The organism is Azospirillum oryzae (assembly GCF_900177515.1).
Taxonomy (GTDB): domain Bacteria; phylum Pseudomonadota; class Alphaproteobacteria; order Azospirillales; family Azospirillaceae; genus Azospirillum; species Azospirillum oryzae_A.
In genome coordinates this window covers 420134-533300 of the sequence record NZ_FXAK01000008.1, presented here as the reverse complement: position 1 = coordinate 533300, position 113167 = coordinate 420134, and the positions used below count along the sequence as shown (strand labels likewise).

Annotated in this window: 102 protein-coding genes and 1 tRNA gene (2 of these 103 cut by a window edge); 45 read left to right on the top strand and 58 right to left on the bottom strand. The window is 67.7% G+C overall.

The features are described 5' to 3' along the window. Window positions 1–124, bottom strand: partial view of a glutathione S-transferase N-terminal domain-containing protein gene (locus tag B9N97_RS28405; protein WP_208621282.1) — the beginning only. It extends 482 nt beyond the left edge of the window; only the first 124 of its 606 coding nucleotides appear in the window; its start codon is at window positions 122–124; its stop codon lies off the left edge, out of view. A gap of 137 nt (window positions 125–261) precedes the next feature. Then, window positions 262–1029 (bottom strand): hydroxyacylglutathione hydrolase, encoded by a 768-nt coding sequence (gloB, locus tag B9N97_RS28400; protein WP_085091160.1) that lies wholly within the window; start codon window positions 1027–1029, stop codon window positions 262–264. 54 nt (window positions 1030–1083) lie between these two features. On the opposite strand from gloB, the gene B9N97_RS28395 reads away from it, so the two are divergent. Beyond that, entirely contained in the window at window positions 1084–1908 is an 825-nt protein-coding gene (locus B9N97_RS28395; protein WP_085091159.1) for a methyltransferase domain-containing protein, read from the top strand. Here the strand turns inward: B9N97_RS28395 and B9N97_RS28390 are convergent. After that, window positions 1893–3119, bottom strand: a complete 1227-nt coding sequence (locus B9N97_RS28390) for a methyl-accepting chemotaxis protein (protein ID WP_085091158.1) — start codon at window positions 3117–3119, stop codon at window positions 1893–1895. The two genes, B9N97_RS28395 and B9N97_RS28390, sit on opposite strands and share 16 nt — an antisense overlap. A gap of 151 nt (window positions 3120–3270) precedes the next feature. Between B9N97_RS28390 and B9N97_RS28385 the strand changes: the two genes are divergently transcribed. Together B9N97_RS28385 and B9N97_RS28380 are read left to right on the top strand one after the other, a co-directional pair. After that, entirely contained in the window at window positions 3271–3819 is a 549-nt protein-coding gene (locus B9N97_RS28385; protein ID WP_085091157.1) for an RBBP9/YdeN family alpha/beta hydrolase, read from the top strand. Window positions 3820–3893: 74 nt separating this feature from the next. Beyond that, window positions 3894–4937: a 4-(cytidine 5'-diphospho)-2-C-methyl-D-erythritol kinase gene (locus B9N97_RS28380; protein ID WP_085091156.1), complete on the top strand. Its 1044-nt coding sequence runs from the start codon at window positions 3894–3896 to the stop codon at window positions 4935–4937. Between the two features lie 7 nt (window positions 4938–4944). Here B9N97_RS28380 and B9N97_RS28375 read toward each other — a convergent pair whose 3' ends face one another. The 3 genes from B9N97_RS28375 to B9N97_RS28365 form a co-directional block, all read right to left on the bottom strand. Next, on the bottom strand, window positions 4945–5247 hold the full coding sequence (locus B9N97_RS28375) for a DsrE family protein (protein WP_244560971.1): 303 nt from the start codon (window positions 5245–5247) through the stop codon (window positions 4945–4947). A 5-nt stretch (window positions 5248–5252) separates the two neighbouring features. Next, the gene (locus B9N97_RS28370) at window positions 5253–6338 is read right to left on the bottom strand and encodes an ABC transporter substrate-binding protein (RefSeq protein ID WP_085091154.1); all 1086 of its coding nucleotides are present in this window, start codon (window positions 6336–6338) and stop codon (window positions 5253–5255) included. A gap of 105 nt (window positions 6339–6443) precedes the next feature. After that, on the bottom strand, window positions 6444–7676 hold the full coding sequence (locus B9N97_RS28365; RefSeq protein WP_085091153.1) for a Bcr/CflA family multidrug efflux MFS transporter: 1233 nt from the start codon (window positions 7674–7676) through the stop codon (window positions 6444–6446). A gap of 286 nt (window positions 7677–7962) precedes the next feature. Here B9N97_RS28365 and B9N97_RS28360 point away from each other — a divergent pair, with 286 nt between their 5' ends. Next, window positions 7963–8958, top strand: a complete 996-nt coding sequence (locus B9N97_RS28360) for a BMP family lipoprotein (protein ID WP_085091152.1) — start codon at window positions 7963–7965, stop codon at window positions 8956–8958. Window positions 8959–8979: 21 nt separating this feature from the next. Here B9N97_RS28360 and B9N97_RS28355 read toward each other — a convergent pair whose 3' ends face one another. Next, the gene (locus tag B9N97_RS28355; protein WP_085091151.1) at window positions 8980–10173 is read right to left on the bottom strand and encodes a pentapeptide repeat-containing protein; all 1194 of its coding nucleotides are present in this window, start codon (window positions 10171–10173) and stop codon (window positions 8980–8982) included. A gap of 280 nt (window positions 10174–10453) precedes the next feature. Here B9N97_RS28355 and msrB point away from each other — a divergent pair, with 280 nt between their 5' ends. From msrB to B9N97_RS28335, 4 genes are all read left to right on the top strand, one after another. Then, window positions 10454–10855, top strand: a complete 402-nt coding sequence (gene msrB / locus B9N97_RS28350) for a peptide-methionine (R)-S-oxide reductase MsrB (protein WP_085091150.1) — start codon at window positions 10454–10456, stop codon at window positions 10853–10855. 241 nt (window positions 10856–11096) lie between these two features. Continuing rightward, on the top strand, window positions 11097–11660 hold the full coding sequence (locus B9N97_RS28345; RefSeq protein WP_085091149.1) for a hypothetical protein: 564 nt from the start codon (window positions 11097–11099) through the stop codon (window positions 11658–11660). A 42-nt stretch (window positions 11661–11702) separates the two neighbouring features. Continuing rightward, window positions 11703–12332 carry a hypothetical protein gene (locus tag B9N97_RS28340; protein ID WP_085091148.1) on the top strand — a complete coding sequence of 210 codons (630 nt, stop codon included), beginning with the start codon at window positions 11703–11705 and terminating at the stop codon, window positions 12330–12332. 151 nt (window positions 12333–12483) lie between these two features. Continuing rightward, complete coding sequence (locus B9N97_RS28335) at window positions 12484–12765, top strand: alpha/beta hydrolase (protein ID WP_085091147.1); 282 nt, start codon at window positions 12484–12486, stop codon at window positions 12763–12765. Here the strand turns inward: B9N97_RS28335 and B9N97_RS28330 are convergent, their stop codons facing one another. Next, entirely contained in the window at window positions 12766–13461 is a 696-nt protein-coding gene (locus B9N97_RS28330; RefSeq protein WP_085091146.1) for a response regulator, read from the bottom strand. Window positions 13462–13665: 204 nt separating this feature from the next. Here B9N97_RS28330 and B9N97_RS28325 point away from each other — a divergent pair, with 204 nt between their 5' ends. Both B9N97_RS28325 and B9N97_RS28320 read left to right on the top strand, forming a co-directional pair. Next, window positions 13666–15072, top strand: a complete 1407-nt coding sequence (locus B9N97_RS28325) for an aminotransferase-like domain-containing protein (RefSeq protein ID WP_085091145.1) — start codon at window positions 13666–13668, stop codon at window positions 15070–15072. A gap of 167 nt (window positions 15073–15239) precedes the next feature. Next, on the top strand, window positions 15240–15959 hold the full coding sequence (locus B9N97_RS28320) for a hypothetical protein (protein WP_085091144.1): 720 nt from the start codon (window positions 15240–15242) through the stop codon (window positions 15957–15959). Between the two features lie 105 nt (window positions 15960–16064). On the opposite strand, the gene B9N97_RS28315 is transcribed toward B9N97_RS28320, so the two are convergent. Beyond that, a complete protein-coding gene (locus B9N97_RS28315) occupies window positions 16065–16733 on the bottom strand; it encodes a response regulator transcription factor (RefSeq protein ID WP_085091143.1) in 669 nt (222 codons plus the stop codon). Between the two features lie 154 nt (window positions 16734–16887). Beyond that, window positions 16888–17931 (bottom strand): OmpA family protein, encoded by a 1044-nt coding sequence (locus B9N97_RS28310; RefSeq protein ID WP_085091142.1) that lies wholly within the window; start codon window positions 17929–17931, stop codon window positions 16888–16890. A 213-nt stretch (window positions 17932–18144) separates the two neighbouring features. On the opposite strand from B9N97_RS28310, the gene B9N97_RS28305 reads away from it, so the two are divergent. Beyond that, window positions 18145–19227 (top strand): MBL fold metallo-hydrolase, encoded by a 1083-nt coding sequence (locus tag B9N97_RS28305; RefSeq protein ID WP_085091141.1) that lies wholly within the window; start codon window positions 18145–18147, stop codon window positions 19225–19227. Window positions 19228–19264: 37 nt separating this feature from the next. Here B9N97_RS28305 and B9N97_RS28300 read toward each other — a convergent pair whose 3' ends face one another. Beyond that, on the bottom strand, window positions 19265–19471 hold the full coding sequence (locus B9N97_RS28300) for a hypothetical protein (RefSeq protein ID WP_042696427.1): 207 nt from the start codon (window positions 19469–19471) through the stop codon (window positions 19265–19267). A 228-nt stretch (window positions 19472–19699) separates the two neighbouring features. Here B9N97_RS28300 and B9N97_RS28295 point away from each other — a divergent pair, with 228 nt between their 5' ends. Beyond that, window positions 19700–19981 (top strand): hypothetical protein, encoded by a 282-nt coding sequence (locus B9N97_RS28295; RefSeq protein WP_085091140.1) that lies wholly within the window; start codon window positions 19700–19702, stop codon window positions 19979–19981. A 131-nt stretch (window positions 19982–20112) separates the two neighbouring features. Here B9N97_RS28295 and B9N97_RS28290 read toward each other — a convergent pair whose 3' ends face one another. From B9N97_RS28290 to B9N97_RS28260, 7 genes are all read right to left on the bottom strand, one after another. After that, on the bottom strand, window positions 20113–21213 hold the full coding sequence (locus tag B9N97_RS28290; RefSeq protein WP_085091139.1) for a branched-chain amino acid ABC transporter substrate-binding protein: 1101 nt from the start codon (window positions 21211–21213) through the stop codon (window positions 20113–20115). A gap of 172 nt (window positions 21214–21385) precedes the next feature. Continuing rightward, window positions 21386–21745, bottom strand: coding sequence for a DUF6867 family protein (locus tag B9N97_RS28285; protein WP_085091138.1), 360 nt, complete (start codon window positions 21743–21745; stop codon window positions 21386–21388). Between the two features lies 1 nt (window position 21746). After that, complete coding sequence (locus B9N97_RS28280; RefSeq protein WP_042696422.1) at window positions 21747–22457, bottom strand: ABC transporter ATP-binding protein; 711 nt, start codon at window positions 22455–22457, stop codon at window positions 21747–21749. Window positions 22458–22460: 3 nt separating this feature from the next. Further along, window positions 22461–23348, bottom strand: coding sequence for an ABC transporter ATP-binding protein (locus B9N97_RS28275; protein WP_143266908.1), 888 nt, complete (start codon window positions 23346–23348; stop codon window positions 22461–22463). Between the two features lie 11 nt (window positions 23349–23359). Beyond that, window positions 23360–24850 (bottom strand): high-affinity branched-chain amino acid ABC transporter permease LivM, encoded by a 1491-nt coding sequence (livM, locus tag B9N97_RS28270; RefSeq protein ID WP_208621281.1) that lies wholly within the window; start codon window positions 24848–24850, stop codon window positions 23360–23362. 5 nt (window positions 24851–24855) lie between these two features. After that, a complete protein-coding gene (locus B9N97_RS28265) occupies window positions 24856–25761 on the bottom strand; it encodes an ABC transporter permease subunit (protein ID WP_085091136.1) in 906 nt (301 codons plus the stop codon). 385 nt (window positions 25762–26146) lie between these two features. Beyond that, entirely contained in the window at window positions 26147–26932 is a 786-nt protein-coding gene (locus tag B9N97_RS28260) for a hypothetical protein (RefSeq protein WP_244560970.1), read from the bottom strand. Window positions 26933–27209: 277 nt separating this feature from the next. On the opposite strand from B9N97_RS28260, the gene B9N97_RS28255 reads away from it, so the two are divergent. Beyond that, on the top strand, window positions 27210–28214 hold the full coding sequence (locus B9N97_RS28255) for an ROK family protein (RefSeq protein ID WP_143266896.1): 1005 nt from the start codon (window positions 27210–27212) through the stop codon (window positions 28212–28214). Between the two features lie 10 nt (window positions 28215–28224). Here the strand turns inward: B9N97_RS28255 and B9N97_RS28250 are convergent, their stop codons facing one another. The 5 genes from B9N97_RS28250 to B9N97_RS28230 all read right to left on the bottom strand — a co-directional run bounded on the left by B9N97_RS28250 (window position 28225) and on the right by B9N97_RS28230 (window position 33337). Further along, window positions 28225–28632: a hypothetical protein gene (locus B9N97_RS28250; protein WP_085091134.1), complete on the bottom strand. Its 408-nt coding sequence runs from the start codon at window positions 28630–28632 to the stop codon at window positions 28225–28227. A gap of 169 nt (window positions 28633–28801) precedes the next feature. Beyond that, window positions 28802–30493: an ArnT family glycosyltransferase gene (locus B9N97_RS28245; RefSeq protein ID WP_085091133.1), complete on the bottom strand. Its 1692-nt coding sequence runs from the start codon at window positions 30491–30493 to the stop codon at window positions 28802–28804. Then, entirely contained in the window at window positions 30490–30825 is a 336-nt protein-coding gene (locus B9N97_RS28240) for a lipid-A-disaccharide synthase N-terminal domain-containing protein (RefSeq protein ID WP_085091132.1), read from the bottom strand. Before B9N97_RS28240 ends, B9N97_RS28245 begins: the two co-directional genes overlap by 4 nt. A 37-nt stretch (window positions 30826–30862) precedes the next feature. Then, window positions 30863–31624, bottom strand: coding sequence for a glycosyltransferase family 2 protein (locus B9N97_RS28235; RefSeq protein ID WP_085091131.1), 762 nt, complete (start codon window positions 31622–31624; stop codon window positions 30863–30865). A 114-nt stretch (window positions 31625–31738) separates the two neighbouring features. Further along, window positions 31739–33337, bottom strand: coding sequence for a DegQ family serine endoprotease (locus tag B9N97_RS28230; protein ID WP_085091130.1), 1599 nt, complete (start codon window positions 33335–33337; stop codon window positions 31739–31741). A 405-nt stretch (window positions 33338–33742) separates the two neighbouring features. Here B9N97_RS28230 and B9N97_RS28225 point away from each other — a divergent pair, with 405 nt between their 5' ends. Both B9N97_RS28225 and B9N97_RS28220 read left to right on the top strand, forming a co-directional pair. Beyond that, window positions 33743–34624, top strand: coding sequence for a hypothetical protein (locus B9N97_RS28225; RefSeq protein WP_085091129.1), 882 nt, complete (start codon window positions 33743–33745; stop codon window positions 34622–34624). 173 nt (window positions 34625–34797) lie between these two features. Further along, window positions 34798–34883 (top strand) — tRNA-Tyr (locus B9N97_RS28220). An 87-nt stretch (window positions 34884–34970) separates the two neighbouring features. On the opposite strand, the gene B9N97_RS28215 is transcribed toward B9N97_RS28220, so the two are convergent. Then, window positions 34971–36839, bottom strand: a complete 1869-nt coding sequence (locus B9N97_RS28215) for a PAS-domain containing protein (protein WP_085091128.1) — start codon at window positions 36837–36839, stop codon at window positions 34971–34973. Between the two features lie 674 nt (window positions 36840–37513). On the opposite strand from B9N97_RS28215, the gene ccoG reads away from it, so the two are divergent. The 3 genes from ccoG to B9N97_RS28200 all read left to right on the top strand — a co-directional run bounded on the left by ccoG (window position 37514) and on the right by B9N97_RS28200 (window position 40104). After that, window positions 37514–38989, top strand: coding sequence for a cytochrome c oxidase accessory protein CcoG (ccoG, locus tag B9N97_RS28210; protein WP_244560969.1), 1476 nt, complete (start codon window positions 37514–37516; stop codon window positions 38987–38989). Window positions 38990–39183: 194 nt separating this feature from the next. Continuing rightward, window positions 39184–39741 carry a hypothetical protein gene (locus B9N97_RS28205; protein ID WP_085091126.1) on the top strand — a complete coding sequence of 186 codons (558 nt, stop codon included), beginning with the start codon at window positions 39184–39186 and terminating at the stop codon, window positions 39739–39741. A 177-nt stretch (window positions 39742–39918) separates the two neighbouring features. Continuing rightward, the gene (locus B9N97_RS28200) at window positions 39919–40104 is read left to right on the top strand and encodes a hypothetical protein (RefSeq protein WP_085091125.1); all 186 of its coding nucleotides are present in this window, start codon (window positions 39919–39921) and stop codon (window positions 40102–40104) included. Between the two features lie 10 nt (window positions 40105–40114). Here B9N97_RS28200 and B9N97_RS28195 read toward each other — a convergent pair whose 3' ends face one another. The 3 genes from B9N97_RS28195 to B9N97_RS28185 form a co-directional block, all read right to left on the bottom strand. Then, window positions 40115–41281 carry a cytochrome-c peroxidase gene (locus tag B9N97_RS28195; RefSeq protein ID WP_085091124.1) on the bottom strand — a complete coding sequence of 389 codons (1167 nt, stop codon included), beginning with the start codon at window positions 41279–41281 and terminating at the stop codon, window positions 40115–40117. Window positions 41282–41422: 141 nt separating this feature from the next. After that, window positions 41423–42268 carry a uroporphyrinogen-III synthase gene (locus tag B9N97_RS28190; protein WP_085091123.1) on the bottom strand — a complete coding sequence of 282 codons (846 nt, stop codon included), beginning with the start codon at window positions 42266–42268 and terminating at the stop codon, window positions 41423–41425. Between the two features lie 86 nt (window positions 42269–42354). Continuing rightward, complete coding sequence (locus B9N97_RS28185) at window positions 42355–42975, bottom strand: class I SAM-dependent methyltransferase (protein ID WP_085091122.1); 621 nt, start codon at window positions 42973–42975, stop codon at window positions 42355–42357. Window positions 42976–43279: 304 nt separating this feature from the next. Here B9N97_RS28185 and B9N97_RS28180 point away from each other — a divergent pair, with 304 nt between their 5' ends. Beyond that, window positions 43280–45070, top strand: a complete 1791-nt coding sequence (locus tag B9N97_RS28180) for a sensor histidine kinase (RefSeq protein WP_085091121.1) — start codon at window positions 43280–43282, stop codon at window positions 45068–45070. A gap of 8 nt (window positions 45071–45078) precedes the next feature. Beyond that, entirely contained in the window at window positions 45079–46461 is a 1383-nt protein-coding gene (locus tag B9N97_RS28175) for a sigma-54-dependent transcriptional regulator (RefSeq protein ID WP_085091120.1), read from the top strand. Between the two features lie 10 nt (window positions 46462–46471). Here B9N97_RS28175 and B9N97_RS28170 read toward each other — a convergent pair whose 3' ends face one another. The 3 genes from B9N97_RS28170 to B9N97_RS28165 all read right to left on the bottom strand — a co-directional run bounded on the left by B9N97_RS28170 (window position 46472) and on the right by B9N97_RS28165 (window position 49439). Then, entirely contained in the window at window positions 46472–48169 is a 1698-nt protein-coding gene (locus B9N97_RS28170) for a glycosyltransferase family 39 protein (RefSeq protein ID WP_143266895.1), read from the bottom strand. Window positions 48170–48464: 295 nt separating this feature from the next. Further along, complete coding sequence (locus B9N97_RS35265; RefSeq protein WP_143266894.1) at window positions 48465–48773, bottom strand: hypothetical protein; 309 nt, start codon at window positions 48771–48773, stop codon at window positions 48465–48467. A gap of 45 nt (window positions 48774–48818) precedes the next feature. Then, window positions 48819–49439 (bottom strand): nuclease-related domain-containing protein, encoded by a 621-nt coding sequence (locus tag B9N97_RS28165; RefSeq protein WP_085091118.1) that lies wholly within the window; start codon window positions 49437–49439, stop codon window positions 48819–48821. 258 nt (window positions 49440–49697) lie between these two features. On the opposite strand from B9N97_RS28165, the gene B9N97_RS28160 reads away from it, so the two are divergent. Next, complete coding sequence (locus B9N97_RS28160) at window positions 49698–50159, top strand: MerR family transcriptional regulator (RefSeq protein ID WP_085091117.1); 462 nt, start codon at window positions 49698–49700, stop codon at window positions 50157–50159. Continuing rightward, window positions 50144–51769: a 3-(methylthio)propionyl-CoA ligase gene (locus B9N97_RS28155; protein WP_085091116.1), complete on the top strand. Its 1626-nt coding sequence runs from the start codon at window positions 50144–50146 to the stop codon at window positions 51767–51769. The genes B9N97_RS28160 and B9N97_RS28155 overlap by 16 nt, the downstream gene beginning before the upstream one ends. A 178-nt stretch (window positions 51770–51947) precedes the next feature. Here B9N97_RS28155 and glpK read toward each other — a convergent pair whose 3' ends face one another. The 9 genes from glpK to B9N97_RS28110 all read right to left on the bottom strand — a co-directional run bounded on the left by glpK (window position 51948) and on the right by B9N97_RS28110 (window position 63690). Continuing rightward, the gene (glpK, locus tag B9N97_RS28150) at window positions 51948–53441 is read right to left on the bottom strand and encodes a glycerol kinase GlpK (RefSeq protein ID WP_085091115.1); all 1494 of its coding nucleotides are present in this window, start codon (window positions 53439–53441) and stop codon (window positions 51948–51950) included. Window positions 53442–53581: 140 nt separating this feature from the next. Then, a complete protein-coding gene (locus tag B9N97_RS28145) occupies window positions 53582–55345 on the bottom strand; it encodes an ABC transporter substrate-binding protein (protein ID WP_085091114.1) in 1764 nt (587 codons plus the stop codon). Window positions 55346–55477: 132 nt separating this feature from the next. After that, on the bottom strand, window positions 55478–55756 hold the full coding sequence (locus tag B9N97_RS28140) for a DUF2160 domain-containing protein (protein WP_244560968.1): 279 nt from the start codon (window positions 55754–55756) through the stop codon (window positions 55478–55480). Window positions 55757–55769: 13 nt separating this feature from the next. Beyond that, window positions 55770–56639 (bottom strand): carbohydrate ABC transporter permease, encoded by an 870-nt coding sequence (locus B9N97_RS28135; RefSeq protein WP_199232042.1) that lies wholly within the window; start codon window positions 56637–56639, stop codon window positions 55770–55772. Further along, complete coding sequence (locus tag B9N97_RS28130; protein ID WP_085091113.1) at window positions 56636–57511, bottom strand: carbohydrate ABC transporter permease; 876 nt, start codon at window positions 57509–57511, stop codon at window positions 56636–56638. The genes B9N97_RS28135 and B9N97_RS28130 overlap by 4 nt, the downstream gene beginning before the upstream one ends. A 13-nt stretch (window positions 57512–57524) precedes the next feature. Beyond that, entirely contained in the window at window positions 57525–58601 is a 1077-nt protein-coding gene (locus tag B9N97_RS28125) for an ABC transporter ATP-binding protein (RefSeq protein ID WP_085091112.1), read from the bottom strand. A 13-nt stretch (window positions 58602–58614) separates the two neighbouring features. Continuing rightward, complete coding sequence (locus tag B9N97_RS28120; protein WP_085091111.1) at window positions 58615–59718, bottom strand: ABC transporter ATP-binding protein; 1104 nt, start codon at window positions 59716–59718, stop codon at window positions 58615–58617. Further along, window positions 59715–61325, bottom strand: a complete 1611-nt coding sequence (gene glpD, locus B9N97_RS28115; RefSeq protein WP_085091110.1) for a glycerol-3-phosphate dehydrogenase — start codon at window positions 61323–61325, stop codon at window positions 59715–59717. The genes B9N97_RS28120 and glpD overlap by 4 nt, the downstream gene beginning before the upstream one ends. Before the next feature lie 187 nt (window positions 61326–61512). Then, a complete protein-coding gene (locus tag B9N97_RS28110; RefSeq protein ID WP_085091109.1) occupies window positions 61513–63690 on the bottom strand; it encodes a methyl-accepting chemotaxis protein in 2178 nt (725 codons plus the stop codon). Between the two features lie 338 nt (window positions 63691–64028). Between B9N97_RS28110 and B9N97_RS28105 the strand changes: the two genes are divergently transcribed. The 3 genes from B9N97_RS28105 to uvrC all read left to right on the top strand — a co-directional run bounded on the left by B9N97_RS28105 (window position 64029) and on the right by uvrC (window position 68053). Then, window positions 64029–64844: a DeoR family transcriptional regulator gene (locus tag B9N97_RS28105; protein WP_085091108.1), complete on the top strand. Its 816-nt coding sequence runs from the start codon at window positions 64029–64031 to the stop codon at window positions 64842–64844. Window positions 64845–64998: 154 nt separating this feature from the next. Next, window positions 64999–66054 carry a GMP reductase gene (locus B9N97_RS28100; RefSeq protein ID WP_085091107.1) on the top strand — a complete coding sequence of 352 codons (1056 nt, stop codon included), beginning with the start codon at window positions 64999–65001 and terminating at the stop codon, window positions 66052–66054. Window positions 66055–66178: 124 nt separating this feature from the next. Next, the gene (gene uvrC, locus B9N97_RS28095; RefSeq protein ID WP_085091106.1) at window positions 66179–68053 is read left to right on the top strand and encodes an excinuclease ABC subunit UvrC; all 1875 of its coding nucleotides are present in this window, start codon (window positions 66179–66181) and stop codon (window positions 68051–68053) included. Window positions 68054–68057: 4 nt separating this feature from the next. Here uvrC and B9N97_RS28090 read toward each other — a convergent pair whose 3' ends face one another. The 5 genes from B9N97_RS28090 to B9N97_RS28070 form a co-directional block, all read right to left on the bottom strand. Continuing rightward, window positions 68058–69254, bottom strand: a complete 1197-nt coding sequence (locus B9N97_RS28090; RefSeq protein WP_244560967.1) for a hypothetical protein — start codon at window positions 69252–69254, stop codon at window positions 68058–68060. Between the two features lie 183 nt (window positions 69255–69437). Then, window positions 69438–69908 carry a hemerythrin domain-containing protein gene (locus tag B9N97_RS28085; RefSeq protein WP_085091104.1) on the bottom strand — a complete coding sequence of 157 codons (471 nt, stop codon included), beginning with the start codon at window positions 69906–69908 and terminating at the stop codon, window positions 69438–69440. Between the two features lie 106 nt (window positions 69909–70014). Further along, window positions 70015–70275 (bottom strand): hypothetical protein, encoded by a 261-nt coding sequence (locus B9N97_RS28080; RefSeq protein WP_085091103.1) that lies wholly within the window; start codon window positions 70273–70275, stop codon window positions 70015–70017. Between the two features lie 105 nt (window positions 70276–70380). After that, window positions 70381–71247, bottom strand: coding sequence for a universal stress protein (locus B9N97_RS28075; RefSeq protein WP_085091208.1), 867 nt, complete (start codon window positions 71245–71247; stop codon window positions 70381–70383). A gap of 176 nt (window positions 71248–71423) precedes the next feature. Then, on the bottom strand, window positions 71424–72983 hold the full coding sequence (locus tag B9N97_RS28070) for a bifunctional aminoglycoside phosphotransferase/ATP-binding protein (RefSeq protein ID WP_085091207.1): 1560 nt from the start codon (window positions 72981–72983) through the stop codon (window positions 71424–71426). Between the two features lie 178 nt (window positions 72984–73161). Here B9N97_RS28070 and B9N97_RS28065 point away from each other — a divergent pair, with 178 nt between their 5' ends. The 6 genes from B9N97_RS28065 (at window position 73162) to B9N97_RS28040 (ending at window position 81510) form a co-directional block, all read left to right on the top strand. Next, window positions 73162–73794, top strand: a complete 633-nt coding sequence (locus tag B9N97_RS28065) for a hypothetical protein (protein ID WP_085091102.1) — start codon at window positions 73162–73164, stop codon at window positions 73792–73794. A 135-nt stretch (window positions 73795–73929) separates the two neighbouring features. Next, window positions 73930–74496: a DUF2934 domain-containing protein gene (locus B9N97_RS28060; RefSeq protein ID WP_085091101.1), complete on the top strand. Its 567-nt coding sequence runs from the start codon at window positions 73930–73932 to the stop codon at window positions 74494–74496. 126 nt (window positions 74497–74622) lie between these two features. Beyond that, on the top strand, window positions 74623–75561 hold the full coding sequence (locus B9N97_RS28055; protein ID WP_244560966.1) for a DMT family transporter: 939 nt from the start codon (window positions 74623–74625) through the stop codon (window positions 75559–75561). 221 nt (window positions 75562–75782) lie between these two features. Further along, window positions 75783–78452, top strand: coding sequence for a TIGR02302 family protein (locus tag B9N97_RS28050; RefSeq protein ID WP_085091099.1), 2670 nt, complete (start codon window positions 75783–75785; stop codon window positions 78450–78452). Between the two features lie 147 nt (window positions 78453–78599). Then, window positions 78600–79979 (top strand): Trk system potassium transporter TrkA, encoded by a 1380-nt coding sequence (gene trkA / locus B9N97_RS28045; protein ID WP_085091098.1) that lies wholly within the window; start codon window positions 78600–78602, stop codon window positions 79977–79979. Window positions 79980–80049: 70 nt separating this feature from the next. Continuing rightward, window positions 80050–81510, top strand: coding sequence for a TrkH family potassium uptake protein (locus B9N97_RS28040; RefSeq protein WP_085091097.1), 1461 nt, complete (start codon window positions 80050–80052; stop codon window positions 81508–81510). A gap of 61 nt (window positions 81511–81571) precedes the next feature. Here the strand turns inward: B9N97_RS28040 and B9N97_RS28035 are convergent, their stop codons facing one another. Beyond that, window positions 81572–81790, bottom strand: a complete 219-nt coding sequence (locus B9N97_RS28035) for a hypothetical protein (protein WP_085091096.1) — start codon at window positions 81788–81790, stop codon at window positions 81572–81574. 117 nt (window positions 81791–81907) lie between these two features. Beyond that, the gene (locus tag B9N97_RS28030; RefSeq protein WP_085091095.1) at window positions 81908–82894 is read right to left on the bottom strand and encodes a DUF4142 domain-containing protein; all 987 of its coding nucleotides are present in this window, start codon (window positions 82892–82894) and stop codon (window positions 81908–81910) included. A gap of 301 nt (window positions 82895–83195) precedes the next feature. Between B9N97_RS28030 and B9N97_RS28025 the strand changes: the two genes are divergently transcribed. The 3 genes from B9N97_RS28025 to B9N97_RS28015 all read left to right on the top strand — a co-directional run bounded on the left by B9N97_RS28025 (window position 83196) and on the right by B9N97_RS28015 (window position 86228). Then, a complete protein-coding gene (locus B9N97_RS28025; RefSeq protein WP_085091206.1) occupies window positions 83196–84893 on the top strand; it encodes an FAD-dependent oxidoreductase in 1698 nt (565 codons plus the stop codon). Window positions 84894–84943: 50 nt separating this feature from the next. Further along, window positions 84944–85534, top strand: coding sequence for a mismatch-specific DNA-glycosylase (locus B9N97_RS28020; protein ID WP_085091094.1), 591 nt, complete (start codon window positions 84944–84946; stop codon window positions 85532–85534). A gap of 112 nt (window positions 85535–85646) precedes the next feature. Beyond that, window positions 85647–86228 (top strand): hypothetical protein, encoded by a 582-nt coding sequence (locus B9N97_RS28015; RefSeq protein WP_208621280.1) that lies wholly within the window; start codon window positions 85647–85649, stop codon window positions 86226–86228. A 10-nt stretch (window positions 86229–86238) separates the two neighbouring features. Here the strand turns inward: B9N97_RS28015 and B9N97_RS28010 are convergent, their stop codons facing one another. Continuing rightward, window positions 86239–88509: a xanthine dehydrogenase family protein molybdopterin-binding subunit gene (locus tag B9N97_RS28010; RefSeq protein ID WP_208621279.1), complete on the bottom strand. Its 2271-nt coding sequence runs from the start codon at window positions 88507–88509 to the stop codon at window positions 86239–86241. 3 nt (window positions 88510–88512) lie between these two features. After that, entirely contained in the window at window positions 88513–88974 is a 462-nt protein-coding gene (locus tag B9N97_RS28005; protein WP_085091093.1) for a (2Fe-2S)-binding protein, read from the bottom strand. 186 nt (window positions 88975–89160) lie between these two features. On the opposite strand from B9N97_RS28005, the gene B9N97_RS28000 reads away from it, so the two are divergent. The 3 genes from B9N97_RS28000 (at window position 89161) to B9N97_RS27990 (ending at window position 93409) form a co-directional block, all read left to right on the top strand. Further along, window positions 89161–90075: a LysR family transcriptional regulator gene (locus tag B9N97_RS28000; protein ID WP_085091092.1), complete on the top strand. Its 915-nt coding sequence runs from the start codon at window positions 89161–89163 to the stop codon at window positions 90073–90075. 228 nt (window positions 90076–90303) lie between these two features. Continuing rightward, window positions 90304–92310, top strand: a complete 2007-nt coding sequence (locus tag B9N97_RS27995; protein ID WP_085091091.1) for a hypothetical protein — start codon at window positions 90304–90306, stop codon at window positions 92308–92310. A gap of 28 nt (window positions 92311–92338) precedes the next feature. Beyond that, a complete protein-coding gene (locus tag B9N97_RS27990) occupies window positions 92339–93409 on the top strand; it encodes a ferritin-like domain-containing protein (RefSeq protein ID WP_085091090.1) in 1071 nt (356 codons plus the stop codon). A gap of 161 nt (window positions 93410–93570) precedes the next feature. Here the strand turns inward: B9N97_RS27990 and B9N97_RS27980 are convergent, their stop codons facing one another. The 3 genes from B9N97_RS27980 to B9N97_RS27970 are packed head-to-tail and all read right to left on the bottom strand — an operon-like array spanning window position 93571 to window position 96296. Further along, on the bottom strand, window positions 93571–94407 hold the full coding sequence (locus tag B9N97_RS27980) for an ABC transporter ATP-binding protein (RefSeq protein WP_085091204.1): 837 nt from the start codon (window positions 94405–94407) through the stop codon (window positions 93571–93573). 25 nt (window positions 94408–94432) lie between these two features. Continuing rightward, window positions 94433–95266 (bottom strand): ABC transporter permease, encoded by an 834-nt coding sequence (locus B9N97_RS27975; RefSeq protein ID WP_085091088.1) that lies wholly within the window; start codon window positions 95264–95266, stop codon window positions 94433–94435. Between the two features lie 28 nt (window positions 95267–95294). Next, the gene (locus tag B9N97_RS27970) at window positions 95295–96296 is read right to left on the bottom strand and encodes an ABC transporter substrate-binding protein (RefSeq protein WP_085091087.1); all 1002 of its coding nucleotides are present in this window, start codon (window positions 96294–96296) and stop codon (window positions 95295–95297) included. A gap of 343 nt (window positions 96297–96639) precedes the next feature. Between B9N97_RS27970 and B9N97_RS27965 the strand changes: the two genes are divergently transcribed. Continuing rightward, on the top strand, window positions 96640–97506 hold the full coding sequence (locus tag B9N97_RS27965) for a 3-hydroxybutyryl-CoA dehydrogenase (RefSeq protein ID WP_208621278.1): 867 nt from the start codon (window positions 96640–96642) through the stop codon (window positions 97504–97506). 207 nt (window positions 97507–97713) lie between these two features. Next, complete coding sequence (locus B9N97_RS27960) at window positions 97714–98754, top strand: GSU2403 family nucleotidyltransferase fold protein (RefSeq protein ID WP_085091086.1); 1041 nt, start codon at window positions 97714–97716, stop codon at window positions 98752–98754. Between the two features lie 68 nt (window positions 98755–98822). Here the strand turns inward: B9N97_RS27960 and B9N97_RS27955 are convergent, their stop codons facing one another. Genes B9N97_RS27955 through B9N97_RS27925 form a run of 7 tightly spaced genes read right to left on the bottom strand, consistent with a single transcriptional unit; the run spans window position 98823 to window position 106763 of the window. Continuing rightward, the gene (locus tag B9N97_RS27955; RefSeq protein WP_085091085.1) at window positions 98823–99914 is read right to left on the bottom strand and encodes a CgeB family protein; all 1092 of its coding nucleotides are present in this window, start codon (window positions 99912–99914) and stop codon (window positions 98823–98825) included. Further along, window positions 99911–101005: a CgeB family protein gene (locus B9N97_RS27950; protein ID WP_085091084.1), complete on the bottom strand. Its 1095-nt coding sequence runs from the start codon at window positions 101003–101005 to the stop codon at window positions 99911–99913. The genes B9N97_RS27955 and B9N97_RS27950 overlap by 4 nt, the downstream gene beginning before the upstream one ends. Further along, window positions 101002–102126, bottom strand: a complete 1125-nt coding sequence (locus B9N97_RS27945) for a CgeB family protein (RefSeq protein WP_085091083.1) — start codon at window positions 102124–102126, stop codon at window positions 101002–101004. Before B9N97_RS27945 ends, B9N97_RS27950 begins: the two co-directional genes overlap by 4 nt. Continuing rightward, complete coding sequence (locus B9N97_RS27940) at window positions 102123–103211, bottom strand: glycosyltransferase family 4 protein (protein WP_167393401.1); 1089 nt, start codon at window positions 103209–103211, stop codon at window positions 102123–102125. The genes B9N97_RS27945 and B9N97_RS27940 overlap by 4 nt, the downstream gene beginning before the upstream one ends. Before the next feature lie 59 nt (window positions 103212–103270). Next, window positions 103271–104575: a TIGR04295 family B12-binding domain-containing radical SAM protein gene (locus tag B9N97_RS27935; protein WP_085091081.1), complete on the bottom strand. Its 1305-nt coding sequence runs from the start codon at window positions 104573–104575 to the stop codon at window positions 103271–103273. Then, window positions 104575–105654, bottom strand: a complete 1080-nt coding sequence (locus B9N97_RS27930; protein ID WP_085091080.1) for an SDR family NAD(P)-dependent oxidoreductase — start codon at window positions 105652–105654, stop codon at window positions 104575–104577. Before B9N97_RS27930 ends, B9N97_RS27935 begins: the two co-directional genes overlap by 1 nt. After that, window positions 105651–106763, bottom strand: a complete 1113-nt coding sequence (locus B9N97_RS27925; protein WP_208621277.1) for an NAD-dependent epimerase/dehydratase family protein — start codon at window positions 106761–106763, stop codon at window positions 105651–105653. The genes B9N97_RS27930 and B9N97_RS27925 overlap by 4 nt, the downstream gene beginning before the upstream one ends. Window positions 106764–107278: 515 nt before the next feature. On the opposite strand from B9N97_RS27925, the gene B9N97_RS27920 reads away from it, so the two are divergent. The 6 genes from B9N97_RS27920 to B9N97_RS27895 all read left to right on the top strand — a co-directional run. Next, on the top strand, window positions 107279–108193 hold the full coding sequence (locus B9N97_RS27920) for an inositol-3-phosphate synthase (RefSeq protein ID WP_432264211.1): 915 nt from the start codon (window positions 107279–107281) through the stop codon (window positions 108191–108193). 8 nt (window positions 108194–108201) lie between these two features. Further along, a complete protein-coding gene (locus B9N97_RS27915; protein ID WP_085091077.1) occupies window positions 108202–108810 on the top strand; it encodes a histidine phosphatase family protein in 609 nt (202 codons plus the stop codon). After that, the gene (locus B9N97_RS27910; protein ID WP_085091076.1) at window positions 108807–109592 is read left to right on the top strand and encodes a TIGR04290 family methyltransferase; all 786 of its coding nucleotides are present in this window, start codon (window positions 108807–108809) and stop codon (window positions 109590–109592) included. Before B9N97_RS27915 ends, B9N97_RS27910 begins: the two co-directional genes overlap by 4 nt. Next, window positions 109589–110518, top strand: coding sequence for a beta-xylosidase (locus tag B9N97_RS27905; protein WP_085091075.1), 930 nt, complete (start codon window positions 109589–109591; stop codon window positions 110516–110518). Before B9N97_RS27910 ends, B9N97_RS27905 begins: the two co-directional genes overlap by 4 nt. A 100-nt stretch (window positions 110519–110618) precedes the next feature. Further along, window positions 110619–112025, top strand: a complete 1407-nt coding sequence (locus B9N97_RS27900; RefSeq protein WP_085091074.1) for an alginate export family protein — start codon at window positions 110619–110621, stop codon at window positions 112023–112025. A gap of 90 nt (window positions 112026–112115) precedes the next feature. Continuing rightward, on the top strand, window positions 112116–113167 hold the 5' portion of the coding sequence (locus B9N97_RS27895; RefSeq protein ID WP_085091073.1) for a potassium channel family protein. It continues 4 nt past the right edge of the window; 1052 of the gene's 1056 nt are visible here — the first part of the coding sequence; its start codon is at window positions 112116–112118; the stop codon falls past the right edge of the window.

The window sequence follows — 113167 nt, the reverse complement described above, 5'->3', positions numbered from 1 at the left end:
CGGTGTCGGCCGACCAGGGATCGGTCGTTACCCGCTCCACCCGGTCCTCAAGGCCGCGTTCGATCAGCACCATCATCACCTTGCGCACATAGGGCGAGGTGGGGCTCCAGCGCAGCTTCAACATGGACGCTCCTTCCGATTCTGATTGGCCGATTCTGATTGGCCGATTCTGATTGGCCGATTCTGATTGGCCGATTCTGATTGGCTGACGACAGGCTAGCGGCAGGCCGGATCGCCGGTCCACCGCCGGGCTGGCAACCCTCACCCCCGGAAATGATCCTTGCGGCGGCGCAATTCGGCGAACACCTCCACCGACGGTGCGCCGGACATGCCGAGGGCGGCCTGGACGCTGGGATCGTCGGCACGCAGGAAGGGGTTGGTGCGGCGTTCCATGCCGATGGTGGTGGGAATCGTCGGCTGGTTGCGCTCCCGCAGTTCCGCCACTTCCTCCATCCGCTGGTGCAGGGCGGCATTGTCCGGATCGACCGTCAGGGCGAAACGGCCATTCGACTGGGTGTATTCGTGGCCGCAATAGACGCGGGTCTGGTCGGTCAGCGCCCGCAGGCTCTGCAGCGAGTCCCACATCTGGACCGGCGTGCCTTCGAACAGACGGCCACAGCCGAGCGAGAACAGCGTGTCGCCGCTGAACAGGATCTCCGCCGCCTCGAACCAGAAGGCGATATGGCCGCTGGTGTGGCCGGGCACCGCGAAAACGCGGGCGGTCTGCTCGCCGAACACCGTGCGGTCGCCGTCGCTCAGCATCACGTCCAGGCCGGGGATGCGGTGGGCATCGGCGCGGGCGCCGACCACGCTGGCGCGATAGCGGGCCTTCAGTTCCTCGGCGCCGCCGATATGGTCGTTGTGGTGATGGGTCAGGAAGATGTGGGTGAGGGACCAGCCGCGCCGCTCCAACTCGGCCTGCACCGGTGCGGCATCGCCGGGATCGACCACGCCGACCTTGCCGGATGCCGCGTCGCGCAGCACATAGATATAGTTGTCGGCGAAAGCCGGAACGAGAATGACCTCCACGGCAGCGGACTCCCTGCTGTTGCGATACGAAACCCGTGTTACGCTTGGGATACCATGTACACAGATATCGTCGATCTGAGGGAGTTCTACGAGTCCGGATTGGGTCGCACCGCCCAGCGGATGATCCGGCGGCGCATCCGCACCATCTGGCCGGACGTGCGCAACCAGATCGTACTCGGCGTCGGCTACACCACGCCCTACCTGCGTCCCTTCATGGGCGAGGCCGACCGGGTGGTGGCGGTGATGCCAGCCAGCCAGGGCGTCAGCTTCTGGCCGGCGGAAGGGCCGGGCATGGTGGCGCTGGGCGACGAGGCCGACCTGCCCTTCGGCGACAACACCATCGACCGCGTGCTTCTGGTTCATGGACTGGAGGGCACCGAACAGCTGCGGCCGATGATGCGCGAGATCTGGCGGGTGCTGGCCGGCGGCGGCCGGGTGCTGGCGGTGGTGCCGAACCGCCGCGGCCTGTGGGCGCGCGCCGACTGGACCCCCTTCGGCCACGGTTTCCCCTATTCCGCCTCGCAACTGAAGCAGGTGCTGCGCGACACCATGTTCGTGCCGGAACGCACCCGCCACGCCTTGTTCATGCCGCCGCTGCGCTCGCATTTCCTGCAGAAGACGGCGCCGGCTTGGGAAGAGGTCGGCGGGCGCTGGTTCAAGGCCTTCGCCGGGGTGACGATGATCGAGGCGTCGAAGCAGATCTTCGCCGGCGTGTCGCGCCGCGCGGCACAGCAGCCGGTAAGACGCCGGTTGATCGTGCCGCTGCCCGGCGGTGCGGCCCCCGCCGCCCGCAGCGGCAGCGCCCGCACCACCATCGCCGGAGCCACCATCCCCGGCGGCGACTCCGTCGACTGCCAGCAGCCCTATCCCCGGACCTGACGCAGCACGTCGGCGATCCGGCCGCTGATGCCGCTGCCCAGGCTGCCGGCCCGCTCGGCGATGGTCCGGCTCAGCGTCGTCAGTTCCTCCAGCGTCCGCGTCACCCCGCCCAGCGTCTGTTCGGCATCGCCGATCCGCTGCTCCGCCGCCATGGCGTCCTGGCGCGACTGGTCGAGCGAGCGGGCGACGTCCGAGGTCAGGGCCGCCTGCTCGTCGATGGCCGCGGCGACGGTGCCGTTGATCGTCTGGATCGAACCGATGGTGGAGTGGATGCGGCCCAGCGCCTCGTCCACCGCGGCGGTCTCCTTTTGCAGGTTGGCGACCTGATCGGCGATCTGCTTGGTGGCGTCGGCGGTCTGGCGCGACAGCGCCTTCACCTCGTTGGCGACGACGGCGAATCCACGCCCGGCCTCACCCGCCCGTGCCGCCTCGATGGTGGCGTTCAGCGCCAGCAGGTTGGTCTGGCTGGCGATGGCGTTGATCAGCTTCACCACGCTGGCGATCTGTTCGGCGGCGGAGCGCAGCGAGTTCATCACCGTGGTGGCGCGGTCGCTGTCCGACGCCGCGGCCAGGCTGATCTCCCGCGCCTTGCTGGTGTCGCCGGAGATCTGGTCGGAGGTGGAAGCAAGCCGGTCCAGCATGCCGGCGATGGCACTGACCGATCCGTCGACGGCACGCGCCGCACCGGCTGCATCGGCGGCCTGCCGCAGCCCCTCCGCCCCGGCGGAGCGGACGGCGGCGACCGCCGATTCCAGCTTGCGGCCGGCCTCGGCCAGTTCGGCGGCGAATCCGCCGACCTCGCGCTCCACCCGCTCGGACAGGTCGCGCGTCAGGGCGAGGCGGCGCGTTTCCGCCGTTTCCGCCCGCAGGGTCGCCACCACCCAATGGCGGGCGAGGCGGGCGAAGCGGCGCGCCTGCTCCGTCGGGCCGGCGACGGCGAGCGCACCCACCCGGTCGCCGTCCAGATCGATGGCGACGGCATAACCTTCCCGCATGGCGCCGCCGGATCTGGCCGCCTCGTCCCGGCTGACCGCGCGCTCGTCCAGGCGGCGGGCCATGATGTCGGCGCCGGCCGGATGGGTGGTGCCGATCCGCTCCCGCGCGGTGGAGGCGACGACGCTGCCGGCCGTGCCGACGAAGGACACGACGGAATCCAGTTCCCGCCCGATGGACTCGCAGAGGTCCTGTGCGATGGTGGCGCTGATGTCCAAGACGTTTCTCCCCTTCTTCCCGCTTATGGTTTTCCGTCATCATTCCGTGACGACGCCCTGGAATTCCGATCCACCTCGTGGAGAGATTTCTCCGATTCACAGGTAACCTTCCGACACTACACGCAACATTTACGAACGAAGAGTTGAAAGAATGACGCAGCCGACCATTCTGGTGCTTCCCGGTCTCGGCAACTCCGGTCCCGACCACTGGCAGACCTGGCTGGAAGGCCGGCTGCCGGCCCTGACCCGCGTCGATCTCGGCAATTGGGACGCTCCGGAACCCGACCGGTGGGTGGAACGGCTCGACCATGCGGTCCGCTCGGCCCCCGGCCCGGTGGTGCTGGTCGCGCACAGCCTGTCCTGCATCCTGGTGGCGCGCTGGGCGACGGCCGGCGATGCGGCGGAAAAGGTCGCCGCCGCCCTGCTGGTCGCCCCGCCCGATGTCGAATCGCCCGGAACGGTGCCGGCCGAGGCCTGCCGCTTCGCCCCGGTGCCGGCCGATCCGCTGCCCTTCCCGACGGTGGTGGTCGGCAGCCGCAGCGATCCCTACTGCAGCGCCGCCCGCGCCTGCGGCTTTGCCGCGCTGTGGGGCGCCGACTTCATCGACGCTGGCGAGTCCGGCCACATCAACACCGAGAGCGGCCACGGCCCCTGGCCGATGGGCGAGACTCTGCTGAAGGACCTGCTGGCCCAGATTTGACGCCCCTTGCCGCTGCGGGTCAAAGGGTGCGACACAGGGGGCGTCGTCGCGCGCCCGCCAGCGGATTGGAGCTTATGACCGGCATTCCCATCGTCGAGGCCGCCCCGGCCAAGCTGAACCTTTACCTGCATGTCACCGGCCGCCGCGCCGACGGCTATCACGAGCTGGACAGCCTCGTCGCCTTTGCCGAGTTCGGCGACAGCATCACCCTGACGCCGGCTGCCGCGCGCGTGGCGTTGCGCGGAGCCGACCTGCCGCCGGCCGGCCCGCGTCTGGCCATCGCCGGTCCCTTCGGCCCGGCCCTGATGGGCGAGAATCCGGCCAGCAATCTGGTGATGCGCGCCGCCCACGCGCTGGCCGCCCGGCTGGGCCGCGAGGCCGACGTGATGATCGCGCTGACCAAGGCGCTGCCGGTCGCATCGGGGATCGGCGGCGGATCGGCCGACGCCGCCGCCTGCCTGCGGGCGCTCGCCCGGCTGTGGGGCGTGCCGCCCGACGACCCGGCGCTGTTCGCGGTCGCCGCCGGGCTGGGCGCCGACGTGCCGGTCTGCGTCGCCGGGCGCAGCTGCTATTTCGGCGGCATCGGCGACATTCTGGACGAGGCGCCGGACCTGCCGGAAATCCATGTGGTGCTGGTCAACCCGAACGTGCCGGTGCCGACCCCGGCGGTGTTCAAGGCGATGGCCGCCGCCCGCGTCAAGAGCGGTGGCGCCTTCTCCGCCCCCGCCCGCTTCATCCGCAAGCCGGTCGACGCAGCCGATCTCGCATCCCTGCTGCTGGAGCGGAGCAACGATCTCACCGCCCCGGCCCTGACGGTCGCGCCGGTGATCGCCGACGTTCTGGCGGCGCTGGAGCGCAGCACCGGCTGTCTGCTGCCCCGCCTGTCCGGCAGCGGCGCTACCTGCTTCGGCCTCTACGCCACGGCGGCGGCGGCGGAAGCGGCGGCCAAGTCGATCGCGGCGGCGTCACCCGGCTGGTGGGTGAAGCCGACGCGCCTGCGCCCCACCCCGCCGGACGCACCCGCCCTGCCGCGCGGCATCGTTGCCGATCCTGTTGCAGCCGCCGTCCCGCCGCCATCCGCGCCTTTCCCCGACACCGGCGGCTGGGGCGTCGGCTGAATCCGGCTCAGGCCCGCATATAGCCCCAACCGTCCGCCTGCGCCTCGGCAATGTCGAGGACGCCGGCGGCGACCACCGTCAGCCCCTCGGCGGTCCGGCCGGTCTTCGCCAGCGTGTTGCCGCAGACGCGCAGGTGCCGGTCGGTCTCCGCGTCCGGGCTGTCGAGCGCGGCGGCGACGGCGCCCGCATTGACGACGATGCGCACCTCCGCATCGGGCCGCGCCTTCAGCAGGTTGCGGGCATTGTTCCGCGCCCGCTCCAGCGCGGCCGGAGTCGGGGCATGGATGACGAGACGCAGGTTAGCGGTCATGGCGGTCACTTTCCCGTCGCCGCGTCGTGGAAGGAGAAGTCGAACAGCGTGTCGACATCGACCGGCTCGGTGATCTGGTTCAAGGACTGCTGGAAAGCCTGCATCTTCTTGGTCGAGTCCAGGATCACCCGCGGATCGTCGACGAAGGTCGTCGCGTCGGAGGTCAGGGCCGCCCGCATGACGTCGCGCTCGACCAGCCCCTTGCCGATGATGTCGGTCACCAGCTCCGCCGTGCGGTCCGGGTTGGACTTGGCGAAGGCGGTCGCGCGGATGTGCAGCTTGACCAGTTCGGCCACCGCGTCGCGGTTCTTCGCAATGGCGTCCTCGGTTACCGCCAGCACGGCGCCCGGCTGCTTGGGGAACAAGGTGCCGGCCTTGGCAACGATGGCGGCATCCGGCAGGCGTGACTTCACCAGCGTCAGGATCGGTTCAAGGATCGAGGCGCCGTCGATGGCGCCGGTCAGCAGCGCCTGCTGCAAGGGCTGCTCGCCCATGCCGACGATCTCGACATCGTCGGGGGCGATGTGCGCGACCTCCGCCATCCAATAGCGCAACACCGTGTCCGGCACCGAGCCGGCCGGCAGCGAACCGATCTTCGGCCGCCGGCCGTTGGCGGCGCGGAAGGCCTTGATCCCCTCGGCCGGGCTGCCGGCGCCGGCCATCGCCTTGGCCAGCGGAGCACGGCCGATCAGCGCCACCTGATCGATGACGTTGGCGGCGACGACCTTCAGCTTCACCCCCTTCGACCGGGCAATCAGCGCCGGGCCGATGCCGACATAGGCGACGTCCAGCGTGCCGGAGGCGAGCGCCTGGATCATCGCCGGCCCCGACTGGAAGCTGGTGGTCTCCAGATTCAACCCGGCATCCTTGGTCCATCCCTCACCCGTGATCACATAAAGCTGGGTCATCGGGATGATTGGGATATAGCCGACGCGCAGGGTCGTCGCCGCGAAGGCCGGCAGCGGCATCGACGCGGCGGCGGCGGCAATGCCCAGCGCTGCGGCACCCACCAGCAGCTCCCGTCGTGCGACGGGGCGGGCGATCGGGTGGGCGAAGTTGAAAAGCGGCCTCGGCGGCGGGGTCTGCGGCATGTCGGGTCTCCTTTTGCCGCGAGAGCCTAGTCCCCCCGGCGGCGAAATTCAATTCACGCCGAGCACTGACAGGGGCGACACGCAATGCACAAGAATGCTCTGTTCTTACGCGTCCGCCGGCAGCCGGCGGCGGAACGGGCGGATCAGCCACAGGTTCAGCGCCAGACCGACCAGGGCGCCTCCCCCGATCACCCCCGCCATCGGCAGGGCGGTCCCGTCGGCCATCAGCCCGACCGCCCATCCCGATACCGCGCCGCTGCTGAACTGCAGCATCCCGGCGAGTGCCGAGGCGGTGCCGGCCATCTGCGGGAAGGACTGCAGCGCGCCGGCCATGGAATTGGCGAAGCAGAAGCCGGTCAGCGACATGAACAGGAACAGGCAGCCGACCAGCCCCCAGAGCCCGCCCCAGCCGCCGAGCACGCAGGCGACCAGCAGGATGCCGCTGGCGGCGGACAGCCAGACCCCGATCCGCAGCATCATGTCGGAGCCGAAGCGCATGACCGCGCGGCTGTTCAGCGTGTTGACGATGATCATGCCGACGATGTTCAGCCCGAATAGGAAGCCGTAATTTTCCGGCCGGACGCCGAACAGTTCGATATAGACGAAGGGCGAGCCGGAGATGAAGGCGAACATCCCCGCATAGATGAAGGACGACCCCACCGCATAGCCGAGATAGCGGCGGTCAGTCAGCAGCTTGCGGTATGATTCGAACAGCACCATCGGCCGCAGGCTGGTGCGCCGCGCCTCCGGATGGGTTTCCGGCAGGCTGGCGAGCGCAAACATCGCGATGGCGCCGAAGGCAGCCTGGGCCCCGAAGATCCAGCGCCAATTGGCCCAGACCAGGATCTGGCCGCCGATCAGCGGCGCGATGATCGGGGCGGCGCCCATCACCAGCATCATCATCGACAGGACGCTGGCCGCCCGGTCGCGCTCGAACACGTCGCGGATCATGGCGCGGACCAGCACCGGCCCGGCGCAGGCACCCACCGCCTGCACGAAGCGCCAGGCCGCCAGATGGCCGACATCGACGGTCAGCGAACAGCCGATGCAGCCGACTGCATAGAGCAGGATGCCGGTCGCCACCGGGATCCGCCGGCCGAACCGGTCGCTCAGCGCGCCCCACAGCAGTTGTCCGACGCCGAAGCCCAGGAAGAAGGCCGACAGGGTCCATTGCACCTGATCCTGCCCCGCATGCAGCTCGCGGCCGATCGCCGGCATGCCGGGCAGATACATGTCGGTGCCCATCGGCCCGAACGACATCAGCACGCCCAGCGCCGCAATGAAGAACGGGCTTTCGGCAGGCGAACGGGAACGAACGGCGGCAAGGCGCGCGAACATCGGCAAATCCAAATGTGACAGGGGAAAATCGGCCGGACGGAATCCGCAGCCTTTAAGCTGCGCCGTCCCCAGTCCGACGCAAAGTCCCGTCTCGGCATGGCTGCTTTGAGTAACCTGCGGTGGAATGGCGCCGCGACAATCCGCGCGTTGACCGGTTATGGCCGGCTTCGCCGGGGGTGCTCATGCCATGACTGGCTGCAGCGCAACAAAATTCTGGTTCCGACCGCAAATCCATGCCTAAAATTGAATTCGGATGAAGGGCTTCCACCCTGCCAGAGGCCGCGCCATGCCGCACCCCACCCGCCGGTCGATCCTGTCCCTCGGTGCTGCCGGCACCGCTCTGGTACTGTTTCCGCAACGCGCCCATGCAGCGGCGATCCAGCCCGGACTGGTCTATGCGGCAGGCCAGAAGTTCGACAAGAGCTTCAACGAGGGGGCCTTCGCCGGGGCGGAGCGGTTCAAATCGGCCACCGGCATTCCCGTCCTCGAATATCTGCCGTCCACGCCTGCCCAATTCGACCAAGCTGCGGCATCCCTGCTGCGGCGCGGGGTCACCGATCTGGTCGCCATCGGCTTCTATTACGCGACGCCGCTGGCCCGGCTGGCTCCGGCGCATCCGGCGGTGCGCTTCACGCTGATCGATGCGGTGGCGGAGGGGCCGAACATCCGCAGCGTCCTCTTCAAGGAACAGGAGGGATCCTTCCTGGTCGGCGTGCTGGCGGCGCTGGCGTCGAAAAGCGGGACAGTCGGCTTCATCGGCGCGCTCGACATTCCCTTGATCCGCAAATTCATCGCCGGCTTCGAACAGGGCGCCCGCCATGCCCGCGGCGACGTCAGGGTGCTGGTGAATTTCGTCGGCACCACGCCGGCCGCCTTCAACGATCCCGCCGGCGGGGCGGAGGTGGCGCGCAGCCAGTTCCAGCGCGGGGCCGACGTGGTGTTCGCCGGGGCCGGGGTTTCGAACTTCGGCATCTTCGCCGCAGCCAGCGAAGGCAAGCGGCTCGCCATCGGTGTCGACAGCAACCAGAACTACCTCTATCCCGGCACCATCCTGACCTCGATGCTGAAGCGGGTCGATCTGGCGGTGGGCTCGAGCCTGGAGGCGGCACGCCAGGGCACTTGGAACCCCGGCACGGTGGCGTTAGGGCTTGCCGAGGGTGCGGTCGATTACGCGGTGGACGAAAACAACCGGGATCTCATCACCCCGGCGATGGTGGAGGCCGCGGAAGCCGCCCGCCGTGGCATCGTCGCCGGCCGCATCCCCGTCGCCGACGGAAGCTGAACCGCTTTTTCGCCGATGCCCCTAGGCCGGCGCCTCGAAGGGCTGCCAGCCGCGGGCGGCGGACAGGTCGGCGCCCTTCAACGTGGCGAAGCTGGTCTTGATCGCCGTCAGGTCGGTGCCGCGCAGCACCACGCCGGCAAGGCTGGCGTCGCGCAGGTCGGCGCCGGTCAGCCGGGCCTTGGCGAAGCTGGTCGGCCACAGCCGGCTGCCGTCGCCGCTGAGATCGACCTTGCGGAACTTGGCCCGCCACAGCTTGGCGCCGGCAAGATTGGCGCCCTCCAGGTTGCAGCCGGACAGGTCGGCGCTGGTGAAGTCGGCGTCGCGCAGATCGCTGTAGGACAGATCCGCCATCATCAGCTTGGCGCCGGAGAAATCCGCCCCGCGCAGACCGCAGAAGCGCATCACCGCCCCGCACAGCAGTTGGTTGGCGAAGTTGTAGCCGCGCAGGTCGATCCGCTGCAGCTGGATGCGGTCGCCCCCCTTGCCCAGCTTGTCGACCCAGATCTGGTGCTCGGCGATCAGCTCGGTCATCCGCGCGGCGGTGGTGGTCAGGCCGGTGCCGTCCACGTCGACGCCGTGCCGCTCCAGCGCCGTGCGCAGTTCGTCGTTCAGCCGGGCGCCGCACATCAGCACGCCGTCCAGCGTCGTCTTGCGCATGGTGGCGCCGGTCAGGTCCGCCCCGATCAGGATGGCGCCGCTGAGATCGCTGCCGCTGAAATCGACGCCGGACAGGTCGCTGCCGCTGAAATCGCATTGGGCCATCCGGCAATCGGTCAGGATCGCCTTGGACAGGCTGCAGCCGACGAAGGTGGTGGTGCCGTCGCTGTTGCCGGCCGCCCGGAATTCGCCGGCGTCCAGAACCATGCCGCGGCGCAGGTCCGCCCCCTGCAGGTTGGCGTTCTGCAGCCTGGCGCCGTCCACCCGGGCCCCGCGCAGGTCGGCGCCCTGCAGCTGCGCGCCGGTCAGGTCGGCCTTCGATAGATCGGCGCCGTAGAGATCCGCCTTGGACAACAGCGTGCCGACCATGCGCGCCCGCGCAAGGCTGGCCCCGGTCAGCTTGGCGCCCGACAGGTTGACGCGGTTCAGGCCGAGCCCGGCCAGATCGTAGAAACTGAGATTGGCGCGACGCCCCTTCCCTGCCGGATCGCGCAGCAGCCATTGCTGGTGCCGCACCAGCGCATCGCGAACCGCCCGGAGGTAGCGTTCATCCATCATGCGGCGCTTCGTTGCCCCGGCATTGCCGCCCCGGACACGCTGTCCGGGACTGTTGGCGTCCAGGATGTTACCGAAACCGATTCAATTTCGGAAGGTATCAGCCGTCGAACCTTCGCCTGATTGGCAAGAATCTTTTGGCGCAGACATATTTCCGATCCGATATAGGCCACCCCACCGGTCACGACTGCGTGATGGCTCCCCTGCCCGGCTTGGGCAGGAGGGATTGCGAACCAATATAGGTGGTTCAGAACACCCACCATCAGCATCGGAGACCGGCGGCATGCCCGAATCGGACAAGAGCGAGCAGGACTGGAAGCGGGATCTGTCGCCCAACCAGTACAAGGTGCTGCGCGAGCACGCGACGGAATATCCCGGAACCAGCCCGCTGAACGACGAGAAGCGCCACGGCGTCTACCGCTGCGCCGGCTGCGGCCAGCCGCTCTACGCCAGCGACACCAAGTACGAGAGCGGGTCGGGCTGGCCCAGCTTCTGGGAGCCGCTGCCCGGCGCCGTCGAAACTTCCACCGACTATAAGCTGGCTTACCCGCGCACGGAGGTTCACTGCGCGTCGTGCAAGGGCCATCTCGGCCATGTCTTCGACGACGGGCCGCAGCCGACCGGCAAGCGATATTGCATGAACGGCGTCGCCATGAGCTTCGAGCCGGAGACGAAATCCGACTGACCGGCAGGACTATGACCGGGTGCCGGGCTTACCCCGCCTGTTCGGCATCCGGTCATAATCCCTCCCAAAAAAGGTGGGTTTACCCTTATTTCGGCTAAAAATGACAACCTCGACATGGAGCGCGATGGTATGATCCGCACCGTGCGACGGGTGGTCGCGAGGGCATCGCGGCCCTTCGCCCACCGTGGCACGATGCGTCGGTACACCGGCGCAGGCATTCGGTGCGGCTGGCGGAGGGCGAATGGTCATTTCGGCCGAATTCCTGGGGATGCTGCTTCTGATCGCCAGCGCCGCCGCGCTCGGACTGTCCATCGTCGTCGATGTCGGCCGCGTCAGCGCGGAGAAAACGCGCGAGGCGATGAACCAGCGCCAGTACGACAAGAAGCGCGCCGCACTCGCCGAATGGCGCCAGAAGACGGAACGCAAGCGCGTCGACCTGACCACTTTGCAAGCCCGCCTGACCGAATTCAATGGCCGGCGCCAGAAGGCGATGACCGAATTGCGCGCACTGGAATATTCGAAGATCGAACTGGTCCATGAACTGGGCGACCAGGATGGCGACGGCGACGTCTACTGGGCACAACTGGCCGCCGGCCCGAACTTCAACGAGCTGGACCGCAAGGACATCGTCTTCTCCCGCCAGATCTGGGAATACCGCAACGTCGCCCATATCACGGCCCCGTCCGCCGAACAGGCCCACGGGACGGTGCGGACAAGCTTTTCCCAGCGCAACGGCGTGATCTGCTCGCCGGTGGTTCCGCTGGCGCTCGCCCCCGACCCCGAGGCGGAGGCCTCGGCGGCATGAGGGGGGACGGCATGAGGGGAGCAGCATGAAGAGGACGGCCGCATGACCGGCATGATGCTGTATTTCGCGCTGGGCCTGATGGTGCTGACCGTCCTGTCCAACCGCTACTGGCGCCGCCAGCTGGTGGTGACGCGGATCGCCATGTCCAAGCTGAAGGAAAAGGTGGAGGACGTGACCAAGGAGGTCGCCGACATCGCTTCCGACTATGCCCAGCTTGCGCAGCACCAGGTGGAGATGGAAAGGCGCGTGCAGAAGGCGGAGGTCGACATGCAGGCCGCCATTCTGGAGCTTGACCAGAAGAAAGCCTCGGCGATGCAGCGTTATTTCGTCTTCGACCGCAACGAGCCGCGTCCCGGCCGCTTCTGGGAGGTCGCGGTCCGCTGCCACCCCACCGGCGTCAGCCTGTCCGACCAGCGCGGTTATCGCGGCTGGACGGGGGTTCGCCGCTATCTGCTGATCGCCGACGGCGACCGCGAGGCGCGCGAACGGGTCGCCGCCCGCTATCCCCGCAAGGCCGGTTTCGAGATTGTCGAGGTCGCCGGCTGCCGCCTGAACGGCCTGACCGTCAACCGCATTTCCGAACTCAGCACCTTCCGCAAACCCGGAAAGCCGGAGGACGACGGCGCAGCCACCGCCCGCCCGCAGCGCCGGGTCTCATCGGCGCAAACCTGATCGCGCTTTCCTGCCTGGCATTCCATTCCTGATGGTGGGCGGAAGCCACGTCCCCGGCCCCTTTCCTGCCGGCGGCAGCGCCCTATCTGCTGTCGGGCCCCTACGACTTCCTGCCCCTGCAAAGCGACATGCTAAGGATCTGTTCGGCCCGGTGGAGCGGCGGCCGGACACCCAGCCGATCAACCATGTCGCCACCCCGCTGCCGCCCCTGTTCCTCGCCACCGGCACCGCCGACAAGACGGTCCTGCCGCGCAACAGCCGCAATCTGGCGGCACGGGTGCGCGAGGCCGGAGGCACCGTGCGCACCGCTGAATATCAGGGTATGGGCCACATCCGCACCGTCGCTGCCCTGGCGGCACCGCTGCGCTGGCTGGGTCCGGTGCTGGACGATGTCGACGCGTTCCTGGAATCGCTGCCGGATGCCGGAAGCTGATCAGTCGACCGCGGCCTGGAACATGTACCCCATGCCATGGACCGTGACGATGCGGCTGGGATCGGCCGGGTCCGGCTCCACCACCCGGCGCAGGCGGCGGACCAGCCGGTCGATGGAGCGGTCATAGGGCACCGAATCGCCGCGCAGGGTGAGGTCGAGCAGATCGTCCCGGCTCAGCACCCGCCCCGGATTCTCGACGAAGGCGGCGAGCAGTTCGAACTCGGCGGAGGTCAGGCGCGCATCCTCGCCATGGGGGTCGCGCAGCCGGCGCTTGTCCAGATGCAGTTCCCACCCGTCGAACCGCTTCACCCGCCCACCGGCCGGCCGGGTCGGCTTGGCGATGCGGCGCAGCAGGCTGCGGGTGCGGGCGAGGATTTCTCGCGGTTCGAACGGCTTGGTGATGTAGTCGTCGGCGCCCAGTTCCAGACCGATCAGCCGGTCCATCCGGTCGGACCGTCCGGTGATCAGGATGATGCCGATGTTGGAGGTCGCCCGCAGTTCCCGCGTCACCGCCAGACCGTCCTTGCCGGGCAGGCGGATGTCCAGCAGCAGCAGGTCGATCCTTCCGCGCGCCAGCAGCGCCGACAGCTGGTCGCCGTCCCGTGCCAGCATTACCCGATAGCCCTCCCCTTCCAGGTAGGCCTTCAGGGTCTCGCGGGTGATGGGATCGTCGTCGACCACCGCGATGGTGTGCATTGTCCCCCGTGCCGGACAGCGATGGGTGGCGGATTGTCTGCCACGCCCTGTACCGAAACTATCGGTTCCTCCACCCTGATACAAGATGGTGCGTAATGGACTTGCGCAAGGCGTTTCCGGATTGTTCGGCCCCTTCCTGCCCTGCCGACAGGGACAATCGCGCGGACCTTGCCAGCAGGTCGGGACAATGCCACATTTGTACTCATGACAAATTGGACCCCGAACCTGGAGGGCCGTCCCGGCCCGCTCTATCGCGTCATCGCCGACGCGCTGGCCGACGACATAGCCGACGGTGTGCTGCCGGTCGGCACGCGGCTGCCGACCCACCGCGACCTAGCCTTCCGCCTGGGCGTGACGGTCGGCACGGTGACCCGCGCCTATACCGAAGCGGAAAAGCGCGGGCTGATCGGCGGTGAGGTCGGGCGCGGCACCTTCGTCCAGGGCCAGCGTCCGCCGGCCACCCCCCTGCCGCTCGGCTGGCCGCCGGCCGGCGAGACCTCGGCCGGCCCCTCCATCGTCAACATGACGACAGTCCATCCCGAACATGCGGTCGCGGTGCAGACCTTCGGCCAGACGCTGACGGCCATCGCCGCCTCCGGTCACGCCGCGGCACTGATCGGCTACGGTCCCCATGCCGGGCTGCCCGATCACCGCGCCGCCGCCGCCGCGTGGCTGGAACGCCAGCACCGGGTGAAGGCGACCGCCGACTCGGTGCTGCTGACCACCGGTGCGCAGAATGCGCTGGCCGTGGCGCTGGCCGCCGTCGCCCGCCCCGGCGACGTCATCCTGGCGGAACGGCTGACCAACATAGGCACCAAGGCGCTGGCCGCCACCCAGGGCTATCACCTGGAAGGCGTGGCCATCGACGAACACGGGTTGGTCCCCGACGCCTTCGACAGCGCCTGCCGCCGGCTGGGACCGAAGGCGGTCTATCTGGTGCCGACCCTGCAGAATCCGACGGCGGTCGTCATGCCCGCCGCCCGCCGCCGCGAGATCGTGGAGATCGCCCGCCGCTATGGCGTGATCGTGATCGAGGATGACGTGTTCGGCTTCATGGTGCCGGATGCCTTGCCGATGCAAACCATGGCTCCGGACATCACCCTCTATGTGTCCAGCGTGTCGAAAAGCCTCGCCGCCGGGCTGCGGTTGGGCTTCGTCGTCGCGCCGCCGGAACTGCGCACCCGCGTCGAGACCGCCATCCGCGCCCTGCAATATTCCGCTCCGGCTTTGCCGGCGGAGGTCGCGGCGCGCTGGATCCAGGACGGCACCGCCGACCGCATCGTCGCCACCCAGCGGGAGGAGGATCTGGCCCGCCAGCGGCTGGCCCGCTCCATCCTGCCGGCGGAGACGGTCTATGGCCATCCGGCGGCCCAGCATCTGTGGCTGGTCCTGCCCGAACCCTGGCGCCGCGAGGATTTCATCGGCGAAGCCCGCCGACGCGGGGTGATCGTCACCGGCGCCGACGCCTTTGCCGTCGGCCGCGCCAGTGCCCCCCATGCGGTTCGCGTCGGCCTGTGCATGCCGCGCAGCCGCGACGAGGCCGCCCGCGGCCTGCGCGCGCTTGCCGATGCGATCGACGCGCCGGCGGCGGCGATGCTGTCCATCGTGTAGGAAAAGCGTGTAGGAAAAACCTGCCGCTCCACCGGTCGAAAGCTGCCGCCCGGCACGAAGACACCCGACCAGATTCCTGCCAAATCAACAGCTTGGCTCTGGCCCGCATCCTGCAAACCCCTCGTCCATCATTCCTTTCCGGGGATGCGGGAAGAGGGGAGCGCACCATGGTCAGCCTGTCCAGTTACGCCGATGTCGGCAGCATGGCCCAGAGCCTGCAGCAGTCGATCGACGCCGCGGTCAAGCGCGTGCAGCAGCAGGCGACGGGCAACGGTGGCGCGACCGGCAAGGTCCAGGAATACGAGCAGACCGTCAACAAATCGGCGATGAACGCCGCTCCCTTCGCGACCAACATCGGAACGCTGGTCAAGGACAGCAGCCGCCTCAACGTCTTCAGCTCGCTGGCCTCCAACGATCCCGCCGATTTCTACAAGTTCAGCGTCACCACCTCCGGCACCGCAACGCTCGGCACGGTGGGCGATGCCGGGGTCCGGCTGCAGCTGATGGACCGCGCCGGCAAGATCATCGCCGACAGCAACAAGGATGCCGGCGCCAGCTATGACGCCTTCCAGAAGCTGAAATCGGGGCAGCTCACCCTCGACAAGGGCGACTACACGCTGCGCATCGCCCGCGACAAGGACGTGCCGGTCAAGGACGCCAAGAGCTACGGCGTCCAGCTGCGCATGGGCAACTACAGCAAGGATTACGACACCATCGCCAAGCAGCCCGCCAAGGGCGACAATCCCTTCGGCGGCAACACCAAGCTGCAGGGGCTGGCCTCGATCCTCGGCGCCGGCAGCGCCTCGCTCAACCCGGCCTCCATGCTGCTCGGCGGCTCCGGCAACAGCTATGGCGGACGCGGATCGCTGCTGAACGCCATCCTCTAGATCGGATCGCGTAAAATCGGAATCGATTTGGAGCGTGAATCCGATCGCCAACCATAAAGCTACAGCGTCGTGCGTTTCATATTGAACGCACGACGCTGTAGCGGGTCAGACCAGCCGGTCGCGCCCCGATTCCTTGACCAGCAGCACCGCCTGGGTGCGACTGCCGACGCCCAGCGCCTTCAGGACGCCGGTGACGTGGGTCTTCACGGTGGACAGGTTCAGCCCCATCCGTTCGCCGATCTCCTGGTTGGACAGGCCCTGAGCCAGCAGATCCAGCACCTCCAGCTGTCTGCGGGTCAGCCCGTCGAAAATGCTGGGAGCCGCGCCGCGCGCGGTCGCCGATGCCGCCGGAACCGGCGCCCCCGGCATGCCCAGCACCGGCGGCACATAGGACCCGCCGGCCATCACCAGCCGCAGGATATTCACCACCAGCACGTCGTCGGTCGATTTCGGAATGAAGGCGCGGACACCGCGCGACAGCACCGCGCGCATCTCGTCCGGCGACTCGATCATCGAGAAGATGGCGACCGGCACCGGCGCCACCCGCTTGACCAGCGCCTCGACATCATCGAGCCCGCCCAAGCCCGGCATGCGCAAATCCATGACGATCAGGTCGAACGCGCTCCCCCCGTCCTGCATCGACGTGTCGAGGATGGCGTTCAGCTGGCTGAAGCTGGTGGCGGCGACCACGGTGGCCTGCTCGTCCAGTTCACCCACCAGATGGGTCAAGCCGCTGCGGACGATGGAATGATCGTCGGCGATCAGAACCTGCATGTAACGTCTCGGACCGAAGATGCCTGGAGTACCGCACCGTCATACGCTGACGCAACGGTCCGCGCTACCTCCTTCGCACGTCGGGCGGCAGCAATCCCGCAAGGATCACGGCCGCCCGCCGGGGGAGAGGCGCCCGCCCCTCCCCCGCCACCGGTCAGGAGATCTTGATCATGATCTGGGCCCGGCGGTTCGACGGCTCACGCACGTTCGGACCGGTCGGGACCATCAGCTGGTTTTCGCCGACACCTTCGATCGTGATGATGTTGGCCGGCGTGCCATGCCTGACCAGCGCCTGACGCACCGCCTCGGCCCGGCGCATCGAGAGCTTCTGGTTGTAGGACGGCGAACCCGAGGTGTCGGTGTGGCCGATCACCTGGATGCGGACGGCGCGGGCACGGCTGGCGCCATCCGCCGCGTCGGCGATGATCTTGTCGGAATTCGGCGTGATCGCCGACTTGTCCCAATCGAAGAACACCTGATACTCGCTCTGCGGTTGGGCCGCCATCGGCGGCGCGGCCGGGGCCGGGGCGGCGACCGGCGTCGCCCGCGACGGGCCGCCGAAGGTGTAGCGTAGGCCGGCCAGGATGGTGTGGTTGCGGTACTCGCCCTTGGAGGTTACCGGACCCAGCTCGAACTCCGGATCGACGGTGGCGAAATACCGGTAGTCGAGCGTCAGCGCCACATTGTCGTTGATCGCATAGGACGCACCGACGATGCCCTGATAGGCGAAGACCCAGTCACGGTCGCTGGCGCCGTTCAGCGACTGCTTCACGCCGGCGATACCGGCACCGGCGCCGATATAGGGGGTGATCGGCAGGCCGATGTCGATGTCGTAAAGCAGATTGCCCATGAAGGCGACCGAGCTCATCTTGCCGCCGAGGCCGTTCAGGCCGGGGGTGGCGCTGCTGGTGCTGTCGACGCTGTTGCGCCACCGCCAGGCGGCCTCCAGTTCGGCGCGCAGGCCCATCGCGGTGGCGTAGCCAACCGACAGGTCGCCGATGCCGCCAATCTTGAATTCCTCCTTCAGGCCAAGGCCCGGAGCCGGATAGCTGCCGAGGTCGGCATCCTCGGTCCAGTTCACGCCGGCCCCCGCGCCGACATAAAAGCCTTCCGTACCGGCAAAGGCGGCGGTCGGGACGGCCAGTGAAGGAATGGCGACGGCCAGTGCCGTGCCCAGCAAAATCCCACGCATCGTCATGTTCTTGTTCCCATCGTTGACGGCGTTGGCGGATCGGGACGTCCCGGCCTGCGGCGAAGTGCGTGACAGAACGGGCTCCGGCCCCGACAATGGAATCGGCCGGCCCCGCTTCCAATCCCGGCTGCGCAAGCCCATTTTTGCTGTTGCAGATTTGCCTCAGCAACGCTAGGGGCATTTTCTTGATCGATAACAATAACTTGGACAGTCGGCACAATGGCTTCTACCCCGGACGGATCGGTCGATTACCCCCTCTGCACCACCCCCGATCCCGGTGGATGGCAGGAGGTGGTGCCCGGCGTGCTGTGGATTCGCCTGTCGCTGCCATTCCAACTCGACCACATCAATGTCTGGGCGCTGGACGGCGGGATGGCCGGCTGGACGCTGGTCGACTGCGGTCTGGGCGATCCGCGCAGCCGCGCGGTGTGGGAGGGTCTGCTGCACGAGGCTTTGGGCGGGCGCCCGGTGGAGCGGGTGGTGGTCACCCATTTCCATCCCGACCACATCGGCGCGGCTTCCTGGCTGGTGGAGCGGACCGGCGCCGATTTCGCCGCCTCGCTGACCGAGTGGCTGTTCGCCCGCACCCTGTCGGCCGGCAACGATGCCGCCGCCGACGCGGTGGTGGAGCGTTTCTACCGCCGCTGCGGGCTCGACGAGGAGGCGCTGCAATCGCTGCTCGCCCGCAAGGGGGCCTACAGCCGCGGCGTGCCCGCGGTGCCGGCGACGCTGACCCGCCTGCGGGCGGGCGACCGGCTGCGGGTGGGCGACCGCGACTGGACGGTGATCGGCGGCAGCGGCCACACGGCGGAGCCGGTCAGCCTGCACCGTCCGGCCGACGCTGCCGGCCCGGACCTGCTGATTTCCGGCGACCAGATCCTGCCGCGGATCAGCCCGAACATCAGCGTCTGGCCGTCGGAGCCGGATGCCGATCCGCTCGCCGACTATCTCGACAGCCTGGAGGGATGGAACGCCCTGCCGGCGGACACGCTGGTCCTGCCCTCGCACGGGCGCCCTTTCCACGGCCTGCACCGGCGTGCCGGGGAGTTGGCCCGGCACCATGCGGAGCGTCTGGCCGAGATCGAGTTGTTGTGTGCCGAACCGCAGACCGCGGCCGCGGTGACGCGGGCGCTGTTCCCGCGACCGCTCGACCCGCAGCAGATGCTCTTCGCCGTGGGCGAGGCGGTGGCGCACCTCAACCACCTGATCGGCAAGGGGCGGCTGGAGCGTTTGGCCGGACGGCATGACGGAATGCCGGCCGCCGATCTCTACCGCCGGCCGGATATCACCGGTCCGGCCTGACCCGATCACTTGGTACGGCAAACACTTGGTACGGCGATCACTCGGTGACGATCTCGAACTCGTGGGGGTCGAGCAGGGTCGCCACCGACAGGGTCTTCAGCGTCTTCGGATCGTCGGTGCGTTTCATCTGGGCATGCTGGGTGCCCATGCCGTCCTTGCGGATGGCGATCACTTCCCAATAGCCGCCGCTGGGGGACAGCTTGCGGTAAATCTGTCCCTCGACCACCTCGCGCTTCCTGCGCATTTTCGTTCTCCAAAACCCGTCCCATACCGGCGACCGTCACGGCCGCCGCGAAGGGCGCCATTGAAGCACAAAACCCCCCTGCCGTGGCGAGTGTCCGTTCGGTGACCCTTTGCCGATGCTGCATATGCACTGTTGCAGTGCCGCACGACGGTAGCACCCCCGATGACCCTTTGCCGCAGTGCGATTTCAGAGTGGAACAAAATCTGCGGCTGTGGGTTCATATGCGTCATGAACACCGATCTCGACGTGCTTGTCTTCGCGACCCGCCTGGTTGATGAACTGGGCGAGACCGCGATTCGAATGAGCCGCGTTCGTCTTGTCGAACTCACGGCCGCCAATCACACCCGTGCCGCCGCCTTTTGGCGGGAGGTGATGCGCACCTCCGAACGGCTGCTCAGCGAGCAATCGGGCCGGCGTGTGGCGACCGGGCTCTCCTCCCCGGCCATTGCCGCAGCGCAACCGGCCGGGGCCCAGCACCACGTCGCGCATGTTCCCCGACCTATTCCCTGACCCGCTTTCAAACAATATCGCAGGGCCGCTGCAGTCCTGTCGAGCGGGCATCAAGATCCCCATCAATCCCCATAGAAAAAGGGCCGGCACGGAGTGCCGACCCTTTCCCACGGAACGCTGACGCGTTTCGCTTACTTCACTTCGGCGTACTGGCCGTTGTGCCACTTGTACCAGACATAGGCCGGGCTGGTGACGTCGCCCTTGGCATCGAAGCCGATCTTGCCGATGACGGTGTCGTAGTTGCCCTTGCGCATGACTTCGGCAACCTTGGCGGCGTCGGTCGACTTCGCCTGCTTCACCGCGTCCGCCCAGATCTGGAGAGCGGCGTAGGTGTACAGGGTGTAGCCTTCCGGCTCGTAACCGGCCTTGCGGAACGTCTCCACGACGGCCTTGGCGGTCGGCTTCTCGCGCGGATCCGGACCGAAGGTCATCATGGTGTCCTCGCCGGCGTCGCCGGTGATGGCCCAGTACTCGTTGGTCACCAGCGCGTCACCCGACACGATGGTCGCCTTCAGTCCCTGGTCCTTCATCTGGCGGGCGATCAGGCCGGCCTCGGTGTGATAGCCACCGATGTAGACGGCGTCGATGTTCGCCTGCTTCAGCTTCGACACCAGAGCGGAATAGTCCTTCTCACCGGCCGTATAGGCTTCGTAGATGGCTTCCTTCTGGCCGCCGCCATTCAGCGCCTTCTGCGTCTCGTCGGCCAGACCCTTACCGTAGGCCGACTTGTCGTGCAGGATGGCGATGTTCTTGCCCTTGAACTTCTCCAGCAGATACTTGCCGGCGATCATGCCCTGCTGATCGTCACGGCCGCAGACGCGGAAGACGTTCTTCAGGCCCTGCTCGGTCAGCTTCGGGTTGGTCGAAGCCGGGGAGATCTGCAGCATGCCTTCCTCGGCATAGACCTGGCTGGCCGGGATCGACGAACCCGAGCAGAAGTGGCCGGCCACGAACTTCACACCGGCCTTGGCCAGCTGGTTGGCGACGGCGACGGCCTGCTTCGGATCGCAGGCGTCGTCACCGACTTCCAGCTTCAGCTTCTGGCCCAGGACACCGCCGGCGGCATTGATGTCCGCGACGGCCTGTTCCATGCCCTTCTTCATCTGCTCGCCGAAGGTGGCGTACTGGCCGGTGATCGGGCCGGCGGTGGCCACCGCGATGTCGGCCTTGGCGGCCGTGGCGGAGAGCGCGGTCGCCGCGATCGCGGCGAGAAGGGACAGCTTGAATTTCATGGGTGTGCTTGCTCCCTGTTCTGTGTGTGGTCCCTGTTGCAACATACCCCCGGCCCTTGCGGGCCTTGCCGCCGGGTCCCCTCCGGCGGTTTCCAGAATACCATACCCCAAGTGGCGCACGGTGCGACAGTTTCGCGGGCACCAATCGGCCGTATGGTCTATTCCTTTTATCTTATTCTCCGGCGCCCACGCCCGTCCGGTCGCGCCAGCCGAAAGGTCCGGCGCGCTCATAGAGCCACGGATACTGGTTGACCATGCGCCTTGCGATGGCGATGCGGTGCGCGGTCAGCGTGATGATGGCGAGCACCACCGTATGGACGATGAAGCCCCACACGGACAGCAGTTCCTCGCCGAACAGGCCCCAGGCCAGGAAGCGGTCGCCCACCCCCAGCAGCAGCGAATAGGCCAGAACGCTCGACACCGGTTTCCACCCTTCGGCAAGCGTCTGCCCGGTCAGCACGCCGCAGCCGCCGAACACCAGAAGCGTCAGGAACAGGAAGACCGGAAGCGAAGAGCCAAGGATCGTCTCCATCTCAGTGACCCCCTTCCAGATAAGCCGACCGCACCTCCGGGTCGGCCAGAAGCTGCGCCCCGGTTCCCGTCATCGTGATCTTGCCCGTCACCATCACATAGGCCCGGTGCGCCAGCTTCAGCGCGTGGAAGGCGTTCTGCTCCACCATGAACACCGTCATCTTCTGTTCCCGGTTGATCTCCTGGATCACCTGGAAGATCTGCTTCACGATCAGCGGCGCCAGACCCAGGCTGGGCTCGTCCAGCAGCAGCAAACGCGGCTGACTCATCAAGGCCCGCCCGATCGCCAGCATCTGCTGCTCGCCGCCCGACATCGTGCCGGCGCGCTGGTTGATGCGCTCCTTCAGGCGCGGGAACAGCGTCAGCACCCGCTCCAGCTCGCGGTCGAAGCTGCCGGGCTGGGCGACGATCGAGCCCATCTGCAGGTTCTCCAGCACCGTCATGCGCGGGAAGATGCGCCGGCCTTCCGGAGACTGCGCGATGCCGCGCCGCACGATCTCGTGGGTGGGGAGGTCGGTGATGTCCTCGCCCTCGAAGAACACCCGGCCCTGGCGCGCCCGCGGGCTGCCGCAGATCGTCATCAGCAGCGTCGACTTGCCGGCCCCGTTGGCGCCGATCAGCGAGACGATCTCGCCGGCGCCGATCTCGATGTCGATGCCCTTCAGCGCCTCGATGGCGCCGTAGAAGGTGTGGACGCCCGATACCTTCAGCATGGCTCAGGCCCCCTTCTGGTTGGTGGTGGGGGCGAGGTTCAGGTCGGCGGCGACCTCCGGCGGCAGGGCTTCGTCCTCGTCCTCGCCGAGGTAGGCGCGGATCACCGCCGGGTCGTTCTTCACATGCTCCGGATCGCCGTCGGAAATCTTCCGGCCATAGTCCAGCACCACCACATGGTCGGAAATGCGCATCACCACGCTCATGTCATGCTCGATCAGCAGAACGCCGGTCCGGTGGCCCTGCGGGGTCTGCACATCCCGGATGAAGGTCAGGATCTCGGCCAGTTCGCCCGACTCGCGCGGGTTCAGGCCGGCCGCCGGCTCGTCCAGGCACAGCAGCACCGGCTCGGTGCACATGGCCCGCGCGATCTCCAGCCGGCGCTGGGCGCCGTAGGGCAGGTTGCCGGCCTCCCAGTCGGCGAACTCGGTCAGGCGCACCCGGTCCAGCCAGTATTTCGCCAGCTCCACCGCCTCATGCTCGGCCTTGCGGAAGCCCGGCAGACCCAGCAGCCCGCCGATGGCGAAGCCCGACGCCCGCATCAGCTTGTTGTGCTGGGCGACGATCAGGTTCTCCAGAACGCTCATGCCGCTGAACAGCCGGATGTTCTGGAAGGTGCGCGCCACGCCGGCCAGCTGGGCGATGCGGTAGCCCGGCATCCGCTCCAGCAGGAACTCCTTGCCCGCCGGGTGGCGCAGCGTCAGCCGCCCCACCGTGGGGGTGTAGAAGCCGGTGACGCAGTTGAACAGCGTCGTCTTGCCGGCGCCGTTCGGGCCGATCAGCGCGGTGATCTCGCCCGCCCGCGCCTCGAAGGACACGTCGTTGTTCGCCACCAGACCGCCGAAGCGCATGGTCAGGTGTTCGACCGAGAGAAGCGGCTTTTCAGTGCTCATCGTTGCGGCGCTCATTTCGCGGCTCCCGTCGCGGCGGGGGGCTTGCCGCCATGCAGGAGGATGGTCGGGTCGCGGTGGGCCAGCAGGCCGCGCGGACGCCACAGCATGATCACCACCATGCCGGCGCCGAAGGCCAGCATGCGGTAGTCGGCCAGCTCGCGGAACGCCTCCGGCAGGCCGATCACCAGCAGCGTGGCCACCACCACGCCGATCTGGCTGCCCATGCCGCCCAGCACCACGATGGCCAGGATGATCGCCGACTCGATGAAGGTGAAGCTCTCCGGGCTGATGAAGCCCTGGCGCGTGGCGAAGAAGGAGCCGGCGAAGCCGCCGAACATCGCCGCGATCGCAAAGGCCGCCAGCTTCATGTTGGTGCGGTTGATGCCGAGCGAGGCGCAGGCGATGTCGTCCTCGCGCAGGGCCTCCCAGGCCCGGCCCAGCGGCAGCTTGCGCACCCGCAGCGTGAACAGGTTCACCACAAGGGCCAAGGCCAGGATGAGGTAGTAGAGGAAGACGATGCGGTGGAGCGGCGAGAACTCCAGCCCGAACAGCTCGTGGAAGGCGGCCATACCCTCGGCCGGCGTGCGGGAGAAGTCGGCGATGCCGAAGAAGCTCGGCCGCGGAATGCCGGAGATGCCGTTGGGGCCGCCGGTGAACTGGTACCAGTTCACCAGGATGATGCGGATGATCTCGCCGAAGCCCAGCGTCACGATGGCGAAATAGTCGCCGCGCAGACGCAGCACCGGGAAGCCCAGCAGCACGCCCGAGCAGGCGGCGAGCAATCCCGCCAGCGGCAGGCATACCCAGAAGCTGAGGCCGAAGTAATGGGCCAGCAGCGCGTAGGAATAGGCGCCGACGGCGTAGAAGGCGACATAGCCGAGGTCGAGCAGGCCGGCGAGGCCGACCACGATGTTCAGGCCCCAGCCCAGCATGATGTAGGTCAGCAGCAGGATGCCGATGTCCAGGATCATGCGGTCGGCCAGCGGGGTGAAGGGCAGCACGACGGCGAAGGCGACGGCGACCGGGCCGATGTATTTGCTGGCGTGCTGCACCTTGGCGGCGATGCGGTCCATGCGGCGGTCGCGGTCGGCCTGGCTCAGCTTGGAGCGGCCGGTGGCCACCGTCATGGCGGCGCGGAGCGCAATGACGCCGCCGCCCAGCACCAGCACCAGGCGCAGCACCTGGGTCGGCATCGGCAGCACCAGCCCGACGCCGGCGCAAATGAGCGCCAGGATCAGCACCGGCATGGCCATGCCCTGGCGGATCAGCCCGAGGCCGAGGCGGCCGAGGAAGACCAGCAGGATGGAGGCGACGACCTCCTCCGGCCGGGCTTCGATGCCCAGCCCGGTGGGGCGGTCGACGGTGCGCAGGCCCACCAGCGGCACGGTCAGCAGCAAGGCGACGAAGGCGGCCAGCCCGGCGTCCTTGATGGTGGCGACCCAGTCGACGCCGCGCGCCTTGATGCTCCCGGCGGAGGAGACGGTGTTGGAATGGGTGGTCATGGCGCTTACACCTTCTCGATCTCGGGCCGGCCGAGCAGGCCGGTGGGCCGGAAGATCAGGACGAGGACGAGGATGGAGAAGGTTGCGACGTCCTTCCATTCGGAGCCGACATAGCCGGACCAGAAGGCCTCGATCAGGCCGATGACCACGCCGCCGAGCATGGCGCCGGGCAGCGAGCCGACGCCGCCGAGCACCGCGGCGGTGAAGCTTTTCACGCCCGCCAGGAAGCCGATGTAGAAGTCGATGACGCCATAGATCAGCAGCACCATCATGCCGGCGACGGCGGCGAGCGCCGCGCCCATGACGAAGGTCAGCGAGATGACGCGGTCGACGTTGACGCCGAGCAATCCTGCCATCTTCTTGTCCTGCTCGCAGGCACGCTGGGCGCGGCCGAGAGAGGTGCGGTTGATCAGGATGGTGAAGCCGACCATCAGGACCAGGGTGATGATGATGGTGGCGAGGCGCACGTAGCTGACGGAGACGGCGCCGTCCATCAGGGTGAGGTTGCCGGGGAGGATGGGCTGCAGCGGCTTGGAGCGGGCGCCCTGGAGGATCTGGATGTAGTTCTGCAGGAAGATCGACATGCCGATGGCGGAGATCAGCGGCGCCAGCCGGGGCGAGGAGCGCAGGGGCCGGTAGGCGATGCGCTCCACCGTCCAGCCATAGACGCTGGTGAACAGCATGGAGGCGACCAGCATGATCAGCAGCGCCAGCGGCACCCAGGTGACGCCGAGCGCGCCGATGGCCAGGAAGGTGATCAGCGCCACGAAGGCACCGATCATGTAAATCTCGCCATGGGCGAAGTTGATCATCCCGATGATGCCGTACACCATCGTGTAGCCGATCGCGATCAGGCCGTAAATCGCCCCAAGCGACAAGCCGTTGATCAATTGCTGGAGAAAATAGTCCATGTCCTCATCCCACCTTCAGCGCGGCGCAAAGGCAGGGTGCGGCGGCACGGGCACACACGGCACACCGGTCTCGCAACAGCAGCCCCCTGTCTGGTGCAGCCCGTCCAGTCACCAAACGGAATGCCGTTTCATCGGGAGTTCCGTCTACTGGTCTGACGGACCATGATTTTTCCTGTTCGGAGGAGGTTCCTGCGATCCGGCCGGGCCGTCGGCAAGTGCCCCTCCTGACCTTTTCGGTAGTACCAGCCTGACGGATTTTTGCAAGACAGATTTGTGTTGCCCGCATGCGTGATCCTCCGGGACAACCGGAGCCTAAAATGAGAAACGCCCCGCCGGCGGTTGCCGGCAGGGCGTTTCTCGCAACGAACCGGAGACTATCGAAGCCTCAGCGCGTGGTAACCGACTGCTTGGCCGGGACAGCGGCGACCTTCTGCTTCGGCTTGGCCGGAGCGGCGGCCTTGGCCGGCTTCGCCTTCGCGGTCGTGGCCTTGGGCGCCGCCGGAGCGGGTGTGGCTGAAGCGACGGCGAAGACGGGATCCGGATTGCTGACCGTCTTCACGTCGCAGAGCGGACGGCTGGCCAGATGCATCAGGCCGGCGCCCTTCTCGTCCGTCGTCAGGGTACGCAGGTCGTCGGGCGTCAGGTCCTTGGCGGCAACCGAACGGTCGACGAAGTTGGCGCAGTATTGCGGGATGCCGATGGTGGCGGCGCGGCGGCTGATCTCGTTCGCCAGCTCCGTCCGGAACATGTCGAACTGGCGCGTGGCGTTGCCGCCGCCCGACCGCTTGTAGAAGGCGATCAGCGACGCTTCCGAGTTGGACAGCATGGCGCGGTTCTTGACCGAGAAGTCCTGATACAGGTCGAAGGGCTTCTTGTCCGGAACGACCGTACGGCAGGTCAGGCCGACGATCATCATCTCGGTGTGCAGGCGCATCATCTGCTCGGCCGCATATTCGGCGCGGTTGTAGCAGGCGGGCGTGGCCGGGCCGCTCGACTTGGCCGGCCGCGCCTTCGCGGCAGCAGGCTTCGCCACGGCAGCCTTCGCCGGCGGCTTCGCAGCCTCCTTGGCGGCGGCACTCGTGGGCGCGGGCATGGCGAGCAGCGCGCCGAGGACGGCGGCGCCGGTCAGGGCTTTCAGGGAAAGGTGGAGGGCGGCGCGCTGGCGACTCATCAGGGGCTCCGGTGGCGCGGTACGACAGGACGGGTTCGGGCGGAGATGGGCGGCGCCCGACAGTCGGCGACCTTCTACCCGAACGCCCGGGCTGGTCAATGGGATTTGCCCGCCGCTTGTCTTTTGTCCCATCACCGCGGCGGAGAGGCAACGCAGATACGGGCGGAGGGCGGCGCCAGGGTCATGTCCCTCCGGACAGGGATGGCGCCCGCCGCTGGACGGGGTGGGTCCGGCGCGGCTATGGATGGACGCTGGACAGTCGGACAGGTGACAGGGCATGGCAGCCACCGGATCGCAATCGGCCGGAACGGGGTTCGGAGCCGGGCCTGGAACAGACTATGCGAGCGGACACCGCATCGGCATCGACCTGGGCGGGACCAAGACGGAGGGCATCCTGCTCGACCGACAGGGAAACCAGCTGGCGCGCCACAGAGTTCCAACGCCGAAGGGAGATTACGACGGCACGATCGCGACCATCGGCGATCTGGTCGCCCGCCTAGAAGGAGAGATCCCCCACGGGCACAAGGCGACGGTCGGGCTGGGCATTCCGGGCGCCATCTCTCCGGCGACCGGGCTGGTCAAGAACGCCAACTCCACCTGGCTGATCGGGCGCGATTTCACGCGCGACCTGACACAAGCGCTCGGCCGTCCGGTGCGGATCGAGAATGATGCCAACTGTCTGGCGGTGTCGGAGGCGACCGACGGCGCCGGGGCCGGCTGCGGCGTGGTGTTCGCGGCGATCCTCGGCACCGGCTGCGGCGCCGGCATCGTCGTGCATGGCCGGGTGTTGGGCGGACGCAACGCCATCGCCGGGGAATGGGGGCACAACCCGCTGCCCTGGCCGACCGATGCCGAACGGCCGGGACCGGCCTGCTATTGCGGCAGGCACGGCTGCCTGGAGACCTTCGTGTCCGGTCCGGCGGTGGCGGCGGACCATTTTGCGGCGACCGGCGAGAGGTTGGACGCCGCGACGATCCTCGCCCGCGCAGCCGATCAGACCGCCGCCAACGACGGATGCAGGGCGACCGCGAACCGGCTGGTCGGCCGGCTCGCCCGCGGACTGGCGGCGGTTGCCAACCTGCTGGACCCCGACGTCATCGTGCTTGGCGGCGGCCTGTCGAACGCCGAGCTGCTGTACGAGCGGCTGCCGGCGGCGATGCAGCCCTGGGCCTTCAGCGACCGCCTGGACACGCCGGTGCGCCGCGCCCGCCACGGCGATTCCAGTGGCGTGCGCGGCGCCGCATGGCTGTGGCGGCCCGGAGAGTTGCCGGACGGGACCTGACCGAAGCGGCTCAGTCGGTCCGCGCGGTCCGCGGGGCCGGCGGGACATCGGCGCTGCGCGGCGGAGCTGCTCCGCGACGGGCCGCGGCGGGGTCCACCGGCGGCGGCGTCAGCGAGTGGGAGGCGGAATAATGCCGGGTCGTCTGCTTCACGTCGGTGCCGTAGCGCGTCATGCCGGCACGGTCCTTGCCCGCCTTTATCGCCCCCCAATGGGACGGGGCCGGGCCGGGGATCGGCTGCGCCTGATCCATGTTGCGCAGGAGCGGGCCGGTCGGGACCATCTGGTCATACACCCAGGGCGCATACTCCTGCTTCTGGGCATGGGCCGGCAGCGACAGCGTCACCATCGCCAGCGTGGCGGCCACGGCGGAGAGGGCGAACTTGACGGCGGTTTCGGCAGAGGAGGCAACGCGGGTCATCGAACAGGCGCCTTTCGTCCGGGAAAACGGATCGGAAGGGTCAGTCGAGCGGAAAGCGCCCGCGCCGTCCAATGCGGAGGCGCGTTACCCACCCCGGTCGCGGAATCCCCAAGCGGAGCAAGCCCCCGCCCTTCCGATACAGGCCGCCCGATACAGGCTAGGAGACGGATTACTGCGCCGGCAGCCGGTAGAGCGTCAGATGCAGGCGCCTGCCGGTGTTGTAATTGAAGCCCGAAAGTTCCGCCAGCGCCAGCGGCGTGGCGGTGCCCAGGCTGTCGAGGAAAGCCGGCGCCTCCCGGTCTTCAACCAAGGCCAGCCCGCAGGCGCGGTCGCCCATCAGATGGGCGGCGGCACCGGCGCCATGGACCAGCTTGGTCGGCGTACCCAGCAGGAAGACCAGGCTCGGCTCCGAATAGCCGGCGGACGCCACCACGCTGTCCGGACAGGGGCGGACCTGCGCCACCGCGCGGGCGGCCTGCCGGCTGACCCACACGCCGTCGATGTTCGGCAGCACGGCGGCATAGGTCCCGGCATAGAGCAGCGCCGCGGCGCCGACCCCGGCGGCCAGCCCGGTCCGCCGCTCTCCCCGCAGAAGCGAGCGCAGGGACAGGGCGAAGAGACCGCCCACCGCCGGCACCAGCGCCACCCCGACCGGATCGATCCGGCGGTCGACCAGCCAGGGGATCACGGCGACGGCCAGGGTGAGGGCGCCGAAGCCGATCACGCCCAGCGCCACCGCTGCGGCGACCAGCCAGCGGCGCGGCCGTTCGCGGCTGCGGTCGAAATTGTCGATCAGCGCCGCCGCGGCCAGGGCCGCAATGGCCGGGAAGACCGGCAGGGTGTAGTGGAGCAGCTTGGTCGGCACCGCTTCGAACACCAGCCAGCTCGGGACGATCCAGGCGATGCAGAAGCGCACGGCGTCCAGCCGGCGCCGCGCCCACACCCAGGGAACCGCCAGCAGCGCCAGCAGCGACCAGGGGGCGAAGGTCACCCAGAAGGTGCCGAGGTAATAGCCGGGCGGCAGTCCCTTGCCCTCCTGCCCGCCCGACACCTTGCCCAGCATGTCGTGGCCGACGGATTCGGCGAAGAAGGCGCCCTTGCTCTTGATGGCGATGGCGATCAGCCAGGGGGCGGCGATGGCGACGACGATGCCGAGCCCGGCCAGCGGCTTCAGCCGCTTCAGCCACCCGGCCTCGCGATCCCACAGGGCCAGCACCAGCGCCGTGCTGCCGGACACCAGCAGGACCATCGGCCCCTTGACCAGCACGCCGACGCCGGCGGCGATCCAGAAGACCAGCGGCGCCGCCCAGGCGGCGCGCCCGGCGGGAACAGGGTCGCGGCGGCCGAGATACAGGTGGGCGAGCGCCGCCTGCCCGATGACCACGGTGGCAAGCAGGACGGCGTCGGTCTTGGCCATCCGCGCCTCGACCCCCAGCACGACGCAGGACGCCATCATCAGCCCGGCGATGAAGCCGGCCGGCCCGCCGAACAGCCGCGCCGCCGTCCAGGCGCTGGCCAGCACCGCCAGGATCGCCCCCAGGAAGGACGGGATGCGGTAGGTCCAGATGACCTTGTCGGACCCGACCGGGATCCCGCGCAGCGCATCGGCCGCCGCGGTGGCGGCACTCTGCAGCCAATAGATTCCGACCGGCTTCTTGTAGCGGGTCTCGTCCTGGAAGCGGATGTCGACGAAGTTGCCGCTGTCCAGCATCTGGGAGGACGCCTGGGCGAAGCGCGCCTCGTCGCGGTCGAAGGGCGGCAGCACGGTGAAGCCGGGCAGGAACAGCGCCGCGGCGATCAGCGCCAGCAGCGCATAGGCCCAAATCGGCAGGCGGTTTCCCCGCAGCGACGTCGCGGTCACGATTTGCTCGGCACCGCGCCGTCGGCGGCCTGCGACTTCTTGTGGCTCCAGACGAAATAGACGTTGCGGGCGTAGATCACCAGACCCATGCCCTGCCCCAGCATGAAGACCGGGTCGAAGCGGTAGAAGGCGTAGGCGAACAGCAGAACGCCGCCGCCCAGCGAGAAGTACCAGAACAGCTCCGGCACCACGCTGCGGCGCGCCTTCTCGCTGGCGATCCACTGCACGATGAAGCGCATGGTGAACATGAGCTGGGCGAAGAAGCCGATACCGACCCAGATCAGGTCGGTGGTGCTTTGCCCCTGGAACCACGCTGCGGCGCGCTCAATCATCGTAAAATCCTGTCCCGAAAGGGTCGGTGAAAGTCGGTCAGAGACGTTCGGAGACCGGCGACAGCTTCGTCCGCCGCTTCAGCCAGTAAACGCCCAGCAGATCGACCACGCCGATCAGCCCGCGCCGCCAGTTGTTGTATTTCGACACGCCGCGCTCGCGCGGTCTATGGTTCACCGGCACATAGGCCACCGGATGGCCGTGGGCGCGGAAAAGCGCCGGCAGGAACCGGTGCATCGCCCCGAAGAAGGGCAGGTCGAGGAAGGCGTCGCGGCGGAACAGTTTCAATCCGCAGCCGCTGTCCGTGCAGCCGTCCTGCAGGAAGGACTGGCGGACGGCATTGGCGAACTTGGAGGCCCAGCGCTTGGACAGGGTGTCCTGCCGCTTCTTGCGCAGGCCGCCGACCAGCACCGGCGCACCGGCTTCCCCGGTCGAAACCAGGGCGAACAACGCCGGAATGTCGGCCGGGTCGTTCTGGCCGTCGCCGTCCAGCGTCACGACGAACTCGCCGCGCGCCGCCTTGACGCCGCTGCGCACCGCCGCACTCTGACCGGAGCGGCGGACATGGCGCAGCACGCGCAGCCGGCCGGCCTCCACCGCCGGGGCAAGGCGTGCCTGGGTGTCGTCGTCCGACTGGTCGTCGACGAAGATGATCTCGAAACCGCCGACCGGAGTCAGTGCCCGCTCGATCTCTTCGAGCAGCGGCAGCACATTCTCGGCCTCGTTGAAAACGGGGACAACGACCGACAGCCGCACCGGCTGGCCGTTCTCCGGATAAATGCTCACGGTTTGCCATCCCATTCGCCAAACGGGCGGCAAATTACTCTCGCGGCGCGGCGAACGGTAGCGGAAAAGGATGAGACGGAAGCGGGGCAGATCCCCGCTTCCGTCCGATCCGGTTGCGCAGCCGCCGGATTACCCCTTCCGGCCGTTGGTGCCGGGGGTTAGCGGAAGCGGCACATAGCGCAGGTCGCCGCCGCGGCTGACCAGCATCAGCAGGGTCTTGCGGCCGTCTTCCTTTGCCTTGGCGATGCGGGATTCGAGATCGGCGGGGGTCGCCACCGGCTCCTGTCCCGCCTCGACGATGACGTCGCCGAGGTCGAGCCCGCGCTGGGACGCGGCGCTGTCGCGGTCGACCTCCGTCACCACCAGCCCGTCGACATCGTCGGCGATGGAGAAGGTCTGGCGCAGGCCGGGGGTCAGCGGGGCCAGCTTGAGGCCCAGCGCCGACTTGCTCTCCTCCGGCTGGGCGGAGCGGGGGGCGCCGCTGGACCCGGAAAGCGCGACCTGCTGCGGCTCGTTGCGCAGTTCGCCGATCGTCACTTGGACGGTTTCCTCCTTGCCGCCGCGCAGCAGGGTCATCGGAACGGTGCTGCCGATCCCGGCGGAGGCGACGAGGCGGGGCAGTTGGCGCATCTGCTCCAGCGGATCGCCGTTGAAGGCGGTGATGACGTCGCCCTGGCGCAGGCCGGCCGACGCGGCCGGGCTGTCGGGCGACACGCTGGTGACCAGGGCGCCGCTGGTGCCGTCCACGCCAAGGCTTTCGGCGATGTCCGGCGTCACGCGCTGGACCTGGACACCCAGCCAGCCGCGCCGCACCTTCCCGCCGTCCTTCAGCTGGTCGATGATCGGCTGGGCCAGCGAGGACGGAATGGCGAAACCGATGCCCACCGACCCGCCGGTCGGCGAATAGATGGCGGTGTTGATGCCGATCACCGCGCCGCTGGCGTCATAGAGCGGGCCGCCGGAATTGCCGCGGTTGATGGCGGCGTCGGTCTGCAGATATTCGTCGTAGGGGCCTTGCTGAATGTCGCGGGCGCGGGCCGACAGGATGCCGGCGGTCACCGACCCGCCGAGACCGAAGGGGTTGCCGATGGCGACCACCCAGTCGCCGACCTCCACGGATTTGCTGTCGCCCCAATGGGCGGCGGTCAGCGGCTTGTCGCTTTCGACCTTCAAAAGCGCAAGGTCGGTCGGGGCGTCGGACCCCACCAGCTTCGCCGGCAGCTTGGTCCCGTCATGCAGGGTGACGGCGATCTCGGCCGCGTCGGCCACCACATGGTTGTTGGTGACGATCAGGCCCGCCGGATCGATGATGAAGCCGGAGCCGAGCGCCATGCTCGGCAGGCCGCGCGGAGTGCCGGGCGGCGCGGCCTCGGGAGAATCATCCCCCTGCCCTTCCCGCTGGCGGTTGCGGAATTCGCGGAAGAACTCCTCCAGCGGCGATCCGGGCGGCAGGTCCATCCCCTCGGGCAGCCGGCCGCCGCCGGCCGAGGCCTGGGGCGCCTGGGTGCTGGAGATGTTGACGACGGTGTCGATCTGCGTCCGGGCAAGGTCGCGGAAGGACGGCGGCGCATAGGTCCTGCTTGCCCCCGGCTGCGCGGCGGCGGAAGCGTCCTGTGCAGCCGCAGGCGGCACCGGCAACAGGACCGCGCCGGACAGCAGCGCGCACAGCGCCGCGGCCGGAAGGCGTCGGAAGATCGGGTAGGATCGCGGCACGGACGCATGCGGCATGGACGGTCTCCGCAAAAAACGGTTGGGGCTGTTCTGCAACTGAAAACACGCCACCCCCCGTCCGGGGTCCATCGCCCTTTTCAAAAGTCGGCAATCGAAAGATGCCGGTGACCGGAGGTTGCGACCGGGGGTTTACGGCCGCTTCCATATTTTAAAACATCCGTTCTCCACCAAGCGTCGTACGCTGTGGTGACACCGGATACAAAATCACGATTCCCTGCAAAGTTATGCTGGCATTTTTGAGAAGAGTTTCCGATAGTCGTCCATACCGAAAACATCGCCCGCCAGCGTGAAGCCTCGATGCTGCTGACGCACGCGCCCGCGTGGTCCCGCGTCTGAAGCGTGCGGTCCGGGTAGACATGCTGACGAATGACTGAAAATTCACTTTGGCAACCGAGCGATATAATGAACGCAGAAACCGGGAGCGAACCGGAGTCTCCCAAGAAGCGTGGGCGCATTCCGCAGTCGGCGTGGCCCCAAATTCTTGAACGTTACCGCAGCGGCGCAACCCTTTCGGCCATCGCGCGCGAATTCGAATGCACGCCCAGTGCCATCTCCTACATCATCAAGAAGGCGGAGGCCGCGAGCGGCCAGGGCGATGCCGCTCAGGGTGATGCCGGCCCGGTCGAGGGGATGCAGGACGAGGCGCAGGGCGCCGACGGTACCTCTTCCGCAGCGCCGGAGACGGCTGGCGAGGCTCCCGCTCCGGTGACTCCGGCGGTCCCGGAAACGCCGGCCGCGGCGCCGGCGCCCGCCGCTCCCGCCGCCGCGGAGTCCGAAACCCCGGCCGAACCGCGCCGCGCCGCCGGCCGCACCGGCCGCACCACGCTGACCCGTGCCCCGCGGACGGAACCGGCCGCCGAGCAGCCTTCGGCCGAGGCGCCGGCTGCCGCTCCCGCACCGGCCCCGACGGAAACGCTACGCCTGAACCGGCCGGAGCCCGCCGCGGCTCCCGCGCCGGCGCCGGTTGCCGCCCCGGCTCCCGCACAGACTCCCGCACAGACCGCCGCCGCGCCGGAGGCCCCGCGTGCGGCCGGCCAGCCGACGCCGCCGGTGGATGCGGTGGAAGGCCGGCTGCGCGACACCGCCAAGGCCTGCATTTCCGCCTATCGCGGCTGGCGTCAGCAGCCGAGCGAGGCGACGATCCAGGCGCTGTCCGAAACCGTGCACGAACTGCGCAAGGCTTTGGCCCGCGTGGAGATCGACATGTCGGCCAGCCGCCGCGAGGAACAGGCGATCCGCCCGATCCCGATCCCCGCGCACCGGGCGTCGCGCCGCCCGAACTGAACGGTCTTTCAAAAGCGGGTTTGAAAAGCCCCCTTTGAAAATCCGCCGTCTGAAAAACCTCCGTCCCCACCCGGGGGCGGAGGTTTTTTCATGGCCGCGGCTCCGCTTGCGCCATCCATGCAAAAGGGGATTGACGGCCCCCCAATCGAAAGGCTAATCCTCTGCGCCCCGATGGAAGGGTGGCCGAGTGGTTAAAGGCAGCAGACTGTAAATCTGCCCGCGTTAGCGTACGCTGGTTCGAATCCAGCCCCTTCCACCATCGCATTCAAATCGAGAGCATCCGCCGAACGGAACAGCCCTCGCGAATGCCGGATTTCCCCTCCTCGTCTTTTCAAAAATCCGCCGCCTACAGCGGCAGCGGTTCGGCAGGCGTCACGCGCGGGAAGCGCAGCGTGAAGGCGGTCCCCGCCCCCGGCGCGCTGTCCAGCCGCAGCCGGCCGCGCAGAGTCCGCATGACCAGCGTGTAGACGATGTTCAGCCCCAGCCCGCTGCCGCCGCGGTCGCGGCTGGTCGTGAAGAAGGGCTCGAACACCTTGCCGTGCAGCTCCGCCGGGATGCCGCGTCCGTCGTCGGCATAGACCAGTTCCACCTCGCCATCCATCGCCGTCACCGTCACCGTCAGCCGGCCGCGCCCCCCCGGCTCGTAACCGTGCAGAAGCGAGTTGATGACGAAGTTGGTCAGGATCTGGCTGAAGGCACCCGGATAGCTGTCGATCGTCAGGTCGTCGGGGCAATGGACGGCAACCGTGTGACCGCTTCGACGGATGCGCATGCCCAGGCTGCGCAGGATTTCGTGAATGTAGGCGTTCAATTCGAAGACGCGGCGTTCCTCGCTCGCCTGATCGACGGCGATCTGCTTGAAGCTCTGGATCAGCCGGGTGGCGCGTTCGATGTTGAGCAGCATCAGCTGCGTCGCCTCGTCGGCGATGTCTATGAACTCGGCGAAATCTCCGCGCCGCAGGGCACCGGCCTCGAACAGGTGGCGCAGCGCGCGGGTCTTCTCCGCCAGCAGCGAGGCACCGGTCAGGGCGATGCCGACCGGCGTGTTGATCTCGTGCGTCACCCCGGCCACCAGTGAGCCCAGCGCCGCCATCTTCTCAGCCTGGATCAGTTGGACCTGCGCCTCCTTCAGGTCCTGCAGGGCGCGTTCGGCCTCCTCCTTGGCGGCCCGGACGGCTTCGGCCGCGCGCACGCTTTCGGTGACGTCGGTGTGGGAGCCGACGATGCGGAACGGCTTGCCGTCGTTGCCCGCAACGGCGAGCGTGCGCGTCTCCAGGAAGACCGTGGCGCCCGAGCGGTGATGGAAACGCTGCAGCAGCCGGCCTTCCGACCGCCGGCCGGCCGCCAGATCCCGCTCCAACTCCAGTGCGGCACCGAGATCGTCGACGTGGATCAGTTCTTCCCAGCGGCGGCGGCTGTTGTCCATCTCCGCCTCGGAATAGCCCAACAGGCCCCACCATTGCGGGGAGAACCAGACATCGCCGGTGCGGAGATCCCATTTCGAGATGCCCTCGCGCGCCGCCTGGATCGCCAGTTCCAGCAATTCCCGGCTGGAGGCGACCTCCCGCTCCGCCTGCTTGCGCTGGGTGATGTCGGTGTAGGTGGTGACGAATCCGCCGTCGGGCAGCGGCAGGGTCACCGTTTCGATGACGACGCCGTCGGGCCGCACGCGCTCGTTGTAAAAGGGCCAGGAGGCCTTGCGGATATAGTCCAGCCGCTGCGCCACCAGATCGTCGACGTCGCCGCGGCCATAGCCGCCCTGCTCCGCGATGTGGCGGACCACCGCCTCATAGGGCTGGGCATAGCGCGGGAATCCGGGATCGATGTAGAGCAGTTCCAGCACGCGCCGGTTCCAGGCAACCAGCCGCAGGTCATGGTCGAAGGCCATCACCCCCTGGCTGAGGCAGTCCAGCACCGAACTGGTCTTCGCCCAGGGCTCCTGTTCGGCCGGAACCGACACCGAATCGATTGCCGTCAGCAACCGCTCGCCCGGCCCGCCGGCCCCCAGCGCCAGGGTCACGGCGCTTCCGTCGGGGAGCCCGCGCGTCAACGGACAGCCGCGGCGCAGGTCGGCGATGGCGGCACACCCCAGCAGGCCGCCGAACAGCCCGACCAACGTCGCATCGGCCGGCACGGCGAACCGGGCCGCGAAGGCGGCATTGGCCCATACCAGGCGTTCGTCGGCGTCAAAGCGGGCGAACCCGGTGTCCCCCATGCCCGTGCCTACTCCCTCCGCTGAACCGGCCGGTTGAATTCACAGCCGGCGCCCAGACCGACGGGATAAACCCGGCGGCAGGACACGCGGCGCGACCCGCGGTCTCATTCTTGTCTCTTGACGGTTGACGGGCAAGCGTCATTCCGCACCTGCCGGCGCTGGAGCCGGCTGGGAGACCGGTTGTTCTTACGAGACAGTGAAGCCTAATCCTGCGCCTGTCCAGGGTCCCCGGCGGCCAAGCCGTTGTTGGAGATAAGGATTTGCGCGACGGCGAATGCGGCGGTCCGCGGCAGCCGGTTTCCGGCGGTTCCGGCCTCCGCGACGATTTTTCCCGCCCCGTCCGAGCTTGAACCGACCGAACTGCATGACTAGGGCAGCCATGGCGACGGCAGGCAAGCCTTGATGGTACGCTGCACTGATTGTTGTGTTGGTTTGCAGTATAGTATCAGTATTGTGCGTAATGCCGCGATATTTGAACAATATTCAGCTTGTGGATCGGCCGCCTGCCACAGTATTAACCGACCCCGGACCGCGGATCCCTCGAACCGGTGAAAAGCCTCGGATTGGGAATGGCTTTTCAGAATAACGACGTTGTTTGACAGAGGTCAAACACGCCGCACTGGTGGTCGAATATGCTCCGCGCCAACGTGGAACCGGAAATCAGGCGCATCGACATGCCAGACGGAAGCATCGTTCAGCAGGGCGCAGCCCAACCCGCCAAGGTCCCGCTGTACGAAAGCCATAAAACGATCCATCCGAAGGCGGTCAAGGGCCTCTATCGCCGCCTGAAGACGGTCACCTTCTCCGTTCTTCTGGCCCTGTTCTTCATCGCTCCCTGGATCCGGTGGGAACGCGGTCCCGACGCGCCCGCCCAGGCGGTGCTGTTCGACCTGACCACGCCCCGGTTCTTCCTGTTCTGGATCGAGATCTGGCCGCAGGAAATCTATTATCTCACCGGGATCCTGATCGTCGCGGCGCTTGGGCTTTTCCTGGCGACGGCGCTGGCCGGCCGCGTCTGGTGCGGTTTCGCCTGTCCGCACACGGTGTGGACCGACCTGTTCGTCTGGATCGAGCGCATCTTCGAAGGCGACCGGGCGGAGCGCATCCGCATGGAAAAGCAGCCCTGGACGGCCCGCAAGGTGCTGCGCAAGGCCGGCAAGCATGCGGGCTGGCTGGCGCTCAGCTTCGTCACCGGCTTCGGTTTCCTCGCCTATTTCACCGACGCCCCGGCCCTGCTGCACGACTTCGCCACCTTCCAGGCCAGCTACGAGGCGACATCCTTCTTCGCCATCTTCGTCGGCATGACCTATGTGATGGCCGGCTGGACGCGCGAGCAGATGTGCATGTACATGTGCCCGTGGCCGCGCATCCAGAGTGCGATGCTGGACGAGCATTCGCTGGTCGTCACCTATCAGGCCGACCGCGGCGACAACCGCGGCCCCAAGCGCAAGTCGCAGAGCTGGGACGAGCGGCGCGCCCAGGGCTTCGGCGACTGCATCGACTGCGGCCAGTGCGTCCAGGTCTGCCCGATGGGCATCGACGTGCGCACCGGCGAGCAGTCGGACTGCATCAACTGCGGCCTGTGCGTCGACGCCTGCGACAGCATCATGATCCAGCAGGGGCTTCCCACCCGCCTGATCGCCTTCGACAGCTTGGCCGCCCAGGACACGCGGGCGTCCGGCAAGAGCTATCAATGGCGTCTGTTCCGTCCGCGCGTCATCGTCTATGCCCTGCTGATGCTGGTCATCGGCGGTGCGATGGCCTGGAGCTTCGCGCTGCGCCCCAGCCTGAACATCACCGTGCTGCGCGATCGCGCGCCGCTGTTCGTGACGCTGTCCGACGGCTCGATCCGCAACGCCTACACCTTCAAGGTCGCCAACAAGACCCGGCAGGACCGCTCCTACACCCTCAGCGTCGCCGGCCTGCCCAATGCCGAGATCAAGGTGATCGGCGAAGCGGAGGACGAAGCCGCCGCCCACACTGCCACCATCTCCGCCGAGCCGGACAGCGTCGCCACCTACCGCGTCTATGTGACGGCCCCGCGCACGGCGGTCACCTCCACCTCGCTGCCGCTGACCTTCCAGCTATCCGACACCGGAACGAACGAGAAGAACAGCCACGACAGCGTCTTCATGGGGCCGGCGAACTAGCCTCCGAACCCTCCTTGGCACGAGCGCGAAAGGCGGGGGCCGGCGGATCGGCCTACCGCCTTTCGTGTTTCTGCGCAAAGGGAGGGGCCCCGCATGGGCAGTTTGCGCGGGCCGGCATGCAACTCACCTGACTCAAGCGAACGAAGGCTGGACCGCGGCGACGCCGGATCCGCCTGCAGCGAGGTGAGACACCCATGCTTTTCGACTTCGAGCCATCGGGCATCAACGACACCTATCTGCGCCTGACACGCAGCGGGCTGTCCTGCATCGTCGCTCCGGCCGGGGCGTGGAACGGGCTTCTGCGGGTCAACTACATCGTCGCCGGCGCACCCGGCGGCGGCGAACCGCACATGATCTTCCGCAGCCTGGATGTCGGCTGGGACGACGGCCGCTTCTGCTGGAAAGGCCGGGCGGCGCCGGTGATGACCAGTTCCGGCATGGTCGACATCCTGCTGGAACGCGGGCTGGTGACCGACTCGGAGGCGGAGCGGCTGCTGTTCGGCATCAACACGCCGGCGGCCGGCGCCAGTTCGGACGAGGCGCTGATGATCCGCGCCCTGCTCAGCGGCTGCAGCTTCACCCCCGTCTACGACCAGCCGCCGCTCAGCAGCGAGCCGCCGGTGGTCGCCGGATTCGCCATGCGCACCCTGGCCGATCCAGGCGCCTACATGCTGGAGGCCCGCAATGGCTTGCCGGTTCTGGACGGCGAGGCCCGTGACGCGCTGCGCCGGCAGGTCGGGCTGGTGATGTGACGCCCTCCTTCTTTGGTCGAAGACCGATCCGGAATCGGCCGAATCCCACCCCTATGGCGTAGGGACTAGACCTTCGGGCGATAGAAACTGTCATGTTGCCGGGACATTCTTATTGCAACTGCTCACAGGAGCCATGCTGCCGCCGACCTCGACCCCTTCCGAAAGAGCCCGACAGCCATGAACGCCAATCTGTCCCATCGCTGCACCGCCCTGATCGACCGCGCCCGCGCCGCTTGGCTGAGCCAGCCGCTGGCCCGCAAGCTGGCGTCCCGCAATGCCGCCCGACACAGTTCAATGGGTCGTCGCCGGATGTCGATGGAACTGCTGGATATGGAACTCTTCCGCATCGATATCGGCGGCTGAGAGTTCTGCCCTATTTCGCCAGCAGGTGTTCGTACCGCGAGTCGGTCAGCGTCTTCATGAAGGCAACCAGCGCCTTGACGCGGCGGGTGTCCAGCGCCGGGGCCGATTCCAGTTCCTTGGTCGAAAGGTTCGCCGCCACCTCCGGCGCTCCCCAGGGCTTGCCGGTCTCCGGATTGATCGCGGCCTTTTCCGTCCGGTTGTTGTAGTGGTCGTAGAAGCGGACGACCGTCTCCAGATCCTTGAAGACGCCATTGTGCATGTAGGGGCCGGTCACCGCGACGTTGCGCAGGGTCGGCGTCTTGAACTTCCCTTCATAGGCGGGCTTGGCCGCCGCCGGATTGTCGTGCAGCCCGCGGTCGGCGAAGCCCGGCTTGCCGGAGGCGTCGCGCAGGGCCGGATTGGCCGGAACGCCGATGTTGTGATGTTCATAATTGGTGAACATCTCCCCCTCCGCAGCCGGCATCGCCTTCAGCTTGTGGCACTGGTTGCAGTTGGTGAACTGGGTGGAGAAGAACAGGGTCATGCCCAGATCCTCCTCCGGCGTCATCTTGTACTGGCCGCGCAGATAGCGGTCGTATTTCGAATCGAAGGGCGCGAAGCGGTCGGTCTTCTCGAAGGCGGCGATGCTGTCGGTCATCGCGTCATAGGCGCGCCCGGCATCGTCCAGCACCCCGGCGCCATAGAGCGCCACAAAGGCGCGGGCGTAGTCGGGATTCTCCGCCAGCCTTTCCCGCGCCTGCTCCTTGGAGGTCAGCCCCATCTCCGCCGGGTTCAGCGGCGGGCCGCCGGCCTGATCCTTCAGCGTCGCGGCGCGGCCGTCCCAGAACTGGCCGCCGACCGCCTTGCCATCCGCCTTGATGTGGAAGGCGGGGGTGAAGGCCGCGTAAGCCGCCGTCGGCGCATTGCGGTCGCCCACCGACTTGCCGTTGTCGCCGACCGACGCCGCCCCGCCAGCCCCGCCGGTGCGCGGATCGGCGAAACCGAAATCCGGATTGTGGCAGTCGGCGCAGGATTGCGTGCGGTTGGCCGACAGCGCGGTGTCGGAAAACAGCGCCTCCCCCAGCTTCTCCTTGCTCGACAGATCCGCAGCAAGAACGGACCCACCCCCGGCCAGCCCGGCCGACAGGAAGGCCAGCGCAAGCGCGCCGCGGGACAGGGGAGAAAGACGGACGGGCATGACGACGCTCCTGGCAACGGCCGCTGACTGCGGACCACACTGAGCGTCAAAGGTTAATCGAGAGTGAGAATTGTTATCAATCCGCCCGCGCATAAGGAGGGTGGGGCGAAAGGTCGCTGGCCTGCAAAGGGCGATGGCCGCTCAGGCCGGCTTGCTCCCCTCCCCCTCCGTCAGCAGCCGGCGGATGGCGTTGACCAGCGGCTTCATGTGGAAGGTCGAGTCCGGAGAAACCGCGACGGTGCCGCCGGCCGCCTCCACCGCTTCGGCCACCACCGGGCCGACGGCGGCGATGCGCGTCCTGGCGAAGCCCTGGCGGAAGGCGTCGCCGAGACCGCAAGCCTCCGCCACCTCGTGCAGGCGCCGCACCTGGGGCGATGCGGTGAAGGCGACGAAGTCGATGCGCCCGTCCGCCATGTCGCGGATCGCCGTCTGGACGGCGCCGGTCTCCGAATCATTGGCGTAGCGGTAGGGGGTCACCGCCACCGGAATGCCGCCGCCGGCCCGCACGGCCTCCAACAACGGGTCGTTCGGGTTGCCGGGATAGAGTTGGACACCGACGCGGCGGCCGGTGAGGTCCTCCTCGCCCAGCATGGCGATGACACCGTCGGTGGTTGGGGCGGGGGCGGATTTGTAGGGGGCGCAGCCGATCTCGCGCAGTGCCTTCACCGGCTTCGGTCCGCGCACGAAGACCCGCGCCCGGCCGATGGCGGCGACCACCTCGGCCTCGCGCTCCATGGCGCGGGCGACGGTCATCAGCCGTCGCAGCCCCTCGCCGGTCAGCAGGACGATGTCGTCGAACCCTTCGGTCAGCAGCCGCTCCAGCCAGTCCCTTGCCGGCGCCGGATCGTCGAGGTCGAGGATCTTGACCAGCGGGCAGCGGATCGTCTCGGCGCCGTGCTGTTCCATCATGCCCGCGAACAGGTCGAGATCCCGGCTTTCCGGCACCAGAATCCGCTTTCCCGCCAGATCGCCGCCCTGTTCGGCCATATCCCCGCTCCCATGTTCCGCCTGTTTGGTGACCGAGAGAGTAACAGCAGGCGACCGGCGCGGTCACGCGGGATGGACAGGCGCCCCTACCCCCGCCGACAGTGCAGCAGGCTGAACAGCCCGAAGGGCGGCAGGGTGCGGATGCTTTCCACCGCCAGCCGCGAGCCGGCCATCATCGCATCCAGCGTGAAGTCGGGCCGCCAGCCGAGCTTCTTCGACAAGGGCGACAGCCAGCCCTCCACCGCGCGGCGGACGCCGGGACGCGGGGCGGCGAAATGGTTGACGATGACGATGTCGCCGCCGGGTTTGCAGACGCGCTCCAGTTCCGCCATCGTGCCCTGGGGGTCGGGGACGACGGTCATCACATACATGGCGACCACGACGTCGAAGCTGCCGTCGGCGAAGGCCAGCTTGCCGGCATCCATCTCCAGCAACCCTTCGACATGGTCGAGCTTCTCGCGCTCCACCCGCTCCTGCGCCACCTTCAGCATGTCGGTGGACAGGTCGATGCCGACGACGCGGTTGTCCTTGCGGTAATCGGACAGCGACAGGCCGGTGCCGACGCCGACCTCCAGGATGCGCAGGCCGCCGCGGCGGTTCAGCCACTCCACCGCCGCATGCCGGCCGGAAGCCAGCAGCACGCCGAACACCCGGTCGTAGAATCCGGCATAGCGGCGATAAGCGGCGCGAATGGATTCGGCGTCCATGATCCTGTCTCCCCCGTTTCGATCCCGTTGCCTGCATGTGCCGCAAGGTCAAGCCCAAGCCGGCAGCGGCGCACCATAACCGCCTTTTGCATGCCATGAAAGTGACGCAAACAACAGAAGCCGGCCAATGTCACCGCTGGCGGCGCCGTTCATTTGTCATATCCGCTTGGTTGATTTGCATTCATACGACGCCCCGGCGATCTTGATTGGACGTTCATTCAAAAACCTTGGGCATTTTACCGACCCTCGCGGCGGCGGGAAAAGGCGCTGGACAGCATCGCCCCGGCGGCTCCATAGACAGGCGATGGCCGACTCCGTTTCCTCCCGTTCGCTGCGCCACCGCCGGCTGGCGATCCTCGTCGCGGCGCTGGCCGCGGTGACGGCGCTGGCCTGCTGGGGCGCCTATCGCTGGGCGGAAGCGGAAGCGCGGGCGGCGCTGACCTTGAACGGCGACCAGCGGCTCGGCCTCTATGCCAGCAGCATCCGCAATGCGGTCGGCCGCTATGACTACCTCCCCTTTCTGGTCGCCCGCGATCATGAGGTGCTGGACCTGCTCGATGCGCCGTCGGAGACGCGGCGCGACGCGGTGAACCGCCGGCTGGAGACGGCGAACGCGGCAGCGGGTTCGGCGGCGCTTTATGTGGTGGACCGCTCGGGCCTCGCCTTGTCGGCCAGCAACTGGGCCGATCCGGCGCAGAGCTTCGTCGGCCAGACCTATGATTTCCGCCCTTATTTCCGCCAGGCGGTGGAGTCCGGCAGCGGCCGTTATTTCGGCATCGGCGTCACCACCGGGCTGCCCGGCTATTTCCTGTCGCACGCCGTGCACCGGGGGGAGGCGCTGATCGGCGTCGCCGTGGTCAAGATCGACCTGGAGCCGCTGCAACGCGATTGGGCCGCCGGTGGCGAGCGGGTGCTGGTGACCGACGAGAACGGCATCGTCTTCCTGTCCAGCCATGCCGACTGGAAATACCGCGCGCTGCGCCCGCTGCCCGACACGGTGAAGGCCCGTCTGGCGCAGACCCGCCAGTATGACCGCAGCGATCCGGCCCCGCTCGGCCTGCGCGACGGCCCGCCGGCAGAAAACGGCGCGCGCCAAATCAGCCTGCCCGATCCGCTCGCTCACGGCGCCCGCCATGCCTACCTGATGCAGGAACTCGCCCTGCCGGAATTCGGCTGGACCATCCGCTTCCTGTCGGATCTGGAGCCGGTGAAGGCCCAGGCGGCCGGCGCCGCCGTGCTGACCGCGATGGGCATCCTGCTGCTGGCCGCCGCCCTGGCGCTGGGCTGGCAGCGGCGCCAAACGTTGCGGCTCCAGCATGAGGCCCGCGTGACGCTGGAACGCCGGGTGGAGGAACGCACGGCCGAACTTCTGACCGCCAACCGCGTCCTGCGCGAGGCGCAGGAGGAGCTGGTGCAGGCCGGCAAGCTGGCGGCGCTGGGCCAGATGTCGGCGGCGCTGGCGCACGAGATCAACCAGCCGCTGGCCGCCATCCGCACCTTCGTCGCCTCCACCCGCCTGCTGGCCGAGCGCGGCGAGACGGTGATGGTCCGCGACAACCTCGCCATGATCGGCGACCTGGCGGAGCGGATGGCGGTGCTCTCCGGCCATCTGAAGGACTTCGCCCGCAAGGGGCCGGCGCGGGTGGAGGCGGTGCCGGTCGCCCGCGCCATGGACCGCGCGCTGGCCCTTCTCGCCTCCCGCCTGCGCGAGGAGGAGGTGCAGGTGGAGCACAGCATCCCGCCCGACGCCCGCGTGCGCGGCGACGCGGTGCGGCTGGAACAGGTCTTCGTCAACCTGTTGCGCAACGCCGCCGATGCCATGGCCGAGTGCGAGGACCGCCGCCTGACCCTGACCGCCGACCGGAATGCCGAAGGTTGGGAAATCCGCATCCGCGACACCGGCACCGGCATCGCCGAGGCGCACCAGTTCCAACTGTTCGACCCCTTCTTCACCACCAAGGAGGTCGGCCAGGGGCTTGGCCTCGGGCTGTCGTTGTCCTATGGCATCGTGCAGGACTTCGGCGGCACGCTGCGGGCGGAGAACAATCCCGACGCCGGCGCCTGTTTCGTCATCCAGCTGCCGGAAGCGCAATGAGGGCCGGAATGAAGACCGATCCGCTCGCCACCCCCGTCCTGTTCATCGACGACGAGCTGGCGATGCGCGTGTCGGTGACGCAATGGCTGCAGCTGGCCGGCTTCGCCGCGCAGGGCTTCGAGACGCCGCAGCCGGCGCTCGACCTGCTGGCGCCAGACTTCCCCGGCGTGCTGGTCACCGACGTGCGGATGCCGCGGATGGACGGCATGGCGGTGCTGGAGCGGGCGCTGGAGCGCGATGCCGACCTGCCGGTGATCCTGGTGACCGGCCATGGCGACGTGGCGCTGGCGGTGGAGGCGATGCGGCGCGGCGCCTACGACTTCATCGAGAAGCCCTTCGAACCCGACCATCTGGTCGCCGTCATCCGCCGCGCGGCGGAGAAGCGGCGGCTGGTTCTGGAAAACCGCGGCCTGCGCCGGCGGGCCGGTGGCGGCGGGATCGACTCGAAGCTGATCGGCACCTCCCCCGCCATCGCCGAACTGCGGCGCGACCTGATCGACCTCGCCGCCACCAGCGCCAGCGTGCTGATCCATGGCGAGACCGGCACGGGGAAGGAGCTGGTCGCCCGCTGCCTGCATGATTTCGGGCCCAGGGGGGCAAAGGGTGCCTTCGTCGCCGTCAATTGCGGCGCCATCCCCGACAGCATGGCGGAAAGCGAGCTGTTCGGGCATGAGCCCGGCGCCTTCACCGGCGCCACCCAGCGCCGCGCCGGCAAGCTGGAACATTCCAGCGGCGGCACCCTGTTCCTCGACGAGATCGAGAGCATGCCGCTGGCCATCCAGGTCAAGCTGCTGCGCGCCCTGCAGGAACGCACCATCGAACGTCTGGGCTCCAACAAACAGGTTCCGGTCGACCTGCGGCTGGTGGCGGCGACCAAGATCGACCTGCTCGACCTCAGCGAGGACGGACGCTTCCGCGCCGACCTCTATTACCGCCTCAACGTGGCGGAACTGCACATCCCGCCGCTGCGGGCGCGGGCGGAGGATATTCCGCTGCTGTTCGACTATTTCACCGCCGAATTCGCCGCCCGCCATGGCCGCGAACCGCGCCCGCTGGAGCCGGCCGACATCGACGCGCTACTGGCCCATGACTGGCCCGGCAATGTGCGGGAACTGCGCAATCTGGCCGAACGCCATGTCCTGTCGGTCGGGCGCAACGGCGTCGCCGGCCTGCTGCGCCGCCGCCCGGTCGGCGGAGAGGCGGCGACGGCACCGCGCGCGCTCGCCGATCAGGTCGACGCCTTCGAGAAGCGGGCGATCGAGCAGGCGCTGGAGTGCTGCAAGGGCGACATCAAGTCGGTGATGGACCTGCTGGACATCCCCCGCCGCACCCTGAACGAGAAGATGGCCCGCCACGGGCTGGACCGCACACGTTTCCTGCCCCGCAGCTGAAGATCTGTCGTCACCAATGCCGCTGATGGCGGCCGGTGCGCAGGCGGGCCATCTCGACGATCTCCGCCGGTTCCGCCGGCTTGCGCAGATCCTTCACGACCGCCAGCAGGGCGCCGTCGCGCTCGACCTCCGCCACTGTCGAGCCGGTCATCAGCGTGTCGCAGTCCTCCTGCGTCGGCGCGATGAAGAAGTCGGCGCGGTTCCAGTCGTTGACCCAGCGCATGTTGGCCGGCGCCAGCTTTTCGAAGGCCAACGGCTCGGCGCAGACGGCGACGCTGTAGGTCTTGTGATGGTGGGTGCGCGCTTCCTCCGCCGCGATCACCTCGGACAGGTCGTCCACCGCTTCCGGCAGGCTGTTGACCCAGTAATCGACATCGTATTTGCGCACCGCGCCGGAGACGCCGCCGACCAGTTCGTTGAAATAGACATATTCGTCCGGATGCAGCGACTCCAGGACCGTCGCCTCGCGCCCCAGCACCAGCGCCAGCGCGACACCGGCCAGGGCCGCCGCCGACAGGCCGCGCCCGGTCCGCTGCGACACGCCGAACCTCCAGGCCCCGGCCCAGCCGAGCAGCCGGTCGAGCCCGATGCCGCCCAGCACCGCCAGCGGCGGCAGCACGAACAGGAAATGGCGGATCGCGGTGTAGCCCGGCGCATGGGTGACGGTGAACCAGACGACCGGGAACAGCGCCGCCATCGCCACCAGCCCGCAGCCGACCGCACGGACCCTGCCCACTTCGCCCGCCAGCCGGTCGCGATACATCATCGCCGGCAGCACCAGCAGCCCCAGCGCCGCGCCGCCCAGCATCACCAGCGGCAGCTTGACCCCGAGATACCAGACCAGATAGCTGCGCGGCACCTCGTACATCCAATATTCGTTGCCGCCCAGCATGGTGCGGATCGGGTAATGGAAATGCGAGAAGTCAGCGAGCGCCCGCAACGGGTTCAGCGGCTCCAGCACCGCCCAGGGCCAGAAGACCGCCATCAGCCCATAGGCGACCGGCAGCGCCGGCAGCAGCCGCAAGGCCCCCCGGCCGGCCTCGCGCAGCCGTCCGGCGGAGACTCCGCCGACCAGCACCCAGCCCACCAGCGCCGCCGCGGCATAGCCGGCCACCAGCAGCGCCCCGACCCGAATCCCCAGCGCCAGCCCGACGACGGCGCCGAATCCCAGCACCGTCCCCCAGCGGGGCCGCGGCATCTGCCCGACCAGCCGGATCAGCATCGCCACCGCCGCCATCATCAGCACGCCGAAGGGCACGTCCTTGGTGTGGTTGAACAGCCCGCCATACCAGGGGCCGCACAGCGCCAGCAGCGCCCCGGCCAGGAACCCGGCCCGCGGCCCAGCGACCCGGCGGCCCACAGCCCATACCACCGCGATCCCCGCCACCCCGATCAGGCCGCACAGCAGGTGCCGCGTCTCGTAGGGGTCGAAGGGCAGCAGCGGCGCCAGCGCCACCGCCGCCATGTCGAACAGCCCGCCATAGAGATAGAGGTTCTTGTAGGTGAAGGCCGAATCGTCGGTGAAGCCGCTGCGGTACCAGTCGATCAGCTTGGCGCCGTAGACATGCTGCACCTCTTCGTCGTTGGAGATGCCGTACTGCCGGAAGGTGACGGCGACCAGCAGGATCAGGGCCAGCAATCCCAACGCCGCGGCAATATCCCACGGCTCGCCGATCAGCCGGCGCAAAACGCTGCTTTTCCCCTTCACGCCCGGCTCCCCGCTTCCCGTCCGCAAGCCACCCCTGGCCGACCTGCAGAAAGCATCGGTCTTCCCAGCTTGTCATGTGAAATCTCTGACATGACCGTGGATGCGCAGACCGGCCGTCCGGATACCGGGAAAAGGCCGGCGGGTCGGGTGTATCGCACCTCACCGGAAAACAGGCAAAATCGCAGGACCTATCAATCGGATTCTGAGATACTGGCAAGTTATTCATCTGAAAGAACGGCACAGAACGGCCGGGGCACCGCCCTACAACGGCTGAGCACTACGGTGCCCACCCGCCTTATTTCAGACCGGCACAATATTGGTCGAACAGCGGTTTCAGGAACTTGTTGACCATCAGAGGAAAGGTCGTATTGATCGGAAAAATATGCCCCTTTTTATCGGCAACTGATGACGTGCCATCACGATTTCGCAATTGGACGCCAAAATTGCCGTTCTCCATTTCCCAATAATGGTCGTGGCTCCCCGTCTCAAGTCCCACGCTGGTTTGTGCCACGAGAAGGTTACGACGACCTTTGCTGTCGATCCCGCCTTTGAACCACAGCCCGGAGGCTCCTTGAATGGCTTTCCCCCAAACGGTACGCTGCATATACCCCTCCAATTTACTGGATAATGCGATGCTCTAAGTGTCAGCTCACATACGGTTACGTTGGCGCAGTTGCTCGCGATGGGCTTTCCTGCCATCCTGCTGCCGCTCCGAAGCAGCCATGCTTTGCAGCATGCTCCACGCCTGTGCCGCGGCGGGTGAGGTCGGAACATTGGCAGCGATCCGATCCAGAACTTCTTTCAGATTGTTGGTCGTACCCACACCATCCGGCCGGTCGCGCTTGAAAGTGGATCTCGGCGTAAATGCTACGAACCCCCGCACGTCGACCTCAGGGAAAAGTTCGCGAAGCGAACACACATGTGCGTGGTTCTGATGAATCGGGTTCTGGAACTTATTTTTTTGCCGCCCGCAGACCTGTGTCCAGCTTTTCTCGTGTTTTTGCCCGTAAATGGACCCGGCGTAATTCTTGACCTCAATGCAGACCAATGCGCCTCCCGCTATCACGACATGATCTATTTGCGTCCAACCTCTTGAAGCCGACACGTATAGATCGCTGATGACCTGATAGCCGGCTTTCTTGATGGCGCGCTCTGCGACGCGTTCACCCCTCTTTCCCTTGCCCTCTATCGTACCAAATTTCGCCAACACCAAAGATATGACAATGATGGGCGCAATCAAAAAAGCAAGATTTAATATAGAAATTACCATTGCGCTTCCTTATTGAATAATTACCAACAATTCCATCAAAATTCATCCGCTATCAACTGGTCATTTGGTCGCCATATCCGCGTATGCTTTGCATGCATATGCTATGCATTATCCCGCAATGATCCGTAACCGTCCGGTGAATCCCACACTATGGACAATTTATCCGGCAGGCTTCCGCGACATAAAGTGCGCTTTAGCTGATTGACGTTGACTTCCCCCCTGTGCCCATGGCGAAATCATCGGCACACGGGATTGTCCATGGCCGAACGGGATCGGGTGTATGGCGTAACGGAGCTGGCGGCGGAGTTCGACCTCACGCCGCAGGCGTTGCGCTTTTATGAGGAAAAGGGGCTGCTGGCGCCGCAACGGGCCGGGGGACGGCGGGTGTTCACCTACCGCGATCGTGCCCGGCTGATGCTGATTCTCAAATTCCGGCGGGTCGGCTTCTCGCTGGAACAGATCGCCGAATACCTCGCCCATTACCGCTCCGGGCGGCCCAGCGCCGGGCAGTACCGCGACGGCCTGTGCAAGATCCGCACCCGCCTGACCGAGCTTGAACGCATGCAGTCGGAAATCGCCGAGGTGATCCTTGAGCTGAAGGCGATGGAGGCCGATGCCGAACGGCGGCTCGCCGCCTGCCCGCCCGACGACGACTCGAAACAGACCGTGCCCACACAGAAGAGAAATGAACCGGGAGTGAAACGATGCTGCGCGGAATGATGATGAATGGCCCGCTGCTGGTGACGTCGATCCTGCGTCACGCGGCCCTATACCATGCCGACACCGAAATCGTGTCGCGCACCACCGAGGGGCCGATCCACCGCTACACCTACGCCGACGCCTGGGTCCGCGCCCAGAAGCTGGCCAATGCGCTGGCGGCGCTGGGGATGCAGCCGGGCGACCGCATCGGCACGCTGGCCTGGAACGGCTATCGCCATCTGGAATGCTATTACGGCATCGGCGGCTCGGGCATGGTCTGCCACACCATCAACCCGCGCCTGTTCCCGGAACAGATCGCCTACATCGTCAACCACGCCGAAGACCGGCTACTGTTCACCGACCTGACCTTCGTGCCGCTGCTGGAGGGGATCGCCGGTGAGCTGACCGGGCTGAAGGGCATCGTCGTGATGACCGACCGGGCCAACATGCCGCAATCCTCGCTGCCCAACCTGCTGTGCTACGAGGATCTGCTGGCGGAGCAGTCCGACAGTTTCGACTGGCCGGAGCTGGACGAGAACACCGCCTGCGGCATGTGCTACACCTCCGGCACCACCGGCAACCCGAAGGGCGTGCTGTACAGCCACCGCTCCTCCTACCTGCATGCCATGGCCGCCTGCATGCCGGACGTGTTCGGCCTGTCGGCGTCGGACGTGGTGCTGCCGGTGGTGCCGATGTTCCACGTCAACGCCTGGGGCGTCCCCTATGCCGCGCCGATGGTCGGCGCCAAGCTGGTCTTCCCCGGCGGCAAGCTGGACGGCGCCAGCCTGTACGAGCTGTTCGAGGCCGAAAAGGTCACCAACACCGCCGGCGTGCCGACCGTGTGGCTCGCCCTGCTGAACTGGCTGGACGCCAACAGGAAGAAGCTGACGACGATGCGCCGCATCGCCATCGGCGGCTCCGCCTGTCCGCCGGTGATGATCCAACGCTTCCAGGAGATGGGGGTGGAGGTTCTGCACGCCTGGGGCATGACGGAGACCAGCCCGCTCGGCCTCGCCAACATGCCGAAGGGCAAGCATCGCGGGCTGGACGCCGACGCCGCCCTGGCGCTCGCCTCCAAGCAGGGGAGGCCGATCTGCGGCGTGCAGTTCCGCGTGGTCGACGGCTCGGGCAACGACGTGGCGCGCGACGGCACCAGTTTCGGCCGTCTGCTGGTGCGCGGGCCCACCGTCTGCTCCGGCTATTTCGGCGTGACGGAAAGCCCCGCCCATCAGACGGTGCCGGGCTGGTTCGAGACCGGCGACGTGGTGACGATGGACGCCGACGGCTATGTCCAGATCGTCGACCGCACCAAGGACGTCATCAAGTCCGGCGGCGAATGGATCAGCTCCATCGACCTGGAGAACATCGCCGTCGGTCATCCCGGCGTGCAGGAAGCCGCCGCCGTCGCGGTTCCCGACGAGAAATGGGGCGAGCGCCCGGTGCTGGTCGTCGTCCGCAAGCCGGACTCCGCCCTGACCCGCGAGGAGTTGCTGGCGGTCTTCGACGGCAAGGTCGCGAAGTGGTGCATTCCCGACGACGTCCGCTTCGTCGACAGCCTGCCCCACACCGCCACCGGCAAGCTGCTGAAGAGCGAGATCCGCCACATGCTGACCAGCCCGGGCGGGGTGTGACCGGAAAAGAAATCGGGCCGGACGGCATGATCCGTCCGGCCCAGTGTCCCCGCGGGAGTGGCGAGGACGACGCACCCGAGGGAGGAGCGCGCAACCAAGGTCAATCTACCGGCCGACGAAGAAAGCGACTTGTTCGTCTGCGCCACAATTTCCGCAAATTCCGGCCACTGGAACTTTTTCAGCGCTCCGACCGCACCCGCGTCACAGCGTCGCGCCAGCCGTCATAAAGGCGGTCACGCTTGCCCTGCTCCATGCGCGGTTCGAAGCGGCGCTCGCTGCGCCAGGCGTCGGACACCGATTCCAGCCCGTCGAACACGCCGACCCGCAGCGCCGCGAGGCAGGCGGCGCCGAGCGCCGTGGTCTCGATCACCTTCGGGCGCTCGACCGGCATGTTCAGCAGGTCCGCCAGGAACTGGCAGAGCCAGTCGTTGGCCGCCATGCCGCCGTCGATGCGCAGCGCATTGATGGTGCCGCCCCAGTCGCCGGCCATCGCCTCCATCAGGTCGCGGGTCTGGTAGGCGACCGCCTCCAGCGCCGCGCGGGCGATGTGTGCCGGGCCGACATCCAGCGTCATGCCGAAGATCGCGGCACGGGCATCCGAATCCCAGTGCGGCGCACCCAACCCGACGAAAGCCGGAACGAAATAGACGCCGTGGCTGTCGGGCACGCGGGTCGCCATGTCGTCGGTCTGGCTGGCATGGGTGATGATGCCGATGCCGTCGCGCAGCCACTTGATGGCGGCACCCGCCACGAAGATCGAGCCTTCCTGCGCATAAGCCGTCTTGCCGTTTAGCCGGTAGGCGACGGTGGTCAGCAGCCGGTTCTTCGACACCACCGGCGTCTCCCCGGTGTTGATCAGCGCGAAGCAGCCGGTGCCGTAGGTCGATTTCGCCATGCCCGGCGTCAGGCAGGCCTGCCCGAAGGCCGCCGCCTGCTGGTCGCCCGCCACCCCGGCGATGGGGACCGGCCGGCCGAGCAGTTCCGGCTCGGTGGCGCCGAAATCGTCGGAGCTGTCCAGAACCCGCGGCAGCATGGCGCGCGGCACCCGGAACAGCGCCAGCAGTTCGTCGTCCCAGTCCTGGGCATGGATGTCGAACAGCATGGTGCGCGAGGCGTTGGTCGCGTCGGTCGCATGCACCCGGCGCCCGGTCAGGTGAAAGATCAGGAAACTGTCGATGGTGCCGAAGCACAGCTCGCCCCGTTCCGCCCGCGCACGGGCGCCCGGCACATGATCGAGGATCCAGGCGATCTTGGTGGCGGAGAAATAGGCGTCGATCAGCAGGCCGCTCTTGGACCGCACCAGCTCGGCATTCCCTGCGGCGATCAGATCGTGGCAGAGCGATGCGGTGCGGCGGTCCTGCCAGACGATGGCGCGGTGGATCGGCTTGCCGGTGGCGCGGTCCCACACCACGGCGGTCTCGCGCTGGTTGGTGATGCCGATGGCGGCGATGGACGAGGCATCGACCCCGGCCTTCTCCACGGCCTCGCGCGCCACGGTGCGGACGTCGCGCAGGATGTCGGCGGGATCATGCTCGACCCAGCCGTCGCCGGGGTAATGCTGCGGGAATTCCCGCCGCGCCTCGGCCAGCGGCGTCCCCCGGCCGTCGAACAGGATCGCCCGCGACGAGGTGGTGCCCTGGTCGATGGCGAGGATGTGGCCGGCCTTGCTCATGGATGCGTTCCCTCGTGATTTCTTGCGCTTGATAAGAAAGGGGCGGCGGCCAGCCTTTCAAAGGAATGCCGCCGCCCCAGGGTCACCTCCGGCTCAACCAGGACGAATGCCGGGGGGAGAACCCGTCGCCGCATCCCGGATCAGCGGGCGCGGCCTTCCTTCCAGGCCTTCAGCAGGTCGTCGTAGGCGATGGTCTCGCCCTTGGGCTTCTCGTTGTCCAGCTTGGCCTTCGGAGCGCCCGGCTTGTCGAACCAGACCTTGGCGTCCTCTTCCTTGTTCAGCTGCGGGGCGCAGTCGCCGCCGATCTTGGCGCGCTCCATGCGGGCCATGACCTGCTCCATCTGGGTGGCGAGGTTGTCCATCGCCTGCTGCGGGCTCCGCTCACCCGTGACCGCCTCGGCGATGTTCTGCCACCACAGCGGCGCCAGCTTCGGGTAGTCCGGCACGTTGGTGCCGGTCGGCGACCACGAAACGCGGGCCGGGCTGCGGTAGAACTCGACCAGACCGCCCAGCTTCGGGGCGGCGGCGCTCATCGGCTCCGACTTGATGTCGCTCTCGCGGATCGGGGTCAGGCCGACCAGCGTCTTCTTCAGCGACGCGGTCTTCGACACGGTGAACTGGGCATAGAGCCAGGCGGCCTTGCGGCGTTCCAGCGGGGTGGACTTCAGCAGCGTCCAGGAACCGACGTCCTGATAGCCCAGCTTCATGCCCTCTTCCCAGTACGGGCCGTGCGGCGAGGGGGCCATGCGCCACTTCGGCGTGCCGTCGGCGTTAACCACCGGCAGGCCCGGCTTGGTCATGTCGGCGGTGAAAGCGGTGTACCAGAAGATCTGCTGCGCGACGTTGCCCTGGGCCGGCACCGGGCCGGATTCGGAGAAGGTCATGCCCGACGCTTCCGGCGGCGCGTACTTCTTCAGCCAGTCGATGTATTTGGTCAGGGCATAGACCGAGGCCGGACCATTGGTGTCGCCGCCGCGCTTGACCGAGGCGCCGGCCGGGCGGCAGCCCTCGACGCGGATGCCCCACTCGTCCACCGGCTTGCCGTTCGGCAGGCCCTTGTCGCCGGCACCGGCCATCGACAGCCAGGCATCGGTGAAGCGCCAGCCGAGCGACGGGTCCTTCTTGCCGTAGTCCATGTGGCCGTAGACGCGGGTGCCGTCGATCTCCTTCACGTCATTGGTGAAGAAGTCGGCGATGTCCTCATAGGCCGACCAGTTCTGCGGCACGCCGAGATCGTAGCCGTACTTGGCCTTGAACTTCTCCTTCAGGTCGGGACGGGCGAACCAGTCGGCGCGGAACCAGTAGAGATTGGCGAACTGCTGGTCGGGCAGCTGGTAGAGCTTGCCGTCCGGGCCGGTGGTGAAGCTGGTGCCGATGAAGTCCTTGATGTCCAGCGTCGGCAGCGTGACGTCCTTGCCCTCGCCCGCCATGAAGTCGGAGAGCGCGACCGCTTGGCCGTAGCGCACATGGGTGCCGATCAGGTCGCTGTCGTTGACGTAGGCGTCGTAGACGTTGCGTCCCGACTGCATCTGCGTCTGCAGCTTCTCGATGACGTCGCCTTCCTGGATCAGGTCGTGCTTCAGGCGGATGCCGGTCAGCTCGCTGAACAGGCGGGCCAGCGTCTTCGATTCATATTCGTGCGTGGTGATGGTTTCGGAGACGACGTTGATCTCCATGCCCTTGTACGGCTCGGCAGCCTTCACGAACCATTCCAGCTCCTTCATCTGCTCGTCCTTGGAGAGCGTGGAGGGCTGGAGTTCCTCGATGATGCGCTTGGCGACGGCTTCCTGGTCCGGCGTCATGGCGGCGGACGGGGCTGCCGAGGCCATCGCCAGCAGAACGCCGATACCGCCGGCCATCACGGCCCCGGTCAGGCGGCGCCGCAGAGTCTGGTGCTGAAGCATGCTTCCTCCCACTTGTCGACTTGGTGTCTGGTTGACGTTTCGTTGATCAATGCCCGGCGGAAACCACCGTTCTTCCCGTCCTCCCCGCATCCCCGCGGAGGAACGGATCCCGTTAAATCCTCTCGCTCCCCCTCAGCCGAAGCGGATCACGAACGCGACCCACAGCAGCGAGACCGCGGAGGCACCCCACAGCGACACGTCGGTCGCGGCGAGCCAGCCGAGATGGATGAAGGCGCTGCCCAGCAGGCCGATGAACAGCCGGTCGCCGCGGGTGGTGCGCATCGGCAGGAAGCCCTTGGCCTCCACCGTCGGCGACAGCACCTCCCACACCGTCATGCCGGCCAGCATCAGGGCGATGCAGACGAAGAAGATTGCGGTCGGCGCGGTCCACGCCATCCAACCCATATCCATGACGCGGCCTCCCTCAGACCCGGCCCAGGGCAAAGCCCTTGGCGATGTAGTTGCGGACGAACCAGATCACGAGCGCGCCCGGCAGGATGGTCAGCACGCCGGCGGCGGCCAGCAGGCCCCAGTCCATGCCCGACGCGCTGACGGTGCGGGTCATGGTGGCGGCGATCGGCTTGGCGTCGACCGAGGTCAGCGTGCGGGCCAGCAGCAGCTCGACCCAGCTGAACATGAAGCAGAAGAAGGCGGTGACGCCGACGCCGGCCCGGATCATCGGCAGGAACACCGTGCCGAAGAAGCGCGGGAAGCTGTAGCCGTCGATGTAGGCCATCTCGTCGATCTCGCGCGGCACGCCGGACATGAAACCTTCCAGGATCCAGACCGCCAGCGGCACGTTGAACAGGCAGTGGGCAAGCGCCACGGCCAGATGCGTGTCGAACAGGCCGACCGTCTGGTACAGCTGGAAGAAGGGCAGCAGGAACACGGCCGGCGGCGCCATCCGGTTGGTCAGCAGCCAGAAGAACACATGCTTGTCGCCGATGAAGCGGTAGCGCGAGAAGGCATAGGCCGCCGGCAGCGCCACCGTCAGCGAGATGACGGTGTTCAGCGTGACGTAGTAGATCGAGTTGATGTAGCCGCTGTACCAGCTGGGATCGGTGAAGATGGTGACGTAGTTCTGCAGCGTCGGATTGCGCGGGAACAGCGTCAGGCCGGACAGGATCTCCTCGTTCGTCTTGAAGGACATGTTGACCATCCAATAGATGGGCAGCATCAGGAAGACGATGTAGCAGACGAGAACGATCGTCCTGTTCGACACCCTGGCGGAGGACCGGCGGACATTGGCCGGGGCGGCCAGCGAGCCGGGAGCGAGAACCGCAGCCTTGCTCATTTCTTCTCTCCCGATCCGGAGTTGGTGATGACGGTGTAGAAGATAAAGCTGAACAGCAGCACGATCAGGAAGTAGACGATGGAGAAGGCCGCGGCCTTGCCGATGTCGAACTGCCCCACCGCCATCTGCGTCAGATACTGGCTGAGGAAGGTGGTGGAGTTGCCGGGACCGCCGCCGGTCAGCACGAACGGCTCGGTGTAGATCATGAAGCTGTCCATGAAGCGCAGCAGCACCGCGATGATCAGGACGCCGCGCATCTTCGGCAGCTGGATGTAGCGGAACACCGCCCATTTCGACGCGCCGTCGATCTTGGCCGCCTGATAGAAGGCCGGCGGGATCGACTGCAGGCCGGCGTAGCACAGCAGCGCCACCAGACTGGTCCAGTGCCAGACATCCATCACCAGCACGGTCAGCCAGGCGTCCAGCGAATTGTTGGTGTAGTTGTAGTCGACGCCGATGGCGCGGAAGGTGGCGCCGAGCAGACCGATGTCGCCGCGGCCGAAGATCTGCCAGATGGTGCCGACCACGTTGAACGGGATCAGCAGCGGCAGGGCCAGCAGCACCAGCGTCAGCGACGTCTTAGCGCTGCGACCGCCGGGCATGCCGAGCGCGATCAGGATGCCCAAGGGAATCTCGATCGCCAGCACCGCCAGCGAATAGATGATCTGGCGGACCAGCGCGTCGTGCAGCCGCTCGTCGGTCAGCACCGCCTCGAACCATTCGGTGCCGACGAAGAAGGTCTGGCCGGGGCCGAAGATCTCCTGCACCGAATAATTGACCACCGTCATCAGCGGGATCACCGCGCTGAAGGCGACGATCAGAAAGACCGGGATGATCAGGAACCAAGCCCGGTTGTCCTGGACCTTATCCATGGCTCATGGCTCCTTAACCGACCAGATGGCTGTCGCGGTAGAGCTTGGTCCACCGGGTGGGGAAACGGATGGCGGCGTCGAGCGCCGGGATTTCCTGCTCCTCGTTCAGCCGGGCCTTCAGCGTGTGGTTGCCCATGCGGACCGTCGCCAGCTTTGAGGTGCCGAGATCGTCGACGCCGGTGACCTGGACCGGGATCGAACCGGCGCTTCCGCTGCGGGTCAGCTCAAGAAATTCCGGGCGGATGCCCAATTCGAACTTTCCACCGACCGCAGGCACGGCGCGGTCGGGCAGCGGGATGGCGATGCCGTCGACCAGCGCATGGTCGTTGCCCAGCGTGCAGGGCATCAGGTTGATGCCGGGGCTGCCGATGAAATAGCCGACGAAGGTGTGCTCGGGATTCTCGAACAGCTCCTGCGGGGTGCCGAGCTGGACCATGGCGCCTTCGTACATCACCGCGACCTTGTCGGCGAAGGTCAGCGCCTCCACCTGGTCGTGGGTCACATAGATCATGGTCAGGCGGTATTCCTCATGGATCTGGCGCAGCTTGCGCCGCAGAATCCACTTGGTGTGCGGGTCGATGACGGTCAGCGGCTCGTCGAACAGGATGGCCGCCACGTCCGAGCGCACGAGGCCCCGGCCCATCGAAATCTTCTGCTTGGCGTCCGGCGTCAGCCGCTGGGCGCGCTTCTTCAGATCGTCGGTCAGGTCCAGCGCCTCGGCCACCTGCCGCACGCGGCGATCGACGTCGGCCGCCGGGACCTTGCGGTTGCGCAGGGGGAAGGCGAGGTTCTCGTACACCGTCATGGTGTCGTAGATCACCGGGAACTGGAACACCTGGGCGATGTTGCGTTCCTCGGGCGTGCAGCGGGTGACGTCCAGCCCGTCGAACAGCACCCGCCCCTCGCTGGGCACCAGCAGGCCGGAGATGATGTTCAGCAGCGTGGACTTGCCGCAGCCCGACGGCCCCAGCAGCGCATAGGCCTTGCCGTCCTCCCACTCCTGCGACAGTCGGCGGAGGGCGTAATCCTCCGGCTTCGTCGGGTGCGGGTGATAGGAATGGCCGAGATTGTCGAATTGGATGGTCGCCATCGCTTCCGCCCCCTTAAGCGATGTTGCGCAGCGCGCCGCGCCGCCAGTTGGGTGCCGCCACCAGTTGCCCGGCGGTGGAGAAGACGAAGATGCGGTCGGGATCGGCATAGACCTGGATGTCGCTGCCGATGGGATGGCTGTGCACCCCCTCCTCCCGCGCGATCAGCGTGGTATCGCCATGGCGCAGATGGATGAAGGTCTCCGACCCGCTGATCTCCGACAGGGCGACCCGGCCCTTGATCGGCACCAGCCGCTCGCTCCGCCGCAGCACCGTCAGGTGGTTGGCGCGGATGCCGACCCGGCAGGGGCCGGCCGGCAGGTTGCGGTCGTGGGCCGACAGCGGCAGGCTGGTGCCGTCCGACAGCGCCACGCGGTCGTTGGTCAGGATCGCGTCCATCACATTCATCGGCGGATCGCTGAACACCTGCGCGCAGGCCAGCGACGCCGGCGTGTGGAACACGTCGCCGGTCGCCCCGGTCTGCAGCATTTGCCCCTCATGCAGAACCGTGACGTTGCCGCCGAGGACCAGCGCCTCCTGCGGTTCGGTGGTGGCGTAGACCACCGTGGTCTTGCCGTCCGCGAAGATGTCGCGCAGTTCGGCGCGCAATTCCTCGCGAAGCTTGTAGTCGAGGTTGACCAGCGGCTCGTCGAGCAGGAGCAGGCCGGCGCCCTTCACCAAGGCCCGCGCGATGGCGCAACGCTGCTGCTGGCCGCCCGACAGCTCCGCCGGCAGGCGCTCCAGATAGGGCTCGATCCGCAGCATGGCGGCGGTGCGCCGCACCTGGGCGTCGATCTCCGCCTTGTCCTTGCCCTGGCGGCGCAGCGGCGAGGCGATGTTCTCGTAGACCGTCATCGCCGGGTAGTTGATGAACTGCTGGTAGACCATCGCCACGTCGCGATGGCGCACCGAGGCGCCGGTGACGTCCTTGCCGTTCTCCAGCACGCGCCCGGCGGTCGGCTTGTCCAGCCCGGCCATCAGCCGCATCAGCGTCGTCTTGCCGGCCAGCGTCCGCCCCAGCAGGACGTTGAAGCTGCCGGCTTGCAGCTCCAGCGACAGCGGGTGGAGGTGCTGTTCGGCGCCGACGCGCTTGGCCACGCCTTCCAGTGTGAGTGTCACCGCATTCCTCCCATCGACCGCAGAGTGGCGGTGTTGCCGCTCGAATCCCCGTTGGCCGTAGCTTCGCGGCGCCGGTCGAACCAGCCGCCGATGGCGTCCCGGATCGCAGCGTCCAGGTGCAGCCCAAGTTTGGAACGCCGCCACAGGAAATCGTCGCCGGTCATGGCGAACTCCTCCCGCGCGGCATAGTCGAGTTCGGCCTCATAGACGCCGCCCCCGAAATCGATGCCCAGATCACCCAGCCCCTTGGCGTCGCCCAGCAGCCGCTCCACCCGCGTGCCGTAGGCCCGCGCCAGCCGCAGGGCCAGCGCATCGGGCAGCCAGGGCCGGCTGCGCTTCAGCCGGGCCAGGAAGCCGGCGAAATCGGCGCCGGCGATGTCGCCGCCGGGAAGCGGCGCGTCGGCCGTCCAGGTGGCTCCGCCCTTGCCCAGCGCCTTGCCCAGCTTCTCCGTCGCCTCCTCCGCCAGCCGGCGGAAGGTGGTGATCTTGCCGCCGAAGATCGACAGCATCGGCGCCTGCCCGGCCGGCTCGTCCATCTCCAGCACATAGTCGCGGGTGACGGCCGAGGCGTTGCCGCTGGCGTCGTCGAACAGCGGGCGGACGCCACTGTAGGTCCACACCACGTCGCTTTCGCTCACCGGCTTGGCGAAGTAGCGCGACACCGCCCGGCACATGTAGGCGATTTCGTCTGGGGCGATCGCCACCGCGCCGGGATCGCCCGAATAATCGAGATCGGTGGTGCCGATCAGTGTGAAATCGCGCTCGTAGGGGATGGCGAAGACGATGCGGCGGTCGTCGTTCTGGAAGATGTAGGCGTGGTCACCTTCGAACATCTTCGGCACGACGATGTGGCTGCCTTTGACCAGACGCACCGACTTGTCGACGGTGACGCCGGTGCGCTTGGCGATCATCTCACGCACCCAGGGACCGGCGGCATTGACCAGGGCGCGGGCGCGGACGGTGCGGGTGGCGCCGGTGGTAACGTCGACCAGCGTCGCTTCCCAAAGCCCGTTGCGCCGTTCGGCCTTTTCGCAGCGGGTGCGGGTCAGGATCTCCGCCCCGCGCGCCTGCGCATCCATCGCGTTCAGCACGACCAGCCGGCTGTCCTCGACCCAGCAGTCCGAATATTCGAATGCCTTGGTGAAGCCGCCCGCCAGCGGCTTTCCCGCCGGGGCGCGGGTGAGATCGACGCCGTGCGATCCCGGCAGCAGCTTGCGCTTTCCCAGATGATCGTAAAGGAACAGGCCGATGCGCACCATCCAGGCCGGACGCATGCTGCTGTCATGCGGCAGGACGAAACGCAGCGGCCAGATGATGTGCGGAGCGGCGCGCAACAGAACTTCGCGCTCCTGCAGAGCCTCACGCACCAGACGGAATTCGTAATATTCGAGATAGCGCAGGCCGCCGTGGATCAGCTTGGTGCTGGCCGACGAGGTGGCGCCCGCAAGGTCGCCCTGTTCGCACAGCACCACCGACATCCCGCGCCCGACCGCATCGCGGGCGATGCCCGCGCCATTCACGCCGCCGCCGACGATCAGCAGATCGGTGACCGCCTTATCGGTCTCGCCGAGCCGGCCGTCCGTTCCTGCAGGGCTCGCGTTTGCCATTGGGTTCCTCTCCGTACCGCGCCGGTTCCTTGCGAACCCGGCCGCTTTCGTTTCGGAACATAGAATGTTCGTTCGCGTTTGAAAAGGAAAATGTTTGTTCAGCGGACCATGTTTTCGAGGCTACGCCGGTTCGCACCTCTTTCCTATCGGAAATATGGCCGATCCGGCGTAGCGCCCGATCTCCCGCTCACGCCGCGCGAATACCGCCCAGCAGACGGTCGATGTCGTTGCTCAGGCTTTCGGAGCGTTGCGAAAGCGCGCGGGTGGCATCCACCACCTGCGCCGCGGCACTGCCGGTGCGGTTCACCGCGTCGTCCACCGACACCACGGTGTCAGCGATGCTCTGCACCGCGTCGGAAGCGTGGTTGATGCTGCGCGCGATCTCGTCGGTGGCGGCGGACTGTTCCTCCACTGCGGCGGCGACCATGGCGGTGATCTCGTCGATTCGGCTGATGGTGCGGCCGATGTCGTCGATGGCGGAGACCGCCCCCTGCGCCGTGCTGCGCACCGCCTGGACCTGCTGGGCGATCTCCTCCGTCGCCTTGGCGGTCTGTCCGGCGAGGCTGCGCACCTCCTCCGCCACCACGGCGAAGCCGCGGCCAGCCTCCCCCGCCCGCGCCGCCTCGATGGTGGCGTTCAGCGCCAGCAGGTTGGTCTGACCGGCGATGGCGTTGATCATGCCGACCACGTCGCCGATCTTCTGCGCGGCGGTGGCCAGCGCCCCCATCAGTTCGTTGGTGCTGCGCGCTTCCTCCACCGCGCTGCGGGCGATCTGGCTGGAATCGCCGACCCGCCGGGTGATCTCGCCGATGGAGGCGGAGAGCTGGCTGGCGGTGGCCGCCACCGTCTGAACATTCGTCGCGGTGTCGGCCACGGCGGAGCGCACGTCGGTCATGCGCCGGCAGGTCTGCTCGGCGGTGGCCGACATGCCTTCCGACGCCTCGCGCATGTCCGCCGACGCGGCGGCGATGTGGCGCGAGGCCTCCTTCACGCTGGCCTCGATGCTGGCGGTGATGGACTGGATGGTGCGCGACCGCTCGGCATCGGCGGCCTGCTTCATTGCGTCCTGTTCCTCCTGCAGGCGGGCGATCTCGGCGCTCTTGTCGCGGAAGACGCCGACGATCCCCGCCATTTCGGCGATCTCGTCGCGTCCGCGGACCCTGGCGTCGGCCGTCAGGTCTCCGGCGGCGACGGCACGCATGGCGTCGATCACCCGCAGCAGCCGGCGGGTCAGCCGGTTGCGGACATAGAACCAGGCGATCAGCAGGCTCGACAGCACGACGACGGCCGCGGCTCCGCCCTGGACGGCGACGGCCCCGGAAATTGCGCTTTCGGTTTGCGTCACGTCGGCGTCGGTGCGCTCCTGCTGGTGGGCGACCACGGCGTCGATGGTGCCATTCAGTTCGGTGGTCAGCCGCACCGTCTCGGCGAGAGCGCTTTCGATGTCGGCGGTGATGCGCGCCTGATCGTCGCGAAGGCGGAAGACGCTGCCGGCGCCGCTGCCGAAGGCGGCCAGCCCGTCGCGTGCCTTGACCAGCGACGGCCGGTCGGGACTGTCCTTCGGGTAGGCCTCGATGGCGTTGTCGACGCGCAGCAGCGCCCAATTGTACTTCGACCGGATGTTGTTCAGCGTCGCGCCATAAGGCACGCTGGACGCGGCGGCGATCATGCCGAAGGCGAGGTTGCCGTTGGCCTGCACGTTCATCAGTTGGGTGATGACCGGCAGTTCCTCCTGCGCCAGCCGGCGGCCCAGCCCGGTGGCGGCATCGACCGCCTGCGCCGCCGCCAGATCGCCCACCACATTGTTGACCGACAGGGTCGACACCTCCAGCAGCGGCGCCACCAGATCGGTGAAGTCCTCATGCGCCATCACCGCATCGGCCATCAGCGTGTTGAGCTTCTCCTCCAACTCCAGCCGTTCGGCGGTGCGCTTGCCCAGCGTGTCCAGCGCCGCCGCCATGCGCTCCGCCAGTCCGGCGACCGCGTCGGCATCCGCAGCCATCCCGCCGGCACCCGCTCCCGATTGGTTGCGCATCGCCGCGATGCGGTCACGCAGACCCGCCAGCCGCCTGGTCAGGCCATCCATCCGTTCGGTCAACTCCGCCACGTCGCGCGAGGCCGCCACCGCCGGCGCATCGGCCGCGACGGCCGTGCTGTCCTTCGCCAGATTGAGCGAGCGGACGATGGCCGGCACACTGCTGCGGCCGATCTGGCCCATCGACCGCCCAGTCTCGGTCAGCGACCACCATGCCATTACGCTGGCAAAGGCCGCCAGCATCGCCACCCCGCCGAAGGCGAGGAATAGCCGCCCCTGAATGCCGAGCCGAATGCCCCGCCGCTCCCCACCCGGCGTCAGTAGCGTCATGTTCCTCTCCTATACGTTATGTTTTTGTCAGCAGTCTTGAGCGTTCGGCATCGAGACAAGTTTGAAGGATGGCACCCATGGCCGTCAGTCGCGGCAACCCCGATCGGACGGACATCGCAACCGCATGCATCCTCTCTTACCATGCGCGTTCATTTTCGTAAAGAAACATGCTTGTGTTGCGAACAATATCCGGCGTACATATTCCCGTACGGGGCCGTAGGTTCGTCGGGCTCCCGGACAGCCTCGATTAGGAACCGCCGCCCAGCTGCCGTTTTCGCTTTGACCCATTCCGCGCATCTGATTCACTGACGCCCCACCCGACCGGAGACAGCCCCCCGATGGATGCGCGCCTGGACGCCGAACGCCGCCAGCAGGAAATCGTGGCCCTGGTCCATGCCAAGGGCATGGTACAGATCCAATGGCTGGCCGAGCATTTCGACGTCACGCCGCAGACCATCCGCCGCGACATCGAACATCTGGCCGGGCAGTCCGCCGTCCGCCGGTTCCGCGGCGGCGTCACCGTGCCGTCCAGCGTGGAAAACATCGCCTATTCCACCCGCCAGACCCTGATGGCGGAGGAAAAGCGCCGCATCGCCGAGATGGTTGCCCGCCATGTGCCGGAGGACGCCTCGCTGTTCCTCAACATCGGCACGACGACGGAGGCGGTGGCCCAGGCGCTGCTCGGCCACAAGCGGCTGCGGGTGCTGACCAACAATCTGAACGTCGCCACCATCCTGCACAAGAACACCAACTTCGCGCTGTCCATCGCCGGCGGCCTCGTGCGCGAGCGCGACGGCGGCATCATCGGCGAGGCGACGGTGGAGTTCATCCGCCGCTACAAGGTCGACATCGGCATCATCGGCATCAGCGGCATCGACGCCGAAGGCGACCTGCTGGATTACGACGAGCAGGAGGTCCGCGTCGCCCGCGCCATCATCGAAAGCTCGCGCCGGGTCTTCCTGGTCACCGACCACACCAAGTTCGGCCGCAACGCCATGATCCGCATGGCCGACGTCAGCGTGCTCGACGCGCTCTTCACCGACCGCCTGCCGCCGCCGGAGCTGATGGAGGTGCTGGGCAACGCCGACTGCCAAGTCCATGTCGCCGACGGCAGCGAGCCGGCCAACGGTGACGGGGAAGACGCGGAGGACTGAGGGGATACCCCCCGTTTCTGCGAAACTGCTTCAAACGCGGCACCCCCACCCGCGGCCCCGATGTCGCTTGCCGAAGCGGGGCATCGCCTCCACTCTGTGATGTTGGGCCTTATGAAAGCGGTTGGCCCGGCAAACAGATATCAGCAGGTGTGCGGTGATCATCGAAAGCGACCTCAAGCTCGACTTCAAGGATGTGCTGATCCGGCCGAAACGCAGCACGCTGCAGAGCCGCAACGACGTGGACGTCAATCGGACCTTCACCTTCCTGCACACCCAGCGCGACTGGACCGGTTTCCCGCTGATCGCCGCCAACATGGACGTCACCGGCAGCATGGGCATGGCCCGCGCGCTGTCGCGCTTCGGCGCGATGACCGCCCTGCACAAGCATTACAAGGCGGACGAGCTGGTTGCCTTCTTCCAGGCTGAGGCGGAATCCGCCGTCCAGTCGAACGTCTTCTATTCGATGGGCATCGCCGACGCCGACCACGACAAGTTCCAGGCGGTGAAGGCCAAGGCGCCGGTGGGAAAGATCTGCCTGGACGTCGCCAACGGCTATACCGAGCGCTTCGTCGAGGTCATCGCGCGCCTGCGCGAAGAGAACCCGGAGACCGTCATCATGGCCGGCAACGTCGTCACCGGCGACATGACGGAGGCGCTGCTGCTGGCCGGCGCCGACATCGTCAAGGTCGGCATCGGGCCGGGGTCGGTCTGCACCACCCGCAAGATGACCGGCGTCGGCTATCCCCAGCTGTCGGCCATCATCGAATGCGCCGATGCCGCCCACGGGCTGAAGGGGCAGGTCTGCGGCGATGGCGGCTGCACCGTGCCTGGCGATATCTCCAAGGCATACGGTGCCGGGGCCGACTTCGTCATGCTCGGCGGCATGCTGGCCGGCCATGACGAGTGCGAGGGCGAGATCCGCTACGAGGACCGGGACGGCGACCGCGTGCCGGTCGCCATGACCTTCTACGGCATGTCGTCCGACACGGCGATGCACAAATACTCCGGCGGCGTCGCCTCCTACCGCGCCTCGGAAGGCAAGACGGTCGAGATCCCCTATCGCGGCCCGGTGGAGAACACGATGCAGGAGATCATGGGCGGCGTGCGCAGCATGATGACCTACATCGGCGCCACCCGGCTGAAGGAGGTACCGAAACGGACCACCTTCGTCCGCGTCGGCGCCCAGTTGAACACCGTGTTCGGGGGCTGACCGGCCTCCAGGCCGCATGGCAGATCCCTGCCGGAAGCTTCGTCCGATTCTTGTCTCTTGGACCCGTTCCGTTCTACTGCTTGGGTGAGCGGCGAATCGGATCTTTGCGGGAACGAGAGTGGTTATGGACAGGGTGACCGGCAGCGGAGCGGACGTCATCCGCGCGCAGTTGCCGACCCTGCCGGACACGCCCGGCGTCTATCGGATGCTGGCGGCCGACGGGTCGGTCCTTTATGTCGGCAAGGCGAAAAACCTGAAACGCCGGGTGGCCAGCTACACCCGGACCGACGGGCTGCCCAACCGCACCCGGCGGATGGTGTCGCTGACCCGCTCCATGGAGTTCGTCACCACCCACACCGAGGCCGAGGCGCTTCTACTCGAAGCGAACCTGATCCGCAGCTTGCTGCCGCCCTTCAACATCCTGGTGAAGGACGACCGTTCCTTCTCCTACATCGTCATTGGGAAGGGCCACGACTTCCCCCGCCTGATGCAGCATCGCGGCAGCGCCGAGCGGCGCGGCACCTCCGGCAAGGGCAACCGCAGAGATTCCGACCTGTTCGGCCCCTACGCCTCGCCGCATCTGGTCGGCATGACCATCGCCGCCCTGCAGCGCGCCTTTCTGCTGCGCAGCTGCGACGACGGCGTGTTCGCCTCGCGCACCCGCCCCTGTTTGCAGCACCAGATCAAGCGCTGCTCCGCCCCTTGCGTCGGCCGCGTCAGCGAGGAGGAATACGCCGATCAGGTCCAGGGCGTGCGCGACGTGCTGTCCGGCCGCAGCGCCGAGGTCCAGGCGGAGTTCGCCCGCCACATGCTCGACAGCTCCGACCGGCTGGAATACGAGGACGCCGCCCGCTGGCGCGACCGCATCCGCGCGCTGACCGCCCTGCAGAGCCGCCAGGACATCAATCTGGAAGACACGCTGGGCGACGCCGACGTGTTGGCCCTTCATCGCGAGGGCGGTGCAGCCTGCGTCCAGGCCTTCTTCTTCCGCGGCGGCCGCAATCAGGGCACCCGCGCCTTTTTCCCGCGCATCGACGCGGAGGAGGAACCGGGCGACATCCTGGCCGCCTTCGCCGCCCAGCTCTATGCCGACACCCCGCCACCGGCCCTGCTGCTGCTGAGCGACCCGGTCGAGTCACCGGAGTTGCTGGAGGAGGCGCTGAGCCTGTCCGCCGGCCGCCGCGTTACCGTGGAATGCCCGAAGCGCGGGCCAAAACGCCGGGCGGTCGAACACGCGCAGACCAACGCCCGCGACGCCCTCGGCCGCCGTCTGGCCGAGCGCTCCACCCAGGCCGCCCTGCTGGAGGGGGTGTCGCGCGTCTTCGGCCTGCCCGCCGCCCCGCGCCGCATCGAGATCTACGACACCTCGCACATCCAGGGCTCCTTCCCGGTCGGCGCCATGGTGGTGGCCGGGCCGGAGGGCTTCCAGCGCAACGCCTACCGCCGTTTCTACATCCGCGATCCGGAGGCCGCCGGCGACGATTACGCCATGCTGCGCGAGACCTTCACCCGCCGCTTTCACCGCAGCAGCGGGGCCGGCCGCGATTCCGGGCAATGGCCCGACCTCGTTTTGATCGACGGCGGGCTTGGACAGTTGAACGCGGTGAAGGACGAGTTGGCGATGCTGCAGATCACCGACATCCCGCTGGTCGCCATCGCCAAAGGACCGGATCGCAATGCCGGGCGCGAGCGCTTCTTCCGCCCCGGCCAGCCGCCGCTGACGCTCGCGCCCAACGACCCGGTGCTGCATTTCCTGCAAAGGCTGCGCGACGAGGCCCACCGCACCGCCATCGACAGCCACCGCGCCCGCCGCATGAAGGCGATGTCGCACACCCGCATCGACGGCATCCCCGGAATCGGCCCTGCCCGCAAGAAGGCCCTTCTCCACCATTTCGGCAGCGCCACCGCCGTCGCCTCCGCCGGCCTGAAGGACCTGGAGGCCGCGCCCGGCATCAGCGAAGCCATTGCGCGAAAGCTCTATGAGCATTTCCACGGATAGAGGGTTACGGCACCGTCTTCCCCGTGAACGGGTTCCAGCCGACCGCCGCCAGCGCCGCCCAGGCGGTCGCGCCCAGATGGGGGCGGCGGTAATAGAGGAAATCGTCGGTCTTGCTGTCCGGCCCGATGGCAAGCCCGGTGGACAGCACCTGCGGCCGGGTGGCGTAGAGATAGCCGCCGGGGCTGATCTCCTTCAGCAGCTCGCCGAACAGCCGGTCGGCGTCGCCACGTCGGCCGACGGCACGGTAGGCGAGCGCCGCCTGCGCCGTGCCCTCCACCCACATGCCGTCGCGGTCGTCGTTGAAGTCGAAACCGCCGTCGGCGCCATGGGCGCGCTCCGCATAGGACAGGGCAGCCCGCCAGACCTCCGGCGCCTTCGGCAGCAGCAGCGGCCATAGCTGGGCATCGAGGCCGGAGGTGGAGGTGCTGACCGTCACCCCGTCCGGTGTGGTGCCGATGGGGAAATGGTCGCCGCCCGCCGTCCACATCCTGTCGAGGAAGTCGCGAGCCTCCTTTTCCGACGTGGAGAAATCGCCCCCCAACCAGCCGAACAGCGCGACCAGATCGGTGTTGTGCTCGGTCGATTTCCAGGTCAGCGGCTGCGGTGCGTCGTCGAAGCCCTGCAGGCCGCCGTTGAAGCCGCCGGGGCCGCGCGGGTCGCGGGTATGCTCGACCACCCAGCGCCCCAACTCGACCGCTCCGTCGCGGAAGCGGTTTTCACCGGTGGCGTCGGCCAGCGTCAGCAGGGCAAGCCCGGCCCAGGCGACGTTGCCGGTGGCGGTGCCGACCTGATAGGGGTCCTCGCCCCAATGGTTGCCGACGGCATCCCACCAGCCATTCGGCGGGATCGGCCGCTGTTTCTGCGCGCCGGCCCGGTAGGTGTTGCGCAACCGCCCTTTCCAACCGGCGCGGTCGAGCGACACGGCGTCGAGCAGAGCCTCGCCGATGCGCAAGGCCTTGTCGCGCTGGCCGCAGGCGGTCAGCGCCATGATCGCCAGCGCGTTGTCGTAGGTGAAGGCGGCGTTGGACAGCGCCGGCTCCGAGGTCGGGCCGGGCGCATAGGAATTGTCGTAGCTGCGCAGGAACAGCGGCCCACGCCCGGACACCGCGTCGACCCGCGACACGAGTGTGCCGCAGGTCTTCTGTGCCAGCTCTTTCGCCGGCGGGGCGGGTGAGGCGGAAGCGGGAGCGGGAGCGGTCATGAGGACGGAAACCCCAAGTGCGACCACCGCCAACGCGGCACGGCCGAACCGTACGCCCCGCCGGGAAAGCATTCGCTTGACGCTGACACGCTTGGACATCGACACCGCCGGCCAGTTCCGGAAAGCCCCAGATATGGCCTCTTCGCCGGCCGACGACAACCGAACGGGATGGCGTAGCCCTCCTTACAGCGGCGCCAGCCCCGCCATGATGTGCTTCTTGCGGTCGTCATAGGCCCCGCCCAACTCGGCCGCGCGGTCGTCGTCGAGGACGTCCCTGGCCTCCTCGAACAGTTCCTCTTCCTCTTCGTCCAAATGGTGGCGGACGAGTTCGCCCAGCACCTGCAGCTTTTCCTTCCAGCCGCTGTCGGAGGTCTTCATCGCGTTCAGCTCGTCGAGCAGGCCGTTGATGAGGTGATGCTCGTTCAACCCCTCGACGGTTTCCGACTTCGCTTCCTTCGCCTTCTTCAGCGAGGCGTAGAAGACGCCCTCCTCCACCTTGGAATGGGCCCACAGCTCGCGCTGCAGTTCCTCGAACACGGCGCGACCGCTGCCGTTGGCCTTCTCGGTCTTTTCCAGAAGGCTGCGGATGGTGTCGTGATCGGTCTTGATGCGGGCGAAGATATCAGCCTGGGTGCCGGTGGTCTTGCTGGCCATCGTCGGGGTCCTTGGCAATTGTCGAGAGGCGACTGCCGGACGGCAATCGCGAAAAAGCTTGCCAGTAGAACCCCGCCGCGGCCGGACTGTTCCCGGTTCCTCGGCCTCAGCCTTGCGGATGGGTGTCCACGAATTCCCGCAGGGTGTGCATCAGTTCGACCGCATGGTCGACATGGCCGTGGGCGCAGGCCTCCGCGATGTCATCGGCGATGATGTGGGCGATGCGGTTGGCGCCGCCGGGGCAGTGGGCAAGGCAATGGCCCATCTCCACCGCAACCATTTCCGGCAGATGTTCATGTTCGGCGATCGCGTCGATCTCCGCTTCGGTGAGATCGCTCAGCGCGATGCAGTCCTTGATCGTCAACATGGCGCGTTCCTCCCAGGAACGGCCGGGCTGCAAATGCCGCAGCCGCACGGGATCCCCGCCGGAAGAGGCAGCAGGGAAACCCGCGCGGCAGAAGACCGGCGACTATCAGTGAGCCATCAGAACCGGCAGCCCGGCGTGGTTCAGCACGTAGCGCGTGACACCGCCCAGGATCATTTCCCGCATCCGGCTGTGGCCGTAACCGCCCATAACCAGCAGGTCGGCGCCCAGCTCCACGGCTTTCTTGGTGACCGTCTCCCCAACGGGTTCCGATCCCGGATGCAATATAGTTAACTCAGGGTTAACACCCTGCCAAGCGAGATATTGGGCAATGCGGCGTCCTGTCGCGCCTTCCGTAACCGAAGTTTCGGCGGTCAGAATGTGGGCGCGCTCGGCGCTGCGCAGGAAAGGCAGGGCCGCGGCGACGGCGCGGGTGGCCTCCGTCTTGCCGTTCCAGGCGACGGCGACGGTGTGGCCGATCTCCGCCGGAAGGGACTTCGGCACCAGCAGCACCGGCCGGGCCGATCCCAGCAGCGCCGTTTCCATGGTGGTGTAGCCCTGCGTGTCCGCCTCGATCGAGGTGTGGGCGCAGACGATCAGGTCGGCCAGACGGCCTTCGGCCGGCACCACGTCCTCGATCCGGCCGACGACCTCGCGCCAGGAGGCGGACGGCGCCTCGACCCCGCCGGGGACGTCGCGCATCTCGAACCCGGCCTCGGCGACGGCGGCGTCGAAGGCGCGGCGGGCGGCGGCGCGATGGTTGTTCGACTCCGTTTCCGCCGCGCGCATGATCTCGTCCACCATGGCGCCGGACATGCCCTCGCCCAGCATCGGCACGGCATCGCGCGGGTCGAGGCTGACGAACAGGCCGACGAGGTGGGCGTCGAAATCCCTCGCCACCGCAACCGCGCCCTTCAGGGCCACCGGGTCGTTCTCACTGCCGCAGAGCGGCACAAGGATGGTCTTGTAGGTCATGGACTCCTCCCGGACCGGTTCGAGCGGCCCTTCCCGGACGGCGGCGGTCCGTCCGCCGGTGTGGCGGGCGATTCTCACCGGGCCGTCATTCGCCCCATCGTCGCTGCGGTCCGCGGTCCGGGGCAGGAACCGCAAACCTTGAAGATGCAGTCCATAAGATGTTGTCACTCCTGGAATTAGGCCAAGCTTGCACGGGCGTCGTCCAGCACATCCGCTGCAACCCTGCCAGAATCCAGGCGCGTCCAGTCGATTGTACCCAAATCATAGGATTCCTGCCGTTCCACCACATCGGCGGTGGCGTCGGACGCGTCATTGCGACGATTGGTCACACGCTCCACCCGCTCCGGCAGCGGCGCCTCCATCCAGATCCCATCGAACCGCACTCCGGCCTCCGCCGCGACCGCTTCAATCCGGCGGCGCTCGTCCGGCCGGGCGCTGACAGCATCGACCACCACGGCTTGGCCCGTTCCCAGAACCACCGCCGCCCTCTGGTACAATTCCGCATAGACCCGTTCCGTCACCGCCGGGGCATAGCCGTCGGCCGGCAGCCGGTCGGTATCGGCGACTCCGCACAGCCGCTTGCGCAGCACGTCGCTGCGCAGCACCACCGCACCGGGCGACGGCCCCAGATCGGGCGCGATTCCCTTGGCCAGCCTGGTCTTGCCGGTGCCGGACAGGCCGCCGACCGCCACCAGCCGCGCCGGCGCCGGGTCGAGCGCGGCAAGAGCATGGTCCAGATAGCGCCGCGCCTCCCCGGCCAGCCCCTCCGCCTTTCCGCCGAGCCGCAGCGCCGCCGCCGACACTTTCGCCCGCACCGCCGCGCGCAGCGACAGGAACAGCGGCAGCGCCGCCAGCCCGCCGTAATCCTCCGTCTCCTCCAGATAGCGGTTCAGCACCGCATTGCCGAGCGGCCGCAGCCCCCGGTGATCCAGGTCCATCAGCAGGAAGGCGAGGTCATAGAAGACGTCGGCCACCGCCAGCGTCTCGTCGAACTCGATGGCGTCGAACAGGGTCGGCTCGCCGTCCAGCAGGACGATGTTGCGCAGATGCAGGTCGCCGTGGCCGTGCCGGACAAGTCCGTCCCGCCGCCGCGCCTCCAGCAGCGGCGCCAGCCGGTCGAGCGCCGCGCCCGTACGTTCCGCCAGCCGCGCCACCGCGTCGGCGGGAAACAGGTCCGGCGCGGCGCGCAGGTCCTCCAGATTGCCGTCCGCCACCACGCGCAGCGCCTCCACCCCGCCACCATCCGGCCGGGGAGCGGCGTCGCGATGGAAGGCGGCGATCCGCTCGGCCAGACGGCGCATCAGGGCGGGGGTCAGGCCGCCCCGCTCGGCCAGCCGGTCGAACAGCGCCTCGTCGGGGAAGCGCGCCATCGACACCAGCCAGTCGATTGCCTCCCCCGCCGCGTCCCCGTTCTCCTCGTCCAGGCGCAACCGGCCATCATCCCCGCGGCGGATTGCGACAACACCCTGATAAAGCGCCGGCGCAGTGCGGCGGTTGATCGCCAGTTCCGCGACGCAGGCGGTATGGCGCTTCGCGACCGTCGAGTAATCCAGATAGGGATAGCGTACCGCGCGCTTCAGCTTCAGCGCCCGGTCGCCCGCCAGGAAGACCAGGGCGGCATGGGTGTCGATCCGCTCCACCGGCTGCCCGCCATGGGTGCGCGGATCGCCGAGGAAGGCGATCACCTCCTCCTGCGGCCCAGGGCCGGACGCTGGCTCGGCGGGATGCACGCTCATGAGCATATGGTAACAGATGATCGTCCCGCGCCGCTCATGCTTTCATGGTTGAAACGCGGATGGCGATGACGACATCCTAGGGGTAGTGCCGATACTCCATGGGTCAGTCGCCACGCCCCATCGTTATAGTGGCCGGACCGCATGGTGCGATCCGACGCGTCACCGGGAGGGGGTGCCCGTGAACCGCCTGTTCAGCCGCCGGAGGAATTGCCTGCCAAGCGCCTTGCCCGCCTGGTCCCTCGCGGTCGTCCTCGTTTTCCTGGCGGCCGGCGCCGGATCGGCGCGGGCGGAGTCCATCGACGCGGACGGCCGGTTCGGCAATTGGGCGGTCGGCGGCCTCGCCTACAGCCTGCAGCCGCCGGCGGAAAGCAACCTCACCATCCTGAACAGCAAGATGCGGATCGGGTCTTCGCTGGTCCCGCAGATCGAACCCTATGTCACCATCCAGCCCTGGATCGGGCCGGGCAGCGGCAGCAGCGTGACACCGCGCGGCGCCGTGACCGGCCTCGGCGCGGGTCTGACCGGGGGACTGACCGGGGGCCTCAGCGGCGGCGTGCTGGTCGACGTGCCGCTCGGCTCCTTCGTCTTCACCCCCAGTTTCGGCGCCGGCACCCTGCCCACCGCCCGGCGCGAGGGCGCGCCCACCACCGAGTTCCGCTCTCAGCTGGAATTGGGATACGAGTTCGACAACAAGTCGCGCTTCAGCCTGGGCTACAGCCGCATCGTCAACGACGCCGCGGCGGGCGATCCGGCGGCCGGCACCAACAACGTCTTCGGCTTTTACTACCGCTTGCCTTTCGGCGGCCCCTGACCGGGTCCCGGGGCAAGGACATCGTGTCGCGGCGTCTGGCGTGGGCAAAACGCGCGCATGGGTAGCGTCTTAACTGCATCTTAAACATGGTTGGATCAAGTGGACGCGGACCGAACGCTCCCCGGGGAACCCACCATGGCCACCAAGCGCAAGACCGCCTCCTCCGCCGCTCCCGCAACCGCTCCCGCCGCCACTGCTGCAGCCACTGCCGCCGCCGCGCCGGTGTTCGAGGCTCCGGTGGAAAGCTGGGCCGACACCATCCTGCGCACCAATTTCGCGTCGGTGGAACAGGACAGCATCGTCCTGCTGCAGGCGGCCAGCACCCTGCTGGAATCGGACATGCCGGAAAAGGTCACGGTCGCCCTGGACCAGAACCTGAAGCTGTGGATCGCCATCAAGACGGTCCTGCTGAACGACGACTGCCCGGTCGAGCCGGAGGTGAAGGCCAACCTGCGCAATCTGGCGCAGTATGTCGTCTCCACCACCATGCTGGCGACCCAGGGCGCGATCGAGACTCGCAAGCTGGTCTCACTGGCCCGCCTGAACATGAACATCGCCGAGGGCCTGCTCAGCGGCCAGCGCAACCGCATGATCCAGGAACGCGCCTATCAGATCTGGCAGGAGGAAGGCTGCCCCGAAGGCCGCGAGCAGGAGCACTGGCTGCGCGCCGAGGCCGAAATCACCGGTCTGTTCAAGGTCTGAGCCCCGGCGGAGCGCCGACCGAAGCACCGGGGCGGATTTACGCAACACCGCCATACCGCCCCGACATGACCGCCCGCGTCGCGACACCGTGACGCGGGCGACAACGCTTGGTAGGCTTGGCCTATCGTGACAGTTCCTCCCCAAACTCTCCCAAAACAGCACCAGCGTGTCGACAACACCCGGCTCGGCATCACATCGATGCTGCTGTCGGTGCTGTTCTTCTCGGTGATGAATGTCCTGGCGAAGCTCCTGATGGACCGCTTCCCGGTGAACGAGGTCATGTTCTTCCGCAGCCTGTTCGCACTGATCCCGGTCTGTCTGGTGATCCATTTCGCCAACGGCTTCGCCGCGACATTGCGCACCCGCTACCCCTGGGGCCATCTGGGCCGATCGCTGATCGGACTGAGTGCCATGGTGGCGACCTTCTGGTCCTTCCACCTGCTGCCGCTGGGCGACGCCATCTCGCTGAATTTCGCCGCACCGCTGTTCCTCACCGCTTTGTCGGTGCCGCTGCTGGGCGAGAAGGTCGGCATCCATCGCTGGAGCGCCGTGCTGGTCGGCTTCGCCGGGGTGCTCATCATCGTCCAGCCCAGCGGCGATGTGTTGAATCTGGGTGCGATGCTGGCCCTGGGCGGCGCGCTGTGCACCGCGGTGGCGATGATCGCCATCCGGCAGCTGAGCCGGACAGAACTGCCCAACACCATCGTCTTCTATTTCACCCTGCTGACCACCGTCATGACCGGCCTGTCGCTGCCGGTCTCCTGGATCACGCCGGGGCCGCTGGATCTTCTGTTGCTGCTGGCGACCGGGCTGTGCGGTGGCTGCGGCCAGCTGATGCTGACCCGCGCCTATTCGCTGGCCCCGGCCGCCGTTGTGGCGCCGCTGAACTATGCTTCGCTGCTGCTGGCGGTCGGCTTCGGCTGGCTGCTGTGGGGGGAGGTGCCGACCGGGACAATGGCGGCCGGCGCCGCCGTGGTGATGGCGAGCGGCCTCTACATCCTGTACCGCGAGACGCAGCGCGGCACGACCGTGACCAAGCCGCTGCCGGCCGGCGAAGGCGACTGACGGCACCCCGAACGCCCCGAAATTTCGGCGGATTGCCGCGCGTCATAGTTTCGCCATGGCGCAATGATGGGCTGTAGCATTGCGCCGGTGAACGAGTCGGTGGGCAAAAGGGCGGGCAAAAGCCGCAGGCGGCGCCTATATGACTGGTTCGCGCAGCATCACCGGCCGGCGGCGCCAAGCGAACCGCGGGACCGGCTGCATTTCGGCGCGGAGGGGGCGGCATGAAGCAGAACGAGCGACGCGGCGACTCCGGACCCGGCCCGAACCGGGCTGCTCAAAGCGAGGGCGTGACCGAACCACGCTTCCGCCTTGCCCAGGCGCGCGCGGCGCTGCTGTGGGAACGGCTGGGGCCGGCGCTGTGGGCGCCGCTGTCGGTGCTGGGCGCCTTCCTGGCGCTGGCGCTGCTGAATTTCCTGGTCCTGCTGCCGGGCTGGCTGCACGGGCTGGCCCTGCTGGTGCTCGCCGCCGCCTTCCTGCTGTCGCTCGTCATCGGCGTCCGGCGCTTCCGCACCCCGGCGGAGGATGAGGCCCGGCGTCGGCTGGAACGGGACAGCGGTCTCGCCCACCGTCCGCTGCACACCCTGCGCGACCGGCCCGCCGGCAACGACCCGACCGCCCAGGCGCTGTGGCGCCTGCATCAGGAGCGCACGCGCGCCGCCATGCGCAGCCTGCGCGTCGCCTGGCCGGGCACAGAGGTGCCGTCGCACGACCGCTACGCCCTGCGCGCCCTGGTGATCCTGACGCTGGTGGTCGCCGGCGCGGCCGCCTGGGGCGACTGGCGTCCGCGCATCGCTGCGGCGCTGACCCCCCAATTCGGCGGCAGCGCCGCCACGGCGGCGGCGACGCTCGACCTGTGGATCAACCCGCCCGACTATACCGGCCTGCCGCCGGTCTTCCTGAAATCCGGCTCCACCGCCAAGCCGGCTTCCCAGCAGGCCGCCGGTTCGTCCACTGCCGACCACCCCGTCGACCAGCCGGTGAAAGTGCCGCAGGGCAGCCTCGTTCTGGCCCGTGTCACCGGCGGCGGCGGCACTCCCAGCCTGGAGGCCGGCGACCAGACCGACCCCTTCGAGGCGGTTGATTCGACCAACTTCCAGGTGCAGAAGCCGGTGACCGGCGGCACCCGCATCGCCGTCACCCAGGGCGGTCGCACGCTGGGCTCCTGGCCGATCGAGGTGGTGCCCGACCGCGCGCCCATCATCGCCCATGCCAATCCGCCCGCCGCCGGCGAGCGCGGTGCGCTGAAACTCGACTATGCCGCCCGCGACGATTACGGCCTGACCGAGGTGAAGGCGCAGATCCGCCTCTCCCCCGAGGTTCCGCCGCAGCCCGGCGCCGTCAAAAATGGGGCCGCCAACAAGGAAGCCCCGAAGACCGAAGCCGATCCCGTGCTGGAAGTCCCGCTGTCGCTTCCCGGCGTCCGCCCGAAGGAGGCGCACGCCACCGCCTTCCAGGATCTGACCGCCCACCCCTGGGCCGGCATGCCGGTGACGGTGCGGCTGACCGCGACCGACGGCGCCGGCCAGACCGGCCGCTCGGACGATGCGGCCATCATCCTGCCGGAACGGACCTTCAACCACCCCGTCGCCCGCGCGATCATCAACCAGCGCAAGATCCTGACCCGCAATCCCCAGGAGTCGCGGGTGCAGGTCGCCCGCGCGCTGGCGGAGATTTCCTCGCGCCCCGACACCTATGGCGGTGACATCGTCGCCTTCCTGTCGATGCGCACCGCCATGGCCCGGCTGATGCTGGACCAGAGCGCCGACAGCGTCCCGGCCCTGCAACAGCTCCTGTGGGAAACCGCGCTCCGCATCGAGGATGGCGGCCTATCGCTGGCTGAGAAGGACCTGCGCGACGCCGAGAAGCGCCTGTCCGAGGCGCTGGACAAGAACGCCTCCGACGAGGAGCTGAACCGCCTGATGGACGAGTTGCAGGCGGCGCTCGACAAGTTCATGGACGCCATGGAACAGCGGATGATGGAGGCGCTGCAGCGCGGCGAGAAGATCCCGATGGTCCCGCCGGAAATGGCCGACCAGATGACCGACCGCAACGACCTGCAGCAGATGCTCGACCAGATGCGCGAGATGGCGCAGACGGGATCGCGCGACGCCGCCCGCCAGATGCTGTCCCAGCTTCAGCAGATGCTGGAGAACATGCGTTCTGGCGCCATGGCCCAGATGAACCAGCAGCAGGCCCAGCAGCAGAACCAGACCTGGGAGATGATGCAGCAGTTGCAGAAGCTGGCGCAGCAGCAGCAGCAGCTCCTCGACCAGAGCTTCCGCCAGTCGCAGGAGTCGATGGACCAGCAGCAGGGGCAGCAGGGCGAACAGCCCCGCGGCCGCCAGCAAAATCAGCGGCGCAACCAGAACGGCCAGCAGAATCCGGGCAGCCCGACCCTGCAGAAGCAGGCCGAGCAGCAGGAGGCGCTGCGCCGCCAGCTGGGCGAGCTGATGCGCCGCATGGGCGAACAGCAGAGCGGCGAGATCCCGCAGCCCTTGGGTCGCGCTGAACGCGCCATGCGCGACGCCGCCCAGGCGCTGCAGCAGGGCGCCCCCGGCGCCGCCGTGCCGTCGCAGACGGAGGCGATGGAACAGCTGCAGCAGGGCATGCAGGGCATGGCCGAACAGATGGCGCAGCAGATGATGGGCCAGGGGGGGCCCGCCATGATGGGCCAGCAGGGCCAGATGCCGCGCCAGGGCCGGGGGCGCGACCCGCTGGGCCGCCGCCCGTCCGGCTACGGCATGCAGGACTCCAACGACGTGAAGATCCCCGAACAGTCGGAGCTCCAGCGCGCCCGCGAAATCCTGGACGAGCTCCGCCGCCGCTCCGGCCAGTACGGCCGCCCGCAGGAGGAGCGCAACTACATCGACCGGCTGCTGAAGCAGTTCTGACACCGGCGGGGGAATTCCGGCGATTCGGGCCGGAATTCCCGCCTGCCGGACCGCTCTGACTTGCAACGCTCCGCTCCCGCCGTCATTTCCTCACAAATTCCGGCCAGACGGGGGCGGAGCGGTCGGCAAGCCGGGGGGAGCGGGCGTATGAAGGTCATCATCTGCGGGGCCGGACAGGTCGGGGCCAGCATCGCGCGGCATCTCGCGCTGGAAGACAACGATATCACGGTCATCGACACCTCGACCGAACTTGCCCAGCGGATGGACGAGAGCCACGACGTGCGCGGCATGGTCGGCTACGCCTCGCATCCCGACGTGCTGGCCCAGGCGGGGGCGCGGGACGCCGACATGCTGATCGCCGTCACCCATTCCGACGAGGTCAACATGGTGGCCTGCCAGGTCGCCCATTCGGTGTTCGACATCCCGCTGCGCATCGCCCGCATCCGCAAGCAGGCCTATCTCCAGCCGGAATGGTCGAAGCTGTTCGCGCCCAACCATCTGCCGATCAGCGTCGTCATCTCGCCGGAGGTGGAGATCGCCCACAGCATCGCGCGCCGCCTGCGCTCCCCCGGCGCGTTCGAGATGGTGCCTCTCGCCGACGCCAAGGTGCACCTGATCGGCGTCCACTGCACCAACAGCTCGCCGTTGCTGAACACGCCGCTGCGCCGCCTGACCGAGATGTTTCCCGACCTGCGCGCCGCCGTGCTGGCGGTCTTCCGCGACGGCACCGGCTTCGTGCCGAAGAGCAACGACCAGCTGCGGCTGGGTGACGACGTGCATCTGGTCTGCCGCACCGCCGACATCGTCCGCGTCGTCGCCCTGTTCGGCCACAGCGAGGCGCCGGCCCGCCGACTGGTCATCGCCGGCGGCGGCAACGTCGGCTTCAATCTGGCGCAGATCGTCGAACGCCACATGCGCGGCATCTCGATCAAGATGATCGAGGGCAACGCGGCGCGGGCGGAGCTGATTTCGCGTTCGCTGCGCTCCAGCACGGTGGTGCTGAACGGCGACGCGCTCGACCATGAAATACTTGAGGAGGCTCAGGTCGGCCGGGCCGAGACCATCGTCGCCGTCACCAACGACGACGAGACCAACGTCTTCACCTCGCTGCTGGCCAAGCGCGCCGGCTGCGGCCGGGCGATCACGCTGCTGAACAAGACCTCCTACGCGCCGATCGTCGCCGGGCTGGGGATGGACGTCGTCGTCAACCCGGCGGCGGTCACCGTGTCGTCGATCCTGCGCCATGTCCGGCGCGGCCGGGTGGCGGCGGTGCAGACCATCGGCGACAATTTCGGCGAGGTGGTGGAGGCGGAGGCGCTGGAGACCTCGCGCGCCGTCAGCGGCCCCATCGGCACCATCGGCCTGCCGGCCGGCATGATGATCGGCGCGCTGGTTCGTGGCGGCGAGGTCATCATCCCCACCAGCCAGACGGTGATCGAACCGCATGACCGCGTCATCGTGATGGCGACCTCCGATCTGGTGCGCAAGGTCGAAAAGCTGTTCGCCGTCGGCCTGGAGTTCTTCTGATCGGGATTTTGCTGTTCGGCCGAGTTCCGCCGATCCTCTTTCGCCGCCCCATCCGCCGCCCAGAGACATCATGCCGAATTTCAGGCCGATCCTGTTCATCATCGCCATCGTGCTGCTGGCGCTCGCCGCGACGATGCTCATCCCGGCCGCGGTCGACTATGCCTATGGGAATCCGGATGCGCGGATCTTCCTCTATTCCGCCGCCTTCACCGCCGGTTGCGGCGGGGCGCTGGCCTGGTCGGCGCGCTGCCACCTGCAGGGTGGGCTGTCGCTGCGGCAGGCCTTCCTGCTGACTCCGCTGACCTGGACCACCACCGCGGCCTTCGCGGCCCTGCCCTTCCAGTTCGGCCATTTCCCCGACCTGTCCCTGAACTACGCCAACGCCTTCTTCGAGACGATGTCGGGGCTGACCACCACCGGATCGACCGTGCTGGTCGGGCTGGACCTGACGACGGAGGGCATCCTGCTGTGGCGGGCGCTGCTGCAATGGCTGGGCGGCATCGGCATCATCGGCGTCGCCATCGCGGTGCTGCCGGCGCTCAGGGTCGGCGGCATGCAGCTGTTCCGCACCGAATCCTCCGACCGCTCGCAGAAGGTGCTGCCGCGCGCCCAGCAGATCGCCAAGGCGATCACCGCGGTTTATACCGGACTGACCGTGATCTGCGGATTTTGCTATTGGCTGGCCGGCATGACGCCGTTCGAGGCGGTGGTGCATGCGCTGACCAGCCTGTCCAGCGGCGGCTTCTCCACCTCCGACAGCTCCATCGGCCATTTCGAAAATCCGGTGCTGCACTGGCTGGTGACGCTGTTCATGCTGGCGGGCAGCCTGCCCTTCGTCCTCTATGTCCGCACCCTGACCGGCCAGCGCGACGCGCTGTGGCGCGACAGTCAGGTGCGCACCTACCTGACCTTCCTCGCGGCGGTCATCCTTCCGCTCAGCATCTGGCTGACGCTCAAGTACGGCTACGGCTTCGCCGACTCGCTGCGGCTGGTGGCCTTCAACGTGGTGTCCGTCGTCACCACCACCGGCTATGCCTACACCGACTACAGCCTGTGGGGAAATCTGGCGGTCGGCGTCTTCTTCGGCCTGACCTTCATCGGCGGCTGCACCGGATCGACGGCCGGTGGCATCAAGATCTTCCGGTTCGAGGTGATGGTGACGGTGCTGCGCACCCACTTCCTCCACCTGATCTATCCCCGCGGCGTCTTCCCGCGCCAGTACGGCAACCGGCAGCTGGACGACGATGTGTTGGGATCGGTGATCGTCTTCTTCGCGCTGTTCTTCACCGCCTACAGCGTCACCACCATCGCGCTGATGGCGCTGGGGCTCGACTTCATCACCAGCGCCAGCGCCGCGGTGACCGCGCTGGCCAATGTCGGCCCCGGCCTGGGCGACGTCATCGGCCCCGCCGGCAATTTCTCGACCCTGCCGGATTCCGCCAAATGGCTGCTGTCGCTGGCGATGCTGCTGGGCCGGCTGGAGCTGTTCACCGTGCTGGTGCTGTTCATGCCCCAATTCTGGCGGGGCTGAAACGGCGACGGGACCGGCTTTCGCACGGTCCCGTCTGCATCACGTCAGCCGCTTTTCCCAGTCACTTGTCAGGATTGTGGTTGGCGGCGTGGTCCTGCATCTGTTCGGTCTGCACAGCCTTGCTGTCCAGGCCGCGGGCGTCGGAATGACGGGACTTGTCGCGGTTCGACAGCACCTCGTTGTCGCCGATGGAGCCGGCGGGCAGGTCGGTGTTGGCGCCGGTGCCGGTGCCCTTGCCCTGTCCGCTCGGGCTCATGTGCTTCTTGCTGGCGTTCGCCATCGCGTTATCTCCGTCGGTTGGCCGTATCGTTTGGCTGCCCGGGGCCGCCGGGAAGACGACCCCCGGCGGCCGGCGGCTGGAATCGGGATCAGGAGTGACCGCCAGGCCCGCTTCGGATCACTGCGGGTTGCGCGTCTGGGTTCCATCCGGATTGGTGGTCGGGCTGGTGGCCGCGCCGCCGGACATGCCGCTGTGGTTGGCGGCGCCGCCGGTGCTGCCGGTGTTTTGGTCGCCGTTGCGCTTGCCCAGCGAGACGGTGTTGTCGTCGTACTTGAACTCCGCCATCTGCTTGACCTGATCCTCGGTCACCTGACGGGCGACCACGCGGTCGCCGTCGGTCCGCAGCAGATTGTAGTCCAGCGCCACCTGCTTGGCGCCGATGCCCAGCACGCCGCCGCGGTTCAGGATCACCTGGGTGGCCTTGCCGCTCTGGGCGTCGAGAATGATGTCGGCGACGTCGCCCAGCTTGTTGCCGTTCTCGCCGTAGACGTCCTTGCCCATCATCTGTTCGATGCTGTTGCCCTGCTGGGCGGCGGCACCACCGGCGGCACCGCCGGCGGAGGCGACGGCCGGGCGCTGATCGCGGGCCATGCGCAGATGCTGCTCCAGCGTCGGCAGGGTCTGCTCGGCGAAGCGCTTCAGGTCGGCGTCCTTGCCGTTCTGCGCTTCCTCACGGAAAAGCGAGACGGCGGTCTGGTGGGCGTCGACCTGACCCTGCATATAGGCGGAATCGAACTGCTCGCCCTTCATGCCGCGCAGCTTGTCCAGCTTCTGCTGGTGTTCGGAATCGAGCTTGGTCGGCAGCGCCATCGACTTCTTCTGCGCCATCTCCTTCATGGCGTCGGAGGTCTTGGTGTGGTCGGACACCATGTGGCTGCCGAACTGCTTGACCTTCTGGTCCTTCGCCTGATCCTGCGCCAGCTTGCCCGCCTGGATCTCGAACATGTCGCTGATCGCCGCCTTGTTGGCGAAGGTCATGTCCTGCTGCGCCACCTGACCCTTTTCGGTCACCTTGGCGGTCGGCGTCGGCGTCTGGGCCAGGGACAGGGTGGGGGCCGTGAACAGCACCAGGGCGGCGGTCGCGAGAAGATGATGGCGTTTCATGGAGGCGGCTCCTGCAATTGCATGGTTTTCCGGTCGCCGACAGCCCGACCTTATGGCCGGACCGAAGCGCCCTTCTTCGCCACCTCAACCGTCGAGCGCGGCGGTCGTTCCCTTCCACCCGCCGGGCCGGTCGGCCGGCCGCCCCCATCCGGACCACCCCGTCCGGTTCGTCCGGGGTGCCGCGCCTGTGCGCCGAATCGGCCAATGGGGACGCGCCGGGGGTATAGCCGAATGAGCACTCGGCCTAGGCCGCGCGTCCGGGGCAAGAAGGGTGGTCTATTACCCCGGTATGGAGGCCTGCTTGCTTCGTGACGCCCGCCATGTCCTGAACGGCACGCACATCGACTGCGATCTGTGCGTGATCGGTGGCGGTGCCGCCGGCCTGACCATCGCGCGCGAACTGGCGGGCGGCAGCTTGAGCGTCGTCCTGCTGGAAGGCGGCGGGCTGGAGGTCGACGGCATCTCCCAGGCGCTGTACGCCGGCCGCAATGTCGGGCTGCCCTACGAGCGGCTGACCACCGCGCGCAGCCGCTATCTGGGCGGCAGCACCAACTGCTGGGGCGGCTTCTCCCGTCCGCTGGAGCCGGGCGATTTCGCCGAGCGTCCCTGGATGCCGGGCAGCGGCTGGCCGATCCCGCGCGACACGCTGATGCCCTATTACCAGCGCTCGCACGACGTGCTCGGCCTCGGCCCCTTCCAATACGACAACGACTTCTGGATGGAACGGGTCGGCGGGCCGAAAACGGCGCTGTTCCCGGTGGAAAACGATGAAGGCGGCGGCGATTTCGAGAACCGTGTCGCCCAACTCAGCCCGCCGATCCGCATGGGCGAGGCCTATCGCGCCGAGATCGGGCGGGCCGCCAACATCACCGCCTTCCTCAACGCCAACGTCACCGGGCTGGACACCAACCCGACCGCCACGGCGGTGGAGCGGGTGCAGGTCCGCACGCTGGAGGGCCCCGGCTTCACCGTCGGCGCCCGGCTGTTCGTGCTGGGCTGCGGCGGGATCGAGAATGCGCGGATCCTGCTGCTGTCCAACAAGGTGCAGGCGGCGGGGCTGGGCAACGGCAACGATCTGGTCGGCCGCTATTTCGCCGACCACCCGCGCTTCAAGACCTCGCCGATCCGGCTGACCCGGCAGAGGCAGCATCGCACGCTCTACGACGTCAGCCTGTGTCTCGCCCGGCGGCGGCTGCGCCGGCCGCATCCGTCGATCGCGCTGGCGCTGTCGCCGACGGCGGAGCTTCAGGAACGGCACGGGCTGCCCAACTCGCGCACATATCTGGTCGCCTCCTACCATTCCGGGGCGCTGGACGCCTTCAAGGCGATGCGCGACCTGCGCCTCCTGCCCTCGCGCCACAGCTGCCGCCGCTTCGGCGTGTCGGAGGACGAGGCGGCGAGCCTGCTGCGCAACGCCGGCCCGCGCATCCTGCGCAGCCTGCCGCAGCTGACCCATGCGCTGTTCGACAGCACCATCGATCCCGGATGGCTGCCCCGCCGCTTCACCCTGGAAACCGTGCTGGAGCCGGTGCCCAACCCCGACAGCCGGGTGACGCTGGACCATGCCACCGACCCCTTCGGCTGCAACCTGCCGCGTGTGGACTGGCGCCTGACCGACCAGGACCGCCGGGGCGCGACCGAGACCCAGCGGCTGCTGCGCGAGGACCTGCTGAAGCGCGGCATGATCGCCGTCGACACGGATGCGGAGCACGACGCGACCCATGAGGCGACGATGGCCGATGTCGGCTGGTGCTGGCACCATATGGGCACCACCCGCATGCATGAATCGCCGCGTCACGGCGTGGTCGATCCGGACGGCCGGGTCCATGGCGTCGGCAACCTTTATGTCGCCGGCAGTTCCGTCTTCCCAACCATGGGGGCGGACCACCCGACCATGACCATCGTGGCGCTCGCCCTCAGGATGACCGACCGCGTCCTCGCCCTGCTGCAGGACGAACGGAACAGTCCGCCCGCCCCCGCGGTCGCCGCCTCGCTTTGAGCGGGGCGGCGGCATCCTATATTCCTCTCCTTCGCGGAGAGGATTTCACCATGGACCTGTTCGACGATGTCCCCGTCCCTACGCCGGAAGGCTTGCCGCCTGCCGCCGGGCCCCTGCCGGACATCGTGACGCCGGGGCTCGACTGCCTGTTCGTCGGCTTCAATCCCGGCCTGCGGTCGGGGGCGCTCGGCCACCATTATGCCGGGCGCGGCAACCAGTTCTGGCGCCTGCTGCATGAGGCCGGCCTGACCCCGCGCCTCTACCGGCCGGAGGAGGACGTGACCCTTCCGGCCATCGGGCTCGGCTCCACCAACCTCGTCGCCCGCGCCACCGCCTGCGCCGCCGAGCTGTCGCGGGCGGAGCTGCGCGGCGGGGTGCCGCGGCTGGCGCGGATCGTCGCCTTCGTCCGGCCACGGGTGCTGGCCTACACCGGCAAGGGCGTCTATCTGGCGGCGACCGGCCTGCCCGACGCCCCCTGGGGCGTTCAGGAGCACGGCCTTTTCGACGGCGTCGCCGACGTGGTGGTGCCCTCGCCGAGCGGCCTCGCCCGCCTGCCTTTCGAGGAAAAACTGCGCTGGTTCCGCGAGGTCCGGGATGAGATCGGACGGCGGCGCCCCGCCCCGTCCGCAATTCCTGGCTAGTCGGTAGAGATAACTGTCCGGACGGAGAGTATCGGCCGGGAATGGGGGGCCGCGGGGAGCAATCCCCCTGCCCCGGCAAATCTCCGGGAAAGGCGAGGATGCGGAAACGGCCTTGAGCCATGCTGTGCGCCGCATGACCGCCATCGACCACCACAGCACCCATCACGACCCATTCCCCGCGCCGGAGACCGATATGGTCGCCCGCCGGCTGCGCCGCCGCCATTGGACGGTGCTGGCGTTGGCCGTCCTGCTGCTGGCCGGGGTGCTGGGCGCCGCCTGCTACCTGACCGCGCTGACGCCTGCCCCGAAGGCCACCATCACTGCGACCGACACGGCCACCGAGGCAGCCGACCCCTGGGAACCGCAACTGCCCCGGCCGTCCCTTCCGGTCGTCCAGTCACAGCGGCTCGCCCGGCTTCTGCGCCTCGAACCGCCACGCAAAAAAGAACCGGCGGAGACCTCCGTCCCCGCCGGTCCGATGCGGGTCGATCCCGCGGTGAGGCTGCTGGTCGACCAGGGCTGGCCCGGCCGCCGGCCGCCGGCGCTTCCCGCCACCGCCCGGACGGCGAGCATCGGGACGGCCAGCATAGGGACGAACAGCATCGCCCCGTCCCCGCAGCTGACCCCGCAACTGACGGCGGCCCAACCGGCCCCCGCCCAACTGACGGCGGGGACCAAGTCGGCCTCTCCCTAGCCGCCCCGGCTCAGCTGACGATGCCGCCGCGGCTGAAGGGCAGCGTCTGCAGCGGCTGGCCGGTCACCGAGAAGACGGCGTTCGCCACCGCCGGCGCCACGGTCGGGACGCCCGGCTCGCCGGCGCCGGTCGGCCGTTCGTGCGACGGCACGATGTGGACCTCCACTGCCGGCATGTCCGACATCCGCATCGGCAGATAGCCGTCGAAGTTGGACTGATCCACCTTGCCGTCGGTCATGGTGATCTCGTCGCGCAGCGCATGGCCGATGCCCCAGCCGGCACCGCCCTCCATCTGCGCCTTGACGATGTCGGGGTTGACGACCTCGCCGCAATCGACGGCGACGACGACCCGGTCCACCTTGATCTGACCCTTGGCGTCGACCGAAACGTCGGCGACATGGGCGACATAGGTGTTGAAGCTTTCATGCACGGCGACGCCGCGGCCCTTGCCCTGCGGCAGCGGCTGGCCCCAGCCGGCCTTCTCCGCCGCCAGCTTCAACACGCCGGCCAGACGCGGATGGTCCTTCAGCATCTCCATGCGGAAGGCCACCGGATCCTTGCCGGCCGCCTTGGCGAGGCGGTCGATCATGACCTCCTTGGCATAAGCCGTGTGGGTGTGCCCGACCGAGCGCCACCACAGCGTCGTTACCGGCGAGGCGACGGTGTGCGCGTCGACCGCGAGGTTCGCCACCGGATAGGCCATGTCCGACGCGCCCTCGACCATCGTCGCGTCGACGCCGTCCTTGACCATCACCGCCTCGAACGGCGTGCCGGTCATGAAGCTCTGGCCGACGATGCGCTGCTTCCAGCCGACCAGATCGCCCTTGGCATCGACCGCCGCGGTGATCTTGTGCAGGACCAGCGGGCGGTAACGGCCGCCCTTGATGTCGTCCTCGCGCGTCCAGACCAGATGCACCGGGGCCTTGGGATAGGCCTTGGCGATCATCACCGCCTCGGCGATGTAGTCGGCGCTGGGGGTGGCACGCCGGCCGAAGCTGCCGCCGGCCCACTGGGTCTCGATCTTCACCTGCTCCGGCTTGCAGCCCAGGATGTGGGCGGCGACCATCTGCTCGACCGTCTGGAACTGCGACCCGGCCCAGATGGTGCAGCCACCCTCCGGGTTCAGCGCCACCACGGCGTTCAGCGGCTCCATCGGCGCATGGGCGAGGTAGGGGAAGACGAACTCTCCCTCCACCACATGGCCGCCCTTGGCCTTGGCGTCGGCGATGGCCTTCTCCGCATCGCCCTTGTTCGCCGCGACCGCACCGGGCTTCTCCGCCGCCTTGCGGTAGTCGGCCAGCATGGCGTCGGTGCCGCGGGTCTCGGCTTTGGCGTCGTCCCAGGTCACCGTCAGCGCCTCGCGGCCCTTGATGGCGGCCCAGGTGTTCTTCGCGATCACCGCGACTCCGACCGGCAGGCTGATGACGTCGATGACGCCCGGCACCTTGCGGGCGGCGGCATCGTCGACGCTCTTCACCGTGCCGCCGAAGCGCGGGCTGCGGGCCAGCACCGCCGTCACCTGACCGGGGCGGCGGATGTCCATGGCAAAGATGGCGGTGCCGTTGGTCTTGCTGATGTGGTCCAGACGGTGCAGGTCCGGGTTGCCGATCAGAACATAATCCTTCCGGTCCTTCAACTTGACCTGCTGCGGCACCGGCAGTTTCGCCGCCTCCTCCGCCAGTTCGCCGAAGGTGGCGCTGCGGTTGCTCGCGGCATGGCGGACCACGCCCTTCGAAACCGTCACTTCGCCGGCCGGCACGTTCCAGCGCGCCGCGGCCGCGGCGACCAGCATGGCGCGGGCGGCGGCGCCGGCCATGCGCAGCTCGTCCCAGCTGTTGGCGACGGCGGTGGAGCCGCCGGTGCCCTGGACGCCGAACATATGGTTGGCGTACAGCTTCTGGTTGGCCGGAGCGAAGGCGCCGCGCACTTGGCTCCAGTCGGCGTCAAGCTCTTCCGCCGCGATGGTGGCGAGGCCGGTGACGATGCCCTGGCCCTTGTCCAGATGCTTGGCCAGCACGGTGACCGTATTGTCCGGCGCGACGATGATGAAGGCATGCGGACGCGGGTCGGCCGGCCCGACGATCTTCGGCGCCGCTTCGGCGGCCAGCGCCGGCATGGGCAGATGCGCGCCGATCACCAACGCGCCGGCCCCGACGCCGATGGCCTTCAGGAACCCGCGGCGCGACGGCGCCGGCAGCGGACCGGGAGCGAAACCGGACTCGGGGAACCCGTGTTCGCCAAAACCATTTTGTGCCGCGTGACGGATCAAATGATGCAGCATGGATCAGGCCCTCATCGTCTGGGCGGCATCCTTGATCGCCGCGCGGATGCGGACATAAGTGGCGCAGCGGCAGACGTTGCCGTCCATCGCCGCGTCGATGTCCTCGTCGGTCGGGTTCTGGTTGTCGGTCAGCAGCGCGATGGCGCTCATGATCTGACCCGACTGGCAGTAGCCGCACTGGACGACGTCCAGCTTCTGCCATGCCGCCTGGACGGCCTGGGCGGCCTTGCCCTTCACGCCCTCGATGGTGGTGACCTTGCTGTCCGGCGTCAGCATGCTGACCGGGGTCTGGCAGGCGCGGGTCGGCGTGCCGTCGACATGGACGGTGCAGGCGCCGCACTGGGCGATGCCGCAGCCGAACTTGGTGCCGGTCATGTTCAGCTCGTCCCGCAGAACCCACAGGAGCGGCATGTCCTCCGGAACGTCGACCTGACGCTCCTCGCCGTTGACGTTGATGCGAACCATGGCTCTTGCCTCTTTCTCCCTGAACGGAACCGCCGGCTTCCGATGGCGACGACAGGTCCGCTGCCCGGCTGTGGGCGATGGCTAGGAATTGAATGTTTTTTGATTGTCGGCTGCTGGGTCAGCTCTGCCTCGACAGAATACACCGTCTAGTGCACAATGAAGTAGGTGGCTTTGGTTCATATCGTCATGAAGGCAATTCATAACCCCGCGCTCGACCTCAACCTCATCAAGGTGTTCGACGCGCTGCTGGAGACCCGCAACGTCTCGCGCGCCGCCGATGCGCTGGGCGTCAGCCAGTCGGCGGTCAGCCACGCGCTGGCCCGGCTGCGCACGCTGGTCGGCGATCCGCTGTTCGTGCGCACCGGCAACCGGATGGAGCCGACGCCGCGCGCCCAACGTCTGGCGGAACCGCTGCGCGACCTGCTGGTCGGCGCCGCCCGCGCCCTGTCGGCGGAGGAGGATTTCGATCCCCAGCGGGAGGAGCGGAACTTCACCATCTCCACCCCCGATTCGATGCAGGCGGTGCTGCTGACCGGCATCCTGCGCGACGCGATGGAAGGAGACCTGCGGGTGTCGGTCTCGCTGCTCAACCTCGACCCCGACGCCATGCTGAACGCACTGGACGACGGCACGCTGGACCTCGCCATCGGCTATCTGCCGGAGGTGCGGCGCTGGCACGACCGGCAGGTGCTCTACCGGGAAACCCATGCCTGCCTGTTCAACCCGGCGCTGGTCCCGGTCACCCCGCCCATCGGGCTGGAGGATTACACCCGCTACCCGCACCTGATGCCGTCCCTGCGCGGCGGGCTGACCAGCTTCATCGACGACGAACTGGCGGCGCTGGGCACGAGCCGGCGCGTCGCCGCCTCCACCACCCAGTTCCTGGCGATCCCGATGATCCTGACCCAGGCGCCGATGCTGACCTCGCTGCCCGCCCGGCTGGCCCGGCTGTGCGCCGATGCGCTGGGACTCGCCACCAGCCCGCTTCCCTTCGACATCGGCGATTACGAGGTGTCGATGATCTGGCACCGCCGCAGCACCGGCTCCCCCTCCCATGGCTGGCTGCGCCAGCGCATGGCGGAGGAAGCCGCGAAGCTTTAGGGCGACGATGCGCTGAACTGGCACGCATACACGGAAATGCACGCAAAAAAAGAATCTTTGCGATGAATTTCCATTGAGCGCGCAAGGTTATCAACGCTAGATCATCATCCATACAAAAAATTTCTTGCTGTGCGGGTGGTGCTGCCATCCGCGGACGCCTCTTTATACGCCCGATCCGGCGCGGCCGGTCCGCCACGGCTTCGTGCGCCCTCACGGAAAGGAATCGACATGAGTTTCCTGAACCCGGTGCGCCTCGTCTTTTCAGGGATTTTCCAGGCCGACGTCTCGACGGTGAACAACGACGTCCGCCATTACGACAGTGAAAGCTTCGAGTCCTCCTACCAGGAATTCCAGCAGAAGCTGCCGAGCGGCGCCACCGTCGCCAACGGCTGGTGGAACCCGACCGGATCCGGCGCTTTCCGCCTGATCGACTGCAAGGTGGTGGGTCTGGGCTTCGCCGACGGCAGCTTCGTCGATACGCCGGGCGCCGATGCCGCGCTCGGCATGCTGATCGGCGGTTCGACCGACCGCACCAGCGGCAAGCTGGTCGATCTCGACCCGCAATGGCAGATGGCGTCGGCCCCCTGGGGCCTGGACGTCCGGCTGACCGACGGGAAGACCCCGGCCTTCTTCGGCGGGCGCTACCAGCCCAATCCCTTCCGCGACCTGTGGTTCAACCGCAATCTCAACGCCCAGTCCGACAGCGCCGCCTCCTCCACCTTCCAGTCGGTGCTGGAGAATGTGGAATGGGCCGACGAGGCGATGCTCAGCCCCTTCCTGCGGCAGCTGCGCGACGCCACCACCGGCGACATGCTGTCGATCCGGCTGGCGACCTTCGGCTACAACGGCAACGTCAAGGACCCGCGCTTCACGCTGGGCACCGTGGTGGGCACCATCGGTCCGCAGCTGGACGGCGAGCCGGTCTCCTTCATCCGGGGTCGCCGCTTCATCCCGGCCAACAACATCCCCAACAGCTGGGCCGGCATCACCTATTTCTCCGGCCAGATCGACGAGCCGTCGCGCACCGCCTTCCTCGACCTGTCGAACGCCCTGCAGACCGTCGATTCCAAGGGCACGCCCAACCCCATCGGCGTCCTGACGCTGGGCATCCTGCGCGATGCCTCGATGGTGGAGAACACGCCGGTCACCCCGGACAGCTTCCTGCCCATCGCCCGCATCCCCTATGACGACCCGGACTGGCTGGCGAAAACCGCCGGCGTCTTCGCGGCCAAGCTGACCGACGAGCAGTTCGCCTTGTCCAAGACCAACCCGCTGGCCCTGGTGACGGTGTCGGAGACCAATCCGGGCAGCACCGACCTCGACCTCGGCTATGGCATCGTCGCCATCCGTGAGGCGCAGGACGGTCTCTATGTCTGCGCCGAGCCGGGGGTCCACCGCATCGACGGCGCCGGCCGGGCGGAATCGCTGGTCTACGCCACCCGCTACGGCCAGCCGGTGCCCGGCGCCTCCATCGCCATCACCCAGATGGGCCGCATCCCCGGCCAGGGCGGCGGTTTCGGCGTCGATCAGCCGAGCGCACCGATTCCCGACATGGGCGTGCCGGAAGCGGCGGTGACCTTCGCGGTGGAGGGCGGTTCCGCCACGGGCGGCACCATCACCGCCGACGCGGACGGCATCGCCCGGCTGGAGATCTCCACCCAGTCGCCGGGCAACCCGCGCGGCTACATCGACGGGCAGGTCTATCTGATCGACTACCGCATCCCCGGCCAGAGCAACACGGCGCGCTCGACCTTCGATTACGTCGTTCTGCATGTCCGCGACGATTTCGACGTGCCGGCCGACCCGACCTGGGACGACATCGCGCCGATCATGACGCAGTACGGCAACCTGTACCCGATCATGAGCAAGCATCTGGTCGATCTCAGCAGCGAGGCGTCCTGCATCCGCTATGCCGACATCCTGCAGCTGGCCTTCTCGCTGCCGGAGACCGACCCGAACTACATGCCGGTGACCCGCGACCTGTCGGTCTACAAGCGCAAGACCATCCTCGCCTGGCTGGACAAGGTCCTGCGCGGCGAAACGGCGGTGAAGGCCAAGGCACAGCTGGCCTATGCGGCGGCATCCGGAGGCGGCGCACCCGCCCTGCGCACCGGCCCGTCGGGCGCCGCTCCGGCCAAGGCTGCCACCGCGACGCCGGACCAGCCGACGGCGGCCGACGGCAAGACCCGTTTCGCCAAGAATTTCGCCCGCGTCTCCACGCCGTCGCGCTCCTGACGCCCGGTCCTAAGGGAAGGAATCAGCCATGCTGAAGCTTCAGCCGCACTTCGCCCAGGGCATCGACACCGTCCAGGTCCTGCGCAATACCCTGCAATCCGCGGTGGAGTTCGAGCACGCCACGCTCCCCGCCTATCTGACCGCCCTCTATTCGATCAAGCCCGGCACCAACCGGGAGGCGGCGGCCATCATCGGCTCGGTCTCGGTGCAGGAGATGCTGCACATGACCATCGCCGCCAACATCCTGAACGCGGTCGGCGGCCACCCGGTGATCGACAAACCGGGCTTCATCCCGGTCTATCCCGGCCCGCTGCCGATGGGCATCCATGAAGGGCTGACCGTCTCGCTGGGCAAGTTGACCCGTGGCCTCGTCTACGACGTCTTCATGACCATCGAGGAACCGGAGGTGCCGCAGGCCTTTCCGGGGAAGCAGCCGGCGCTCGCCATGTTCCAGATGAAGGCGGCGGCGGCGCGGGAGCCGGGCTTCGCCACCATCGGCGAATTCTACGCGGCGATTTCCAAGGCCATCGCCGAGATGGGGGAGGAGATCTTCACCGGCGATCCGTCCTATCAGGTGGTGGACAACACCTGGTTCCCGCCCGACCAGCTGTTCCCGGTCACCGACGTGGCGAGCGCCCAGCGCGCCATCGAGGTGATCGTCGAACAGGGCGAGGGCACGCCCCAATCCCCGCGCGAGGCGGACAACGAGGCGGCGCTGGCCCATTACTACCGTCTGGCGCAGATCGTCTACGCCCGCCGGCTGGTGAAGGACCGGGACGAGCCGCTCGGCTGGTCCTATTCCGGCGCCCCCGTCGGCATCGACCCGGCCGGGATCTGGAACCTCTACCCCAACGCCAAGACGGTGGATTATCCGGAGGGCAGCCGTGCCCGCACGGTGTCGCAGCAGTTCAACACCACCTACACGGCGCTGCTGACGGCGCTGCACATCACCTTCAACGGCCAGCCGGAACGGCTGCGCTCCGCCATCGGGCTGATGTACGAACTGAAGCTGACCGCCGACCAGCTGGTGGCGATCCCGCTCCCCGGCACCGACTACACCGCGGCGCCGACCTTCGAGTATGCACCGGTGAACATGTGAATTGACTCGGTGATTGCACCTTCCACCCTGCGCAAAATCCCCTCTCCCCCCCGGGGAGAGGGTTAGGGTGAGGGGGAACCGCTTGGAGGATCTCTTCGGCTCCGCCGAACCCCTTCATCCCAACCTTCTCCCCAGGGGGGAGAAGGGGTCTGGCCTCCCCCTCAATCCGCAGTCACAGACCGGATCTCGTCCTGGCTGAAGCGCTGCTGCTCTTCCATCACCATCTGGGACAGTTCGCGCTTCAGGCGGTTGAACTCCGGGGCGGAGCCGTCGCGCGGGCGCGGCATGTCGACGACGACATCGCGCTTGATGGTGCCCGGCCGGTAGGTCATTACGATGATGCGGTCGGCCAGATAGATGCTCTCCTCGATGGAGTGGGTGACGAACAGGATGGTCTTGCCGACCTCCTCCCAGATACGCAGCAGCTCGTCCTGAAGCGTGCGGCGGGTCAGGGCGTCGAGTGCGCCGAACGGCTCGTCCATCAGCAGGATCGGGCTGTCGAGCGCCAGCACGCGGGCGATGGCGACGCGCTGGCGCATGCCGCCGGACAGATCCTTGGGGAAGCGGTTGCGGAAGTCCTGCAGATGCAGCTTCTGCAGCAGCCATTCCACCTTCTCCGCGATCTCCGCCTTGGACATCCCCTTGATCTCCAGGCCGAAGGCGACGTTCTGCGCCACCGTCATCCAGGGGAACAGGGCGTATTCCTGGAACACCATGCCGCGGTCGGGACCGGGTTCGGTGATGGTCCGCCCATCGACGGTGACGGTGCCCTTGGTCGGCGGCTGGAACCCGGCCACCGCGTTCAGCAGCGTGGACTTGCCGCAGCCCGACGGGCCGAGCAGGCAGATGAACTCGCCCTTGCGGATGTCGAGGTCGATGTTCTGCAGGGCGACGATCTTCTGCGCGCCCACGGCAAAGGTCTTCTCCACCCCGCGCACCTGGATCTGGACGGGGGCCGCGTCGGGAACGGGCGTGGTGTCGGCAACACTCTTCAGCATGGGCTTCATCTCCATCCCCTCCGCATCAATTCTCAAGCCCGCGGTGCCAGCGCAGCAGGTGGTTGTTCAGGCGGTTCATGCCGATGTCGATGGCGAGGCCGAGCAGTCCGATGGTGAACATCCCGGCGATGATCTTGTCGGACCACATGAACTCGCGCGCTTCCAGGATGCGGAAGCCGAGGCCGGAGTTGACGGCGATCATCTCCGACACGATCACGACGATGAAGGCGGTGCCGATGCCGATCCGGGCGCCGGCCAGGATATAGGGGGTGGCGGCCGGCAGGATGACGCGGACGAACATGGTCAGCCGGCCGGCGCCCAGATTGCGGGCGGCGCGCAGATAGATTCCGTCGACATGGCGCACCCCGGCGATGGTGTTCATCAGCACCGGGAAGAAGGCGCCGATGGCGATCAGGAACACGGCCGGCGGGTTGCCCAGCCCGAACCACAGGATCGCCAGCGGGATGTAGGCGATGGGCGGGATCGGCCGCAGCACCTGCATCAGCGGATCGAACAGCGCGTAGACGCGCGGGTTGCCGCCCATGGCGAGACCCAGCGGAAGGGCCAGCCCGGCGCCGACGGCGAAGCCCAGCACCACGCGGTACAGGCTCGACCAGGCATCGAACAGCATCTCGCCCGACAGCGCCCACAGGATCCAGCTGGATTGCGCCGGGTCATAGGGCTCGGTCGGCAGCAGATAGGCCCACCAGCGCTCCACCACCGCGACGGGCGACGGCAGGACCACCTGGTTGATCAGGCCGGAGCTGGACAGGGCCTGCCACAGCACGATGGCCAGGACCGGAACCAGGGCGCCGCGCGCGACGGCGGCGGGCGAGAAACGGGGCTTGGCTTGGGACATCGGGCGTCCTCCTTCCGCTGGGTGTGGCTCAGTTCGCCTTCACGGTGCCGGCATCAGCCGCCTTGGCGCCGGCCTTCGCCTTCTCCAGCAGGTCGAGCTTCACCCACTCCTCGGCTTTCGGCGGGGTGTCCATGCGGCCGACGCCGAACTTCTGCATCATGTCGGTCGTGACCTGCACGTGATGGACCGAGATGTCGTAGCTGTAGGGCGAGTTGCCGATGGCGTCCTTGAAGTCCTGGCTGCTCAACTGGCCCTTGAACATCTTCTCGCGCACGTAGCTTTCGGCCAGATCGGGGTTGGCGATAAAGGTCGCCGTCGCCTCGACGAAGCAGTTGACCAGCCGCTGGGCGACGTCCGGCTTCTTCTTGTAGAAGTCCTCGGTGACGACCAGCGACCGCACCGGCTCGCCCAGTTCGGTGTCGTAGGGCTTGATCACCTCGACGCCGAAGCCCTTGTTGATGGCCTGGCTCGACTGTGGTTCGGACTGCGACATGGCGTCGATGCTGCCGGCGAGCAGGGCCTGATTCATGTCGGCGTAGGCCATGTAGACGATCTGCACGTCCTTGCCCGGACGGTCGGACCAGCTCAGACCATGCTTCGACAGTTCGGCCAGCAGGATCAGCTCCTGGGCGCCGCCGCGCGGGGTGGCGACCTTCTTGCCCTTCAGGTCGGCGATGCTCTTGATGCCGGCGTCCGGCTTGGCGACGATGCGGGCGCCGCCCTTGGCGAAGCCGGCCACCGCATAGATCGGCACGCCCGACGCGCGGCCGGCGATGGCGGCATCCACGGCGCTGGCGGCGACGTCGATCTCGCCGGCGACGATGGCCGGCAGGATGTCGATGCCCTTGGGGAAGACCCGCTCTTCGATCTTCAGATCATACTTGCCGGCGATCTCCTTCATGTAGGAGACGGCGCCGTAATGGGCGAATTTCAGGTTTCCGAGTCGGACCAGATCGGCGGCCGAGGCGGCCTGGGTGACGAGCGCGGCGGCGGCGAAGGCGGTGGCGGCAAGCAGGGTCTTCCTGAGCATCTGGTCTCTCCCATGGGGCTTGGTCCGCGACCCGTCGCCGCGGTTGCCTCAGAGAAGAGCAAGCGCCATGCCATCATCAGTTGGCCGCGCAAACAGTTGAAAAGCCTGGATCCGGCCTTTCGATTGATGCTTGGCATCGGCGAAAATCCGCCTGCCCGAGCATTGCCGTCGGCGGATTTCCGCCGATGCAGGGGCTGCGGCAGGTCGCCGCGCCGACCGAAAGCCGCCCTTGCCGCATACGACAAGTCATCGCAGCGCAACGAAAATGCGTGTAGAACTTGCTGCACCTGCGAACCAACGCACCGATAAACAGCAACCAGCCAACCAATAGGGACGAGAAACAATGGCCGAGAGCATGGGAATCGAGACCATCGGCGTCATCGGCGCCGGACAGATGGGTAACGGCATCGCCCAGGTCTGCGCCGTCGCCGGCCTGACGGTGGTGATGACCGACATCTCCGAGGAAGCGGTGCAGCGCGGCCTGTCGACCGTCGCCGGCAGCCTGGACCGTCTGGTCAAGAAGGAGAAGATGACCGCCGCCGACCGCGAAGCGGCCCTGGCGCGCATCACCGCCACCACCGACAAGTCGAAGCTGGCGACCTGCGATCTGGTGATCGAGGCCGCGACCGAGAACGAGGATCTGAAGGTCAAGATCCTGAAGGATCTCTGCGCGACCCTGAAGCCGGAGGCGCTGGTCGCCACCAACACCTCGTCGATCTCCATCACCAAGCTGGCGACGGCCACCGACCGTCCGGACCGCTTCATCGGCCTGCATTTCTTCAACCCGGTGCCGCTGATGGCGCTCCTGGAGATCATCCGCGGCATCCAGACCAGCGACGACACCCACGCCAAGGCGATGGCCTTCGCCAAGCGGGTCGGCAAGTCGCCGATCACCGCCAAGAACAGCCCCGGCTTCGCCGTCAACCGCATCCTCTGCCCGATGATCAACGAGGCGATCTTCGCGCTGCAGGAAGGCATCGCCACGGCCGAGGACATCGACGCCGGCATGAAGGCGGGCTGCAACCACCCGATCGGCCCGCTCGCGCTCGCCGACCTGATCGGTCTGGACACCATGCTGTCGGTGATGGAGGTCTTCTATGAAGGCTTCAACGATCCGAAGTACCGCCCGGCCCCGCTGCTGAAGGAGATGGTCGACGCCGGCTTCCTCGGCCGCAAGTCCGGCCGCGGCTTCTACGACTACAGCAAGTAAGTGCTGGGGGTGAGGGGGCGTTACGCCCCCTCCCGACCTCCCATGCTCCCCATCGCGAACCCCCTGCCAAGTAGTTGATCCAGAACGGTTTCTACGAAATACCAGACAGCGCTTCTATTCTGTAGAAAACCGCATAGGGCATTGAAAGTCATTGGTTTCTACGGAAATATAAAGAGACGCGCTTTCCCGTAGAAACAAGGGGACGAGATGTCCGATCTGCTCCCGATGACCGCGAACCAGCGCCGCATGCTCGTTGACACGCGGCAGCTGTGGGATGCATGGCAGGCCGCATGGCGACGCCGGGCCGGGTACGCGGGCAGCCTGTCTTGGAAGGAGGAGAAGGGATCGGATTACCTGGTGAAGGTGTTCGACGATCCCGGCACCAGGGTCCGCAAGATGCGGAGCCTCGGGCCGCGCTCGCCCGAGACGGAGCGGATTTACCAGGAGTTCCGCACGGGGAAGGAGGAGGCCAAGGAGCGGTTGGACTCGCTGTCGCGGAGGCTGTCCGAGCAGGCCCGGCTGAACCGGGCGGTCGATCTCGGCCGCGTCCCGACCATCGCCTCGAAGATCCTCCGGCGGCTCGATCGCGAAGGGCTGCTCGGGCACAACGTCTACATCGCCGGGACCAACGCGATCTACGCCTACGAGGCGGCGGCCGGGGTTTTCGTGCGGACGGACCTGCTGGCGACCGGCGACCTCGGTATCCTGATGGAGGCGCGGGCGAGGCTACGGCTGACGGTGACCGGCGAGGAACCCGCCAGCGTCATCGACGTCCTGCGCTCGGTTGACCGCAGCTTCAAAAAGGCGGACGAGGCGTCATTCCGGGCCGTCAACCGCGACGGCTACTACGTCGATCTCATCAAGGCCGCGGCGAACCCGCCCTGGCGGGACGAGCGGGAAGGGTTCGGCGAGGGCGACCTGCTGGCCTCGTCGATCGCGAACATGAAGTGGGTCGCCAACGCGCCAAAGTTCGAGGCGACCGCCGTCGGCGAGGACGGCCAGCCCGTGCCGATGGCTTGCCCCGACCCCCGTGCCTTCGCCCTCTACAAGCTCTGGCTGGGGACGAAGGACGACGGGCGCGATCCGGTGAAGCGTGCCCGCGACGTGGAGCAGGCCCACACCGTGGCCGCCATCGTGACGCAGCATCTGCCGCAGCTCCCATTCGAGCCGGAGCACCTGAAGTGCTTCCCGAAGCCCGTCGTCGATTTCGCGTCCGAGGGCGACGATCCGTTCTTCAAGCCGTTCTGACGCACACCGCAAGTTCCCGAACGTCCATCATCTCGACACCGCCATCCAGGCTGGGCGTTTCCGATTCTTCACACCTCACGAATCGCCGCTCGCGTGGGGGCAAGCCCGCGCTCCATCGCCGCGACCAGTTCGCATTCCAGCGTTTCGGCTCGGTGCGCCGCGGTGTGTGCGGCCAGGATCCGCCGCCGCGCCTGCTCGCCGATCTCGCCCTCCGCGGCCGGGCGGCGCAGCACCTCCAGCACCTCGTCGGCCGTCTCGGCCAGGATGATCTCCCGCCCCGGCTCCAGCAGCGTGTCGATGCCGTCCCAGATATCGGAGATGATCGGCGTGGCGCAGGCCGCCGCTTCGAACAGGCGGACGCTGGGGCTGTAGCCGGCGCGGATCATGTCCTCGCGCGTCACGTTCAACGTGAAGCGGCTCGCGGCGTAGAAGGCCGGATGGTCGGCCGGCGGCACATGGTGCAGCCGCTCCACATTCGCCGGCCAGACGATGTCGTCCGGATATTGCGGCCCGGCCACCACGAAGCGCAGCTCCGGCGCCCGGCGGGCCGGCTCCAGCAGCAGGCGGTCCAGCGTCGGCTGGCGGTCGATGCTATAGGTGCCGAGATAGCTGAGGTCCCAGCGCTTGGGTACCGGCAACGGCGCATAGGCCTCCGCATCCACCGAGCAATAGAGCGCCCGCGCGGCCGGCGAGCCGTACTGCTCCATCAGCCGATCGAGCGTCGGCCCGCCGGTGAAGGAGAAATAAACATCGTAGCCGGGGATGACCTCCGGCGCGAGATACTCGTAATCGCCGCGCTCCAGCTTCGCCAGGGTCACCGGCGTGTCGATGTCGTAGAAGGCGACGACACCCCGCGCCGTCTCCTGCGCCCAGCGCCCGACCGCCACGCCTTCCGGCACGTAGGATCCCACAAGCACCGCATCCGCCCCTGCAACCGCCGCGGTGAAGCGCTTCAGATCCTCAAGGTCGCTGTAGAAGGCCAGTTCACACCAGCCCGGATTCGGCAGGTCGCGGTTGCTGGCGTACCAGGGAACGTCGCGCTCCAGGAACAGGATCTCGTGCCCGCGCGCGGCGAAGGATTTCAGCAGCGCGCGGAAGGTGGTGGCATGCCCGTTGCCCCAGGAGGAGGACAGGCTGAGGCCGAGGACGACCAGCTTCATGCCGCGCTCCGTTCCCGGCGGGTGGCCAGCGCGCCGCGCAACAGCTGGTCCACCTCGACCGCCCGACGGGCATAGGTGTGGCCGGCCAGGATGCGGCGCCGTGCCGCCTCGCCGATGGCGCGGGAGCGTTCCGGCGTCAGCGCCCGCAGATGCTCGGTCACGTCCTGCCCGTCGCGGGCGACCAGCACCTCCTCGTCCGGGGCCAGGAACAGCTCCACCCCCTCCCAGGCGTCGGTGATCAGGCAGGCGCCGGCCCCGGCCGCCTCGAACACGCGGGTGGCGGGGGAGAAGCCGACCTCCGCCATGCTGTCGCGGGCGATGTTCAGCACCGCCTTGGCCGAGGTGTTGAAGGCGTTGTGGTCGGCGGTGCCGACATGGCCGATGTGGGTGACGTTGCCCGGCAGGCCCTTGGTCTCCCATCCGCTGCCGCCGATGATGTAGCGGGCATCCGGATTGCGCGCCGCCGGCTCCAGGAAGAAGCGCTCCACCCGCGCCTCACGGTCGGGCAGCCGGTTGCCGAGGAAGTTCAGGTCGGCCCGGAAGCGGTCCTGCGGCGGCACCGGATGATGGGTCGACGGGTCCAGCGCGTTGTAGACCGGCCGACAGACCGGCGCCCCCATCGCCTCGTAGGCCGAGACCACCGGCGGCCCGCCGCCATAGGTCAGCACAAAGTCCAACTCCGGCAGGCGGCGGCGCAGCACATGGTCGGGCGCCTGCCGCAGCTCCGCCAGAGTCGCCGGGGCGTCCACGTCCCAATAGATGCGCAGGGCCTGCGGGTTGGCGGCATCCATCACGCCGTCCAGCAGTTCGTCGTCGAAGACGCCGACGCCATTCGCCTTCACCACCACGTCGGCCTTCACCGCTTCGGCGATCACCACGCGGCAGGCCTCGGGCGTGGCGTCATAGACGACGACCCTGGCGTAGTCCGGCGGCTCGATGTCGCGGTGTTTCTGGCGGTCGAAGGCGTCCGGCTCGTAAAAGGTGATGTCCCAGCCATGCTTGGCCAGTTCGCTCAACATGCCGCGGTAATAGGTGGCGGCGCCGTTCCAATAGGAGGACAGCAGGCTGGACCCGTAAAAGGCCATCTTCATCGGGCGGACTCCTCAAGGACCGGTTCTTTTTCATTGCCGCGCAGGCTGCCGACGATGGACAGCAGCTCATCGACGCGGTGGGCGCAGGTGTGGCGGGCGCGGATCGTCTCCAGCCCGTTGCGCACCAGTTCGGCGCGCAGCCCCCCGTCATGATCGACGGCGCGCAGATGGTGGGCCATCTCCGCACCGTTGCGGGCGAACAGGAAATCGCGGCCGGGGCGGAACAGCCCTTCCGAATCGCTCCACGGCGCACTGACCAGCGGGATGCCGCAGGCCAGCGCCTCGAACACGCGGATGGTCGGGATGCCCGGCAGCAGATCGACATAGAAGCGGCGCGGCACATGGACGGTGACGCGGTGGCGGGCGAAGATCTCCGGCGCCCGCGCGTTCGGCAGCCAGCCCTTGTAGGCGATGCCGTAGCGCTTCAGCGTCGCCAGCGCGGCTGCCGGATAGCGCACGCCGTAGATGTCCAGCGGCAGCCCGGCGTCCTTGGCCGGCGCAAAGAGGAAGCGCTCAAGCTCCTCCGTCCGCTCGCCGTCGCCCCAATTGCCGATCCACACCGCGCCTTCACGCGGGGTCTCCTCCACCGGCGGATGGAACAGGCGCGTATCGGCGGCTTCGTGCCAGACGAAGACGCGGCCTTCCCAACCCCATCGGCGATAGACCGCCGCCAGCGTCTCGCCGAAGGCCAGCACGCCGTCATAGCCGGACAGGTCGAAGGCGTTGATCGCCTCCGGTTCGCTGACCGCGCGGTGGTGGGTGTCGTGGAACAGCAGGGTGAAGCGCCCGCCGCGCCTGCGCGCCTCCCCGACCGCCGCGACCAGCGCCGGATCGTTCCATTCATGGACGATCACCAGATCGGCGCCGTCGCAGGCCGCATCCACATCGAAGCCTTTCGCCATCGTCCGCGACGTCAGCTCCGGATAGAGCGTGCGATAGGCCTCCAGCCCGGCCTCGCCATGGTCGGCCAGCAGGTTCTGCAGGCTCCAGGCGCCTTCCGGCTCCAGCACCTGCACGTCATGGCCGCGGGCGATCAGGTCGCGCAGCACCCCGCGCAGGAAATGGGCGTTGCCATGGTTCCAGCAGGAGGCCAGCGAATGGGTGAAATAGACGATCCTCACGCGATCACCTCCGAACGCACCGGGTGCGTGACCGACCTGTAGACGTCGAGCATCCCGGCGGTGAGACGGTCCATGTCATAGCGGGCGGCGCGGCGGCGGGCGGCGGTGCCGAGCCGGCGGGCCTCCAGCGGGTCGTCGAGCAGCCGGCGCAGCGTCCCGGCCAGCGCCTTGGCATCGCCCGGATCGGCGAAGATGGCGGCACCGTCCCATAACTCGCGGAAGCTGGCGATGTCCGACAGCACCAGCGCGCAGCCGGCCTGCGCCGCCTCCAGCACCGTCAGCCCGAACGGCTCGTAGAGTGGAAGCGAGGCGAAGACCGGCGCCCGCGCCATCCATCCGGCCACCGACGCGCCGTCCAGCCGTCCCAGCGCCTTCGCCGTCGTCAGCCCCACCCGGTGCCCGGTCGGGCTTTCCAGCGGCCCTGCGGCGAAGACCGGCACGTCCAGCAGCTTGGCCGCCGCGTCCAGCAGTTCCACGTTCTTGCCCGAGTCCCACAGCCGGCCGGCGGTGAAGACGAAGCGCTCCCGCCCCATCGCGCCGCGTCGCGGCCCCGCCTTGCGGACATAGCGCCCGTTGTGCACCACCACCGGCGGCGCCACGCCATAAAGATCGGCGGTCGCTTCGGCAAAGGCGGCACTCGGCGCCACCAGCACGTCGCAGGCCTGATAGCCACGGCGCAGCAGCTCCGTCCGCCAGCGGAAATCCTCCGGCATCTCGCCGCCGCGCACCGCCGCCCACCAGCTGGCCATGCAGGAATGGCAGACGCCGACGACCGGCATGGTGAAGCCGGCGTCGGCGGCCAGCGCCGGGCTGTTCAGATGCACCACGTCGGGGCCGAGCCTTGCGGCCAGATCGCCCAGCGCCTTCGCCGTGCGACGCACCGCGGCCTCGTCGGGAGCGGTCCAGTCGAGCGCCTGTCCGGTGTCTATCAGCTCCAGCCCGTCCACCGCGGCAGCGGCGGCGACCTGATCGGGATGGGGCGACGGCCCCAGCACCGCCAGCGTCACCCGCGTCCCCTGCCCCGCCAGATCGCGGGACAGATCCAGCGCATAAGTCCACACGCCGCCGACGCTGTCGGCCGTCATCAGCACATATGGCGGTTCTGGGGGTGGTTCCGCGAGCGGTTGTTTTCTTTGGGCACTCGTCAGCGGCAGGAGCATGCCGCCTCCAGCTCCGTCAGCGGCAAGGGCTCGTCCTCCTGGATGTCGCTCAGGCGTTCGAACTGGCCGAGATAATGCTCGTGCGCCCGCTCCCAGGCCCGGTCGTCCGGCTCGCCCCACAGGCGGCGGTAGTCGGGCGAGGCCGGATAGGGGTAGAGCGGCACCGGGTCGTTGGCCCACACCCCGGCGGCCAGCAGCTTCTCCCGCCACGCCTTCACCATCGCGGCATCGTCACCGGCCATGGCGATCAGGTTGGCCTGGACGAAGGGCACGCTGCGCCGGGCATGGATCAGCCGGTCGGCCAGATCGTCGGTGCTCATCCGGCATTTCTTGTCGAGCGAGGCGCGGCCTTCCTCGGTCAGGCTTTCCACCCCCGCCTCGATCGACACACAGCCGGCCGCCCCCAGCAGGTCGAGCATCTCCGGCTTCCACAGGTCGATACGCGTTTGCACGCCGAACTCGATCGGCCGTTCCACCAGCGCTTCCAGCAGGTCGCGCCGGGGCAGGAAGATCTCGTCGATGAAGTAGACGTATCGCACGCCGGCCGCGATCAGCCCGTCGATCTCCTCCAGGATGATGGCGGTATCGCGCCGCCGGTATTGGTCGCGGAAGTCGATCTTGGCGCAGAAGCTGCAGTTGTAGGGGCAGCCGCGCGACGCCTCCACCTCCGCCCCCGGCCCGACCGGCTCGGTGCCATAACGGTGGTGGTGGTGCGGATGGCGCTGCAGCCACTCCACCGGCCAGGACAGCGCCGGCAGGTCGGTGAAGCGCGCCGCATGCGGCCCGCCGGTCACCACCAGATCGCCGTTGCGGCGGAAGGCCAGCGACGGCACCTCGTCCAGCGCCCCACCTTCGGCTAGCTTGGCAGCCAGTTTGGCGACGATCTCCTCGCACTCCCCGCGCACCACCAGATCGACGCCGAGCTTGCTTAAGCTCGGCGCCGGGGTGGTGGAGCCGTGCGGCCCGACCGCGACGGTGCGCCCGCCCCTGCCGTCCAGCGCCACCAGGAACTCCTTCGGCACCCGCAGCTCCGGCTGGGCGCAGCGCCAGAACAGGTAGGTCGGCGCCGTGGTCAGCACGGTCATGTCGGCGGTGAAGGCCGCGACCCGCTCCGCCATCTCCGCGTTCGACAGCCCGTCCAGCGCGCCGTCGAGCATCAGCACCTCGTGCCCGCCCTGCTCCAGCAGCGCTTTGCTGTATCCCAGTTCCAGCGGCAGATGCGCTTCGCGGCATCCGAAATAGATGCTGTGGTCGAAGCTCCAGGCCGGGTTGACCAGCGCGACCCTCATCAGGCCGCCTCCACCGTGGGAGCCGCTTCCGGCCTGCCGCTCTTCTCCGCCCGCAGCCATTCGGCGAGCAGGGCCACGCCGCGTTTCCAGTCGGTCGGCTCGGCCAGCCCCAGCGCATGGCGCGCCGCGCGGGTGTCCGACACGTAATAGCGCTGGTCGCCCGCCCGCCAGTCGCCGTAGCTGACCTCCACCTTGCGGCCCATCAGATACTCGATATGCGCGATCAGCTGGCGCAGGCTGATAGCGTTCGCCGCCCCGCCGCCGAGGTTGAAGGCGCGGCCCTTCACCTGCTCGATCCGCTCCCAGGCGGAGACATAGGCCTGCACCGTGTCGGCGGCGAACAACACGTCGCGCACCTGCCGGCCGTCGCCATAGATGGTGATCGGCTCGCCGTTCAGGGCGCGGATCAGGAAATGGGCGACCCAGCCCTGATCCTCCGTGCCCATCTGGCGCGGGCCATAGATGCAGCTCATCCGCAGCACTGCCGTCGGCAGGTCGAAACTGCGGGCGTAATCCAGCACATACTGGTCCGCAGCACCCTTGGAACAGCCATAGGGGGTGTGGAAGTCGAGCGGCCGCGCCTCCGACACGCCATGCGCCCGGATCGCCGGATCCACCGGCGCATAGGCGTCGTCCACCAGCTCCAGGGGCACGTCGGCAAGGTCGCCATAGACCTTGTTGGTGCTGGCGAAGATCACCGGCGTCCGCCTGCCCTGACGCTGGCCGTGACGGCGCACCGCCTCCAGCAAGGACAGGGTGCCGCGGATGTTCACCTCGAAATCGTCGATCGGGTCGACCATGCTGGTGGTCACCGCGACCTGGGCGGCCAGATGGAACACCGCCTTGGCGTCCTTGGCGGCATCGGCCAGCGCCTGCTCGTCGCGCAGGTCGGCGGTGACGGCGCTGATGCGCGACGGGTGGCGGGCCTGCAGCCAGCGCAGGTTCCGCTCCACCCCCGGACGACGCAGAGCGTCAAAGATCAGCACGTCATGCCCGTCCGACGCCAGCCGGTCGGCAAGGTTCGATCCGATGAATCCGGCGCCGCCGGTGATGAGGACCGGGTTCTTGGTTGCGCTCATGCCACCAGACCCCGCTCTTCCAGCTCGCGGCGGGCGTCGGCGACGCGGTCCTGCGCCTCCTGCCGGGCGACCCATTCCGCCAGTTCGGCCAACCCTTCGGAGAAATCCTCCTTCCGGTCATAGCCCAGCACGGTGCGGGCCTTGGTCAGGTCGGGGATGTTGTGGCGGATGTCGCCGGCGCGTGCCTTGCCGGTGATGTCCGGGGTCAGGTCCGGCCGGCCCATCGAGGCGGCCTGCAACAGCGCCACCTCCTCCACCGTCCGCTCCTCGCCGGAGCCGATGTTGAACACCTCGCCGTTGGCGGCCGGATTGTCCAGCGCCAGCAGGAAGGCGCGGGCGACGTCGCGGACATGGACGAAGTCGCGGCGCTGCTGCCCGTCCTCGAAGATCATCGGGCGCTGGCCGTTGGCGATGCGCGAGGCGAAGATCGCCAGCACGCCGGTGTAGGGGTTCGACAGCGCCTGCCCCGGACCATAGGCGTTCCACAGGCGAAGGGCCGAGCCCTCCATCCCGTATTGCGCGGTCAGCGTCAGGGTCAGCCGTTCCTGCACATATTTGCCGATGGCATAGACCGACTTCAGCGCCGGGCGCTTGCTTTCCGGCGTGCGCACCGGCACCAGCGGCCGGCCCTGCTGGTCGAGCGGGTCCCAGGTTCCATCCGGGTTGCGGGCGCCACGGACGACGTCCTCCATCAGCGTGCCGTCGGCGGTGCGGTAGAGCCCCTCGCCATAGATGCTCATCGACGACGCGACGACGACGCGGCGCACCGGTTTGTTGATCAGGCGCTGGAACAGCACGGCGGTGCCGTAGTCGTTCACCGAGGTGTAGCGGTCGACCGCATACATGCTCTGGCCAACGCCGACCTCGGCGGCAAGGTGGACCACCGAATCGACGCCTTCCAGCGCCTGGGCGACCATCGCCTCTTCGCGCACGTCGCCGACCAGCAGTTCCACGTCGGGGTCCAGTTCATCGGGCCGCTGCTGCGTCGGGTGTACCTGTTCGATCAGGCTGTCCAAAACCCGGACGCGGTCGCCGCGGGCAAGCAGGGCCTTGGCGACGTGGCGGCCGATGAAGCCGGCTCCGCCAGTGACGAGAACGGTCTCTCCCACAAGTCCCTCCGAGGAATTTGATACGATTCTTGACGTTGACGTGCGGAAACAAGGGGCAGGGCCAGCGGGCATCGACACCGCGAGCCCCCCGCTCGTCCCCGCAAGTTGCCCAGGGCACCCTGTGCGGTTTTATTTCGTAGGCAGATTACAACTCCTCAGTGGAGCTGCAGCAGCTTCACTGTCGACGTTAACACCGGCTTTAAAAATTACGCACCTTGTCCAAAAGGCTTGCTACCAACGACAGATCTTCCGATGAATCATTTTCGCGTTTACAAATATCCATGCTCCGTGGAGAGACGTGCCTTTAAGGATGGGAGATCTCAGTGACTGGGGAAAAGCTCCGGGTAGCAATCGCTGGCGTCGGAAATTGTGCATCATCTTTTGTACAAGGGATATGCTATTATGCCGACGCCAAAGCCAATGAGCCGCCTCCGGGGCTTATGACTGTCGATCTCGGCGGTTATCACGTTGGAGACATCCAGATTTCTGCAGCCTTCGATGTTGCAGCATCGAAAGTGGGGTTCGACGTCGGAGAGGCTATTTTTGCTCCTCCCAATAATACTTTCCGATTTGCCAAGCCGCCGCGCTTCGGCGTGCAGGTGGAGCGTGGCCCGACGCTGGACGGCATCGGCAAATACCTCGCCGGCGACATCACCGAATCGGAGCAGCGGCCGGTGAATGTGGCGGAGACGCTGCGCCGCACCGGCACCGACATCCTGGTCTCCTACCTGCCGGTCGGTTCGCAGCAGGCCACCGAATTCTACGCCGAACAGGCGCTGGAGGCGGGCTGCGCCTTCGTCAACTGCATCCCGGTCTTCATCGCCTCCAATCCCGTCTGGGCGCGGCGCTTCACCGAACGCGGGCTGCCGATCATCGGCGACGACATCAAGAGCCAGGTCGGCGCCACCATCGTCCACCGCATGCTGGCCAACCTGTTCCGCGAGCGCGGCGTGCGGCTGGACCGCACCTATCAGCTGAATTTCGGCGGCAACACCGATTTCAAGAACATGCTGGAGCGCGAGCGCCTGGAGTCGAAGAAGATCTCCAAGACCCAGGCGGTCACCAGCCAACTGGACGTGCCGCTCGATCCCGACGACGTGCATGTCGGCCCCAGCGACCATGTGCCGTGGCTGACCGACCGCAAATGGGCACATATCCGGCTGGAGGGCACCACCTTCGGCGGCGTGCCGCTGAATGTCGAACTGAAGCTGGAGGTGTGGGACAGCCCCAACTCCGCCGGCATCGTCATCGACGCGGTGCGCTGCGCCAAGCTGGCGCTCGACCGCGGCATCGCCGGCCCGTTGGTCGGCCCGTCCAGCTACTTCATGAAGTCGCCGCCCGAACAGTTCACCGACAATGAAGCGCGGGAACGCACGTTGCGCTTCATCGCCGGTGAACCTCTTGAGACCAAGCCGACGCGCCTGATGTGAGCGCCGGCATGGAAACCGTCTTCATCCTGGTCCGTCACGGTTCGCACGACCGGCTGGGCTCGGTCCTGTGCGGCCGGATGCCCGGCGTGACGCTGAGCGCCCAAGGCCGGACGGAGGCCGACTCGCTGGCCGAAAGCCTGTCGTCCCAACGCCTGACCGCCGTGCTGTCCAGCCCGCTGGAACGCGCCATCGAGACCGCCACCCCGATCGCCGAACGGCAGGGCCTTCCCCTGACCATCGAGCCGGCGCTGAACGAACTCGACCTCGGCGCCTGGAGCGGCAAGCGGTTCGAGGAGCTGCGAGGCGACCCCGCCTGGGACCTGTGGAACCGGGCGCGCAGCCATGGCCGCCCCACGCCCGGCGAGTCGCCAGGCGAATCGATGCCGGAGGCGCAGATCCGGATCGCGGCCTTGCTCGACCGGCTGCGCCGCGCCCATCCCGGCGGCACGCTGGCGCTGGTCAGCCATGGCGACCTCATCAAGGCGGCGCTGGCCCACGCCATGGGCCTGCCGCTCGATTTCCACGGGCGATTCGAAATCAGCCCGGCTTCCCGCAGCGTCCTGATCGCCGGCGATTGGGGGCTGAAGGTCCACAGCATCAACGAGGGTGCGGCATGACGAGCCTGACGGCCGACCAGATCCGCGAACGGGTGGCAGAACTCGGCGACTGGTTCCACAACATCGACCTCAACGGCGTGCGCACGGCGCCCAACCATTTCCTCAACGACTACCCGAACGTGAAGTGGAAGCGCTTCGAGCATGCGGTGCCGAAGGACCTGACCGGCCGCACCGTGCTCGACATCGGCTGCAACGGCGGTTTCTACTCCATCGAGATGAAGCGCCGCGGCGCCGACCGGGTGGTCGCCATCGACTTCGACGACCGCTACCTGGCCCAGGCGAAATTCGCCGCCGAGGTGACCGGCCAGGACATCGAGTTCCACAAGATGTCGGTCTACGACGTCGCCTCGCTGGCTGAGAGCTTCGACGTCGTGCTGTTCATGGGCGTGCTCTATCACCTGCGCCACCCGCTGCTGGCGCTCGACCTGATCCACGACCATGTCGCCAAGGATCTGATGATCTTCCAGTCGATGCAGCGCGGCTCGGCCGAGGTGGCGCCGGTGCGCGCCGATTACGACTTCTTCGAACAGGATCACTTCGACGATCCCGGCTATCCGAAGCTGCATTTCATCGAACACGACTACGCCCGCGACTGGACCAACTGGTGGGCGCCGAATGCCGCCTGCGCCGAAGCCATGCTGCGCAGCGCCGGCTTCGCCATCACCGAACATCCGGAACGCGAGGTCTATGTCTGCCGCCGGGTCGACCGCCCGACCGACGCCGGGGCGGTGTATCCGGCCAAGCCGCAAGAAGACGCCGTGAAGAAAGGGACCGAGGGATGATCGAAGCCGCCAAGATCTGGAACGAGCCCAACAACAAGTCGCACTGGGATCCCAACCTCGACCCCGAATGGGATCTGTTCGCCCGCATGACAATCCTGGCCGGGCAGGCGATCCGGGCGGAGAACTCCACCATCACCCGCGTGCTGGGCGGCATGTCGCCCATCGACCCGTCCTTCGTCCGCCGGCTGGAGGAGCGCGGCGTACTGGAGGAGGTGGACGTGGTGGCGGTCCACGGCTTCCCGCTCGACTGGAACCTCTGGCAGATCCACGAGTGGCCGAACAAGATCGACGAGATCCGCGCCGTGACGACCAAGCCGATCTGGGTGACCGAGGCCGGCGTCTCCTCCTTCGGCGCCGAGGAGGTGCAGGCCTGGGGCGTCAAGCGCACCGCCGAACTGCTGATCGGCAAGGTGCCGCGCATCCACTGGTACAGCCTGTACGACCTGCCCAGCCATTGGGAGGCCACCACCCGCCACAAGGAGGCGGAGGGGTCGTCCTACTACCGCCACTTCCACATGGGCCTGCTGCGCGCCGACGGCACGCCGAAGCCGGCGGTGGAGGCCTTCGCCCCCTATGCCGGCCAGATGGGCATCTGCCAGTGGTTCCATTACGAGGATCACCGGCTTGACGAGGCGGTGGCGTGGCTGAAGCGCCTGGGCGTCCGCCACCTGCGCACCGGCCTGTCCTGGGCCGACAGCTTCCGCCCGAATGCGCTCGACTGGTTCGACCGTCAGATGGAGGCGCTGGCCGATTTCGAGGTGACCGTCACCTTCTGCTTCACCCCCGAACACCGCGGCGTCGAACCCCACCACACCAGCCCGCCCCAGGTGGCCGAGGAGTTTGCCGAGTTCTGCGCCGCGATGATCCGCCGCTACGGCACCACGCGCACCGCCGGCGAGGCGGCGTCGATGGCGGCGGTGGGGTAAGCCACGCGCAGAACCGGCAAAAGCGGTTCGGAAGGAGCAATCACCCGGCCGGGCATCTCCCTAGGATCGGTGCAGTCCAGCGCCATCACGGAGATGCCCCATGTCGGCCCGCCTTCGCGCGGCGGCGGTCGCCCTGTTGCTGTGGATCGGTCCGGCCCATGCGGCCCAATCGACAAATCCACCGCCGCCGTTGACCAACACCCGCTTCGACGAGGATTACCGCTACCTGCTCTCGCCCGAAGCCCGCTCCGGCGCCTTCTGGGAGCGGTTCAAGGCCATCCCGGTCACCGGCGACGGCACCGCCTCGCTCTCCACCGGCCTGGAACTTCGCCTGCGCGGCGAGGCGATCCGCAACAGCAGTTGGGGCCAGGACGAGCCGCGCAACGACACCTATGGCCTGTGGCGCGCCCTGCCCTATGCCGACCTGCGCGTCGGGCAGAGCCTTCGCCTGTTCGGCCAGCTCATCATGGCCGGCACGGCGGGCAAGCTGGATCCGCTGGCTCCGCCCGACGCCGACCGCATCGACCTGATGCAGGGCTTCGCAGACCTGAACGCTCCGCTGGGCGAGGCCCAGGGCACGCTGCGCGTCGGCCGCCAGATGCTGGCCTATGGCTCGGAACGGCTGATCTCCATCCGCTACGGCGCCAACGTCCCGCGCGCCTTCGACGCGGTGAAGGGCATCGTCACCGCCGGCCGCTGGCGCATCGACGCTTTCCTCGGCCGCCCGGTCCAGCCGACGCCGGAGCTGTTCGACGACGGCCGCGACGCCAAACGCACCGCCTGGGCGCTCTATGCCACGCGACCGCTCGATTTTGGTTGGACCGACAGCGCCGGCCTGGATGCCTATTACATCGGCTACCGCAACCGCCGCGCCGGCTTCGACTCCGGCACCGGGCGCGAGTTGCGCCACACCATCGGCCTGCGCAGCTTCGGCAAGGCCGCCGGCTGGGACTGGAACTGGGAGGCGATGGGCCAGTTCGGCCGCTTCGGCAGCGGGTCCATCCGTGCCTGGTCGCTCGCCACCGACAGCGGCTATCGCTTCATGGACCTGCCCCTGCAGCCGCGCCTCAGCCTCAAGGCCAACATCGCCAGCGGCGACGGCCACCCCCGCGACGACCGGCTGGAGACCTTCAATCCGCTGTTCCCGCGCGCGAAATACTTCGGCGAGCTGACGCCGATCGGCCCCTTCAACCTGATGAACCTGCACCCGTCGCTGGATTTGGCGCTGTCCGACGAGTTCAGCCTCTCCGCCTCCGCCATCGCCTATTGGCGCGAGAGCCTGGACGACGGCGTGTACGACCTGAACGGCGGCCTGCTGCGCTCCGGCGCCGCGTCACGGGCGCGCTATGTCGGCACCCAGGGCGAACTGGTGCTGTCCTACAGCTCCGGCCGCTCCTTCGAGGGGCTGATCTCCTATTCGCTGTTCCGCCCCGGCCCCTTCTTAAAGGTCAGCGGCCCGGCCAAGACCATCCATTTCGCCGGCATGGAGGCGGTCTTCAAATTTTAAAGACGCGACTCCCGCGACCCGAACGCGGTTTCGCGCGTTCAGACTATCGGGCGCGAAGCCCGAACGGACGAACAGCGGAAACAGGGCGCGGTGGAGCGGCGAATACAGGACAGAAGACGAGGCAAGCCGTCCCTGAAGAAGGGGCGGCTGCTGCATGTCCGCTCCGGCCTGTCGGCGGAAAAGACGCTGCTGGTGCGCATCGGCATCGTCATCGTCCTGATCGCGCTGGTCATCGCGGTGTTCTGGTTTGACCGCGACGGGCTGAAGGACAATCTGGACGACCACATCAGCTTTCCCGACATCCTCTATTTCGCCATGATCACGGTGACCACCGTCGGTTATGGCGACATCGTGCCGGTCAGCCACACCGCCCGCCTGATCGACGCCTTCGCGGTCACGCCGATCCGCATCTTCATCTGGTTCATCTTTCTCGGCACCGCCTATGAACTGGTGGTGCAGAGGATCGTGGAGGAATTCCGATTGAGCCGCATTCAGAAGCAGTTGCAGGGGCACATCGTGCTGTGCGGCTTCGGGCACAGCGGGTTCATCGCGGCGCAGGAGACGGTCGGGAAGGGCCATCCCGCCGACCATATCGTCGTCATCGACGAATCGGAGGACCGCATTCAACTGGCGGCCGAATGCGGCTTCATCGGCCTGCTCGGCGACGGCACCAGCGAGGAGACGCTGACCAACGCCTGCGTCGGCCGGGCCAAGGCGGTGATCGTCAGCACCGGGCGCGACGACACCACCATCCTGGTGGTCCTGACCGTGCGCCACCTGTCCGCCGCCACCAAGATCGTCGCCAGCATCAAGCAGGAGGAGAACATCAAGCTCGCCAACCTCAGCGGCGCCGATCTGGTGGTTTCGCCGCCGAAGATCGGCGGCTACCTGATGGCAGACGCGGTGGAGACGCACCACGCCACCCCCTTCCTGTGCGACCTGATGTCGACCGGCGGGCAGATGGTGCTCAGCGAGCGGCGCGCGGAACCGGACGAGGTCGGCCTGACGATGGCGGAGGTCACCGGCGGCATGGTGGTGCAGATCCACAGCCACGGCCGCGATATCCCCTTCACCGAACGCAACCGCTACATCATCCAGCCCCAGGACACGCTGCTCATCATCAGCCCGCCGGGAGACAGGGG

Excerpts from the sequence above, each read along its gene's own strand:
- B9N97_RS27975 (WP_085091088.1), bottom strand. The coding sequence starts at position 95,266 with ATGTCCCAAGCCAAGCCCCGTTTCTCGCCCGCCGCCGTCGCGCGCGGC.
- B9N97_RS28010 (WP_208621279.1), bottom strand. The coding sequence starts at position 88,509 with ATGCTGCATCATTTGATCCGTCACGCGGCACAAAATGGTTTTGGCGAA.
- B9N97_RS28205 (WP_085091126.1), top strand. The coding sequence starts at position 39,184 with ATGCTTTTCGACTTCGAGCCATCGGGCATCAACGACACCTATCTGCGC.
- B9N97_RS28185 (WP_085091122.1), bottom strand. The coding sequence starts at position 42,975 with ATGGACGCCGAATCCATTCGCGCCGCTTATCGCCGCTATGCCGGATTC.
- B9N97_RS28195 (WP_085091124.1), bottom strand. The coding sequence starts at position 41,281 with ATGCCCGTCCGTCTTTCTCCCCTGTCCCGCGGCGCGCTTGCGCTGGCC.
- B9N97_RS28260 (WP_244560970.1), bottom strand. The coding sequence starts at position 26,932 with ATGAGTCGCCAGCGCGCCGCCCTCCACCTTTCCCTGAAAGCCCTGACC.
- B9N97_RS35265 (WP_143266894.1), bottom strand. The coding sequence starts at position 48,773 with ATGCAGCGTACCGTTTGGGGGAAAGCCATTCAAGGAGCCTCCGGGCTG.
- B9N97_RS28290 (WP_085091139.1), bottom strand. The coding sequence starts at position 21,213 with ATGAAATTCAAGCTGTCCCTTCTCGCCGCGATCGCGGCGACCGCGCTC.
- B9N97_RS27915 (WP_085091077.1), top strand. The coding sequence starts at position 108,202 with ATGGAAACCGTCTTCATCCTGGTCCGTCACGGTTCGCACGACCGGCTG.
- B9N97_RS28330 (WP_085091146.1), bottom strand. The coding sequence starts at position 13,461 with ATGCACACCATCGCGGTGGTCGACGACGATCCCATCACCCGCGAGACC.
- B9N97_RS28285 (WP_085091138.1), bottom strand. The coding sequence starts at position 21,745 with ATGGAGACGATCCTTGGCTCTTCGCTTCCGGTCTTCCTGTTCCTGACG.
- B9N97_RS28395 (WP_085091159.1), top strand. The coding sequence starts at position 1,084 with ATGTACACAGATATCGTCGATCTGAGGGAGTTCTACGAGTCCGGATTG.
- B9N97_RS28240 (WP_085091132.1), bottom strand. The coding sequence starts at position 30,825 with ATGATTGAGCGCGCCGCAGCGTGGTTCCAGGGGCAAAGCACCACCGAC.
- B9N97_RS28175 (WP_085091120.1), top strand. The coding sequence starts at position 45,079 with ATGAAGACCGATCCGCTCGCCACCCCCGTCCTGTTCATCGACGACGAG.
- B9N97_RS28190 (WP_085091123.1), bottom strand. The coding sequence starts at position 42,268 with ATGGCCGAACAGGGCGGCGATCTGGCGGGAAAGCGGATTCTGGTGCCG.
- B9N97_RS28020 (WP_085091094.1), top strand. The coding sequence starts at position 84,944 with ATGGACCTGTTCGACGATGTCCCCGTCCCTACGCCGGAAGGCTTGCCG.
- B9N97_RS27930 (WP_085091080.1), bottom strand. The coding sequence starts at position 105,654 with ATGAGCGCAACCAAGAACCCGGTCCTCATCACCGGCGGCGCCGGATTC.
- B9N97_RS28130 (WP_085091113.1), bottom strand. The coding sequence starts at position 57,511 with ATGGATAAGGTCCAGGACAACCGGGCTTGGTTCCTGATCATCCCGGTC.
- B9N97_RS27910 (WP_085091076.1), top strand. The coding sequence starts at position 108,807 with ATGACGAGCCTGACGGCCGACCAGATCCGCGAACGGGTGGCAGAACTC.
- B9N97_RS28105 (WP_085091108.1), top strand. The coding sequence starts at position 64,029 with ATGGATGCGCGCCTGGACGCCGAACGCCGCCAGCAGGAAATCGTGGCC.
- B9N97_RS28235 (WP_085091131.1), bottom strand. The coding sequence starts at position 31,624 with ATGGGATGGCAAACCGTGAGCATTTATCCGGAGAACGGCCAGCCGGTG.
- B9N97_RS27900 (WP_085091074.1), top strand. The coding sequence starts at position 110,619 with ATGTCGGCCCGCCTTCGCGCGGCGGCGGTCGCCCTGTTGCTGTGGATC.
- B9N97_RS28165 (WP_085091118.1), bottom strand. The coding sequence starts at position 49,439 with ATGGTAATTTCTATATTAAATCTTGCTTTTTTGATTGCGCCCATCATT.
- B9N97_RS28280 (WP_042696422.1), bottom strand. The coding sequence starts at position 22,457 with ATGCTGAAGGTATCGGGCGTCCACACCTTCTACGGCGCCATCGAGGCG.
- B9N97_RS27905 (WP_085091075.1), top strand. The coding sequence starts at position 109,589 with ATGATCGAAGCCGCCAAGATCTGGAACGAGCCCAACAACAAGTCGCAC.
- B9N97_RS28340 (WP_085091148.1), top strand. The coding sequence starts at position 11,703 with ATGACCGGCATGATGCTGTATTTCGCGCTGGGCCTGATGGTGCTGACC.
- B9N97_RS28200 (WP_085091125.1), top strand. The coding sequence starts at position 39,919 with ATGAACGCCAATCTGTCCCATCGCTGCACCGCCCTGATCGACCGCGCC.
- B9N97_RS28225 (WP_085091129.1), top strand. The coding sequence starts at position 33,743 with ATGAACGCAGAAACCGGGAGCGAACCGGAGTCTCCCAAGAAGCGTGGG.
- B9N97_RS28315 (WP_085091143.1), bottom strand. The coding sequence starts at position 16,733 with ATGCAGGTTCTGATCGCCGACGATCATTCCATCGTCCGCAGCGGCTTG.
- ccoG (WP_244560969.1), top strand. The coding sequence starts at position 37,514 with ATGCCAGACGGAAGCATCGTTCAGCAGGGCGCAGCCCAACCCGCCAAG.
- B9N97_RS28005 (WP_085091093.1), bottom strand. The coding sequence starts at position 88,974 with ATGGTTCGCATCAACGTCAACGGCGAGGAGCGTCAGGTCGACGTTCCG.
- B9N97_RS28300 (WP_042696427.1), bottom strand. The coding sequence starts at position 19,471 with ATGCGCAGGAAGCGCGAGGTGGTCGAGGGACAGATTTACCGCAAGCTG.
- B9N97_RS28215 (WP_085091128.1), bottom strand. The coding sequence starts at position 36,839 with ATGGGGGACACCGGGTTCGCCCGCTTTGACGCCGACGAACGCCTGGTA.
- B9N97_RS28085 (WP_085091104.1), bottom strand. The coding sequence starts at position 69,908 with ATGGCCAGCAAGACCACCGGCACCCAGGCTGATATCTTCGCCCGCATC.
- B9N97_RS28110 (WP_085091109.1), bottom strand. The coding sequence starts at position 63,690 with ATGACGCTACTGACGCCGGGTGGGGAGCGGCGGGGCATTCGGCTCGGC.
- B9N97_RS28255 (WP_143266896.1), top strand. The coding sequence starts at position 27,210 with ATGGCAGCCACCGGATCGCAATCGGCCGGAACGGGGTTCGGAGCCGGG.
- B9N97_RS28180 (WP_085091121.1), top strand. The coding sequence starts at position 43,280 with ATGGCCGACTCCGTTTCCTCCCGTTCGCTGCGCCACCGCCGGCTGGCG.
- B9N97_RS28135 (WP_199232042.1), bottom strand. The coding sequence starts at position 56,639 with ATGAGCAAGGCTGCGGTTCTCGCTCCCGGCTCGCTGGCCGCCCCGGCC.
- B9N97_RS28070 (WP_085091207.1), bottom strand. The coding sequence starts at position 72,983 with ATGAGCGTGCATCCCGCCGAGCCAGCGTCCGGCCCTGGGCCGCAGGAG.
- B9N97_RS28140 (WP_244560968.1), bottom strand. The coding sequence starts at position 55,756 with ATGGATATGGGTTGGATGGCGTGGACCGCGCCGACCGCAATCTTCTTC.
- B9N97_RS28230 (WP_085091130.1), bottom strand. The coding sequence starts at position 33,337 with ATGCCGCATGCGTCCGTGCCGCGATCCTACCCGATCTTCCGACGCCTT.
- B9N97_RS27950 (WP_085091084.1), bottom strand. The coding sequence starts at position 101,005 with ATGAAGATGGCCTTTTACGGGTCCAGCCTGCTGTCCTCCTATTGGAAC.
- B9N97_RS28380 (WP_085091156.1), top strand. The coding sequence starts at position 3,894 with ATGACCGGCATTCCCATCGTCGAGGCCGCCCCGGCCAAGCTGAACCTT.
- B9N97_RS28320 (WP_085091144.1), top strand. The coding sequence starts at position 15,240 with ATGGTCAGCCTGTCCAGTTACGCCGATGTCGGCAGCATGGCCCAGAGC.
- B9N97_RS28000 (WP_085091092.1), top strand. The coding sequence starts at position 89,161 with ATGAAGGCAATTCATAACCCCGCGCTCGACCTCAACCTCATCAAGGTG.
- B9N97_RS28365 (WP_085091153.1), bottom strand. The coding sequence starts at position 7,676 with ATGTTCGCGCGCCTTGCCGCCGTTCGTTCCCGTTCGCCTGCCGAAAGC.
- B9N97_RS28155 (WP_085091116.1), top strand. The coding sequence starts at position 50,144 with ATGCTGCGCGGAATGATGATGAATGGCCCGCTGCTGGTGACGTCGATC.
- B9N97_RS27940 (WP_167393401.1), bottom strand. The coding sequence starts at position 103,211 with ATGACGGCCGACAGCGTCGGCGGCGTGTGGACTTATGCGCTGGATCTG.
- B9N97_RS28370 (WP_085091154.1), bottom strand. The coding sequence starts at position 6,338 with ATGCCGCAGACCCCGCCGCCGAGGCCGCTTTTCAACTTCGCCCACCCG.
- glpK (WP_085091115.1), bottom strand. The coding sequence starts at position 53,441 with ATGAGCAAGGCCGGCCACATCCTCGCCATCGACCAGGGCACCACCTCG.
- B9N97_RS27995 (WP_085091091.1), top strand. The coding sequence starts at position 90,304 with ATGAGTTTCCTGAACCCGGTGCGCCTCGTCTTTTCAGGGATTTTCCAG.
- B9N97_RS27960 (WP_085091086.1), top strand. The coding sequence starts at position 97,714 with ATGTCCGATCTGCTCCCGATGACCGCGAACCAGCGCCGCATGCTCGTT.
- B9N97_RS28385 (WP_085091157.1), top strand. The coding sequence starts at position 3,271 with ATGACGCAGCCGACCATTCTGGTGCTTCCCGGTCTCGGCAACTCCGGT.
- trkA (WP_085091098.1), top strand. The coding sequence starts at position 78,600 with ATGAAGGTCATCATCTGCGGGGCCGGACAGGTCGGGGCCAGCATCGCG.
- B9N97_RS28035 (WP_085091096.1), bottom strand. The coding sequence starts at position 81,790 with ATGGCGAACGCCAGCAAGAAGCACATGAGCCCGAGCGGACAGGGCAAG.
- B9N97_RS28090 (WP_244560967.1), bottom strand. The coding sequence starts at position 69,254 with ATGACCGCTCCCGCTCCCGCTTCCGCCTCACCCGCCCCGCCGGCGAAA.
- B9N97_RS28325 (WP_085091145.1), top strand. The coding sequence starts at position 13,666 with ATGACAAATTGGACCCCGAACCTGGAGGGCCGTCCCGGCCCGCTCTAT.
- B9N97_RS28250 (WP_085091134.1), bottom strand. The coding sequence starts at position 28,632 with ATGACCCGCGTTGCCTCCTCTGCCGAAACCGCCGTCAAGTTCGCCCTC.
- B9N97_RS27935 (WP_085091081.1), bottom strand. The coding sequence starts at position 104,575 with ATGAGGGTCGCGCTGGTCAACCCGGCCTGGAGCTTCGACCACAGCATC.
- livM (WP_208621281.1), bottom strand. The coding sequence starts at position 24,850 with ATGACCACCCATTCCAACACCGTCTCCTCCGCCGGGAGCATCAAGGCG.
- B9N97_RS27955 (WP_085091085.1), bottom strand. The coding sequence starts at position 99,914 with ATGAAGCTGGTCGTCCTCGGCCTCAGCCTGTCCTCCTCCTGGGGCAAC.
- B9N97_RS28355 (WP_085091151.1), bottom strand. The coding sequence starts at position 10,173 with ATGATGGATGAACGCTACCTCCGGGCGGTTCGCGATGCGCTGGTGCGG.
- B9N97_RS28265 (WP_085091136.1), bottom strand. The coding sequence starts at position 25,761 with ATGGACTATTTTCTCCAGCAATTGATCAACGGCTTGTCGCTTGGGGCG.
- B9N97_RS28075 (WP_085091208.1), bottom strand. The coding sequence starts at position 71,247 with ATGACCTACAAGACCATCCTTGTGCCGCTCTGCGGCAGTGAGAACGAC.
- B9N97_RS28080 (WP_085091103.1), bottom strand. The coding sequence starts at position 70,275 with ATGTTGACGATCAAGGACTGCATCGCGCTGAGCGATCTCACCGAAGCG.
- B9N97_RS28310 (WP_085091142.1), bottom strand. The coding sequence starts at position 17,931 with ATGACGATGCGTGGGATTTTGCTGGGCACGGCACTGGCCGTCGCCATT.
- B9N97_RS28050 (WP_085091099.1), top strand. The coding sequence starts at position 75,783 with ATGAAGCAGAACGAGCGACGCGGCGACTCCGGACCCGGCCCGAACCGG.
- msrB (WP_085091150.1), top strand. The coding sequence starts at position 10,454 with ATGCCCGAATCGGACAAGAGCGAGCAGGACTGGAAGCGGGATCTGTCG.
- B9N97_RS27970 (WP_085091087.1), bottom strand. The coding sequence starts at position 96,296 with ATGCTCAGGAAGACCCTGCTTGCCGCCACCGCCTTCGCCGCCGCCGCG.
- B9N97_RS28275 (WP_143266908.1), bottom strand. The coding sequence starts at position 23,348 with ATGAGCACTGAAAAGCCGCTTCTCTCGGTCGAACACCTGACCATGCGC.
- B9N97_RS28295 (WP_085091140.1), top strand. The coding sequence starts at position 19,700 with ATGAACACCGATCTCGACGTGCTTGTCTTCGCGACCCGCCTGGTTGAT.
- B9N97_RS28030 (WP_085091095.1), bottom strand. The coding sequence starts at position 82,894 with ATGAAACGCCATCATCTTCTCGCGACCGCCGCCCTGGTGCTGTTCACG.
- B9N97_RS27990 (WP_085091090.1), top strand. The coding sequence starts at position 92,339 with ATGCTGAAGCTTCAGCCGCACTTCGCCCAGGGCATCGACACCGTCCAG.
- B9N97_RS27980 (WP_085091204.1), bottom strand. The coding sequence starts at position 94,407 with ATGCTGAAGAGTGTTGCCGACACCACGCCCGTTCCCGACGCGGCCCCC.
- B9N97_RS28375 (WP_244560971.1), bottom strand. The coding sequence starts at position 5,247 with ATGACCGCTAACCTGCGTCTCGTCATCCATGCCCCGACTCCGGCCGCG.
- B9N97_RS28145 (WP_085091114.1), bottom strand. The coding sequence starts at position 55,345 with ATGCTTCAGCACCAGACTCTGCGGCGCCGCCTGACCGGGGCCGTGATG.
- B9N97_RS27965 (WP_208621278.1), top strand. The coding sequence starts at position 96,640 with ATGGCCGAGAGCATGGGAATCGAGACCATCGGCGTCATCGGCGCCGGA.
- B9N97_RS28125 (WP_085091112.1), bottom strand. The coding sequence starts at position 58,601 with ATGGCGACCATCCAATTCGACAATCTCGGCCATTCCTATCACCCGCAC.
- glpD (WP_085091110.1), bottom strand. The coding sequence starts at position 61,325 with ATGGCAAACGCGAGCCCTGCAGGAACGGACGGCCGGCTCGGCGAGACC.
- uvrC (WP_085091106.1), top strand. The coding sequence starts at position 66,179 with ATGGACAGGGTGACCGGCAGCGGAGCGGACGTCATCCGCGCGCAGTTG.
- B9N97_RS28060 (WP_085091101.1), top strand. The coding sequence starts at position 73,930 with ATGGCCACCAAGCGCAAGACCGCCTCCTCCGCCGCTCCCGCAACCGCT.
- B9N97_RS28305 (WP_085091141.1), top strand. The coding sequence starts at position 18,145 with ATGGCTTCTACCCCGGACGGATCGGTCGATTACCCCCTCTGCACCACC.
- B9N97_RS28360 (WP_085091152.1), top strand. The coding sequence starts at position 7,963 with ATGCCGCACCCCACCCGCCGGTCGATCCTGTCCCTCGGTGCTGCCGGC.
- B9N97_RS28345 (WP_085091149.1), top strand. The coding sequence starts at position 11,097 with ATGGTCATTTCGGCCGAATTCCTGGGGATGCTGCTTCTGATCGCCAGC.
- B9N97_RS28160 (WP_085091117.1), top strand. The coding sequence starts at position 49,698 with ATGGCCGAACGGGATCGGGTGTATGGCGTAACGGAGCTGGCGGCGGAG.
- B9N97_RS28040 (WP_085091097.1), top strand. The coding sequence starts at position 80,050 with ATGCCGAATTTCAGGCCGATCCTGTTCATCATCGCCATCGTGCTGCTG.